This window comes from Acetobacterium bakii, assembly GCF_001263355.1.
In the GTDB taxonomy this organism is placed as follows: domain Bacteria; phylum Bacillota; class Clostridia; order Eubacteriales; family Eubacteriaceae; genus Acetobacterium; species Acetobacterium bakii.
In genome coordinates this window covers 1-112,537 of the sequence record NZ_LGYO01000006.1, presented here as the reverse complement: position 1 = coordinate 112,537, position 112,537 = coordinate 1, and the positions used below count along the sequence as shown (strand labels likewise).

At 42.3% G+C, this 112,537-nt stretch carries 112 protein-coding genes, 5 tRNA genes, 1 pseudogene and 1 other annotated feature; of the genes and pseudogenes, 24 read left to right on the top strand and 94 right to left on the bottom strand.

The window, feature by feature from the left end:
- Nucleotides 1-92 precede the first annotated feature (92 nt).
- The gene (locus tag AKG39_RS02325) at nucleotides 93-518 is read left to right on the top strand and encodes a flavodoxin domain-containing protein (RefSeq protein ID WP_050738744.1); all 426 of its coding nucleotides are present in this window, start codon (nucleotides 93-95) and stop codon (nucleotides 516-518) included.
- Between the two features lie 100 nt (nucleotides 519-618).
- Here the strand turns inward: AKG39_RS02325 and AKG39_RS02320 are convergent, their stop codons facing one another.
- The 43 genes from AKG39_RS02320 to mraZ form a co-directional block, all read right to left on the bottom strand.
- A complete protein-coding gene (locus AKG39_RS02320) occupies nucleotides 619-1,914 on the bottom strand; it encodes a cation:proton antiporter (RefSeq protein ID WP_050738743.1) in 1,296 nt (431 codons plus the stop codon).
- 104 nt (nucleotides 1,915-2,018) lie between these two features.
- Nucleotides 2,019-3,245 carry a peptidase U32 family protein gene (locus tag AKG39_RS02315; protein ID WP_050738742.1) on the bottom strand — a complete coding sequence of 409 codons (1,227 nt, stop codon included), beginning with the start codon at nucleotides 3,243-3,245 and terminating at the stop codon, nucleotides 2,019-2,021.
- Nucleotides 3,246-3,528: 283 nt separating this feature from the next.
- The gene (locus AKG39_RS02310) at nucleotides 3,529-4,176 is read right to left on the bottom strand and encodes an O-methyltransferase (RefSeq protein WP_050738741.1); all 648 of its coding nucleotides are present in this window, start codon (nucleotides 4,174-4,176) and stop codon (nucleotides 3,529-3,531) included.
- Nucleotides 4,177-4,196: 20 nt separating this feature from the next.
- A complete protein-coding gene (gene mltG, locus AKG39_RS02305) occupies nucleotides 4,197-5,309 on the bottom strand; it encodes an endolytic transglycosylase MltG (RefSeq protein ID WP_050738740.1) in 1,113 nt (370 codons plus the stop codon).
- 107 nt (nucleotides 5,310-5,416) lie between these two features.
- A complete protein-coding gene (locus tag AKG39_RS02300; RefSeq protein WP_050738739.1) occupies nucleotides 5,417-5,785 on the bottom strand; it encodes a YlbF/YmcA family competence regulator in 369 nt (122 codons plus the stop codon).
- A 193-nt stretch (nucleotides 5,786-5,978) separates the two neighbouring features.
- Entirely contained in the window at nucleotides 5,979-7,742 is a 1,764-nt protein-coding gene (locus tag AKG39_RS02295) for a ribonuclease J (protein WP_083439379.1), read from the bottom strand.
- Nucleotides 7,711-8,166, bottom strand: coding sequence for a Fur family transcriptional regulator (locus AKG39_RS02290; RefSeq protein WP_050738738.1), 456 nt, complete (start codon nucleotides 8,164-8,166; stop codon nucleotides 7,711-7,713). Before AKG39_RS02290 ends, AKG39_RS02295 begins: the two co-directional genes overlap by 32 nt.
- Nucleotides 8,163-8,909, bottom strand: a complete 747-nt coding sequence (gene sfsA, locus AKG39_RS02285; RefSeq protein ID WP_278277903.1) for a DNA/RNA nuclease SfsA — start codon at nucleotides 8,907-8,909, stop codon at nucleotides 8,163-8,165. Before sfsA ends, AKG39_RS02290 begins: the two co-directional genes overlap by 4 nt.
- On the bottom strand, nucleotides 8,863-9,153 hold the full coding sequence (locus AKG39_RS02280) for a DUF1292 domain-containing protein (RefSeq protein ID WP_050738736.1): 291 nt from the start codon (nucleotides 9,151-9,153) through the stop codon (nucleotides 8,863-8,865). The genes sfsA and AKG39_RS02280 overlap by 47 nt, the downstream gene beginning before the upstream one ends.
- A 92-nt stretch (nucleotides 9,154-9,245) precedes the next feature.
- Nucleotides 9,246-9,662, bottom strand: a complete 417-nt coding sequence (gene ruvX / locus AKG39_RS02275; RefSeq protein WP_050738735.1) for a Holliday junction resolvase RuvX — start codon at nucleotides 9,660-9,662, stop codon at nucleotides 9,246-9,248.
- A gap of 28 nt (nucleotides 9,663-9,690) precedes the next feature.
- Nucleotides 9,691-10,635 carry an aldo/keto reductase gene (locus AKG39_RS02270; protein ID WP_050738734.1) on the bottom strand — a complete coding sequence of 315 codons (945 nt, stop codon included), beginning with the start codon at nucleotides 10,633-10,635 and terminating at the stop codon, nucleotides 9,691-9,693.
- Between the two features lie 67 nt (nucleotides 10,636-10,702).
- Complete coding sequence (locus AKG39_RS02265; RefSeq protein ID WP_050738753.1) at nucleotides 10,703-10,969, bottom strand: IreB family regulatory phosphoprotein; 267 nt, start codon at nucleotides 10,967-10,969, stop codon at nucleotides 10,703-10,705.
- Between the two features lie 97 nt (nucleotides 10,970-11,066).
- A complete protein-coding gene (alaS, locus tag AKG39_RS02260; protein WP_050738733.1) occupies nucleotides 11,067-13,706 on the bottom strand; it encodes an alanine--tRNA ligase in 2,640 nt (879 codons plus the stop codon).
- A gap of 267 nt (nucleotides 13,707-13,973) precedes the next feature.
- Nucleotides 13,974-14,201, bottom strand: a binding site (T-box leader).
- A 56-nt stretch (nucleotides 14,202-14,257) separates the two neighbouring features.
- On the bottom strand, nucleotides 14,258-15,319 hold the full coding sequence (locus AKG39_RS02255) for an AI-2E family transporter (protein WP_050738732.1): 1,062 nt from the start codon (nucleotides 15,317-15,319) through the stop codon (nucleotides 14,258-14,260).
- Complete coding sequence (locus AKG39_RS02250; protein WP_050738731.1) at nucleotides 15,320-15,847, bottom strand: PRC-barrel domain-containing protein; 528 nt, start codon at nucleotides 15,845-15,847, stop codon at nucleotides 15,320-15,322.
- Between the two features lie 268 nt (nucleotides 15,848-16,115).
- Nucleotides 16,116-16,754: an acetolactate decarboxylase gene (locus AKG39_RS02245; protein ID WP_050738730.1), complete on the bottom strand. Its 639-nt coding sequence runs from the start codon at nucleotides 16,752-16,754 to the stop codon at nucleotides 16,116-16,118.
- 76 nt (nucleotides 16,755-16,830) lie between these two features.
- Nucleotides 16,831-17,205 carry an iron-sulfur cluster assembly scaffold protein gene (locus tag AKG39_RS02240; protein ID WP_050738729.1) on the bottom strand — a complete coding sequence of 125 codons (375 nt, stop codon included), beginning with the start codon at nucleotides 17,203-17,205 and terminating at the stop codon, nucleotides 16,831-16,833.
- 20 nt (nucleotides 17,206-17,225) lie between these two features.
- A complete protein-coding gene (nifS, locus tag AKG39_RS02235; RefSeq protein ID WP_050738728.1) occupies nucleotides 17,226-18,434 on the bottom strand; it encodes a cysteine desulfurase NifS in 1,209 nt (402 codons plus the stop codon).
- A gap of 3 nt (nucleotides 18,435-18,437) precedes the next feature.
- Nucleotides 18,438-18,860, bottom strand: coding sequence for an RrF2 family transcriptional regulator (locus tag AKG39_RS02230; RefSeq protein WP_083439377.1), 423 nt, complete (start codon nucleotides 18,858-18,860; stop codon nucleotides 18,438-18,440).
- Between the two features lie 168 nt (nucleotides 18,861-19,028).
- Nucleotides 19,029-21,350 (bottom strand): bifunctional 4-hydroxy-3-methylbut-2-enyl diphosphate reductase/30S ribosomal protein S1, encoded by a 2,322-nt coding sequence (locus AKG39_RS02225; RefSeq protein ID WP_050738727.1) that lies wholly within the window; start codon nucleotides 21,348-21,350, stop codon nucleotides 19,029-19,031.
- A gap of 15 nt (nucleotides 21,351-21,365) precedes the next feature.
- A complete protein-coding gene (locus AKG39_RS02220; protein WP_050738726.1) occupies nucleotides 21,366-21,941 on the bottom strand; it encodes a lysophospholipid acyltransferase family protein in 576 nt (191 codons plus the stop codon).
- Nucleotides 21,938-22,588, bottom strand: a complete 651-nt coding sequence (gene cmk / locus AKG39_RS02215) for a (d)CMP kinase (protein ID WP_050738725.1) — start codon at nucleotides 22,586-22,588, stop codon at nucleotides 21,938-21,940. Before cmk ends, AKG39_RS02220 begins: the two co-directional genes overlap by 4 nt.
- 40 nt (nucleotides 22,589-22,628) lie before the next feature.
- Nucleotides 22,629-23,864 carry a BaiN/RdsA family NAD(P)/FAD-dependent oxidoreductase gene (locus AKG39_RS02210; RefSeq protein WP_050738724.1) on the bottom strand — a complete coding sequence of 412 codons (1,236 nt, stop codon included), beginning with the start codon at nucleotides 23,862-23,864 and terminating at the stop codon, nucleotides 22,629-22,631.
- The gene (locus AKG39_RS02205) at nucleotides 23,861-24,796 is read right to left on the bottom strand and encodes a MurR/RpiR family transcriptional regulator (protein ID WP_050738723.1); all 936 of its coding nucleotides are present in this window, start codon (nucleotides 24,794-24,796) and stop codon (nucleotides 23,861-23,863) included. Before AKG39_RS02205 ends, AKG39_RS02210 begins: the two co-directional genes overlap by 4 nt.
- 3 nt (nucleotides 24,797-24,799) lie before the next feature.
- A complete protein-coding gene (mnmM, locus tag AKG39_RS02200) occupies nucleotides 24,800-25,381 on the bottom strand; it encodes a tRNA 5-(aminomethyl)-2-thiouridylate-methyltransferase MnmM (RefSeq protein WP_160316135.1) in 582 nt (193 codons plus the stop codon).
- The gene (locus tag AKG39_RS02195) at nucleotides 25,371-25,769 is read right to left on the bottom strand and encodes a hypothetical protein (protein WP_050738721.1); all 399 of its coding nucleotides are present in this window, start codon (nucleotides 25,767-25,769) and stop codon (nucleotides 25,371-25,373) included. The genes mnmM and AKG39_RS02195 overlap by 11 nt, the downstream gene beginning before the upstream one ends.
- Nucleotides 25,763-26,476: a pseudouridine synthase gene (locus tag AKG39_RS02190; protein ID WP_050738720.1), complete on the bottom strand. Its 714-nt coding sequence runs from the start codon at nucleotides 26,474-26,476 to the stop codon at nucleotides 25,763-25,765. Before AKG39_RS02190 ends, AKG39_RS02195 begins: the two co-directional genes overlap by 7 nt.
- 8 nt (nucleotides 26,477-26,484) lie before the next feature.
- Nucleotides 26,485-27,057: an SMC-Scp complex subunit ScpB gene (gene scpB, locus AKG39_RS02185; protein ID WP_169782057.1), complete on the bottom strand. Its 573-nt coding sequence runs from the start codon at nucleotides 27,055-27,057 to the stop codon at nucleotides 26,485-26,487.
- Nucleotides 27,050-27,784 (bottom strand): segregation and condensation protein A, encoded by a 735-nt coding sequence (locus tag AKG39_RS02180; protein ID WP_050738719.1) that lies wholly within the window; start codon nucleotides 27,782-27,784, stop codon nucleotides 27,050-27,052. The genes scpB and AKG39_RS02180 overlap by 8 nt, the downstream gene beginning before the upstream one ends.
- Nucleotides 27,785-27,788: 4 nt before the next feature.
- Nucleotides 27,789-28,430, bottom strand: coding sequence for a site-2 protease family protein (locus AKG39_RS02175; RefSeq protein ID WP_050738718.1), 642 nt, complete (start codon nucleotides 28,428-28,430; stop codon nucleotides 27,789-27,791).
- 229 nt (nucleotides 28,431-28,659) lie between these two features.
- Nucleotides 28,660-29,202 carry an NUDIX hydrolase gene (locus tag AKG39_RS02170; protein WP_050738717.1) on the bottom strand — a complete coding sequence of 181 codons (543 nt, stop codon included), beginning with the start codon at nucleotides 29,200-29,202 and terminating at the stop codon, nucleotides 28,660-28,662.
- Nucleotides 29,202-29,672 carry a transcriptional regulator NrdR gene (gene nrdR / locus AKG39_RS02165; RefSeq protein ID WP_050738716.1) on the bottom strand — a complete coding sequence of 157 codons (471 nt, stop codon included), beginning with the start codon at nucleotides 29,670-29,672 and terminating at the stop codon, nucleotides 29,202-29,204. The genes AKG39_RS02170 and nrdR overlap by 1 nt, the downstream gene beginning before the upstream one ends.
- A gap of 6 nt (nucleotides 29,673-29,678) precedes the next feature.
- Entirely contained in the window at nucleotides 29,679-30,734 is a 1,056-nt protein-coding gene (gene ftsZ, locus AKG39_RS02160) for a cell division protein FtsZ (RefSeq protein WP_050738715.1), read from the bottom strand.
- Between the two features lie 314 nt (nucleotides 30,735-31,048).
- Nucleotides 31,049-31,882, bottom strand: a complete 834-nt coding sequence (locus AKG39_RS02155) for a cell division protein FtsQ/DivIB (RefSeq protein WP_050738714.1) — start codon at nucleotides 31,880-31,882, stop codon at nucleotides 31,049-31,051.
- Between the two features lie 2 nt (nucleotides 31,883-31,884).
- Nucleotides 31,885-32,985: an undecaprenyldiphospho-muramoylpentapeptide beta-N-acetylglucosaminyltransferase gene (gene murG, locus AKG39_RS02150; protein ID WP_050738713.1), complete on the bottom strand. Its 1,101-nt coding sequence runs from the start codon at nucleotides 32,983-32,985 to the stop codon at nucleotides 31,885-31,887.
- A 16-nt stretch (nucleotides 32,986-33,001) separates the two neighbouring features.
- Nucleotides 33,002-34,096 carry a putative lipid II flippase FtsW gene (ftsW, locus tag AKG39_RS02145; RefSeq protein WP_050738712.1) on the bottom strand — a complete coding sequence of 365 codons (1,095 nt, stop codon included), beginning with the start codon at nucleotides 34,094-34,096 and terminating at the stop codon, nucleotides 33,002-33,004.
- Between the two features lie 18 nt (nucleotides 34,097-34,114).
- Nucleotides 34,115-35,476 (bottom strand): UDP-N-acetylmuramoyl-L-alanine--D-glutamate ligase, encoded by a 1,362-nt coding sequence (murD, locus tag AKG39_RS02140; RefSeq protein ID WP_050738711.1) that lies wholly within the window; start codon nucleotides 35,474-35,476, stop codon nucleotides 34,115-34,117.
- A 12-nt stretch (nucleotides 35,477-35,488) separates the two neighbouring features.
- A complete protein-coding gene (mraY, locus tag AKG39_RS02135) occupies nucleotides 35,489-36,463 on the bottom strand; it encodes a phospho-N-acetylmuramoyl-pentapeptide-transferase (RefSeq protein WP_050738710.1) in 975 nt (324 codons plus the stop codon).
- A complete protein-coding gene (locus tag AKG39_RS02130) occupies nucleotides 36,463-37,836 on the bottom strand; it encodes a UDP-N-acetylmuramoyl-tripeptide--D-alanyl-D-alanine ligase (protein ID WP_050738709.1) in 1,374 nt (457 codons plus the stop codon). Before AKG39_RS02130 ends, mraY begins: the two co-directional genes overlap by 1 nt.
- Nucleotides 37,837-38,078: 242 nt before the next feature.
- Nucleotides 38,079-40,487, bottom strand: coding sequence for a penicillin-binding protein (locus AKG39_RS02125; RefSeq protein WP_083439374.1), 2,409 nt, complete (start codon nucleotides 40,485-40,487; stop codon nucleotides 38,079-38,081).
- A gap of 52 nt (nucleotides 40,488-40,539) precedes the next feature.
- Entirely contained in the window at nucleotides 40,540-40,923 is a 384-nt protein-coding gene (locus AKG39_RS02120) for a hypothetical protein (protein WP_050738708.1), read from the bottom strand.
- An 11-nt stretch (nucleotides 40,924-40,934) separates the two neighbouring features.
- Complete coding sequence (gene rsmH / locus AKG39_RS02115; RefSeq protein ID WP_050738707.1) at nucleotides 40,935-41,900, bottom strand: 16S rRNA (cytosine(1402)-N(4))-methyltransferase RsmH; 966 nt, start codon at nucleotides 41,898-41,900, stop codon at nucleotides 40,935-40,937.
- On the bottom strand, nucleotides 41,900-42,331 hold the full coding sequence (gene mraZ, locus AKG39_RS02110; RefSeq protein ID WP_050738706.1) for a division/cell wall cluster transcriptional repressor MraZ: 432 nt from the start codon (nucleotides 42,329-42,331) through the stop codon (nucleotides 41,900-41,902). The genes rsmH and mraZ overlap by 1 nt, the downstream gene beginning before the upstream one ends.
- A 274-nt stretch (nucleotides 42,332-42,605) precedes the next feature.
- Here mraZ and AKG39_RS02105 point away from each other — a divergent pair, with 274 nt between their 5' ends.
- From AKG39_RS02105 to AKG39_RS02090, 5 genes are all read left to right on the top strand, one after another.
- A complete protein-coding gene (locus tag AKG39_RS02105; protein ID WP_050738705.1) occupies nucleotides 42,606-42,875 on the top strand; it encodes an ACT domain-containing protein in 270 nt (89 codons plus the stop codon).
- An 8-nt stretch (nucleotides 42,876-42,883) separates the two neighbouring features.
- Nucleotides 42,884-44,242 carry a PFL family protein gene (locus tag AKG39_RS02100; protein WP_050738704.1) on the top strand — a complete coding sequence of 453 codons (1,359 nt, stop codon included), beginning with the start codon at nucleotides 42,884-42,886 and terminating at the stop codon, nucleotides 44,240-44,242.
- A gap of 202 nt (nucleotides 44,243-44,444) precedes the next feature.
- Nucleotides 44,445-44,885, top strand: coding sequence for an FmdE family protein (locus AKG39_RS02095; protein ID WP_050738703.1), 441 nt, complete (start codon nucleotides 44,445-44,447; stop codon nucleotides 44,883-44,885).
- Nucleotides 44,886-45,003: 118 nt separating this feature from the next.
- The gene (locus AKG39_RS19950; RefSeq protein WP_160316134.1) at nucleotides 45,004-45,144 is read left to right on the top strand and encodes a hypothetical protein; all 141 of its coding nucleotides are present in this window, start codon (nucleotides 45,004-45,006) and stop codon (nucleotides 45,142-45,144) included.
- A 28-nt stretch (nucleotides 45,145-45,172) separates the two neighbouring features.
- On the top strand, nucleotides 45,173-46,258 hold the full coding sequence (locus AKG39_RS02090) for a putative NPN-dependent ornithine cyclodeaminase (RefSeq protein ID WP_050738702.1): 1,086 nt from the start codon (nucleotides 45,173-45,175) through the stop codon (nucleotides 46,256-46,258).
- A 142-nt stretch (nucleotides 46,259-46,400) separates the two neighbouring features.
- Here AKG39_RS02090 and AKG39_RS02085 read toward each other — a convergent pair whose 3' ends face one another.
- The 4 genes from AKG39_RS02085 to AKG39_RS02070 all read right to left on the bottom strand — a co-directional run bounded on the left by AKG39_RS02085 (nucleotide 46,401) and on the right by AKG39_RS02070 (nucleotide 50,316).
- A complete protein-coding gene (locus AKG39_RS02085) occupies nucleotides 46,401-47,342 on the bottom strand; it encodes a DUF7973 family transport facilitator (protein WP_050738701.1) in 942 nt (313 codons plus the stop codon).
- 327 nt (nucleotides 47,343-47,669) lie between these two features.
- Nucleotides 47,670-48,917 carry a PucR family transcriptional regulator gene (locus AKG39_RS02080; RefSeq protein ID WP_083439373.1) on the bottom strand — a complete coding sequence of 416 codons (1,248 nt, stop codon included), beginning with the start codon at nucleotides 48,915-48,917 and terminating at the stop codon, nucleotides 47,670-47,672.
- A gap of 36 nt (nucleotides 48,918-48,953) precedes the next feature.
- Complete coding sequence (locus AKG39_RS02075; RefSeq protein ID WP_050738699.1) at nucleotides 48,954-49,676, bottom strand: NAD-dependent protein deacylase; 723 nt, start codon at nucleotides 49,674-49,676, stop codon at nucleotides 48,954-48,956.
- Nucleotides 49,677-49,701: 25 nt separating this feature from the next.
- On the bottom strand, nucleotides 49,702-50,316 hold the full coding sequence (locus AKG39_RS02070) for a dienelactone hydrolase family protein (protein ID WP_050738698.1): 615 nt from the start codon (nucleotides 50,314-50,316) through the stop codon (nucleotides 49,702-49,704).
- A 317-nt stretch (nucleotides 50,317-50,633) separates the two neighbouring features.
- On the opposite strand from AKG39_RS02070, the gene AKG39_RS02065 reads away from it, so the two are divergent.
- The 4 genes from AKG39_RS02065 (at nucleotide 50,634) to AKG39_RS02050 (ending at nucleotide 53,588) form a co-directional block, all read left to right on the top strand.
- Nucleotides 50,634-51,068, top strand: coding sequence for a LytTR family DNA-binding domain-containing protein (locus AKG39_RS02065; RefSeq protein WP_050738697.1), 435 nt, complete (start codon nucleotides 50,634-50,636; stop codon nucleotides 51,066-51,068).
- Nucleotides 51,069-51,110: 42 nt separating this feature from the next.
- The gene (locus tag AKG39_RS02060; RefSeq protein ID WP_050738696.1) at nucleotides 51,111-51,524 is read left to right on the top strand and encodes a hypothetical protein; all 414 of its coding nucleotides are present in this window, start codon (nucleotides 51,111-51,113) and stop codon (nucleotides 51,522-51,524) included.
- A gap of 305 nt (nucleotides 51,525-51,829) precedes the next feature.
- Nucleotides 51,830-52,744 (top strand): ABC transporter ATP-binding protein, encoded by a 915-nt coding sequence (locus AKG39_RS02055; protein WP_050738695.1) that lies wholly within the window; start codon nucleotides 51,830-51,832, stop codon nucleotides 52,742-52,744.
- Nucleotides 52,737-53,588, top strand: coding sequence for an ABC transporter permease (locus AKG39_RS02050; protein ID WP_050738694.1), 852 nt, complete (start codon nucleotides 52,737-52,739; stop codon nucleotides 53,586-53,588). The genes AKG39_RS02055 and AKG39_RS02050 overlap by 8 nt, the downstream gene beginning before the upstream one ends.
- A gap of 206 nt (nucleotides 53,589-53,794) precedes the next feature.
- On the opposite strand, the gene AKG39_RS02045 is transcribed toward AKG39_RS02050, so the two are convergent.
- Both AKG39_RS02045 and AKG39_RS19660 read right to left on the bottom strand, forming a co-directional pair.
- Complete coding sequence (locus tag AKG39_RS02045) at nucleotides 53,795-54,205, bottom strand: GlcG/HbpS family heme-binding protein (protein ID WP_050738693.1); 411 nt, start codon at nucleotides 54,203-54,205, stop codon at nucleotides 53,795-53,797.
- A gap of 313 nt (nucleotides 54,206-54,518) precedes the next feature.
- Nucleotides 54,519-54,611 (bottom strand): annotated as a pseudogene (locus AKG39_RS19660) (aquaporin family protein); the annotation flags it as partial.
- A gap of 205 nt (nucleotides 54,612-54,816) precedes the next feature.
- On the opposite strand from AKG39_RS19660, the gene AKG39_RS02040 reads away from it, so the two are divergent.
- From AKG39_RS02040 to AKG39_RS02030, 3 genes are read left to right on the top strand one after another with little or no spacing between them, the layout of a single operon-like run.
- A complete protein-coding gene (locus tag AKG39_RS02040; protein WP_050738692.1) occupies nucleotides 54,817-55,185 on the top strand; it encodes a GntR family transcriptional regulator in 369 nt (122 codons plus the stop codon).
- Nucleotides 55,182-56,036: an ATP-binding cassette domain-containing protein gene (locus tag AKG39_RS02035; protein WP_050738691.1), complete on the top strand. Its 855-nt coding sequence runs from the start codon at nucleotides 55,182-55,184 to the stop codon at nucleotides 56,034-56,036. The genes AKG39_RS02040 and AKG39_RS02035 overlap by 4 nt, the downstream gene beginning before the upstream one ends.
- A 4-nt stretch (nucleotides 56,037-56,040) precedes the next feature.
- A complete protein-coding gene (locus AKG39_RS02030; RefSeq protein ID WP_050738690.1) occupies nucleotides 56,041-56,826 on the top strand; it encodes a hypothetical protein in 786 nt (261 codons plus the stop codon).
- Nucleotides 56,827-56,957: 131 nt separating this feature from the next.
- Here the strand turns inward: AKG39_RS02030 and AKG39_RS02025 are convergent, their stop codons facing one another.
- From AKG39_RS02025 to AKG39_RS02015, 3 genes are read right to left on the bottom strand one after another with little or no spacing between them, the layout of a single operon-like run.
- The gene (locus tag AKG39_RS02025; protein ID WP_050738689.1) at nucleotides 56,958-57,767 is read right to left on the bottom strand and encodes an XdhC family protein; all 810 of its coding nucleotides are present in this window, start codon (nucleotides 57,765-57,767) and stop codon (nucleotides 56,958-56,960) included.
- Nucleotides 57,768-57,793: 26 nt separating this feature from the next.
- Nucleotides 57,794-58,519 (bottom strand): selenium cofactor biosynthesis protein YqeC, encoded by a 726-nt coding sequence (gene yqeC, locus AKG39_RS02020; RefSeq protein WP_050738688.1) that lies wholly within the window; start codon nucleotides 58,517-58,519, stop codon nucleotides 57,794-57,796.
- 2 nt (nucleotides 58,520-58,521) lie between these two features.
- Nucleotides 58,522-59,040 (bottom strand): leucine-rich repeat domain-containing protein, encoded by a 519-nt coding sequence (locus tag AKG39_RS02015; protein WP_050738687.1) that lies wholly within the window; start codon nucleotides 59,038-59,040, stop codon nucleotides 58,522-58,524.
- A gap of 262 nt (nucleotides 59,041-59,302) precedes the next feature.
- Here AKG39_RS02015 and AKG39_RS02010 point away from each other — a divergent pair, with 262 nt between their 5' ends.
- The gene (locus AKG39_RS02010) at nucleotides 59,303-60,250 is read left to right on the top strand and encodes a GIY-YIG nuclease family protein (RefSeq protein ID WP_050738686.1); all 948 of its coding nucleotides are present in this window, start codon (nucleotides 59,303-59,305) and stop codon (nucleotides 60,248-60,250) included.
- Here the strand turns inward: AKG39_RS02010 and AKG39_RS02005 are convergent.
- Complete coding sequence (locus tag AKG39_RS02005; protein WP_050738685.1) at nucleotides 60,242-61,114, bottom strand: DMT family transporter; 873 nt, start codon at nucleotides 61,112-61,114, stop codon at nucleotides 60,242-60,244. The two genes, AKG39_RS02010 and AKG39_RS02005, sit on opposite strands and share 9 nt — an antisense overlap.
- A 163-nt stretch (nucleotides 61,115-61,277) precedes the next feature.
- On the opposite strand from AKG39_RS02005, the gene AKG39_RS02000 reads away from it, so the two are divergent.
- The gene (locus tag AKG39_RS02000) at nucleotides 61,278-62,162 is read left to right on the top strand and encodes a LysR family transcriptional regulator (protein WP_201780235.1); all 885 of its coding nucleotides are present in this window, start codon (nucleotides 61,278-61,280) and stop codon (nucleotides 62,160-62,162) included.
- Nucleotides 62,163-62,290: 128 nt separating this feature from the next.
- Here the strand turns inward: AKG39_RS02000 and AKG39_RS19945 are convergent, their stop codons facing one another.
- From AKG39_RS19945 to AKG39_RS01950, 11 genes are all read right to left on the bottom strand, one after another.
- Nucleotides 62,291-62,434, bottom strand: coding sequence for a hypothetical protein (locus tag AKG39_RS19945; RefSeq protein ID WP_160316133.1), 144 nt, complete (start codon nucleotides 62,432-62,434; stop codon nucleotides 62,291-62,293).
- 5 nt (nucleotides 62,435-62,439) lie between these two features.
- The gene (guaA, locus tag AKG39_RS01995) at nucleotides 62,440-63,987 is read right to left on the bottom strand and encodes a glutamine-hydrolyzing GMP synthase (protein WP_050738683.1); all 1,548 of its coding nucleotides are present in this window, start codon (nucleotides 63,985-63,987) and stop codon (nucleotides 62,440-62,442) included.
- Nucleotides 63,988-63,998: 11 nt separating this feature from the next.
- Nucleotides 63,999-65,456 (bottom strand): IMP dehydrogenase, encoded by a 1,458-nt coding sequence (guaB, locus tag AKG39_RS01990; protein WP_050738682.1) that lies wholly within the window; start codon nucleotides 65,454-65,456, stop codon nucleotides 63,999-64,001.
- 195 nt (nucleotides 65,457-65,651) lie between these two features.
- Nucleotides 65,652-67,076, bottom strand: a complete 1,425-nt coding sequence (locus tag AKG39_RS19940; RefSeq protein WP_050738681.1) for a 2-oxo acid dehydrogenase subunit E2 — start codon at nucleotides 67,074-67,076, stop codon at nucleotides 65,652-65,654.
- Between the two features lie 8 nt (nucleotides 67,077-67,084).
- Nucleotides 67,085-68,092 (bottom strand): alpha-ketoacid dehydrogenase subunit beta, encoded by a 1,008-nt coding sequence (locus tag AKG39_RS01980; RefSeq protein WP_050738680.1) that lies wholly within the window; start codon nucleotides 68,090-68,092, stop codon nucleotides 67,085-67,087.
- A gap of 10 nt (nucleotides 68,093-68,102) precedes the next feature.
- Complete coding sequence (locus tag AKG39_RS01975) at nucleotides 68,103-69,065, bottom strand: thiamine pyrophosphate-dependent dehydrogenase E1 component subunit alpha (protein ID WP_083439371.1); 963 nt, start codon at nucleotides 69,063-69,065, stop codon at nucleotides 68,103-68,105.
- A 149-nt stretch (nucleotides 69,066-69,214) separates the two neighbouring features.
- On the bottom strand, nucleotides 69,215-69,937 hold the full coding sequence (gene ispD, locus AKG39_RS01970; protein ID WP_050738679.1) for a 2-C-methyl-D-erythritol 4-phosphate cytidylyltransferase: 723 nt from the start codon (nucleotides 69,935-69,937) through the stop codon (nucleotides 69,215-69,217).
- Nucleotides 69,938-69,948: 11 nt separating this feature from the next.
- Nucleotides 69,949-70,410 carry a tRNA (adenosine(37)-N6)-threonylcarbamoyltransferase complex ATPase subunit type 1 TsaE gene (gene tsaE, locus AKG39_RS01965; protein ID WP_050738678.1) on the bottom strand — a complete coding sequence of 154 codons (462 nt, stop codon included), beginning with the start codon at nucleotides 70,408-70,410 and terminating at the stop codon, nucleotides 69,949-69,951.
- Entirely contained in the window at nucleotides 70,410-70,757 is a 348-nt protein-coding gene (locus tag AKG39_RS01960; protein WP_083439370.1) for a PspC domain-containing protein, read from the bottom strand. Before AKG39_RS01960 ends, tsaE begins: the two co-directional genes overlap by 1 nt.
- 28 nt (nucleotides 70,758-70,785) lie before the next feature.
- Nucleotides 70,786-72,006 (bottom strand): pyridoxal phosphate-dependent aminotransferase, encoded by a 1,221-nt coding sequence (locus AKG39_RS01955; RefSeq protein ID WP_050738677.1) that lies wholly within the window; start codon nucleotides 72,004-72,006, stop codon nucleotides 70,786-70,788.
- A 37-nt stretch (nucleotides 72,007-72,043) separates the two neighbouring features.
- A complete protein-coding gene (locus tag AKG39_RS01950; protein ID WP_050738676.1) occupies nucleotides 72,044-72,334 on the bottom strand; it encodes a YerC/YecD family TrpR-related protein in 291 nt (96 codons plus the stop codon).
- Between the two features lie 143 nt (nucleotides 72,335-72,477).
- Between AKG39_RS01950 and cysS the strand changes: the two genes are divergently transcribed.
- Both cysS and AKG39_RS01940 read left to right on the top strand, forming a co-directional pair.
- Nucleotides 72,478-73,875: a cysteine--tRNA ligase gene (cysS, locus tag AKG39_RS01945; RefSeq protein WP_050738675.1), complete on the top strand. Its 1,398-nt coding sequence runs from the start codon at nucleotides 72,478-72,480 to the stop codon at nucleotides 73,873-73,875.
- Nucleotides 73,860-74,306, top strand: coding sequence for a Mini-ribonuclease 3 (locus AKG39_RS01940; protein WP_050738674.1), 447 nt, complete (start codon nucleotides 73,860-73,862; stop codon nucleotides 74,304-74,306). The genes cysS and AKG39_RS01940 overlap by 16 nt, the downstream gene beginning before the upstream one ends.
- A 57-nt stretch (nucleotides 74,307-74,363) precedes the next feature.
- On the opposite strand, the gene AKG39_RS01935 is transcribed toward AKG39_RS01940, so the two are convergent.
- Entirely contained in the window at nucleotides 74,364-75,758 is a 1,395-nt protein-coding gene (locus tag AKG39_RS01935; RefSeq protein ID WP_050738673.1) for an MATE family efflux transporter, read from the bottom strand.
- A gap of 33 nt (nucleotides 75,759-75,791) precedes the next feature.
- Entirely contained in the window at nucleotides 75,792-77,468 is a 1,677-nt protein-coding gene (locus AKG39_RS01930) for a DEAD/DEAH box helicase (protein ID WP_050738672.1), read from the bottom strand.
- Between the two features lie 279 nt (nucleotides 77,469-77,747).
- Between AKG39_RS01930 and AKG39_RS19260 the strand changes: the two genes are divergently transcribed.
- Nucleotides 77,748-78,176 carry a helix-turn-helix domain-containing protein gene (locus tag AKG39_RS19260; RefSeq protein ID WP_160316132.1) on the top strand — a complete coding sequence of 143 codons (429 nt, stop codon included), beginning with the start codon at nucleotides 77,748-77,750 and terminating at the stop codon, nucleotides 78,174-78,176.
- Nucleotides 78,177-78,281: 105 nt separating this feature from the next.
- On the opposite strand, the gene AKG39_RS01920 is transcribed toward AKG39_RS19260, so the two are convergent.
- The 4 genes from AKG39_RS01920 to AKG39_RS01905 all read right to left on the bottom strand — a co-directional run bounded on the left by AKG39_RS01920 (nucleotide 78,282) and on the right by AKG39_RS01905 (nucleotide 83,820).
- Nucleotides 78,282-80,222 carry an NAD(+) synthase gene (locus tag AKG39_RS01920; protein ID WP_050738671.1) on the bottom strand — a complete coding sequence of 647 codons (1,941 nt, stop codon included), beginning with the start codon at nucleotides 80,220-80,222 and terminating at the stop codon, nucleotides 78,282-78,284.
- Nucleotides 80,223-80,579: 357 nt separating this feature from the next.
- On the bottom strand, nucleotides 80,580-82,184 hold the full coding sequence (locus tag AKG39_RS01915; protein ID WP_050738670.1) for a CTP synthase: 1,605 nt from the start codon (nucleotides 82,182-82,184) through the stop codon (nucleotides 80,580-80,582).
- A 180-nt stretch (nucleotides 82,185-82,364) separates the two neighbouring features.
- Nucleotides 82,365-83,009 (bottom strand): PAQR family membrane homeostasis protein TrhA, encoded by a 645-nt coding sequence (gene trhA, locus AKG39_RS01910; protein WP_083439368.1) that lies wholly within the window; start codon nucleotides 83,007-83,009, stop codon nucleotides 82,365-82,367.
- A 139-nt stretch (nucleotides 83,010-83,148) separates the two neighbouring features.
- Complete coding sequence (locus AKG39_RS01905; protein WP_050738668.1) at nucleotides 83,149-83,820, bottom strand: DUF1638 domain-containing protein; 672 nt, start codon at nucleotides 83,818-83,820, stop codon at nucleotides 83,149-83,151.
- A 199-nt stretch (nucleotides 83,821-84,019) separates the two neighbouring features.
- Here AKG39_RS01905 and AKG39_RS01900 point away from each other — a divergent pair, with 199 nt between their 5' ends.
- Both AKG39_RS01900 and AKG39_RS01895 read left to right on the top strand, forming a co-directional pair.
- Entirely contained in the window at nucleotides 84,020-84,595 is a 576-nt protein-coding gene (locus AKG39_RS01900) for a 5-formyltetrahydrofolate cyclo-ligase (RefSeq protein WP_050738667.1), read from the top strand.
- A 6-nt stretch (nucleotides 84,596-84,601) separates the two neighbouring features.
- A complete protein-coding gene (locus AKG39_RS01895; protein ID WP_050738666.1) occupies nucleotides 84,602-85,903 on the top strand; it encodes a bifunctional folylpolyglutamate synthase/dihydrofolate synthase in 1,302 nt (433 codons plus the stop codon).
- A gap of 40 nt (nucleotides 85,904-85,943) precedes the next feature.
- Here AKG39_RS01895 and dusB read toward each other — a convergent pair whose 3' ends face one another.
- From dusB to purR, 24 genes are all read right to left on the bottom strand, one after another.
- Nucleotides 85,944-86,918 carry a tRNA dihydrouridine synthase DusB gene (dusB, locus tag AKG39_RS01890; RefSeq protein ID WP_083439367.1) on the bottom strand — a complete coding sequence of 325 codons (975 nt, stop codon included), beginning with the start codon at nucleotides 86,916-86,918 and terminating at the stop codon, nucleotides 85,944-85,946.
- Between the two features lie 41 nt (nucleotides 86,919-86,959).
- Nucleotides 86,960-87,730 carry a type III pantothenate kinase gene (locus tag AKG39_RS01885; protein ID WP_050738665.1) on the bottom strand — a complete coding sequence of 257 codons (771 nt, stop codon included), beginning with the start codon at nucleotides 87,728-87,730 and terminating at the stop codon, nucleotides 86,960-86,962.
- A gap of 65 nt (nucleotides 87,731-87,795) precedes the next feature.
- Entirely contained in the window at nucleotides 87,796-88,731 is a 936-nt protein-coding gene (gene fmt / locus AKG39_RS01880) for a methionyl-tRNA formyltransferase (RefSeq protein ID WP_050738664.1), read from the bottom strand.
- 166 nt (nucleotides 88,732-88,897) lie between these two features.
- A complete protein-coding gene (gene ftsH / locus AKG39_RS01875; protein ID WP_083439380.1) occupies nucleotides 88,898-90,724 on the bottom strand; it encodes an ATP-dependent zinc metalloprotease FtsH in 1,827 nt (608 codons plus the stop codon).
- Nucleotides 90,725-90,770: 46 nt separating this feature from the next.
- Complete coding sequence (hpt, locus tag AKG39_RS01870; RefSeq protein ID WP_050738662.1) at nucleotides 90,771-91,307, bottom strand: hypoxanthine phosphoribosyltransferase; 537 nt, start codon at nucleotides 91,305-91,307, stop codon at nucleotides 90,771-90,773.
- 9 nt (nucleotides 91,308-91,316) lie between these two features.
- A complete protein-coding gene (tilS, locus tag AKG39_RS01865; protein ID WP_050738661.1) occupies nucleotides 91,317-92,723 on the bottom strand; it encodes a tRNA lysidine(34) synthetase TilS in 1,407 nt (468 codons plus the stop codon).
- A 34-nt stretch (nucleotides 92,724-92,757) separates the two neighbouring features.
- A tRNA-Val gene (locus AKG39_RS01860) sits at nucleotides 92,758-92,833 on the bottom strand.
- 47 nt (nucleotides 92,834-92,880) lie between these two features.
- A tRNA-Glu gene (locus tag AKG39_RS01855) sits at nucleotides 92,881-92,955 on the bottom strand.
- Nucleotides 92,956-92,980: 25 nt separating this feature from the next.
- A tRNA-Met gene (locus AKG39_RS01850) sits at nucleotides 92,981-93,057 on the bottom strand.
- 21 nt (nucleotides 93,058-93,078) lie between these two features.
- Nucleotides 93,079-93,155 (bottom strand) — tRNA-Met (locus tag AKG39_RS01845).
- 22 nt (nucleotides 93,156-93,177) lie between these two features.
- Nucleotides 93,178-93,265: transfer RNA gene (locus tag AKG39_RS01840), tRNA-Leu, on the bottom strand.
- A 179-nt stretch (nucleotides 93,266-93,444) separates the two neighbouring features.
- Nucleotides 93,445-94,425 carry a Ppx/GppA phosphatase family protein gene (locus AKG39_RS01835; RefSeq protein WP_050738747.1) on the bottom strand — a complete coding sequence of 327 codons (981 nt, stop codon included), beginning with the start codon at nucleotides 94,423-94,425 and terminating at the stop codon, nucleotides 93,445-93,447.
- A 28-nt stretch (nucleotides 94,426-94,453) separates the two neighbouring features.
- The gene (locus AKG39_RS01830; RefSeq protein ID WP_050738660.1) at nucleotides 94,454-94,747 is read right to left on the bottom strand and encodes an FtsB family cell division protein; all 294 of its coding nucleotides are present in this window, start codon (nucleotides 94,745-94,747) and stop codon (nucleotides 94,454-94,456) included.
- Nucleotides 94,748-94,773: 26 nt separating this feature from the next.
- Nucleotides 94,774-95,013, bottom strand: coding sequence for an RNA-binding S4 domain-containing protein (locus AKG39_RS01825; protein ID WP_050738659.1), 240 nt, complete (start codon nucleotides 95,011-95,013; stop codon nucleotides 94,774-94,776).
- 57 nt (nucleotides 95,014-95,070) lie between these two features.
- Complete coding sequence (locus tag AKG39_RS01820; protein WP_050738658.1) at nucleotides 95,071-95,346, bottom strand: HU family DNA-binding protein; 276 nt, start codon at nucleotides 95,344-95,346, stop codon at nucleotides 95,071-95,073.
- Nucleotides 95,347-95,452: 106 nt separating this feature from the next.
- Nucleotides 95,453-96,934 carry a bifunctional methyltransferase/pyrophosphohydrolase YabN gene (gene yabN, locus AKG39_RS01815; RefSeq protein WP_083439365.1) on the bottom strand — a complete coding sequence of 494 codons (1,482 nt, stop codon included), beginning with the start codon at nucleotides 96,932-96,934 and terminating at the stop codon, nucleotides 95,453-95,455.
- Between the two features lie 70 nt (nucleotides 96,935-97,004).
- Entirely contained in the window at nucleotides 97,005-98,630 is a 1,626-nt protein-coding gene (locus AKG39_RS01810; RefSeq protein ID WP_050738657.1) for a putative polysaccharide biosynthesis protein, read from the bottom strand.
- 311 nt (nucleotides 98,631-98,941) lie between these two features.
- On the bottom strand, nucleotides 98,942-100,435 hold the full coding sequence (locus AKG39_RS01805; protein WP_050738656.1) for a peptidylprolyl isomerase: 1,494 nt from the start codon (nucleotides 100,433-100,435) through the stop codon (nucleotides 98,942-98,944).
- A 61-nt stretch (nucleotides 100,436-100,496) separates the two neighbouring features.
- Complete coding sequence (gene mfd / locus AKG39_RS01800; RefSeq protein WP_050738655.1) at nucleotides 100,497-103,928, bottom strand: transcription-repair coupling factor; 3,432 nt, start codon at nucleotides 103,926-103,928, stop codon at nucleotides 100,497-100,499.
- An 80-nt stretch (nucleotides 103,929-104,008) separates the two neighbouring features.
- Nucleotides 104,009-104,629: an aminoacyl-tRNA hydrolase gene (gene pth, locus AKG39_RS01795; RefSeq protein WP_050738654.1), complete on the bottom strand. Its 621-nt coding sequence runs from the start codon at nucleotides 104,627-104,629 to the stop codon at nucleotides 104,009-104,011.
- Nucleotides 104,630-104,644: 15 nt separating this feature from the next.
- Entirely contained in the window at nucleotides 104,645-105,604 is a 960-nt protein-coding gene (locus AKG39_RS01790) for a ribose-phosphate diphosphokinase (protein WP_050738653.1), read from the bottom strand.
- 68 nt (nucleotides 105,605-105,672) lie between these two features.
- Nucleotides 105,673-107,031 (bottom strand): bifunctional UDP-N-acetylglucosamine diphosphorylase/glucosamine-1-phosphate N-acetyltransferase GlmU, encoded by a 1,359-nt coding sequence (glmU, locus tag AKG39_RS01785; RefSeq protein WP_050738745.1) that lies wholly within the window; start codon nucleotides 107,029-107,031, stop codon nucleotides 105,673-105,675.
- A 75-nt stretch (nucleotides 107,032-107,106) separates the two neighbouring features.
- The gene (spoVG, locus tag AKG39_RS01780; RefSeq protein WP_050738652.1) at nucleotides 107,107-107,436 is read right to left on the bottom strand and encodes a septation regulator SpoVG; all 330 of its coding nucleotides are present in this window, start codon (nucleotides 107,434-107,436) and stop codon (nucleotides 107,107-107,109) included.
- Nucleotides 107,437-107,661: 225 nt separating this feature from the next.
- Entirely contained in the window at nucleotides 107,662-108,465 is an 804-nt protein-coding gene (gene purR / locus AKG39_RS01775) for a pur operon repressor (RefSeq protein WP_050738651.1), read from the bottom strand.
- Between the two features lie 261 nt (nucleotides 108,466-108,726).
- Between purR and murC the strand changes: the two genes are divergently transcribed.
- From murC to AKG39_RS20405, 4 genes are all read left to right on the top strand, one after another.
- Nucleotides 108,727-110,145 carry a UDP-N-acetylmuramate--L-alanine ligase gene (gene murC, locus AKG39_RS01770; RefSeq protein ID WP_050738650.1) on the top strand — a complete coding sequence of 473 codons (1,419 nt, stop codon included), beginning with the start codon at nucleotides 108,727-108,729 and terminating at the stop codon, nucleotides 110,143-110,145.
- 57 nt (nucleotides 110,146-110,202) lie between these two features.
- Nucleotides 110,203-110,487, top strand: coding sequence for a hypothetical protein (locus tag AKG39_RS01765; protein WP_050738649.1), 285 nt, complete (start codon nucleotides 110,203-110,205; stop codon nucleotides 110,485-110,487).
- A 218-nt stretch (nucleotides 110,488-110,705) separates the two neighbouring features.
- Entirely contained in the window at nucleotides 110,706-111,473 is a 768-nt protein-coding gene (locus tag AKG39_RS01760) for a prolipoprotein diacylglyceryl transferase (RefSeq protein WP_050738648.1), read from the top strand.
- 62 nt (nucleotides 111,474-111,535) lie between these two features.
- Nucleotides 111,536-112,390, top strand: a complete 855-nt coding sequence (locus AKG39_RS20405; protein WP_050738647.1) for a DUF4190 domain-containing protein — start codon at nucleotides 111,536-111,538, stop codon at nucleotides 112,388-112,390.
- The last annotated feature ends 147 nt before the right edge of the window (nucleotides 112,391-112,537 follow it).

Here is a 112,537-nt window from a genome sequence, read left to right as displayed (position 1 = left end):
TTGTGAAAACTGACATCAAAGCAACAATTGTTCGATTCTTTTGAGTTTCGCAATTACCTGGTATTAATTTATCATGAAAGGATAATAATTTTATGAACAGTCAATTAATCTATGCCAGTAAAACCGGACATTCCAAGAAAATTGCAAATGCCATAGCTGCGGAACTGGGAATTGAAATCAATAATGTTACGGATCATCCAACGCTTAAAAACGTTGATTTGCTTTACATTGTGGGAGGCATCTACGGTGGGAAAAGCTTACCGGAAATGATCGATTTCATCAATACCATGGACAATAAACAGGTTAAAAAGGCGGTTTTGATCACTTCATGTGTGTCAAAAAAGCAGGGTCAAACCGAAGTTCGACAAACACTTACAGAAAAAGGCATTGCTGTAATGCCTGCAGAATTTATCTGTCAGGGTAATTTCTTATTGTTTGGAATGGGCCATCCCAATCAGGCAGACATCGATGCTGCCGTACTTTTTGCCAAAAATGCCGCTGACGATTTCATCGCCTGATCTTTCAAAATGCGCCGTCTTCTAAAACATCAAACCCAACGGGACCTTGCTAAAATTGGTAAGGTCCCGTTGGCGCTTTAATACGCTATTGTGAAAGCACTTATTTCAATTTCAAATAGGCTTTGCCAATGGTCAAGCCCTGGAATAGGGTTGTAAATATTACAATTGCGTAGGTAGAAAGCAGGAATAAATCATAGGTCGCCGGGGCCAGAGATGTTCCTGTTCCCATAACCAATGCCAGACACAAGCCACCCTTAAGTCCTGCCCAGGTGTAAAAAATGGCAAACTTTGATTTTTTCATATCAAAGGGTATTTTTTTTATAAAACTAACGGTACCGGCGACGCCGGTGATGCGGGAAACAGTATTAATAATGATTGCACCGACTACGACAATAAGAATGCCTGATAGTGTGAAGTCATTTAGATTTCTAATGTCGACAAACAGTAATCCGACCAAAAGAAAAAGGATGCCATTAAGCAGATTATTAATTACCCCCCAAAAGGAATAAAATAAATCATGAATTTCGGTATTCTCTTGATCTGGTTTGATTTTTTGCATTCTGGCAATTCCAGTGGCGTAGGAAAGCCCGCAGATCACTGCGGCGATGGGCCCTGAGAACTCCAAATACTCGCACAGGAGATAAGCCAGCATAACCGTTAAAATACTTGTGAAGATTTTTATGTAGCGATTTTGGGACTGTTTGAAAATTTGAAAAAATAAAAAGGAAATGACCAAACCAATTCCAATCGCCCCCAGAACATCTGCGGCCAATCCCCAGGCAAAGCTGCTTAATGAAATTTCCTGGGTGGTCTGCTCTAAAACGCTCAGCAGCGTTGCAAAAATTGCCACAGCAACGCCATCATTAAATAGGGATTCCCCTTCAACAATTAGGGCCAGTCGTTTGGGAAGGCCCACTTTACTCAGAATACTCATGGCCGAAATAGGATCCGTTGGTGCCACAATTGATCCCAGAATAAGTGCTTCCAAAAATTTAATATCGATCTGAACGATAAAGCATAGTCCCCAGAACAACAGACCATACACCAGTGTGGATATAATGGTTCCTGCGATTGCCATGCATCCAATTAAAAATTTATCCTCATTAAAATCGTTAAATTTTATGCTGGCAGCTCCGCCAAACAGCATGAAACATAAAACCCCATGGATTAAAAAATCATTAAAATTAAATTGCTGGGTAAGGGCCAAGATTTCTTCAGGAATCAAAAGAATATTCAATTTCTGAAGAATAATTAAAATCAAAACGAAAATAAATCCGAAAATCACCAGGCCGATTTCGTATGGAAATTTCGTTGTTTTCTCATTAATAAAGCTTAATGCTACCACCAGAAACAGAATTATGCTAAATAAAACCAAGAGTTCATTAAAATTATACATTTCTCCTCCAAATTAAATTTATTTTATATAATAGAAAATACCCATAATTTATAAAAAATACCCAGTATCTCCTGAAGAAATATTGGGCAGTAAAAATAGTACTATTAAATTTCTTGTTTTCTCACGATATCCATGGGACTCACCGGAGCATCCATTTTTAGATTATAAATCATTTTGGGATGCGGGGTTGATTCCAATGGGTTTCCGAGGGCATCGGTCATATGCGCGGCCTTTTGTGTGAAAAAGCCCTTTTGGGGAATCATGATTTCAATGGTGTCTCCCTGAGATATTTTATTACGCTGTTCGATCACAGCGATTCCGGTTTTTTCATCGTATGAAAGCACTAAACCCACAAAGTCATAATTTCGGGTGTAACTGCTGGTACCATAATTTTGATCCTCAGAACTTGTTTTTCCACGATAGAAGCCGGTGGTATAGTTGCGATGGCTCACCTTGGTCAATTCTTCGAAATAATGTTCATCGAGAACGTGAACTTCCGGGTGGTCGTAGGCGTAATCAATGGCGCTTCGGTATGTGGACACCACTGTGGCCACATAGTAAAGGCTTTTCATTCGCCCTTCTATTTTAAAACTGTCAACGCCAGCGGCCATCAGTGATGGGATTTCATTTACCAGGCACAAATCCTTTGAATTGAAAATAAACGAACCGGTGGAGTCATCTTCAATACTAAAGGCTTCATTGGGTCTGGTTTCTTCAACCAAATGGTATTTCCAGCGACAGGGTTGGGCACAATCTCCTTTGTTGGAGTCCCGTCCGGTCATGTAATGACTTAGCAGACATCGTCCGGAATAGGAAATACACATGGCCCCATGAACAAAGGTTTCAATTTCCATTTCAGAAGACACTTTTTCCTTGATTTCGGTTATTTCCGCCAGCCCCAATTCCCGGGCCAGAACAACGCGTTTCGCTCCCTGGGCATGCCAGAACGCCACACTTCGATAATTGGTGTTGTTGGCCTGGGTACTGATTGAAATTTTCAGATCCGGGGCAACTTCACGCACCACCGAAAACACCCCGGGGTCGGCCACAATGACACCGTCAATTTCCATGGCTGCCAATTCTTTCACATAGTCCGGTAGGCCTTTTAAATCGTCATTGTGGGCGATAATATTTAAGGTCACATATATTTTTTTTCCTTTTGCATGGACATAGGCAGCGGCCTCTTTCAGACCCAACTGATCAAAGTTATCGGCTTTTGCCCGAAGTCCAAATTCTTTTCCTGCGCAGTATACTGCATCTGCACCATAGTGAAGGGCATATTTTAATTTTTCAAAATTTCCTGCTGGTGCCAGGAGTTCCGGTTTTTTCATTTTATTCTCCATTCAAATTATTTGCATATCAAACCCGTCCTGGGGACAATGGTAAATCGTTGTCTGCTGCATGATCGGACAGGCTGTCGCCTGTTCGCCATGATGCCGACAACTGATGTTACCATTGTCCCCAGGACTCTAGTTAACGTAATTTAACAAACCTCTTTGCGGATTTTTATTTCATCATTTTGTGTGCATCATGGCGAACACCGAAGGTGTACGATCATGCAGCACACAACGATAAATAAATGTCCGCAAAGAGGTTTGTTAACACAGTCGCGTTTTAGTTTTTCATCCAGCTTACGGCCAGGCCGTCACCCAGGGGTAAAACGGTGGTCATGAGTTGGGGATGGTCGGAAATGGCTTCCAGATACTTTCGCATCCGTTTTACAATGGTGATTTTTCGTCTGATTACCAAGGCATCCGAAGCGATCATGCCCTTGAATAAGACATTATCCGAGACTAAAACGCCGCCTGGTTTCAAGCGCTTGAGACACGCATCCAACAGGTGAATATAATGGCCCTTACCGCCATCAAGAAAAATCATGTCGTAGGATTTCGTTAAGGTTTCCACGGTTTCCAAGGCATCCCCAAGGATGAGGTTAACTTGGTTGCCGATACCCAGTTCTCCAATGTTTTCCTCGGCCTCTGATACCATTTTCAGGCTTCGCTCAATGGTATCGACTTGTCCATGAGCGTCCATGGCGGCGGCAAATACCGATGCTGAATATCCAACGGCTGTTCCAATTTCTAGAATGGACTGGATGTTTCGGGACTTAATCAGAATTTCAAGATAGTTCTGAACTTCCGGATGAATAATGGGAATCTCATCCGCGGCGGCCCGTACTCGAAACGCTTCCAATAAGGGATTTCCTTCGGGTATGAGACCACGAATGTAGTCTTCTATATAATCCTGTACAATTTCGTTCACTTTAAGACCTGCATTTCTTTTTAATTTGATGGTCCGAGATAGGTTTCCACGTCTTCCAGGTGTTCTTCATAGGTTACGTTAAAATAGATTTTCCCGGTTTTTATATCTGCAACGAAATACATATATTCTGTGGTCGCTGGATAAAGTGCCGCCTTCAAGGCTGGTTCACCAAAGGAACAAATCGGTCCAAAGGGTAATCCCTTATTAATATAAGTGTTATAGGGTGAGGGAAACTGGGTTTCTTCGGTGGTCAGAATTGCTTTTTTCTCGCCCCGTGCATAATCTACGGTAATATCGGATTGGAGTGGCTGATCGGCTGCGATACGGTTGTAAAATACGCTGGCGGCATTTGCCTTATCATCGTCAAATTTTGTTTCCAATTCAATAATAGATGCCATAATTACAATCTGATCCACGGTTTTTCCCATTTCAGCGGTCCGATTCAGGTAGTCCTGGTTGTACACCTCAACAAAACGGTCCAGCATGGCGGTAACCACTTCCGAGGGATCGGTATTCGGTTTGAAATTATAGGTATCCGGGAAAAGATAGCCTTCCAGCGTTCGGCTTACGCCGTCCTTGGGTTCCAGGGAAATAGTACTTAAAATAGGGTAGTTTTTCTGATAATCCCCAACTTTTTGAGTCTCAGCAATGAAATCCTCTGCACTGCATACCATTTGTTCTTCTAAAATAGCAGCAAACTCTTTGATATTTCGGCCTTCAGGAATAGTGACTGCTGAATCATAAACATCGCCTTCGATGAGACGGTTTAAGATTTCCAGAGCCGATTCGCTTGGTTTAAATTCATAATAACCTGATTGAATCTGATTTCCCAGACCCTCTTTTTTTGCCATAAGTTCAAACGCAAGGGCGTCCTGTATTAAATTTTCTGCTTCCAATTGCTCTGCAATATCGCTGACCACCGAGCCCTCTTCTATGTCAACAAACACCGGGTCGCCATTTCCCACCGGTGCCAGTTTATCATTGATAAAATAATTAAAACTAAATACGGCGGTGGCTCCAAGAATAATAATTAGAAGAATAATAATTGCAATAGCTTGAACAGGGTTCTTCTTTTTCCTTTGTCGTTTTTGTTTTGGGGGTCTGACTGGCTTTTCTTGCTTTGTCTTTCTCATTGATTAACTTCCTTTTTTTGGTTTCAAGAACTATAAAAAAAGAATATAGGACCCCTATTGAAAGTGGTTGCCTATATTCTTTTTCTGTGTTTTATTCAGGGAGCTGACTAAGATCCACATACTTCCCCGTTTTCATCGAAAAGGCCCATATCCAAATCCACTGCCTTGGCAATAATATCGGTTATGTCTTGAAAGATCACTGAGAAGTACATTTGTGTCTGGAAAAACTCAGCAATTTCCGGTATGCCCATGATGGTATTTGCAAGGGTGTTGTAGGAACTTATTTGTTCCTCAGTAAGCTCTTGTCCCATCATTTGCATGGATTGAACTTCCATTTGCTTGCGCATGTAGTCTTTAGCCATCTCATACTTTTCGGCATCTTTTTCCAGCTTTACTTTTGCTTCTAAGAAGTTCTTGTACTCACTGGATTCCTTGAGTGCTTTTGCTAAATTGTTTGCTTCATCATATACGTTCATTTTATTCTCCTAATTTAAATTTATTATAGATTCTGTGAAAGCAATAACTACCACCAGTACGCAGAGGTTTATAATCAATTTTATAACGTCTTCATCGGACATCTCGCAGAGTGTCCGACGAAGCGTGTAGAAATTGCATTATAAAACGTGCAGTGGTGATATTCACGCTTTCGCAAATGCTATTAATTTATAATTATACTTCCATAAGAATCGGAAGTATCATGGGCTTCCTTTTAGTTTGATCATAGAGATATTTAAAGAGCGATTCTCTGACTACATTTTTAATGGAGTTCCAATCAACGATACCCTTTTCTTCACAAGAAAGCAAGGCTTTTTTTACTTCATCCCTGGCATTATTTATAAGCGTTTCGGATTCCCGTACATATACAAATCCACGTGAAATAATATCCGGTCCTGATATGGCCTTTCCTTTATGCATGGTACATACCACAATAAACAAGCCATCCTCAGACAATCGCTTACGATCATTGAGGACAATATTCCCAATATCGCCGACTCCCAGTCCATCAACCAAAATTGGTTCTGCCTGGGTTTTTCCAGCAATCACGATGCCTCTTTTGTCAATTTCCAGAATAGTTCCGTTATCAACTAGATAGGTTTTATCTTTACTCATTCCGATGGATTGGGCCAGTTCCACATGCTGCATAAGCATTCGGCTTTCGCCATGAATCGGCATGAAATTTTTAGGTCTGACTAAGGTAATCATTAGTTTTAATTCTTCTTGACGTGCATGTCCGGAAACATGAATTTCGGCATAGCGTCCATAAACAACTTCGGATCCAAGTGCCACCAGTTTATTAATGACTTCGGAGACAGTTTTTTCATTTCCCGGGACGGCTGATGCTGAGATAATTACAAGGTCTTCTTTTTTAATGGTCAGCTGACGGTGCTCGCCTAATGCCATACGACCCAGTGCTGCCATAGGTTCTCCCTGGCTGCCGGTGGTAATAATCACTATTTCTTTATCTTTATAATTTTTAATGTCTTTTAATTTTACCAATGTATTTGGGGGAACATTCATATAGCCAAGATCCATGGCCACTTCACTGACATTTTCCATGCTGCGGCCACAAATAATAACTTTACGGTTATATTCCACCGCTGCGTCGATTGCCTGTTGGAGTCTGTGCACATTGGAAGCAAAGGTGGTCACAATAATTCTTCCCTTAGCCCCTCGGAAGAGATTAAAGAGAGAGGGTCCCACGGTGCTTTCTGATGCGGTAAATCCAGGACCTTCAACATTGGTACTGTCGGACATCAGCAAGTCCACTCCCTGGGTTCCAATTTTGGCGAATCGCTGCAAGTCGATTACCTCACCACCGATGGGATTGTAGTCAATTTTAAAATCGCCGGTATGGACAACGGTTGCTGCAGGACATTTAATACAAAATCCTACTGCATCGGCAATACTGTGGTTGACACGGATAAATTCAACATTGAATTCTCCAATATCAATACGTTCTTTGGGTTTAACAATGATTCTTTCAACTTTTGTTAACAGTCCATGTTCTTTAAGTTTTCGATCGATCAGTCCCATTGTAAATTTTGTTGCATAAATTGGGACATTTATCTTTTTCAAGAGATAAACAAGTCCTCCGATATGATCCTCATGACCATGGGTAATGATAATCCCTTTTACTTTATCTTTGTTTTCTATAACGTAGTTGAAGTCTGGCAAGACGATATCAATACCAAACATTTCATCATCCGGGAATTTTAATCCGCAATCCAGAATAATAATCTCGTCTTTGTATTCAAAAACGTTCATATTTTTTCCGATTTCGCCTAATCCCCCCAGTGGAATCAGTCTCAGTTTATCTTTGTTTCTCAGTGGTTGTGCTTTTTTTCTGGATCTCGGTCGATTTTCCAATCGTTCCGGGGTCCCTACAATTATGTTGCTGTTTTCAGTCAAATTTTTCTCCTTCCATATTTGCATAACAATCCGAACAGTATCCGTATACTTTAAGTTCATGATTTATTATTATAAATCCTTTTTTTTCTATTTCTTTTTCTAACGCTTCCAGGTATTCGTCTTGCATTTCGATGACCCTTCCGCATTTTAAACAAATCAAATGATGATGCCAGTGTTTTTCATCCATTTCGCACAATTCGTACCTGGCAAAACCATCATCAAAATTACGTTTGGTAATGAGTCGCATTTCTTCTAATATCTGCACCGTTCGATAAATGGTCGACATTCCTACTTCGGGGTTACGTTGTTTAACGCCATGAAACAACTCTTCGACACTGAAGTGTTGTTGTCCCATGGTCAGAAGAACCTCTATGGTAATAAGGCGTTGGGGGGTAACTTTGTTTCCCCTTTTCCTCAGTGCATCCACAATTTGAGTTTGATTGTTCATGGCTTTTGCACCTTTCCCAAAATTTCTTCTGATGATACGCTCACAGGCAATTCTCCGATAATTTCTATGTTTACTCCATCAATATCACAGGAGAGAGCACGGATCTCTATTCCCAGATTATGACATTGATCCAATAAGCTCGAAAATTTAGGGTCCATCTTGGTGTTTGCTTGGAATGACGTAGCATCGTTACGCTGAATGATAAAAACAACACCGGCGCGGTAACCTTCTTGTTGGGCATTAATCAGTTCAGCAAGATGCTTTGACCCTCGTTCGGTTGGGGCGTCGGGAAACAAAGCAATGTCACCGGCCATCAGGTTAACACTTTTCACTTCATAGAACCACGGCTGTGCGCCACGAAAACAGGCAAGATCGAAACGACTATTGCCATAGATTACTTCCTGTTTAAGCTCTGAAACATCCGATTGAGCGTCGAAATACTCGTATGCAACTTTATTAGCCAGCACTGAATGGATCCCCACCCATCGGCCATTATTTTCCACCAGAATAAGGGTATAATCGGTTTTTCGATGTGGTGCCGGGTTCCAGGCCAATACTGCTCGAACTCCCGGGACAAGAAGTTCACCCATGCGTCCAGTATTGGGTACATGGGCGACTTTCTCCTCCTGGTTAATCATCACTTTTGCAATAAAGCGGTTCGGTCGACTGATAAAAATTCCACTAACTAAAGGGAATTTACTCAGTTTCACCTTCACCCTCTTCGTCTTCTTCTTCTTCGTCATCATAATCTAAACTATCGTAGAATTCAGCGATTAATGCAAATTCTGCTTCATCTTCCACAGGCATTAATCCTTCTTCGCCATTTTCATCGATGGTTATAAAAAATGGGAATACATCGTCGCTTTCTTCATTTTCAGATAATAACAGGTAGCTTTTTTCTTCAATATCAAAGCTTTCAACGACCTCATACTCTTTTTCAATCCCGTCATCATTCACTAAAAAAATTGTTTCTCTCATTTCTTCCATTCTTTTTACCTCTTTCTTGATAAATATTTACGCTCACAGTCTTATTATTATATCCTGTGATGCTTAAAAAATCCATTACTAATGAAATTTTTCTACTTGCCTGCCCGATCCATGTAGGATTGGAGAATCATTTGGGCTGCCAGAGTGTCGATAAATTCTTTTCTGTTTTTTCGTGACACATTTCCTTCAATCAGAATCTTTTCAGACCATGAGGAGGTTAAGCGTTCGTCAATATAAATAATTTCCACATTTAACCGTTTCTTAATGAACTGGCAAAAATTTTGGGTTTTTCGGGTTTGGGACGATTCGGTGCCATCCATGTTTAACGGCAACCCCGCAACGATTTTTTTCAGTTCGTATTTTTCAATGAGTTGACGGAAGGCTTCCAGATCGTCATCCCTTGTCTTTCGTCTTAAAGTCATCACACCTTGAGCCGTAATTTGAAGGGGGTCTGTTACCGCAATCCCAATGCGTTTGTCGCCAACATCAATTCCTAATATTCTTTCCATTTTTTTCCTATCTATTTCACTATATTTGTTATATCACCTTAATACAAAAATCCTTGCAGTAGGCCCCGCAATAACAACAAAGAACGCACTTGTCTTTGTTAAGTACCGCTTTGCCATTCTTAATGGACAAGGCCTTTTGTTTACAATGACGCACACATTCCCCACAGCCAATACACCAGTCACTGATTTGCAATGCCTTTGGAGCCGTCAAAACCGCTAATGCCAGTGCCTCGGAAATCGGTTCGCCATTAAATTGCTTTACATTGTACGAAACTTCGTCAATGGATTGAACCCCGATGGCAATGGCATCCAGATCCTTCAGACCCAATACATAGTCAAAACAGGCCTGTTTTTGGGACAAAAGATTGCCCCCGCCCAGTGGCTTCATGCCGTAAAGACCTTTCCCAGCAAGTTTTGCTTCATGAATCGCAACTTCCATTTCCAGATTTGTGCCATCCTCAATACCAATCCCGGTTCGATTAATCAAAGGGTGGATGACATCCAGTTCGGAAAAAGTAGCCGCATCCCGAACGCCTTCGATTCTGTGGGTTGAAATGCCAATGGCCCTGATCTTGCCTGCATCCTTCATCTTTATGAGGGCTTCAATGGCTTCCCAATGACCTTCGATGGTCTTTCGGCTCTCCTGTTCGTGGAGCAAATAAATATCTACGTAGTCACGACCAAGCTCTTTGAGCGCCCGATGCAATCTTTTTTCAACACCCACTGCCGTATAGTCATAGGACTTTGTGCTGATGATGACGTCTCGCCGCAGCTCTATGGCCTGATGCAAATGATCGTAGTTATTATATAAATCCGCGGTATCAAAAAAATTGACACCCAGATCAAGGGCAGCGGCGATAATCTCCCGACTTTCTGTAAGGGTTTTATTTTTTTGAAGAGGGCCGATGGTCAGACTTCCGAAGCACATCCGAGAAACCATAATTCCGGTATTTCCTAAGGCATTCATTTTCATCTCTTCACCCGGTCTTCCTAATTAAAATAGGGCTGCCTCTTTTGAGACAGCCCTATTTATATTCCTACTAAATACTGTTCAAATAACGTCGTACAAGTTCTTCCAATAACTCGTCTCGTTCAATCTTCTGTATAGCATTACGCGCTTCTCTATGACTTGTGATATAGGTCGGATCTCCTGACATGACATAACCTACAATTTGATTGATAGGGTTATAACCCTTTTCAACTAAAGCCTTATGAACATTACGCATTACACTGTCGATCTTCTGAGCCTTTTCGTTATCGACCTCAAACATAATTGTTCCTTGATCAATCACCGTATTTTCTCCCATTGTCATCTGACCTCCTTCACAATCAACTGTAATCATTTTAACCTAAAGACAACTAAAAGACAAGTCAAATGACGTAATTTTTAATTTTCTTTAGAAATCAGCTTAATTGCTCCCTTATGCAGCTTTCTCCCTTTTTAAGGGATTCCGCCAATTTTTCCGGGTATTTCCCTCCAGCCTGCGCCATATCGGGCCTTCCGCCGCCGCCGCCGCCGGCAATAGTCGCCACTTCTTTCACAAGCTTACCGGCATGAAAACCACGTTTGACAACATCTTTGGTTGCTGTTGCAATAAAGTTCACCTTGCCATCATGAACACTTCCCAGAAGTACTACGCCCGATCCCATCCGATCTTTTAGCAGGTCGCTGACGTTTCGAAGCTCATCCATTGGCATGTTTTCAATTTCGGCAATGGTCACTTGAATCCCATCAATGATCATCATCTTCTGTTGGATGTCCACAATCATATCCCCGGCAAATTTCTGTTTTAATTCTGCAATGGTCCGTTCCTTTTGTTTCCCGGCTTCGGTTAATTCATTAACTTTCTCCAGCAGCTGTTCCGGACTTGTCTTCATGAGATTGGATACATCAACGAGGGTATCATCCATTTTTTCAACAATATGCAAGGCATTGAATCCAGTTGCGGCTTCAATACGTCGCACCCCGGCTGCCACGCCGCCTTCGCTGAGAATTTTAAATAATCCGATTTTAGCAGAGTTGGTAATATGACAACCCCCACACAGCTCAGTGCTGAAATCCCCGACTTTTACGACCCGCACAATTTCACCGTATTTTTCGCCGAAAAGTGCGGTTGCCCCAAGGCTTTTGGCCTTATCGATGTTTGTTTCAAAAATTGAGACATCATAAGCTTCTAAAACCGCAGCATTGACAATATCCTCAACCCGACGTTTTTCTTCTCGTGTCATCCCCTGATAATGGTTAAAGTCGAATCGCAAACGGTCCGGGGATACAAAAGAACCGGCCTGTTCCACATGATCACCAAGGACTTGTTTTAACGCCTTATGCATTAAATGGGTTGAAGTATGATTTCGCTGGACCGCGTTTCTGAGATCTTTATCCACTTCACCCATAACGGTTTCGCCGACTTCAAAGCTTCCTGATTTTACAATTCCGGAATGAATGTGCCGGCCAAGACTGCCTTTTTTACAGTCATTGATTTCAATGAGCCCATTGCCCTTTTGAATAATGCCATGGTCACCGGTCTGTCCGCCGCTTTCCGCATAAAAAGAGGTTTGATCCAAAAGAACCAGAACCGCATCTCCGGCTTTAGCTTCCTGCACTAAAGCATCGTTGACATAAAGTCCGAGAATGGTGCCTTCGGCCACTAAATTATCATAGCCCACAAAGGTGTTCACCGCTTCGGCTCCCAGTGGGTTAAAGGGATCATCTGCCCATACTGCCAAATCACTGTTCCGGCGATCCTCACGGGCACGTTCCCGTTGGGCTTGCATTTCTTTTTCAAACTCGTTTTCGATAATGGTTAATCCCCGTTCTTCAATAATCTCTTTGGTAAGATCAAATGGGAACCCATAGGTATCATAAAGTTTAAATGCCCCGCCGCCTGGGAAAACCGTTTCTTCCATGGCCAGCACCTTATCGATTTCTATGTTTAGAAGCGCCATTCCCTGATCCAGAGTATCTTTAAAATGCTCTTCTTCAATATGAATCAGCTTTTGAATAAAATCCTGTTTTTCTCTGAGTTCCGGATAAGCACCTTCAGAAACACGTATGGCTTCTTTGGCCACATCATACAAAAACAGGTCCTTAATTCCCAATAATTTACCATGGCGTACCGCTCGGCGCAACAGCCGTCTTAATACGTAACCACGGCCTTCATTCCCGGGCATAACCCCATCGGCAATCATAAAGGTCACACTTCTGATATGATCGGTTACAACCCGAATGGAAACATCATCATCGGGATTCTCGCCATAGGTTACCCCAGCTTTTTTACAGATATAATTAAGCACATGTCCGACTGTATCAATTTCAAAAATCGTGTCGACGCCCTGCATAATAACGGCCAGACGTTCTAAACCCATGCCGGTATCAATATTGGGTTTGGGCAGTGGATTATAATTGCCTGCTTCATCTTTATTGAATTGGGTGAAAACCAGGTTCCAGAATTCAACGTAGCGGTCACAATCGCATCCGACCCCACAGGTTGGGCTGTCACAACCGTACTCGACGCCACGATCATAATATAATTCTGAACAGGGTCCACAGGGTCCCAGACCATGCTCCCAGAAATTGTCCTCTTTCCCTAAACGCACCAGCCGTTCTTTGGGGATACCCATCTCTTTATGCCAGATATCATAGGTCTCATCATCTTCTAAATAGACAGAAATAAATATTTTGTCTTCGGGCATTTCCATGACCTCAGTGCAAAACTCCCAGGCCCAGGAAATAGCTTCTTTCTTAAAATAATCTCCGAAGGAAAAGTTCCCAAGCATTTCAAAGAAAGTCCCATGTCGGGCTGTTTTTCCAACATTTTCAATGTCCGGTGTGCGAATACATTTCTGACAGCTGGCGATGCGTACTCGCGGGGGAATCTCGTCCCCGGTGAAATAAGGCTTTAAGGGTGCCATCCCCGAATTTATGAGTAATAAACTCTTATCGTTAATGGGAACAAGCGGGAAGCTGTTCAGGCGCATATGTTCTTTTGATTCAAAAAATGCCAAAAATTTTTCTCTAATTTCATTTAATCCCAATGGTTTCATATTTTCTCCTTCTTAATTAAGCTGATCGGTAGTTGCTAAAGTGTTGTGAGCTTCGCTGCCTGTTTACATGAAACAATTTTTCCACTATACGGTGTACAGTCTAACGACTGTTCGCCTATACGTTACAAAATTGTTCATCTAAACAGACATCAAAGCAATTTACGTTTTGTATTATTCATTTTGCAACTATCTAATTTAGCTCTTGATATAAATTTTCAATCGTATTCAGACTTTTGAATAATGCAAAAAAAGTCCCCTGCAATCAATGCAAGGGACGGTTATAATCCGCGGTACCACCCAAATTAGTGTTGGCTGGGCCATCACTCACTTTATTAGTTAACGGTTTCCCGGCTGCCGATACTATCTTGAAGTCAATTCAAGCTTTCTTGACAGCTGCTCAAACGTGGCAACCCTAAATTCATTATAAAGGACTCTCACCGCTGTCCTTCTCTCTGGAATAATTCCGTTTAGAATCTTCGTTTTCCATGCATTTTGATATTAAACTACAGTGTTGATTATATTGATTCCAAATATAAATGTCAATCCTTTTTTTATTCACTTAATTCATTTGAAGCAAAACCGGCGATAATATTTCCGCCGATTACTTTAATAGTTCCTAAAAGCGGAACCGCCATAATCATTCCCACTCCACCAAACATGGCCCCAAAAAAGAAAATAGAAAAAATAATAAAAACCGGATGCAGACCGACATTTCCAGACATGAGCTTTGGTGCCAGGAAATTACCGCATACCACTTGAACCACGGCAATAACAATAAGCATTGGAATTAACATCATGGGCTTGGTAAATAAGACAATAAAGGCAATGACAATGGTTCCGACAACCGGTCCAAAGTATGGGATCATCGTCGTGATACCAGCAACCACACCAATGATACTGGCATAGGGAATTCCTAGCGCGAAGGCGCCGATGCCTGTCGCAATACCGGCAATCAGAGAGGTCAGACCTTGGCCCTTAATGAAGCCGCCAATGACAAGATCAATATCACAGCACATTTTCAACATATCATTTCTGTATTTCAAAGGCACCAGATACATAATTCCATTAATAAAAAATTCCTTGTCCAACAGTATAAAAATAGTGACCAGGGGAATAATGATCAAATTCATCAGCTGTCCACTGTTTTGGAGAATGGCATTGCTGATCCCTTGAAGAGCCGTTCCAAATCCTTTGAGAACATTCCCAAGAATTTCTTCAATGTTAAAGTAGTTTGAAATTTGCGAATTGCTGATGTGTGTCACATAATTCGTAATTTCTGTACTGTACTGCTGTAATTGACTAATGAAATTGGGAATACTGCTGATCATCCCTGAAATGCTGGCAATGAGACTGGGAATAAAGCTCATAAAAGCACTAATCACCAACACCAATACAACCACAAAGACAATAAGTACTGATAGTCCTCTATTAAATCCCCGGCGTTCGAAACTCCCTACCAGAGGATTTAACAGATAAGCCAGAATAACAGCTATAAAAAATGGACTAATCATGCCTTTAAATGTTGGCCAAATCATAAAGATTAAAATGCCGATAACCAATACTACAATAATGTTGATTATTAATAACCGCTTTTTATCCGGTGATACCTGCATCTATCTCACCCCCAACAATTTATTGGCAATGCCAGCGCCCTGGGCTTTAAAATCCGGGTCAAACATTCCCTTTTGATAGGTCAGTATCTTATTTTTATAAATAAGTTCTGAAGCCTCAGCCACTCCAAAGCCATTGTCAATGTCATCAAAAAAACTTCTTGATATTTCATAGCTTAAGATTTTAAAGGTATCACTGTCAATGATGGCATTTACAATGCGCCCAAAACGATTGCCATTGATATCCTCCACGGGATAATCCATTAAAGAAAAAGATTCGGCAAGGTATTTTTTGACCTCTTTTGCCTTTATTCGAATGATTTCTCTTTCATCCTCTATGATCAACCGTTTATAATTCACGTCAACAATACTTTTTGGTTCAAAGAATTGAGATTTTGCAAACAGCCCGCCAGGATTAATCACCAAATATTTCACCACGTTATCAACGACAACAAGACTCTTAACCAGACCATGACGCCTTCCGTTATTCTTTGAGATTACTTCTACATTCAGTAAAATATTTGCCTTCATGCCTTCCCCCTTATCTCTTCTCTTCTTTTCTGACATTTCCTATATCTTACACTAAAAAAAAACGAAAGGCAATGACCTTTCGTCTGAGGCTGCAGCTAAAGTAAGTCCTGGGGACAATCGTAACATCAGTTGTCTGCATCATGGCGAACAAGCGCTAGCCTGTACGATCATGCAGCAGACAACGATTTACCATTGTCTCCGGGACGGGTTTCTCGATAACCTCAGCTGAAAGACAAAGACCTTTTATTTCCTCTGTTTTTTAAGCATATTAGGCTTCAATAATGGTCAGAACTTCTTTTTCGTCATAAATAAACTCTATTTTATGCGCAAAAAGACCATTTACATGGCCCCCAATCTGTCGATCCTCTGATATAAAATGAAAGTGCCATCCTAGCACATTAAACCCTTCCGCGGATTGAGGACAGTGAACACCCACCAGGGTTCCTTCAATATTTTCGTAAATATAGATATCCTGGTCATCAACGATTTTTTTTAACTCATCGTATGGTTTTGTCTGGGGCCAAACACTGTGTATGGCAATTTTTTCAAACACCCCGGAAATTTGACTTAGGATCAGCTTCTGTTGATCTCCGATGACGTCGTCAAGGCTTTCTTTAAGCGCTGTCAAATTCCCATAAACATCCAACACAACGGGTGCTTTCTTTCCCAGAAATCCCAGAGTTGCAAAAGGAGTTGTTTCCGAATCTTTCACAGCCTCCAGGGTGCAATCTCCCAAAGCCCGATAAACCACACCACCAACAACAATCATCTCACCATTGAGACCATGAAAGGTACCAAACCCAGTGTTTCCAAACTCAAGCATACGCCGGATCGAAAGCTGTCCGTCATAGCCTCTGTTCTGGAAGGTTGCCAGGGTCGACACCTGATAGAGTTCTTCTTTTCTCATCAGTTTCTCCTTTATACCCCAAAAATAAAGGCATAGCTTCTAAGTCTTTCAGAAGCTACACCTTGTTTATTATGAATTATGCTTTTTTGCTTTTGTAGTCTTCAATGGCTGCCTGTATGGCTTCTGCTGCCAATACTGAACAATGTATTTTTTCAGCAGGAAGGCCACCCAAAGCATCAACAACATCAGAGTTTTTAAACTTAGCTGCTTCTTCAATGCTTTTACCAATAATCATATCCGTTGCCATACTGCTGCTGGCAACTGCGGCACCACAACCAAAGGTTTTAAACGAAGCATCCTGAATAATGTCATCATCACCAATTCTCAAGAATATTTTCATAATGTCCCCACATGCGGGACTTCCTACTTGACCAACACCATTTGCATCTTCAAGTTCACCCACATGTTTAGGACAGGTAAAATTCTCCATTACTACATCTGTATATTCCATTTTAATTCTCCTTCTAATTTTTAATGTTGGTGATGCGATGCTTTTGCAAACACGGCATCATCGATGGGACAATTTGCATCAATCGGCGACATTTTTCTTAATCGCTCAATAATTACAACGAGATTATCCACGACATAATGTATATCTTCCATGGTTGTGTTTTTCCCAATGGATAATCGCAGGGAACCATGAGCAACTCCAGCTGGCAATCCAATCGCCAGTAGCACATGTGATGGATCCAGAGATCCCGATGTGCAGGCGGACCCGCTGGATCCTGCGATACCAATAATATCAAGGCTCAGCAAAATGGATTCCCCTTCAATATAGTCAAAACAGAAATTAGCATTTCCTGGAAGTCGTTGTTCAGGGTGTCCGTTTAATCTGACTTGCGGAATTTTTTCCATAATCCCTTTAATTAGGACATCTCGCAAAGTTTTCATATGAATCATATTATCTTCAAGATGCTGAACAGCAAGTTCAGCTGCTTTCCCAAAGGCAACAATTTCAGCTGTATTTTCGGTTCCGGCACGTTTCCGACGCTCCTGAGCGCCACCATGAATAAGGTTATCAATGGGCACGCCTTTTCTGATATAAAGAACCCCAATACCCTTTGGCCCATAAATTTTATGTGCTGAAAGGGACAGTAGATCAACATTTAAATCCTTTACGTCAACCGGTAAATTACCCAGAGCCTGAACCGCATCGGTATGGAAAATAATTCCTTTTTCTTTAACAATTTCGCCGATGGCTTTGATGGGTTCAACGGTACCGATTTCGTTATTTGCAAACATAATCGTTACCAAAATGGTATCCTTGCGGATTGCCTTTTTAAGGTCTTCCAATGATATGAGCCCATATTCATCCACCGGCAGGTAGGTCACTTCAAAACCCTGTTTTTCTAAATATTCACAAGTATGCAACACAGCATGATGTTCAATGGTAGTGGTGATAATATGCTTGCCTTTGGCCTGATTTTTCATGGCGATACCTTTAATTGCCCAGTTATCTGATTCTGATCCACTTCCGGTAAAATAAATTTCACTGGAACTTGCATTAATGGCGGTGGCAATCTGCAACCGTGCTGCTTCAATGGCCTTTTTTGCTGCGCGTCCTTCGGCATATATTGAAGATGGATTTCCATAACCTTCAGTGAAAAATGGAAGCATCACTTCCACAACCGATGGATCAACGGGTGTTGTTGCTGCGTGATCTAAGTATATTCTTTTCATTTTTTACCTTTCCAGGGACTTGTTTTCCATTAAATCCCGTAATGATCGATGATCGATCACATTGTTAATGCTGTCTCTAATATCTTCCCAAAGACCTCTTGTGAGGCAATCCAGAGATTTAATACATTCATAATTTTCATTTTTATTTGCACATTCAGCAACTTCGATGGGTCCTTCCAGTGCTCTGATAATATCACCGACGTTTATGTCGGAAGGATCTCTGGATAATAAATATCCACCATGAGCACCTCTCTGGCTCCTTACCAACCCGGCATTTTTAAGGGCTGAAAAAAGTTGTTCCATATAAGAATCTGAAAAATTATGTTTTTCAGAAATCTCTTTAATCGAAATCGGTCCCTGTCCGTAATGGAGTGCCAACTCTACCATTGCAAGGACACCATATCTTCCTTTTGTGGAAAGTCTCAATGATTAAACCTCCCTATATGTATTTCCCAGTATTCCGCTGGGTTATAGTATGTATTATAGCACTTTATTATTATTTATCAAGTATATTTTAAAAATTTATAAAAAAAAAGACCTGGCTTTGGAAACTTAATTCCAAAGCACAGGCCTTTCAATCTTTTATAAAAGATTTTATTTTTCGTCATCGTCTCCGAAAAGTCCGCTGAACATATCTCCAAATGAATCACCCAGGGTGACATTGGCTGTTTCTTCGTATACAGTTTTATTACGATTACTCGTGTTCTGGCTTTGTGGTCTACGATTTCGATCGCCACCGCCGCCGCCATAGCTGCTGCTTCTATCTCTGCTTGAGCTGCTGCTTGAACTACTGCTTGAACTGCTACTTGAGCTGCTGCTTGAACTGCTGCTTCTCTGGGTAGGAGCTGGACGAGCTGGTGCTTCTTCCGTTGCTTTTTTACTGAGGCTGATTTTTTCTTTTTCAGCGTTTATGCCGATAATTTTAACGGTTAAAACATCCCCTGTTTTTAATACAGAAGCAACCGATTCAACTCGGTTATAGCTGATTTCAGAAACATGAATCAAACCTTCAACACCAGGAATTACTTCAGCGAAAGCACCAAAGTCCAAGATATTGGTAATTGTGACTTCAACAAGATCATCAACTTTGTTTTTAGCAACAAAATCATCCCATGGACGATCTAATAATGCTTTAACACTTAGCTTGATTTTCTTGTCTTCTTCATTTTTAGCAATAACCTTTGCTTCAATTTCCTGACCTTTTTCAACAATATCTTTTGGTTCGTTGATTTTTTCCCAAGTTAAATCGGAGCGATGGACAAAACCATCAATTCCTTCAAGATCTACGAAAATACCAAAATTAGTAATGGTCTTAACGATCCCTTTAATGACATCATCAACGTTTAATTCAGCAAAACGTTTTTCTTTCATTTCTTTAACTTGTTCTCTGCGATCTTTCATATCTTTTTCAAGAATGATTTTTTGTGAAAGAATTGCACGACGTCTTTTAGGATTATAATCAATGATTATACCCTTGACTTTTTCTCCAATAAGAGTATTCAAGTCTTTGACATAACGTACGTGATATTGTGAAGCCGGCATATAAATATCAGTAAATCCGATATCTACAATTAAACCATTTCCAGAAATATCTTTTATTGTTCCTTCTAAGATTGTTTTATTATCAAAGGCGTCACTTAACTGTTTTTGAACCAGTCGGTTATCGTATTTGATTTTTGAAAGCTTAACATTTCCTGAGCCTTCATTTAAATCAGTAACAATACACCAAACCTTATCACCTAACTGAACAAGCTCGGATAACACCTCGTCGCTTTTCCATGTAAAATCATTTTTCTTGATAATACCGTCTGCTTTGTAACCAATGTTCAGGATAACTTCATCCTCATCGATGTGAATAACTTCACCCTCAATTTCGGTTCCACGACGAATTGTCTTCAGTGATTCTTCAATTGATTTTGCAAAATCGAAATTCGCATCATCATCTTCATCAATTTCTTCGACAACAACGGCCTTTTCTACTGGTTCAACCACTTCTGCCGGTTCAACCACTTCTACTTCAACAATTGGTTGTTTTTCGGTCGTAATTTCTTCGACCACGTTTTCTTCAGCAATTTTGTTTTGCTCTTCCATACCTTCCAATACCTCCTTAACGATCCAATCCGGTGTTGATGCCCCTGCAGTAATGCCAATCTTTCGATACTTCATTACCTCAGTGAGATCTAAATCCCGAATGGTTTCTATGTGACAAGTGTTTTCGCAATAGGATTTGCAGATATCGGCCAGCTTCTGAGTATTCGAACTGTGATATCCACCAATTACGATCATATATTCTACTTCTTTTGCAGTTTTCGCTGCTGCTGCTTGTCTTTCAGCCGTAGCACTGCAAATAGTATTAAATATAACAACTTCATTAACCTGTGACTTAATTGCATCACAAATTTCATTGAACTTCGATTCAATGATCGTGGTCTGAGCCACGATACATATTCTACCATAAATCCCAATATTTTCCAACTCATTTATATCATTTATTATTAAAGCTGAATCATTGCACCAACCATTGGCTCCAATCACCTCTGGATGATTCTTGTTTCCAATAATTACAATCTGATATCCAGCTTCAAAATAAGTTTCCACCTTTTTTTGAACCGCCCGAACAAAGGGACAGGTTGCGTTGACGATAGGAATGGCTTTGTTTTTTATGTCTTCGATAATTTTTTTACCGACACCGTGGGAACGCAAAATAATACACCCACTTTCAATAACCGCCACATCCTGATCTTCGAGGATTTCAACCCCCTGATCCTTTAATAGCTCAGTCACCTGAGCATTATGACTAATGGGTCCCAGTGTGTAAATGTGGCCCTGACAGGATTCAAGGGTATCTGTCACCATCTTCATAGCATTTTCAATGCCGAAACAATACCCCGCTTTTTCTGCTATTATAATTTCCATTTTAACCTCTGCAACCTATTTTAAACCGTAGACAATATCCATTATTTTTTCTCCCAGAGTAACGGTTTCCTCATCGGATAGTTTCTTCCCGTAGTACTCAGTGAGATATATGGGTTCTCCAACAATAATTTCAACCTTATGTCTGAATCTATATTCGCCGCGAATCCCTACCGGGATAATCGGTGATTTAGTTTTAATGGCGAAAACCACAAACCCGCTGGCCGCCTGGATACGCTCCCCAGGGTTCACGCGTCGACCTTCCGGAAAAATGCCAAGCAGCTGATTCTCCTTAAGAATCTTAAGAGAAGTCTTAATAGTATCGATTCCCACTTTTCCCCGATTTACTGGAAAAGCATGACATTGTCTCATCAGCCACCCTAACAATGGATTTTTAAAAAGCTCGGCCTTTGCCATAAAATGAATATCCCTTGGGGTAATGGAAGCAACCACACAGGGATCATAAATGCTCACATGGTTTGGACAAATAAGCGCACTTCCCTCCCTTGGTATATTTTCTTTCCCAATAATAGTAAATTTAAACCATATGCAATTAATTAAATAGACAATTCCACGGCAAATTTTATATATCATGCCCGAACCTCGTCAATATATTTTTTTATTGCAGCGCATACCTCGTCAATACTTTTCCCTGTGGTGTCAACAACAATCGCATCTTCAACTTGAACCAAAGGTCCTTCGACGCGATTGCGATCGTTGTCGTCCCGTTGCTGAATTTCCTGTTTGATACTCGCCAGTTCTTTTTCAATGCCTTTGGCATCCAGCTCTTTTTTTCTCCGAATCGCCCGTTCGGTAACATCGGCATCCAGAAAAAATTTATATTCCGCTTCCGGCAATACCACTGAACCGATATCACGGCCATCCATGATCACCGACTGATCTCCGGCAATTTTCTTTTGCTGCGCAACCAATAACTCCCGGACTTCTTTGATACAGGCGACATCCGAGGTATGAAGGGAAACCAATGGGGTCCGAATGGATTCTGTGACATCTTCGCCATTACAGAAAACTTTTTCCCCTTCAAAGCGGATCTCCGCTTCCTGTGCCAGTTTAATAATTTTTTCGGTATCCGAAAAGTCATCGCCCTGGAGTAAAACCCGGTGGGCAATACATCGATACATGGCTCCGGTGTCAAGATAGATAATTCCATAGTCTGCTGCAATCATTTTTGCAATGGTGCTTTTTCCTGCGCCAGCAGGACCGTCAATGGCTATTTGCATTTTCTCCCCCTTATTGAATGCTGCATGATAATTGCAGTTATTATTCGATGGCGTTGCCTGCCAGCCAGCCTGTGGAGGCGGCGATTTGAATGTTAAATCCGCCGGTGAGGGCATCCACATCCAGCATTTCTCCGGCAAAATATAGATTTTTTATTTTTTTCGAAGCCATAGTGCCAGGATCCACTTCTTTCACATCCACTCCTCCGGATGTGATGATGGCCTCGGTAAAGTCCCGGAGACCAGCAACATTAATTACAAGATTTTTAAAACACTGGACCAGCTTTTTGCGCTGCTCCCTGGTGATCTGATTGACCTTTAGGTTTGGATCGATGCCGGAAAGCTCAACCATAATCGGAATCATTTTCGAAGGCAATAAATCCCCCAGGGCATTGGCAAAGTTTTTATTATTATATTTTTCAAAATCCCGTTGCAACCGGTTTTCCATTTGTTCCATGGTAAGCCCCGGCTTTAAATCCAGGATTAATTCGTAGGTTTTAGGGCTCGCTGTAATATATGAACTAAGCGATAAAACCAATGGTCCGGAAACCCCAAAATGGGTAAACAGCATTTCGCCTAATAGGGATTTTACTTTTATATCGCCTTTGGGAGTCTTCCTGCTCAGTGTCAGGGTCACATTTTTCAGTGCCAAACCCTGAAGTTCCCGTGGCCAATCTTCTTTGGTGTTCATCGGAACCAAGGCTGGTTTGGGAAATTTTATACGATGTCCATATCTTTCCAGCACACTAAAAAAGTTCCCGTCTGATCCGGTTGAGGGATAGCTTTTCCCTCCGGTTGCTAAAATCACGGCATCATATAATCGGGATTCTCCATTTTCCAGAACAATTCCTTTTACGGTATCATCTTCAACAATCAGATCGACGATCTTTTCATTTAACCGAACATGACATTTCTTTTGGTGTAGAGCATTTTTAAAGCCCTTAATAACATCATTTGATTTATCCGTAACGGGAAAAACCCGTTCCGCACGTTCCACTTTTAGCGCAACCCCATGTTCTTCCATTAACGCCATGAAATTTTCATTGGTGAATGAATAAAGGGCACTGTATAAAAAGCTGTGATTACTGACGATATTCTCAAAATAATCCCCAATATCGCAGGCATTGGTAAGATTGCACCGTCCTTTTCCCGTAATGTAAAGCTTTTTACCCAGTTTTTCATTGCCATCGTACAAATCAACGGCATGGCCGTTATTTCCTGCTGCCACAGCGGCCATCATTCCTGCTGGGCCGCCTCCAACTATTACTATTTTACTCATTTATTTTTTTTATGTCCTTTCATGAACTCATTTTCCAACTCATCGCCTGTATAAATAAAATGATCCCGCCATATTTCTTCCAGTTCATTAAATGTTTCCTTTGTTTTTCCAATATTTCGAAGTCCAACCGAAATAACCAGGGCATTAATCAGAGAAAGCGGCGCTACCAGAGAATCTACAAATGAATAAACATTGCTCTTGGCAATCAGGCGATACTCGGTAAACGCATTTATAGGCGCGTTGTCATTATCCGTAATTGTAATTATTTTGACGCCTTTGTTCTTTAAAAATTCCACGGCTTCATATGTTTTTTGAGCATACCTGGGAAAACTGATGGCAATGACCACATCTTCTTCATTAACCTTAATCAGATGCTCATAAATATCCGTAACGCCATAATTCACCACCCGCACATTATCCAGAATGAGATTCAGATAATAGCCTAAATGCTCGGTTAACAATGTGGTGGTCCGAAAACCAATGATGACGACCTTTCTGGCATCTAAAATTAAATCAATGGAAGATTTAAATGTTTCGTAATCAAAATCTTCAAATGTTGCATTGATATTTGAGGCATCTGTCTTTAATACATTGTGAACCGTTTCCTGAAGGGCTTTTTCTTTTTCCTCATTTCTGAGGGTCATATTAATACGTTCTATGGTAGTGAGCTTACTGTTCATTTCATTCTTCAATGCTCGCCGAAACTCAGGATAACCTTCATATCCCAGGCTTACCGAAAAACGAACCACAGTTGCTTCGCTAACTTTAACGCTTTTAGCCACTTTAATGGCTGACATTTCAGAAACCCGTTCATAATGACTAAATACATAATCTGCAATCAGTTTATGACTCTTACTGAGTTTGGGATAATGCTGTTTTATGGCTGAAAATATATCTCTATTTTCATTTTTCCCATTTGTATTCTCTTCCATAACTTACCTCATTCTCTGAATAATAACGAGTGTTGGCGGTGATTTTCGATTTAAAGTCCGAAAGTGATGTGCCACAAACGGTTTTTTTAGAGTTTCACACCAGTTTAAAACTGCTTCGGCTTCCTGTTGCCCTCCGGGATGGCCCGGATAAAGCGCAACTGTTATAATTCCCCGGGGCGCTAATAGCGTAAGTGCGGCCTCCAAAGCCCTGAGGGTCGTTTTGTCGGATGTTACAATATGGTGGTCCCCATTGGGCAGATACCCCAGATTAAAGACAATGGCCTTGACTGTGCTTGGGTTGATCCCCTTTAGCGCTAAAACCTCTGCCAACTCTTCATGACTGTGGTGAATTAGTACTACTCTGGATTCAAGACCGTTTTTTTCAAGCTTTTCTTTTACCTGTTCAAGGGCCGCTTTCTGAATATCAAAAGCATAGACGGACCCATAGCCGCCGGTACATTGTGCAAGGAGCAAGGTATCCTCGCCGGTACCGGCAGTAGCATCCACTACAATATCGCCTGGTTCAATCACTGATTTAATAAATTCCCCGGCTAATGTTGTAACTCTAATGAGATTATTTTCCACTGCAACCGGCACAGGGTTTGAAAAATTCAGCGGGAAAGTCATGATGAATCAGATTGCCTGATGATTCTTCCATTTCATGTTCCTCAAAATATTTTTTCAATTCATCCGGGGTGTTATGAACAACCAGGGTTGTACATCCTTCCTGAGCTATTTTAAAAAGCAGCGTTCTGATGATACCATCAAAAATTGCCATAGACTGTTCGCCCTGATTAACCATCACCATTTCAAAAATATCAATCTGTTCTTTTTCATAAAGAAAACGTACTGCACCAAGGATCTCACTGGTATCCGTATCTTCGGCGGCAATAAATAAATCCATTTCTTTTTCCTTTTCAGGGAAAAGCTTTCTCATTTCTTCAAAGTCTCTTGGAAATCCTATTTTTACCATAACTTTTCATCTCCTCTTAAATAATTAATTTCATCATCTCTCAGATACCGCCATTCGCCGGGATTTAAATTTCCCAGGGTTAGTTTTCCGACGGCAACTCGTTTTAAATCCTGGATTGGATGTCCCAGAACCCCACACATTTTTCGTATTTGACGCTTTTTTCCCTCATGGATAATCATTTCAAGCTGGGTTGACTGGTCAAAACATTCCAGAATCTTCACTGCCGCAGGGGCGGTATGATAATCTTCGACTTCCATCCCCTGGCGAAAATATTGAAGACTGGCTTCTGAAGGTGTCCCTCTTACCAAACCAACATAGGTTTTACTGAATTCATGTTTGGGATGTGTTAAACGAAACGTCAATTCGCCGTCATTGGTCAACAACAACAACCCTTCGGTTTCCATATCCAATCGTCCCACGGTATAAAGACGTTCATCAATGTCCACCAGCTCGAGGACACTCTGTCGTCCGTGATCATCCTGAGAGGTTGACACAATCCCTTTTGGCTTATTGATCATGATGTATATTTTTGTTGCCGTTGACAGAGTCCTACCATTAACCGCAATCACATCACTTTCCGGATCGATGGCAAAGCCCGGGGTGGTAACCACCACCCCATTGACTTTGACCAATCCCTGACTTATGAGTTCCTCGGATTTTCTCCGGGAAGCGACACCACACTGTGCCATGTATTTTTGTATTCTCAATGCGTCTCCTATTCTTGTTTATTATTGGTTTCAATGCCGTTTAAATCAAACTGTTCCTGTTTTCCCTGGGAAAAAACCTCGAATTCGGGCATTTCCTCAAGGTTTGTAAAACCCACGGACCGTAAAAATTCCGGGGTGGTTTTGTAAAGTATTGGTCGGCCCGGGGCTTCAAGGCGGCCGGCATCGGAAATTAAGCCGCGGTCCAGTAGCCGCTGAATGGCACTGCTGGAACTCACACCCCGGAGCTCGTCGATGACAAGGCGGGTTACCGGCTGGCGATAGGCCACAATGGCCAGGGTTTCCTGCGCTGCCCGGGATAATCCGGTTGATTGTTTATGTTTTAAGACTTCCCGGATATAATCATAATGCTCGGGCTTGGTGGATAATTGATAGGTATCTTTGATTTGAACCAGTCGCATGCCCCTTGCCTTGTCTTGATAATCCTGCTTGAGGATTTCCATGACAAAGCGAATTTCCAGTGGGGACTTATCCAAACAGCGGCAAAGATCATTTAAGCCGATGGCCTCCCCGGCACCGAAAAGAATGCCTTCGATAATACCTGTGAGCTCGTCGCTATCCAAGATCTTCGACCTCCCTTCTGATTTGAAAATCAATGAAAACACGGTTTTGTTCAAGCCGTATGCCACTGGTTTTAACCATTTCCAGTAAGGCAAGCAGCGTAACCACCACCTCATCTCGTGAAATAAAAGGGTGGAGCAATTCCGAAAAACTCAGACCGGCCTGTCCGCACTGGACTAAAGCCGCGGTAATTTCGGTGATCTTTTCTTCCACATTAAAGAGTTCCCGAATAATTTTCTGTGGTGGCACAATGGCTTCCCGATCTTCTTCTTTTAGTAGCAATAAACCTTTAAAGCTTTGCATTAAAGCCATTGGATCGAGCACCAGGGGTTCTTTGTCCTCATTTATAGGAATGTATTCAGGATCCCTGTATATGGCACAAAGCTCTCGCTGTTCCCGTGTCCCCAAATAAGCGCTGATTTCCTTAAATATCTTGTATTCAACAAGCTGCCGAATAAGCCGCGCCTGGAGATCTTCTTCATTTTCAGATTCGACTTCATCTTTTGGCAACAGCATCCGGGATTTTATTTCCAAAAGCCGGGCGGCCATCACAATAAATTCACTGGCTACTTCCATATCCAGCTTTTTCCATACCTGAATTTGACTCAGGTATTGTTTTGTAATTTCGGAAATGGGGATATCGTAAATATCGATTTTGTTTTTTTGAATAAGATGGATGAGCAGGTCCAGCGGTCCTTCAAATCCTTCCAAACTCACAGCATAACCCATGGTTTTAGGACCAGAACAGACTAAAGATGGGGGTCAGAATGGTTAAGAACAGACTTTCGATACCATTAATGGCCGGATTGATAATCATCCCTAGAAGCCCACTAAATGCCAGCACAAAGATGGCAATCATCCCATAACGTTGGAATTTATAAAAAACCGGCAGCGCCTTTGGGGGCAGAAAAACCATCAGGATCTGGGAACCGTCCAATGGGGGGATGGGAATGATATTAAAAACCGCAAATACAATATTGTATAAATAAACATATTGCAAAATGGTACTTAAAATTTCATTTTGTAATGGGTACACTGCCAAAAAGGCAGCCATGCCGATAAATGCCAGCAGCAGGTTCGTTGCAACCCCTGCCAGGGAAACAACAATTGTCCCTTTCTTTCGGTTTTTAAAATACATCGGATTCACCGGAACCGGTTTTGCCCAGCCAAACCGAAACAACAGCATGGAAATAAATCCCAACGGATCGATATGTTTAAAAGGATTAATGGTTAATCGCCCGGCGTTTTTCGCAGTGGGATCGCCCATGGCATCAGCAGCAAACCCATGGGCCATTTCGTGAAAGCTTATGGCAATAAGAATTCCCGGAAGGCTGAGTACAAGATTGAATAAATACTCCGGAGTAAAATTAAACATTAGTTACACCACCCTGAAATTCCGTCTTTTTTTATCAAATAATCAAAAATTTCATGTTTTACTAAAAAATCTCTGCCTTTTTTCATTTTATCTCCTCTATATAATTTAAATTTTCAGTCGATTATAAGCGCACTGAAATATGCTTAAGCATAACCCAAAATAGATGATTTATTTCAATGCCCGGCATCAAAATAAATCATCTATTTTTATTGAACATCTATTCGCATTCCTAAAAAAAATCTCTGGAAGTAAGCGAAAAGTAATATCCTAATGCGGCTGCTGTTTTTCCATCCGAAAATAAACCATTCACAAAAAGAGCTCGCGCAGTACGCATTGGAATTTTCACTTTTTTTAAAAATTCATCAGGATCTTCTTCTTTTGGATCATATGCAAACTCTGTTGCACAAAATAGGGTAATTTTTTCTGAACAATACCCCGGGGTGGGGAAAAAATCGCCGAGCTTAAATAAATTAAGGGGTCGATATCCAATCTCTTCCTGACATTCCCGGATGGCCGCTTCTTCCGGGATTTCCCCAGGATCAATCAGCCCAGCGGGAATCTCAGTTAAAACGCGCTTCGTTGCAATACGATATTGCTTCACAAAAATCATCTCTTGACCCATCACAGCTAAAATCGCCACTGCACCCTTGTGTGAGATGATTTCTCTTTTTGCGATGCCACCATCAGGCAACTCTACATCATCCACTCGAAGATTCAGAAGGTGACCATTGAAAATTTCCTCTGTTTTTATTGTTTTTTCATATAATTTCATTAAGCATCCCCGGATTTTTTCTCTGAGATCAATCGTTCCAATTCATCCCTGAATGAAGCCACATCTTTAAATTGACGATAAACCGAAGCAAATCGAACGTAGGCAACTTCATCTAATGATTTTAATGCAGCCATAACCTGTTCCCCAATATAGGACGAGGGAACCTCTTTCATTTCACTCTGATAAAGAGTACGTTCAAGAGCATCCACAAGATTTTTAATATCATCAATGGGAACGGGACGTTTTTCACAGGCCTTGATCATACCATTAAATATTTTGTTCTTATCAAAGGATGTACGCTGCCCACCTTTTTTCACAACGATGAGTGGAATATCTTCAACGCGTTCATAGGTCGTAAAACGCTTATTGCATTGAGAACACTCCCGCCGTCTTCGAATCATGTTCCCGTCCTCAGTTGGACGAGAATCCACAACCCGACTTTCATCAAATGCACAAAATGGACATTTCATATTTTTTTAGTCTTCTCGTGTTAAGAAATCAGGAATGGAAAATTCACCGACGTTACTGCTTGCGCTTTTTACAACTTTTTTAATAACAGCTTTCTTTTCTTTCTCTATTCCTGAAAGGAAACCTGTTGCAATAATTGTAATTTTAATTTCATCACCCAAAGATTCATCAATGGTTGCGCCAAAGATAACATTCGCATCAGGATCAGAGGCTTCTCTGGCAATACTGGCGGCACGATCAACTTCAAAGAGTGACAGATCTTCTCCTGCAGTAATATTAAGCAGAACGCCTGTAGCGCCATCAATTTGAGTTTCAAGTAATGGACTGAGAATAGCTTGTTTAGCAGCATCTTCCGCACGGTTTTCACCGGTTCCACGACCAACGCCCATGTGTGCCAGACCGGTATCTTTCATAATGGTTTTCACATCAGCAAAGTCAAGGCTGATCAGACCAGGCATGGAAATCAGGTCGGAGATACTTTTAACGCCTTGCAGGAGTACGTCATCCGCTAATTTAAATGCTTCCTTAAGAGATGTTGATTTATCGGCCATTCTTAACAGACGATCATTGGGAATTGTTACCAGTGAATCGACATTTTCCTGTAAAAATTCACTGGCAATCTGGGCATTACGCATCCGCACACGGCCTTCAAAAGAGAAAGGTTTTGTGACAACACCAATGGTTAAAATATCCATATCTTTGGCAATTTTCGCGATAATTGGGGCCGCACCGGAACCGGTTCCACCACCCATACCAGCCGTTAAGAATAAGAGGTCCGTATCCTTTATGATATCTGCGATCGCATCTCTGCTTTCTTCAGCAGCCTTTTGGCCAATCTCAGGATTTCCGCCTGAGCCAAGACCCTGGGTTAATTTTTCACCAATTTGGAGCTTTTTTTCTGCTAAAGCCAAGGCCAGGGCTTGTTTATCTGTATTGATTGCAATAAAATCAACGCCCTTCATTCCAGCTTCGATCATGCGGTTAATGGCATTATTTCCACCCCCACCTACACCAATGACACGGATTTTTGCAAAATTGTCATAATTTCCATCTAATTCAAACACTTTTTTTCCTCCTCTTACTATACAGCTTTCTCTATTATTCTTGAAATTTTTCAATTGTCCTGTATTTCCTGTTTAACCAAAAACCTTCATTAAATTCCAGCAACTTTGGTTGTTTTTTCGCATCTAATAAAACTCTTTCCATAAAATATCAAAAGAAAGAATTCCTCACTTCTTTATATTAACCTTTATTTCCAAATTTTTCAACTGTTGAATCACACTTTCATGATAAATTAAGTAAAATATCCTTTAATATCTTTATTAACGCTGTATTAATAAAGATATTAACGATTAATGTGGTTCTTAATTAAAATTTGTTACCTTGGTTTAACCACAGGTTTCGTTCCTGCGGTTAAATTGATAATCATATTACTGGTGTTCTGATCGAGTGTATTGTTTATGTAATTTTCATTTTCAGCGAAATTATCATAGTCCCATACAATCAGAATGGATCCATTTTTAGTGACAATTTCATAGGTATTGTTGTCCGTCATCCTTACTTCCGATATTTTGTTAAGCTTGCTATTGTCCTGAAGATCTTTTAAGATATTCATAATCGTATCAAAACGCCAATAGGGTTCCACCACAACCTTTTTGCCGATATCCGAAATGGTCACACTTTCAGATCCAATAATAATAGGGATGTCAGTTTTTCGCAGGTAATCCCCATTTTCAATAAGCTTATAGTCTCTTGAAATGTAAGTTACTTTATCTTCAAAATTAATGGCACAGATGGGGGTGGACTCCTGCATCCGGACCAGAATTTTATTTGGCATAATCTTGGTGATTTCCAGATCATCCAAATTAAGAAGCGCATTGATCTGGTAATTGGCCCTATTTAAATCCACTAAGAAAATACTCTCGCCGATTTGAATGCCCGAGGCATCAATAACCGATTGGGCATCGATGATTTCATTTCCAACCACTTCAATTTCCGTAACATTAAATAAGCCCTGTTCCATAGCCTGATAAACAAAAAAGCTTATCACTCCAATTAAAGCAAGGATAACGAGGGTTGTAATGGACCGCTTGACAATCCGTTTACGCTTATTCTTTTTTCGTTGGATACGGCGTTGCTCTCGCAACGCTTGTCTGGTCATTTCGGACAGCTTTCGCGTATCATTGTGGTTTCCTATTCTGGATCGTTTCATCATTACTCCATAAGTTTATTTATTTCCTCATAAATACGATCCCCGGCATCGAGAATTCTTAAGCTTTTTGAAATTTTCCCCATTTTTTTCAATCGGGTTTCGTCATTTAATAATTCTTCGACGGTTTCCCACAGTAATTCTGGGGTTAGCATCGCGTCTTCAATTAAAATACCGGCACCCTGATCAGTAAGAACCCGGGCATTAAAATCCTGGTGGTTTCCGGCTGCCATGGGGTAGGGAACCAAAACTGAGGCTGTTCCCGCCGCGGCGATTTCCGCCACTGACATAGCTCCCGCACGGCTGACCACAAGGTCTGCAGCTCCTAAAAGCCGGTAAACCTCATTGCTGTATGCCTGAATATGATTATTTTCTGATGATTTTATTCCCAGACCACTAAAAGCCTTTAGCACCTCATCGTATTGCTGTTTTCCGGTGAGATGGTAAATCACCCGATCATTTCTATTCTCCCAGGCTTTCATCAGGGTTAATGCACCATCATTAATGGATCCGGCGCCCTGGCTTCCCCCCATAATTAAAATCATCTTCTGAGAATCCAAAAGTCCCAGACTTTTTCGGCAATCTGCTGTATTTAAATCAAGGTATTCTGATCCCACCGGGTTACCTGCCAGAAAGGTTTTTCCATCGGGAAAGTAACATGCCGCTTCCTGAAAGCTGATGGCAATACGATCCACTTTTTTCCCCAACATGCGATTGGCTCGTCCCGGATACGCATTTTGTTCGTGGATCATTGTCGGTATCTTTCTCCGGCTTGCCAGCAGTAACAATGGGCCCGAGGTAAAACCGCCGGTGCCAATGACCAAATCCGGGGAAAGGCGTTTTAAAATTTTTCGAGAATCCATCAAGCCGTCAACGATTCCTTTAACCGCCGCCACTGTTTCCAGTGACAACCCCCGTTCAAAACCGCGAACTCGAACATATTCAATGGGATACCCGGTTTGCGGAATAATATTTTTCTCCATGCCAACCATTGATCCAATGAAAATAATTTCGGCATCAGGATTTTCTTTTTTTATTTTTTGGGCGATGGCAAGTCCCGGATAAATATGCCCACCGGTACCGCCTGCTGCAATGAGTACTCGCATTTTCTTCCTCGCTGTTCTACTTTTTTTTTCTGAGATCAACCTGCCTGGAAATGTTTAAAATCGGGCCCATCATAGCAAAAAGCACCACCATGGACGTCCCCCCGGCACTGATAAATGGAAGCGCCATCCCGGTAACGGGAATAATTGCAGTGGCCACCCCAATGTTAACCAACACCTGGAACGCCAGTAACAGCATGACACTGCTGGTATACAAATAACTAAAAGTATCCGGCGCCTTTTGGGCAATTTTAAATCCACGCCAGATAATAAACGCAAATAATCCCAAAACAAGAATACAGCCGATAAATCCAAACTCCTCGGCAATGTTTGCAAAGATAAAGTCATTTTGTAATTCCGGAAGGAATAAAAATTTCTGTTTTCCATTTCCCAAACCCCGACCAAAAAAACCGCCGGTACCAATAGCCAATAGAGATTGGGTTATCTGATAATCATAACCGCCTTTCCCTAAAAACACATTAAACCGATCCAACCGCCACGGCTCGGCAATCATCAGCGCCGTAACCGCCAAAAGTCCGGCACCCAGGTAGGGTAAAAACGTTTTGAATTTTATTCCCGCAAAATACAACACCCCGCACATCCCCATGGCAATGGCCATGGCCGCACTCAGGGATGGTTCAATGGCTGTCAGTGCGCAGATAACCCCCATGGGCATGATGCAATTCCAAAAGAGGGGACTGGGTTCTTTAATGATTTCCGGTCTTTTGGAAAGAATGGTGCTAAAATAAAGGATGCCCGCCACCTTTGCAAATTCCGATGGCTGAAAGGTTGTTATCCTAAAATCAAGCCAGCGTCTGGCATCGTTAACCTTAAGTCCGATTCCCGGTATCAGAACAATGATCAGAAGAAAAATTGATATACCCAGGCCTATTAAATAATATTTCTGATAAGTCCGGTAATCTACTCTGCTCATAATCGACATGACGATTACACCAATAATAACAAAAATAAGTTGTTTCAAAAACAGGGCATACCCCTTTTCTCCACTAATGGTTGACGAATACATGCTGGCACTAAAAACCATTATTACCCCAATTCCCGCTAGTATCATCAACGCAATAAGAAAGGGACGATCTATTTTACCTGACTTCATTGTCTACTCCTAAATTTCTTATTGATCTTTCGCCACCAGTTCTTTGAAAACTCTGCCCCGGATTTCATAATTATCATACATGTCCCAACTGGCACAGGCCGGTGAGAGTAAAACCGTTTCGCCCGGTTCTGCTTCAGCTTTTGCAACAGCAACCGCTTCTTCATAATTTTCAACCTTTGTGATGTTCTTAAATCCTTTTTCATTGGCTGCTTTAATCAAATCATTGGCGGTCACGCCCAGCACAATGAGCCGCTTTACCCGTTTTGATACCAAAGCCATCAAGTCAGAATAATCTTCTTTTTTATCATAGCCGCCGGCCAATAAAATAATGGGTTGGCTTACGGCATTTAGTGCGGTAATCGTAGCATTGGTATTAGTCCCCTTTGAGTCGTTGATATAAGTGACTCCCGAAAAGCACCCCACCCATTCCAGTCGATGTTCAACTCCTTTAAAGGATTTTAACACCGAGACGATCACATCCATGGCTACCCCTGAAAAACAGGCGGCTGTGATGGCCGCCAGTGCATTCATGGTATTGTGAGGTCCGACGATACCCAATACCGACTCGAGACACACAAAAATAGTCTGTTTGCCGTCATTGATAAAGATCTCACCATCAAGACACCAGGCGCCATAATCCAGAGCTTGTTTATAACTAAAGTACGCCTTCCGGGAAATTGCCTTTCCACCAAGTTCGCAAACCAATGGGTCATCTGCATTTAAAACCAGTAAGTCCTCGGGCTTTTGATTTTCAAAAATCCGACCCTTGGCCCCCACATAATTCTCCATGGATAAATGGCGATCCAGATGATCCGGTGTGAGATTTAAAATGACTGCTGTTTTTGGTCGAAATGCATCAATGGTTTCCAACTGAAAACTGCTGATTTCGGTTATAAAAACTTCGTCTTCTTTGGCATTTGCTACATAATTTGTAATTGGATCACCAATGTTTCCCACTACATAGGTGCCCCTGCCTGAGGCCTTAAAGATTTCCCCCAGTAAGGTGGTGGTTGTTGTTTTTCCATTGGTACCGGTAATTGCAATAAAAGGCGTTTTTGTCAGTCGATAGGCGATTTCCACCTCTCCAATGACAGGAACCCCCTGCTCATATGCTGCTTTGACAATAGGAATAGTCAGTGGCACCCCCGGACTTATCACGACCTCATCAATTTCACTGAGAATCTCCGGGCTGACCTGGATTCCAAAAACCGTTTCAAATAACGGGTTTTTCTCGTAATCCGATATTTGCGGTGATTCCTCTAAAACAATCCGAGACGATCGTGTATCTGTTAATACAACCGATTCTCCTCGGGATAATAATAATTCACTTACAGCTACCCCGCTTCGGGCAGCACCAATAACTAATGTGGTTTTTTTCATCAAGACACTCTCCTAAACTAAACAAATAAATGCAATGGTAACAAAAATAGCAGTTACAACCCAAAAGACCGTCACAACACGGGTTTCGCTCCAACCGGCTAATTCATAATGGTGATGGATCGGTGCCATTTTGAAAAAGCGCTTGCCCTTGGTTGCTTTAAAATAGCCCACTTGAATGACCACCGATAAAGCCTCAATGACAAAGAGACCTCCGGCAATGAGCAAAAATATCTGGAGCCGGGTAAGAATAGCCATGACCACAACCGCTCCGCCCAGGGCCATAGAACCGGTATCTCCCATGAAAATTGCCGCGGGGTTTGAATTGTGTCTCAAAAATCCTAAACAGGCACCGATCACGCCGCCAATAAAAACAGTTGTGGCAGCTTCCGGCAACATTAACGAGCCAACAAAAAAGAAAACTGATACAATTGCCGTCACTCCCGCAGCTAAACCGTCGAGACCATCCGTCAGATTGACCGCATTGACAATGGCAACAATGGCAATAAAGGTAAAGGGCACATACCAGAACCCGAAATCAACGGTCTGACTCATAAAGGGAACCACCAGTTCCGACCCGATGGTGGGACTGTAATAAGCATAAAGGGCAATGGCCAGTGCCCCAGCAAATTGGAGCACCAACTTTTGCCAAGCCCGTAAACCCAGGTTGTGTTTTTTGGCAACTTTTATGTAATCATCGATAAACCCAATCACTCCAAAAAAAACCATTACCAGCACCGGGAAAAAGTTAAAACTTCCGATGACCAGCGATAATATAATCACCGCCACCAAAATCCCCAGCTGAATAACCAAACCGCCCATGGTTGGGGTTCCGGATTTCTCAAGATGACTCTTGGGGCCTTCTTCACGGATGGATTGTCCGAATTTGAGTCGTTTTAACATCGGTATAAAATGAGGGGTTATCAAATGGACCACTGCAAAAGCAATTAATAAACTAATCATTCCCGCTTTTAAGGTTGTTATTTCCATTATTTTTCCCCTTTGATGTAATCAATTGTTTTTTCCAGGCCCATTCCCCGGGAAGCTTTAATTAGAATAATATCTCCGGTCGTCATAATTGAAGCAATGCACTGTCCTGCAGCCGCTGCATCCGCTACATGATACACCAGCCCCGCTTCCGAGCCGTAGCCCCGGCAGATTTCTGCACCCAGAGGACCGACCCCGATGAGAACATCGGCTCTGGTCCTGGCGTATTCACCGGTTTTAAAGTGTGCCGCCGGGCCGTGATCGCCCATTTCCAGCATATCTCCAAGAATTGCAATGGAACGTTTATAGTCGGTTTTCATGGTACTTAAAACATCCAATGCACCCTTCATTGCGTCGGGATTGGCATTATAGGAATCATTTATAACCTTCATTTCTCCTACATAAAAAATATTCATTCGATTCTGACTGGGAACAAAGGCAGTCAAACCCTTTTGAATTTCCATCTGAGTCATATGATAATAATGTCCCAGCCAAATAGCGACCATGCAATTATAAAGATTGTGCTCCCCGGGATAGTTGAAAACATAACTTTCCTGTTGTCCTTCCCAGTTCACAGTCATATTCAGTCCCCGGCTGTGGGAGTCGTAATCCAAAACCTTAAGGTTATGTTTACCATGAATACCAAAGGTTTTTACTTTAAAATTATGCGCTTCATCCCTTAATTTTACCAAAAACGGATCATCCCCATTAACGAGTGCGATATTTTCATTGCCCAGGGTCTGAAGAATTTCTTTTTTAGCCAGAAAAATATTTTCCTGGGTTTTCAGGGTTTCAATATGAGCTAACCCGATATTTGTAATAACACCGATCTCCGGGTCAACTTCGTGAATTGATTTGGTAATATCACCTGTATGATCCATGCCCATTTCAATGACTGCAATTTCATGCTCTGGATTTAGATGAAACAGTGTTTGCGGAATCCCATATTCATTATTGAAATTTCCCTGGGTTTTCAAAGTATTATATTTTTGTGAAAGCACCGCGGCGACCAAATCCTTGGTGGTTGTTTTTCCGCTGCTTCCGGTTATGGCAATAACCGATACTTCATACCGATGCCGATGAAAGGCTGCCAATGTTTTCATCGCTTCCAATGTGGATGTTACAAAAATAACCGTCATATCTGCGGGAAACGCCTCATGGCGCTCCTGGGTGAGCGTAACTAATCCGCCGTTTTCACAAGCTTTAACAATAAAAACATGTCCATTGTTATTTTCCCCCACAATGGGTATATACAAATCACCAGGCCTTACTATTCGGCTGTCAATGGCAACACCGGTAATTTCCAGATCTGTTTTCCCCTGGAGTAGTTCTCCCCGGGTAATCTCTAGAATTTCATCAATTGTAATACTTTCCATAGATTAATCTTACCTGATCTTTCTGATAATATTTTAGGTACTTCTTTCTATATAAAAAGACCATGATATTATATCAAACTTTGCAAATAAAGAAAAGCAAGGATTTACACTTGCTTACTTTTCTTGACAAACCCGTCCTGAGGACAATGGTAAATCGTTGTTACGATTGTCCCCAGGACTTACTTCTCTGCTTTGTTGATCGTCTGAAGCAGGATTTATACTTGCTTTTCTTTTTTTATTCATTATGGGGCAAAGGTGACAGTGATGTCACTGCCCTTTTCCACAACGGTGGATGGTGCAGGAATTTGACTTGTGGCAAAACCATTGCCGACCATTTGAAGATTTAATCCCAGACCGGATAAAATTTCGTTGGCGCTTTGAATGGAAAGACCCTTGACATCAGGTACAATCACAGTACCGGTTGTTTCGCTGGCAGGTGCCCCCAGTGTTAAAACCAACTCGGTATTCACATCATAAATCGAACCGACAGGGATGCTTTGGCTTTGTACAACATCGCCACCCTGGCCAAGATCAAAACTGTAGCGAATGCCCTTTTCATCGAGAATGCTGGCTGCAAAATCTTTTTGCTGCCCTAGGAGGTCGGGAATCGTAATTGCCCCTTTTTGTATCTCCTGGGAATTTGCGTCGGTAAGCTCGGCATCCGCTGAGCTGTAATTCAAAGCCTGTTTCATTAGGCTTATGGCTGTTGGTGCCGCACTGGTACTTCCGTAAGCACCGACGGCGGGTTCATCCAAAACTACCAGAATCGAATATTTAGGATCTTCGATTGGTGCAAAGCAATAAAAAGATGTAACATATTTACTGCTCGAGTACGCACCATCAATGAATTTTTCAGCTGTTCCTGTTTTACCGCCAATACTGTACCCTTCGGAAAGAGAAGACATTTCACTGTCGTATCCCACAACCTTACGCATGATTTCGCGGGTTGCCAGAGATGTTTCTTTTGAGATAATCTGTTTTAATGACTCCGTTTCTTTTCCCTTGGTGGCATTGGAAATAATGGTTGGATTAACGTAATAACCATTATTTACTACACAGTTGAGCGCCGAAATCATCTGAATAGGAGTTGTTGCCAAACCTTGTCCAAAGGAAAAGGTTGCATAATCCACTTCATTGATGCTGCCGTTTTCGGTTGGCAGTCGGTTGATAATTCCAGACTCTTCACCATCTAATTCAATACCGGTTCGTGCACCTAACCCAAAATTATAAACATACTGATAAAAAACATCGGGGTCCATGGCTTCAATGATCTGAACCAGCCCAGGATTACAGGAGTGGGCTATAGCATCCGAAACGGTTTCGGCTCCATGGGGTCCGGTGGCACAGTTAATGACAGCATCACCTACTTGAATGGATCCGGAACAATAAACAATAGTCTCCGGCGTCACCACACCCTCTTCAAGGGCGGCTGACCCGGTGAGGGCTTTAAAGGTTGAACCCGGTTCGTAAATAAAGCTTACGGCCGGATTTTTATACATTTCTGCTAATTGTTCTTCTGTTGTCTTTCCCTGTAAATCGGCTGCATGGGTTTGTAAAAAGGCCGCATCAAGGGTGAATGGATCATTCAGGTTGTAATCCGGCTTTGATGTCATGGCCAGAATATCGCCTGTTTTTGCATCCATAATAATAGCCGTAACGCTTTTCGTTTTCCATTGAGCGGCGGCCTGAGCCACAGCATTTTCCGCCATTAACTGGATATTGCTATCAATGGTTAAGACAATATCTTCACCCTGGGTTGGTTCTTTGAGTATTTTTGTTTGAGATGGAATCTGATTGCCGTTGGCATCTTTTTGAAAATAAACAACCCCATCATCTCCCTTAAGAATGTCATCATAAGTGGACTCAACCCCATAAAGCCCGGTATAATCAAGACCGGTAAAACCAAGAATATAGGAAGCAAAATTACCATTGGTATAATAGCGACGGTAGTCATCTAATATTTCGATGCCATTGTAACTATCAACCTCTCCGTTTTCATCGAGAATCTTCTCGGATTCTTTAATTTCCTGGGCCAGAGTATTGTCCACTTTTCCTTTAATCAGAACCGGTTGGCCTTCCTTTTGGGTGGCTTTATCGTATAGATCTTCATAGGCAGTTTCCAAATCTGCTGCCAGCGCTTTGGCAACCCCATCAGGGTCGGTAATTAGGATGGGTTCAAAATAAAGGTTGCTGTCATCAATGGTTACTCCAGGAAAATTGTGACTGAGAATGGTTTTGGCTTTATCCCCACTGATCCCCGTCTTAACTTCCACAATATCATTTTCTAAAACAGTAATCTGATTTTTTACATCTTCAGGCTTTAAACTCAATCGCGTCGCCAATGTATTGATTAATTTTTCCGGGTTCTCCACTTCAAAAGGAATCACATTGATCGCTGATGCAGAGGAATCCTTAGCCAAAACATTGTTATTCCGATCATAGATATCCCCACGTGATGCTTTAATAGGAACTTCCTCAACCAATTGGTCAACCTGTCTTGCATATTTCCCGGTGGAACCAACAATCTGTACAAAAAACAATCTTCCAATAATAATAATTAAGCACACCGAAAGGAGGACCATTGCAGAAAGAATTTTTTTCTGTTTATTTCCGGGTCCCAGCTCTCGTTGTGCTCTGATTTTTCTATTCACATTTTTTCTCCAAATATTAATTCATGCCAGGCAACACTTTGCCTTCATTCTATTAAAATAAATTTTCCAGCCAACCGTTGAATTTTGGTGTCTCTGTGGTTGATGATGGCTCACTGCTTTTAACCGTTGATTCCCGGCGATATTGCTCCTGAACCGGTTCTTTCATCCCGTAACCTCTGGCCAGGGCTTCAATGGCTTGTAAGTTCATGTTTGTAACGAGCTGACCTTCTTTACTGTCATTGACTTGAATTGCTTCATCAAGGGTCTTCTGAAGGCTTCGTATTTCATTGTTCTTTTCATTGATTGATGAATGCTGAAATAAAAGTCCTGCCATAACACCAAAGGTGATAATACTTATTATCACAAGGTATGAGGTTGCTGTCATCTGTTTTTTTTTCGGTTGGTTCCTTCGTCTTCTTTGGCTTGTACTCGCCATAGGACTCTCCTTTATAGAACTTCTTGTCCTGTATCCAGCTTTTCGATGATCCGAAGCTTGGCGCTTCGAGAACGGCGATTATCTTCCAGCTCATCGCCTCCCGGCAAAATCGGTTTTCTGGAAATAATTTTAAGCTCTGGTTCTTTTCCACAAACGCATTGAGGGAAGCCCGGCGGACAGGTACAAGGATTAGCGCGTTCTTTAAAGAAGTGTTTTACCACCCGATCTTCCAGTGAATGAAATGTGATCACACACATTCGTCCTCCCGGTTTAAGTGCTTTAAGTCCCTGGGAAAGAGAATCCTCAAGAATCCTCAGTTCGCCATTAACCTCCAGACGAATTGCCTGAAAGGTTTTTCGGGAAGGATGTTTTTCTTTATAGCGTTCCTTGGGGGGATAGGCGTTTTTTATTATTTCGCTTAATTCCAAGGTGGTTACAATACGTTTTATTTCCCTTGCTCGCACAATGGATTTAACAATTTGACTTGCAAATTTTTCTTCTCCATAAATAAATAATATCTTTTTCAAGTCTCCCGGATGATAATCATTCACAACGGTTTCAGCTGTCAAATCAGCAGACTGGTTCATTCGCATGTCCAGAGGGCCATCGTGGTGATAGGAAAAGCCTCGGGTATCGTCGTCCAGTTGAAATGACGAAACCCCGAGGTCATATAGAATACCATTGATTTCAGAGAGATGGAGGCTCTCTAAAACCTTAGTTAAACTGGCAAAATTACTTTTCACAAAATAACGTCGGCATGTATAATCTGCTAATCGTTTCTTTGCAAATTCCAAGGCAAAATCATCTTGATCAATACCGACTAAAACTCCGGCATCATCAAGGGCTTCGCAAATCCATTGGGAATGTCCGCCACCACCAAGGGTGCAGTCCACATAAACTCCCTGGGAATTAATCTTAAGTCCCTCAATGGATTCCTGTAATAAAACAGTGTTATGAGAAAAAGTTTGAGGTTTCATTAAATACCCAGCATGGCCATGTTGTTGGCAATGTCCTCATAGTTAAGATCCTCAGAATCATTATAGCTGGCCCACAACTGACTATCCCAGATTTCAAGTCGGTTTGATACCCCAATAATGGTTACTTCTTTTGATATTTTTGCATATTTTCTAAGGGATGCCGGAATACTTGCCCGGCCTTGTCGGTCCAACTCACAATCAGCTGCTCCGGCAAAGAAAAATCGGGTAAAAGCTCGTGCATCTTTATCAGAGATCGGTAGAGTTTTTAATTTACCTTCGAAATTTGCCCATTCTTCCATGGAAAAAACAAAAAGGCAACAGTCCAGTCCTTTTGTTAAAACGAACTGTCCGCCAAGACATTCTCTGAATTTTGAAGGAATGATCAATCTTCCTTTATCATCTATATTATGTTCATATTCTCCAAAAAACATCCGAATCTCCCCTCTGCTTACTTAGCTCTTCCATTCTGTTCCACATTATACCACACTCCACCACCCTTCACAAGTTCTACAACCCTGACTTAAGAAAAACTACGTATTTATTTTGTAAAATTAAACATCTTTTGTATCCATCTTACAACAGAAAACTTAAAAGTATATTTTAAAAACATCAATGGCGTTCCTCCCTAAATTCTACTTTTATCTTGTGGTTGTCTGAGTTTTGGTTTACACTAATAAAATAATGAAAATTTAAGGAGTTATTAAAATGAGAGCAGTAGTCACGGTTATTGGAAAAGACCGCACCGGAATAATTTATAATGTGTCAAAAATTTTGGCAGAGAACGATGTCAATATTGAAGATATCAGTCAAACAGTCATGCATGATTTTTTCACCATGATCATGTTGGTTGATCTTAAACAAATGACCGTCGATTTTAGTGAATTAAAAGCATCTCTTGAAGCCATCGGAGAAACTATTGGTATGTCCATTCGCATTCAGCATGAAGATCTTTTCAATGCGATGCACACCATCTGAGGCTGATTATGGCAATGTTTAAAGACGTCCTAGAGACGGTAAGAATGATCGAAAAAGAACGCCTGGACATCCGCACCATCACCATGGGGATTTCCTTGCTCGATTGCATTGATTCATCCGGTAAAAAAAGCCGCCAGAAAATTTATGATAAAATCACCCGACTGGCTGAAAACCTGGTCAAAGAAGGCGAGCGCATTGAAAACGAACTGGGCATTCCCATCGTCAACAAACGCATTTCCGTCACCCCTATTGCACTTATTGCCGGCAGCAGCGCAGATTTAAATTATGTGGAATATGCCAAAACCCTTGATGCCGCAGCCGCTGCAGTTGGTGTAAACTTCATCGGTGGTTTCTCAGCCCTTGTTCCCAAAGGCTTTGCCAAAGGTGATCGGATTCTGATTGACTCCATCCCTGAAGCACTGGCAACCACCAACAATGTGTGCTCATCCGTTAACCTGGCTTCCTCAAAAGCGGGTATTAATATGGATGCCGTTAAACGCATTGGCGAAATCATCAAAGAAACCGCCTACCTCACCCGGGATGCGGATTCCATCGGCTGTGCCAAATTTGTTGCCTTTTCCAATGCGGTTGAAGACAATCCCTTTATGGCCGGTGCTTTTCATGGCGTCGGTGAAGGTGAATCCGTACTTAACGTCGGTGTCAGCGGTCCCGGTGTTGTAAAACGCGCCCTCGAAAAGGCTCAGGATGCATCTTTCGGCGAAATGGCTGAAATCATTAAGAAAACTGCCTTTAAGATTACCCGGGCTGGTCATCTGGTGGGTACCACTGTGGCAAAGCGTCTGAATGTACCATTCGGTATTTTGGACCTGTCCCTTGCGCCTACTCCGGAAATCGGCGACAGTGTCGCCCGGATCCTGGAAGAAATGGGTCTTGAACACTGCGGCACCCATGGCACCACCGCAGCTCTGGCAATGCTCAACGATGCTGTTAAAAAAGGCGGCATCATGGCTTCTACCTCGGTGGGTGGTTTCAGTGGAGCATTTATTCCGGTAAGTGAAGACGAAGGCATGATTGAAGCCGTAAAATGCGGTGCCCTTACCTTTGATAAACTGGAAGCCATGACCAGCGTCTGCTCGGTGGGCATCGATATGGTCGCCATTCCCGGGGACACGCCAGCATCGACTATTTCAGGAATTCTGGCCGATGAAGCCGCCATTGGTATGATCAACAATAAAACCACCGGTGTCCGACTCATTCCCGTCTATGGTAAAACCGTTGGCGAAATGGCAGAATTTGGCGGACTTCTTGGTCGCGCCCCCATCATGGCAGTAAACCAGAACGATTGTTCTGTTTTCGTTAACCGCGGCGGACAAATGCCCGCGCCCATTCACAGTTTCAAAAACTAATTAATTTCAGACCATTAAAATAGCAGTCCTGGAGACAATCGTAACATCAGTTGTCGGCATCATAGTAAACAGGCCACAGCCTGAATAATCATACAGCAGACAACATTTCCCCCGGACGATTTTTACCACAGCCTCAAACTTGCTTTTTAAGCGAGAGGTTGTGGTATATTTTTTAAATCTTCAAAATCAGAGGAGAAGTAAAATGGATAAACAATTATGGAATAAATGTGTTGAATTTCACGGACATCACTGTCCCGGATTAGCCATTGGGGTCCGGGCTTCTCTGGAAGCCATCAAAGCCCTGCCCATTAATTTTGCGGAGAATGAAGAAATCGTCTGTGTTTCGGAAAATGAATCCTGCAGCGTAGACGGCGTCCGCGTGGTTCTTGGCTGCACCGGACAAAAGGGTAATCTTTTATTTATTAAGAACGAAAAACAGGCCTTTTCCGTTTTTAACCGCACCACCGGAGCAAGCATCCGTTTGATTTTAAAAGAGCTGCCAGAGATGGAACGAGACGAAATGGAAGCCTTCCTGCTCAACGAACCCGACCCATCCAAAATTTTTGATTTCGAAAAACCCCATTTCGAGCTCCCTGAAAAGCAGAACTTTCCACAAGCTCAGCGTCCAGCCAAAAAAGCATAGTAAGTCCCGGGGACAATTTTAATGCTAAACCCAGAGCGTCTGAACAGGCCCTCTTAAACCTTAACCCAAAAAGGAATAGTAAGTCCCAGGGACAATCGTAACATCAGTTGTCGGCATCATGACGAACAGGCCTTTAGCCTGTCCGATCATGCAGCCGACAACGATTTACCATTGTCCCTGGGACGATTTTGATGCTAAACCCAGAGCGCCTGGAAAGGCCCTCTTTTTTTATGAAAAAATCATTTCCAGTGTGCTATAATGAATAAAACGATATTTAATGAGGTGCCATGATGTTTCAATTACCGGACTATGATTACCCTGATTTTAATGAGGATTATTTCCAAAATGCTCCCAATCTTCGCACGCTTCCAGCGCCATTAGATGGGGTCGTTCCTGAAAATTTTTATGCCACCACCATTTTCCCTGAATTTTTTAAAATTCACGGACGATGGCGGTTGATCTGTGAAAGCCGGATGGACTGTGTGGTTGTCATAAGCGATGATATTCCCAAAGCTGTGGAATTTAGAAATGTGAAAAAAGGGGATGCCGTGGTTGTCGGCCGTCATGAAGATGGGGGCAACGGGGTTTATGTTGATCATTTTGCTTTTAAATCTAAAGATAGGAAAGGCGATAATTTTTCCTTCAGAACTTCGAATTCCCGTGAAACCTCGTGTTCCAGGGATTATGATCATTTATACCGGCTACTGGAATATGAACGGGAACACGGCAGCATTTTATGGGTTCTTGGCCCGGCGGTGACCTTTGATCAGGATTCCCGCAACGCCATGACAAAGCTGATTAATCTGGGCTATGTGGACGCGCTCTTCGCCGGAAATGCCCTGGCGACCCATGATCTGGAGTCCCACTTTTTTAATACCGCTTTAGGCCAGGATATTTATTCCAAGGAAAATATCTCGTTGGGCCATTATCACCACATCGAAACCATTAATCGGGCCCGACGTTGTGGCTCGCTGGAAAATTTAATCGACGTCTATAAAATTGAAGACGGCATTGTAAACGCCTGTATTAAAAATAAAATCCCTTTGGTACTGGCAGGCTCCATCCGTGATGATGGTCCCCTGCCCGGTGTTCATGCTGATGTTTACGAAGCCCAGGACGCCCTTCGGATCCATACGAAAAAGGCCACCACGGTGATCTGTCTAGCCACCCAGCTACATACCATTGCCACCGGCAATATGACCCCTTCCTATCAGGTGGTTGATGGGGTGGTTCGGCCGGTTTACTTTTATACCGTTGATATTTCTGAATTTGTTGTGAATAAACTCAGAGACCGCGGCAGCCTCAACTCCGAAGCCTTTATTACCAACATTCAGGATTTCATGGTAAATCTCCAGCGCAATTTATCAACTTGATGATCAGCATTATCACAATATAGCCTATTAAAAAAGCATCCTGACAGAGTCTCAACTGTCCGGATGCTTTTTCTTTACCTGCCCAAAGTCAGATACAAAAAAACCCCCATAAAAATGGGGGAAAACCACTCGAAATAAATAACTACATGATTGATGGGAAAATAACAGCCAGAAGTGAAAAATTAATTAACTGTACAACCGAAATGGTAAAGGCAGGTGGGTCAATGTGGCTGTCTGCATGGCTGTTGAATGTTAATAATACGAATTCTCCAAACAATGCCGCTAAAAGGCCTGTGATGGCACCACCGAGGATGGCTGCTACCGGGTTTAATGTTCCGGCATAGATAATAATAGCTGTGGAAGCTGCTGGCAGGAAAATGTGATGGCATGCGTAGAATGGCAAGCCCATGCAAGCAAAAATTAGTCCAAAGGCCGAAATACCAAAGGCAAAACCACCCATTTGAGAGAAAATATAAGCCGCTTCTGCAGAACCTGCGACGGCCATATTGCCAAATGCGGCAACAACCCCACCAACAAGAATACCAAATCCTGCGCCTGCCACCAATGTAAAGGTCAGGTCAGATCCCTGGGGTAAATAGTGGCGTTTCACGCCTTCTGGGGTTTTTCCGGTTAAACCGGATTTTGTGAAAATCAGGCGAACTAAAATTGCTGAAATCAAAACACTGAACGCTACGGTGTCGGTCCAGCCGGCGAATCCAAAAATATTAACGCCAATCAGTTGGCCCAGAACAAAATTCAGAACGTAACCAATCATCCCAAAAATACCGCCGACAATTAAAACCGAACCGTCTTTCAAACCGGCAAGCGGAGTAACAATATCTGCACCCACCTCTAATTTACCTATTTTTTTAGCATAACCGGCCGCGGCAACTGCGCCGGCAAAGGCAATGGCCGGGGAAAACATTGACCCAAAGCTCACAATGCCAATAGCTGGGGCGCCAAAATCACCGGCAAGAATTGCGGCAATAACTGTTAAACCGGTAAAAATAAATGATGGCACACCACCAATAGCGGCTGCAAATAATCCGCCTCCAAAGGCTGCAATTAATAATGTTATGTCCATATTCCTTCTCCTTGAAAATATTATTATAAACATCCAAAATACATCGAGTGGTGAACCGTAAATGTTTACATGCCTAGTTTATCAAGAAGAATATCATATTTCTATGGGCGTTATCACTAAATAAAATATATCTTTTGTGCATTGTTCACAAATAAATTAGAAAAAAAAAGAGCTCAAGGCTCTTGATAAAAGGGATCAATTATGGGACCTAATCACAAGACCAAAGGGATAAATTTTCCCTCATTTACTAGAATAAACCATTCTATATTTGAAAAAATCGGCTCCTATTGATAAAATATCGATCAAAACCTGTGCTTTTTGCACAACTTACTGGTCTTCTCCCTGATATTCCAGAATTCGAAAGGAATAGGCCAAATCAAACAGCGTTTTTTGTGAATTAAGCTCCAATCCGGTTAGCACCTTTATTCTTTCAATGCGGTAACTCAGGGTATTGCGATGAATATGCAGGATCTGGCAGCTTTCCTTATAATTACAACTATAATCAATAAAAATTTTCAACGTAAGGCACAATTCCGATTGATGCTTCGTATCGTAGTCCTTTAACACACTCAGACTTTTGTGAATAAAATTATTCAAGTTATGAATCCCAGGTTTTCCCACAGATTCAAGGAGATGGAAAAACTTATAATCTTCATATGAGAATGAAAGCTGATTTGGATTTTTTTTTACGCCAATTCGCAGTGCAGCTCCTGCCTGAAAATAGTATTGCTGAAAATTCTCTATTTCCTGAAAAAAATAACTGATCCCAATTTTCAGATGGTGTTTTAACAGAAAATCATTCAAATGTGTATCGATTTTGAACGCTGCAGTCTTTTCCTGATCAACGCAAAGCACAACCATTTGATTTCCATAAAAAACAACATGTGATTTCGGGAAAATAAAGTATAAATCATCACGAAGCGAATCTTTGAGTACTTCCTGGTATTGATTGGCATCACTTTGTTCTGCCACAAGAACACAATGATTGCTGCTTATGTTAAGCTCCGATTCAAGAATCCAGGTTTTAAAATCCAGATTCTCCTTATCCCGACCCTGAATCAGATCAATTAAAATCGCTTCATTCAAATGGCCTCGAATATACTTATAGGTCGGAATTTTGAGAATAATTTCTGTCAACACTTCATTGGCCAGCAATAAAAGATCCGAATGGCGTTCATCGAAATCATCACCTTCAGAAAACAGCACCAATGCCCCGGCATAGTTACCGCGTATAATTAAAGGTGACACCAGCACAAGTCCTGAATTTTCCATTTTCACAGCATAAGGCGTGCGTTCTGTCGGAAAGTGCTTGATTTCTTTGATGTTTATTATTTCAAAGATAAATTCATGGCTGCAAAACCCCATTGAAATAGCCTGGATCCAGGAAGGATCTTTGATTTCTTCAATTCGTTCCATTCCTCGGATACCAAAATTAATATCGATAAAAATCACTGGTTTTTCGACAATGCTGCTAATGGTTTCAACCACTTGTTCAACGGTGTGTTTTTCAAGCAAGAGTTCCAGCAATCTGTTTTTCTCTTTATATTGTCTTTCGCTATTGTTATTTTTATGCATTTGTTATTTTTATTTCTGAACAACACAATCTGCACGTCACAATTCCAAACCTCCCAGAACTTCACCGATACTATCATTAATGACAAGATCTGCTTGTTTATCCATAGGCGTTGACGTTTTGTTGATGAGCACCAGCTTGTTGCCCCGGTAGTAGTCAATCAGTCCGGCTGCGGGATAAACCCCCAGGGATGTGCCGCCGATAATCAGCATGTCTGCCCCGGCAATGGCCTTGACGGATTGCTCAACGGTTTGGTTGTCCAGGCCTTCGCCGTAAAGAACCACATCCGGTTTAAGCATCCCGCCGCAGGTACATTTTGGTATGGGTGCGCCTTCCACGATTGCGGTAACCCCATAATACTGATGGCATTTCAGGCAATAATTGCGGTGAACTGAGCCATGGAGCTCCAATACATTTTTGCTTCCTGCCAGTTGGTGAAGTCCGTCGATGTTTTGGGTAATCACCGCCTTAAGCTTTCCTATATTTTCCAGCTCCGCCAGTTTTTTATGTGCCTTATTGGGCTTTGCTTCTAAAAACAGCATTTTATTTCTGTAAAAATCATAAAACTCTTCAGTGTTTTCCATGAAAAACCGATGCGAAAGAATGGTTTCCGGCGGGTATTTATAGGTTTGACTATATAAACCATCCACGCTCCGAAAATCTGGAATACCACTTTCGGTTGACACGCCTGCCCCACCAAAAAAAACAATATTTTCAGAGTTCTTTACCATTTCCTGTATTTTTTTTAATTTCATACTCATTTTTTCCTCTTTTCTGTTGCTTACATCAATGATTGATATCCTCTAAAAACCATTCTACCATATCCAGGGCTTTTTTACCTGACTCAACATGGAAATGCCCGGCATAGGGATCTGCGAAACCATGTTGGCCTGGCATCACTGCCACTTTGATATTCTCTTTCAGTTCAAGCTGTGGCAGCATTGTGTTGATATCAAAGGATTTTTCCTCTGCCGCAAACAATAACAGACAGGGGCAACCGGGATTCACCTCAAGGTAATCCCGAATTCTTGATCCGTAATAACCAATCATTCCCTTACAAGCGGGGTTATCCGTAAGCCGCCAGGCAATGGTCGCTCCCACACTTGATCCAAAAACAATAATTGATTGATATTTACCTTGTAATTTTTCCATAAAAACTGCCACTTCATGGTACCGATCAAAACCTATTTTTGTTCTGAAATTGACGTAGGCGGCGGCTTCTTCGGAATAAGCAAAGATCCTATCGCGGCGAATTAAATTTAAACAGTATGCATCATAACCCTGATTATTGAAAAACGCCGCCATATTTTTTACATAGTCATTAATTCCGTATATTTCAGGTATTATTATAACCGCTCTATTAGCTTTCACCTTTTTTATGAACATATCTTCTAGCCCCATTATTATGCCGCCACACCGATGGTATCGAATACCAATGCCAGTGTTATTGCCACAATCGCTAAAATCAAAGTACCATTCATTGTAACCTCCAATTGGCAAATAAACTAACCACACTTGAATTATCACACTCATATCCCCGGATAATTCTTTTTGGATATTTAAGAAACCTATTTTTATTTATCATACATTTTTAAAAGCACTTTGTAAATTAAATCATTTTTTTACTTCTCCAAATTTAACAAAACACCTCTCAGCTATTGCACAAAAGTATCATTTACTGATAGAATTATCCCGTTAGTGGTGAAAGGAGTCTGCATTTGAAGTTATTAATTGAACAATCCTTAAATTGTAATGAAACTGAAATTAAGATAACCTGTGGTTTAATGGACGATCGCTTAAAACGGCTCATTGAAGAAATCCGTCTTTATTCATTTTCCATTGCTGCAAAAAAAGATGGCACAACCATCAATGTTCCTCTGGAAGAAATATATTACTTCGATTCTACGGACAATCAGACCTTTTTGTACATGGATAATCAAGTTTATCCATGTAATAAGAAACTCTATGAACTGGAAGTTCATCTTGCGGATACCACCTTTATGCGCATCAGTAAAAACTGTATTTTAAATACCTCGGTGGTTGGTTCAGTTCGCACCCAATTCAGCGGACGGTTGGAAGCAACCTTGAAAAATGGGGAGAAGTTGCTTGTTTCCAAGCACTACCTTAAAGATTTTCGCGATAAATTCGAATAGCAATTGAGATTTATTTTATAAATTTGATAACCGGAGGATGAAATGATAAAAAAAATACTGATTATTACATGCAGCAGCTTTACTGCAATTGTTCTGTTTTTTATTCTGTTTTCTAAATTGGGTGTCATCATACCCTTTTCTGAAGATATTGCGCTGCAGTTATTTGTTATGTGCCTTATTATTGCCATACTGCTAATTATTGTCGAGCTCATTGAAGTGCGTCTTGATGTGTCATCGATTTTTGCGGATGCTTTGGCCCGGGTACTGACCTGCTATTTTGTTGTCTTTATTGTGGGTTCTCTGTTTGGCATGTTTCCCTTTTCCTGGATTTCATTTGCCTATATCACCCCGGTTTTACTTCCCGGGTTTATTGTTACCTATGCCATCTCCTATACTACCTGCATTGAGCATTCCCACGCCATCAACGCAAGCATTAAACGCAATCAAAAAAACTAATCTCTGTTTCGCCTTCCACTAACCAGCACACTAAATCTGACAAACCCGTCCTGGGGACAATGGTAAATCGTTGTCGGCTGCAAGATCGTACAGGCTGTCGCCTGTTCGCCTTGATGCCGACAACTGATGTTACGATTGTTCCCAGGACTTACTTTTTATTTAGCTTCAATCTCAGCCGTCGGATTCCGCCGGCTTTTTATTTACCCATTTTGTCATTTCACCAGCCCTATTTGTCACCTTACCGCAGCGGCTATTGAAAAGAAAAAAAAGGCTGATATGATAAGGCAAATGAAAGGGGTAACAACATGCAAAATATAATTACCGTTAAAAATTTAAAAAAGACCTTCGGCGGTTTGAAGGCCGTCAAAGGCATCGACTTCTATGTGGAACCAGGAAAGCTCTTCGCTTTTTTAGGTCCCAATGGCGCCGGCAAATCAACCACCATTGATATTTTATGTACGCTGCTGAAACCGGACAGCGGTGAAATTAAAATTGATGGTCATATGCTCGGGAAAGAGGATGATGCCATCCGCAATACCATCGGCGTGGTTTTTCAGGACAGCGTCCTTGATCCTCTTCTAACCGTCCGGGAAAACCTAACCACCCGGGCCCGGTTTTATAAAATGGACAAACACCGTCTCAAAGAAGCTGTTGAAAAAGCTGCGGCCACCGCGGATGTCATCGCTTTTATGGATCGGCCCTATGGGATGTTATCCGGCGGTCAGCGGCGCAGAGCCGATATTGCCCGAGCCCTGGTCAACACCCCTAAAATTCTGTTTTTGGATGAACCTACAACCGGCCTTGATCCCAAAACCAAAGAGAGCCTCTGGCAAACCGTCTATGAGCTCCAGAAGAAAACCGGGATGACCATTTTTCTCACCACCCATTATATGGAAGAAGCCGCCACCGCGGATTTTATCATCATCATCAATCAGGGACAGATTGTTGCCAAGGGAACCCCCTACAACTTAAAAGAGCAATACAGTTCGGACACCATGCGCTTTAAACCAAAAAACTTTGATGCCGTTAAAGCGATTCTGGATGGGGAGCAATTAAATTATAAAGAAAAAAACGGCTTGATCATTGCGGATATTGCCGAAACCATGTCCTCCATTTCCATTCTGGAACGAGCTAAACCGTTTTTGGAAAGCTTTGAAGTAATTCACGGGTCCATGGAGGATGTGTTTTTAAACATTACAGGAGGAGAATACGATGCTTAATCTTGCCCAGCGTAATTTAAAAATCTTTTTTCGCCAGAAAAGCGCGGTTTTCTTTTCGCTTTTAGGGGTATTTGTTATTATCGGTTTGTATGTGGTTTTTCTCGGGGATGTCTGGGCGGAGAATTTTAAAGATCTGCCGGAAATCAATGCCCTGATGAATAATTGGATCATGGCCGGGATTATTTCCGTAACCGCCATTACCACCACCATGGGGGCCTTCGGTATTATGGTGGAAGATAAGGTGCAGAAAAATAGCAAGGATTTCTATGCCTCCCCCATTAAGCGCAGCAAAATCGTTGGCGGCTATGTTTTAAGTGCTTACTTAATCGGCCTTCTGATGAGTATCCTGGCCTTTATTCTGGGCGAAGCCTATATTGTTTTCAGCGGCGGCGAGTTACTACCGGTATTGGCCATGCTCAAGGTAATCGGTATTATTCTGCTTTCTGTGATGATGTCCAGTTCTTTAGTATTTTTTATTGTCAGCTTTTTTTCCAGCACCAGTGCCTTTACCACTGCCAGCACCATCATCGGAACCCTGGTTGGCTTTCTCACCGGGATTTATCTTCCCATTGGTTCCCTCCCTGATGGTGTTCAATGGGCCATTAAACTCTTTCCGGTTTCCCACGCCGGGGCGTTAGTCCGCCAGGTAATGATGGAAAATCCCATGGCCACAAGCTTTGCCGGCATACCGGACTCCTATATCACTGATTTCCAAAGCATGATGGGCGTTACCTACACATACGGAACCTTCACTGCAACCACCACAACGCATATCCTGGTTCTGGTCGGCACCACGATTTTATTTCTAGGCCTGGCCCTATTTAATGTATCCAGAAAGCACTGAATCTCAATGTTATTTATTCGCTCAATCAGCAGAAAACGGTTCAAAAGACTTCTGCTGATTGACTTTTTCTCAATTTTTAGAAAAATTACACACAAATTTGGACTTGACGTCTTTCTAAGCTTAAATCAAACTCTGCTATAGTTTTTTTATAAAATATTAACTTTCAAGGATACTCACACAAGTTCCTTTTAATTTTTTTCTATAATTTATTTTAAAGCTTCCAGCCCAGCCTTGGCAACCGACATATCTTCATCAACACTTCCGCCACTGACACCAATACCGCCAATGATTTTATCCCCTTCATAAATTGGGAATCCACCACCGAAAACAACCATTTTACCGTTGTCACAAGTAGTGAGTCCGAAAAGCTGACCGGCTTCTTTAGCAAGATCAGCCGCTGTATCTGTGCTCATCTTTAATGCAACTGCTGTGTAGGCCTTATTTGTGGCAATGCTAATGCTGGCTAATAAAGAATCTTCCATACGATTTAATAATACCTGGTTTCCTGCGTTATCACAAACTGTTATAACCATCGGCACGTTAATTTCGATTGCCTTTAAAGCCGCAGCTTCTGCCATTTTTTTTGCCATATCCAATAATTTACCGGTTGTAGTCATTTGTTTTTCCTCCATTTTTTTAGAATTTCCAAGTTTCCTCTAAATCAAGTCCAAATTTTTGTGTAATGCTTTTAAAACTATTCAACAGCACCATCGCAAGCAGTAATCGTGTTGTAATCTGTTAGCATGGTGCTTATAATCAGTCGATCTGTGGCCGGTTCATCCACAATCAATATCTTTGTACTCATCATTTCCCCCGGACACTCTTTTTTGTTGAATATTTGATTTTCATTTTATCACATCTGCTCCTACCTTTCCTCATTTATTTGATCCAATTCAATAAAAACAAGCCCAATCAATCCACTGGAATTTCTTTTGTTTTGCCAAGTACGACATTTGCCACCACGCCATCACCTAGAATAACAAGAATCATTGTCCCGAATATTTCAGAAATAGTCATAGCCATATCAGACATCTTTTATTCCCCCTTTTAAATATTATTTCTTTTGCGACGCTATTTATTATATAGCCTGTTAAATTCTTTATAAATAATCCCTGAAAGTAGAATATTAATATATTTAGATCTTGACAGCAGGACAGTGATTGGATTATAATAGCGCTACAGTTAGTTAGTCAACCAACTAAGAGATTAACAGAAAGGGGGTAGCCCTTTGCAAATAAATTTTGAAGATGAACGCCCCATTTTCATCCAAATTGCCGAAGGCATTGAAGATGGCATTTTAACCGGCGGTTTTGCTGAAAATGGGCAGATTCCATCAATCACTGAATTGTCGGTGAATTATAAGATCAATCCAGCAACTGCTCTTAAAGGAATCTCATTATTGGTCGACGAGGGAATCATTTTTAAAAAGCGCGGTGTCGGCATGTTCGTTGCACCGGGATCGGTCTCCAAACTAAGAGCTAAACGCAAGAGATCATTTTTTGAACACTATATTAAAAAGCTCGTGGCCGAAGCAAAAAAATTAGAAATTACCAGTGAAGAAATACTCGGAATGATAGAAAGAGGTTATAAGGAATGAATGGAATTGAAGTAAACAATGTTTCGAAAAATTTTGGTGACACCCTGGCCCTCAACCAGGTGTCGCTAAACTTCGAACCCAATAAAATCTACGGATTATTAGGACGAAACGGTGCTGGAAAATCGACTCTGTTAAACATCATTACCAACCGTCTCTTTCCCGATGACGGAACAGTAACAATTGAAGGATTGATTGGCACCGAAAATGATGTGGCCCAGAAAAAAGTTTATATGATGTCGGAAAAAAATTTATATCCAAAGAGTATGACTTGCCAAGAGGTCTTTAAATGGAGCAAGCTGTTTTACCCGAATTTTGATTTGGAGTATGCAACGAAAATATCGAATCAATTCGGTTTGGGCCTTCATAAAAAGATCCGCACCCTTTCGACGGGATTTTCATCTATTTTCAAAATTGTGATCGCTTTATCCGTTAATACACCCTATGTTTTGTTTGACGAGCCGGTATTGGGGCTGGATGCAAATCACCGCGAAATGTTTTATAAAATGCTGATTGAAAAATACAGTGATGCTTCATTTACCGCCATTATATCAACCCATTTGATTGAAGAAGTGGCAACGATTCTTGAGCATGTCATGATTATCAAAAACGGTGAAATCCTGATCAACGATTCCTGTGAAAGCTTACTTAGCAGCGGTTATACCGTATCCGGAACCGCCCAGCAGATTGATGCTTTTATCCTGGAAAAAGTGGTTATCGCGACTGATACCCTGGGTGGTTTGAAAACAGCAACGGTCATGGGAAACATTGACAAAGACATCGTTCCCTTGGGCCTTGAAATAACCGGACTCGACCTCCAAAGGTTCTTTATTAAACTTACAAACGAGGAATAGAAAAATGAAATTAAGCGCAATTTATAAATATCAGCTAGCCGAACATAGAAATTCATTTCTTATTTTTTATGCCGTTATTGCTGCCATTCTGGCGGTTGTATTTGGGATCAATGCCCTGACCGGATTGACCGGAATACAATATGAGGTTCCCATTCAAGTCAGCGGCATCGATTTAGCACCCGCCGTTTTTCTCTTTGTCTGTGGACTGAATGCTTTTAAAGGTAACTTCAAAATGGCTCTTCAAAATGGGATATCCCGAAAGTCACTATTCATCAATCGTATTTTTGTTATTTTAACCTTATCAACGGGAATGGCCCTGATTAATCAAATTGTTTCACTGGTTGGGAAGCTGCTGGCGTCTTTATCCGGAACAATTGTGTACGAAAGCATTCTGGAAGAGCTGTATGCACAGCGCTATGCCGGCCATTCAAATGAGGCCTGGATGTACTTAGAAAGCTTTTTGTTTTACCTGGCTGTATTTATTGTTTGTTTTTCCATTGGCTATCTGATCACGACGGTATTCTACCAAATGAATAAAAAACAAAAGATCAGCTATATAGTTGGCTTTTATATCATTGTCTTTGTTATTTTACCCCTCGCCAATACCCTGTTATACCATTCAGGAATCATCTCTGTCCAGATTTCTGAAGTCTTGCTCAGGTTTTTAGATATCATCATGGGTGTTTCAGCCCAGAACCCTTACATTGGCATATTTTCACTTTTAATACTAAGCATCCTCATCAACGGGTCAAGCTGGCTTCTTATCAGAAAAGCCGGTGTAAAAAATTAAACAGCCATCAATAGTTGACGACATTCAGACGGGTATCCTGGGATACCCGTCTGAATGTGCAGCTCTTTAAGTTTCGCTCTCTGTCTGCACTCATTAGTCATAACAAAAATTGATTGTTTCGCCTTCAAGTGTCAAACTGTCATCATTTTCTTTTCTTTGCAAGGCATGCCGGTACCGTCATTTTTTGTCATCAATATTTCTGCCAGAATCGAAAAACCAACTTCTTCCGGCGACATATCACAGATATCCAATCCAACTGGGGCGTGAACCTGATCAAGCAACGCTCTGCTGATGCCTTCGTCTTCAAGTTGTTTATACATTTCTCTGGTTTTTTTAACACTGCCAAGCATCCCCACATAGGCGAATTTCCTTTGCAGTGCTCCCTTGAGCGCTGATTTATCCTGGGTATGAGTTGAAGCGCAACATACATAAAAAGCTCCGTCTGGTATTTCAGCTTCTAAAATGCCATTTTCAAATATTTCACATGAAATAAAACGATCTGCCAATTCGATCTGATCCGGAATTTGTTCCGGTGGACGGGTATCAAGCAGGATTGTCTCAAAATGAAGGAGTTTTGCCATACGCAAAACCGCACTGCCGACATGGCCGGCATTACAAACAACTAACTGCAATCCGGGATTAACGACTTCTACAAATAAATTCACACTAAACGTACAGCCCAGTCCAGTAGCCTCATAGGTAGGGATGTGTTCGTATCGCTTAAGATAACTTCTTCTGTCTTTGATGGCCTGTTTGGCCTCTTCCACTGCCTCACGTTCAAATTGTCCGCCGCCGATTGTTCCCAACGTTGTTCCATTTTCAAGCAACAGAATCTTCTTCCCAACCTTGCATGGGGAGGTTCCTTCTGTTTCCACCACTGTTAAGACAGCGTAGGAAAGCCCGTCTTTTTGGGCCTTCAGCTGTTCTTGTAAAATATCCATATTTTTCCTTTCTTAGCTCCATCCAGCTAACATCTTTTTACCCATTCTTCTTTTAATGAGCCGATAAAGCATTGGTCAAAGAGCAATCTCCCAATTTCTCCCATGGTCTTGGCATTTTCCAAATGATCTCCATCAGCTTTATTAATGAACAGAATACGTGGTGTGGTTTTTTCCAGCATTGTATCCAACTTATTTTCTATGAAATTTTCCATGACTTTTTTGAATACGCCTTCGTCAAAAATTGCTTCGGTATCTCCATATAATTCAGATCGATGAAAAAATGCCTCATCGATTTTTTGGAACAAAACCTCAGCACCAATGACATGAATGATTTTGGTTGTCAATTTTGGAATTATGGGCTCATAGTCATTGTAAAATTTGTATGGCTTTCTTTTTGACCCGTCACCTTCATTGAGAATAACTAAAGAACCCAGTGTATCTTTTAAATAATCCAGCTCATTATCTGAAAATCCAGAGATTTTCATGCCTGCGACAATTTCTTTACCAATGATCCATTCTCTTTTGGGATCTTTCTTAATTTGATTGAGGACGGCTTCAATATCTTTGCTGATCATACACTGATTCTTTGGTACATCCGCAATACATATTTTTGCTGTCGTCGTCAGTACATGGGTCATTTCTTTCGCTGATAATTCCTTACCAATGGCAAACATTAGCGATGTTTTTCCGCCACCGCCGGTAATGGTAACCACATCATCTTCTTGAATATTAAAATCTTTTATCAGATTCATTTTTAAACATTGCTATCAGCATTAATTTTATGCAGCACTACATTCGGACAACCTTCAAAGGCTTTATCACTGATTTCTTTCATGGTTTCAGGCAGATAGACGTCAGTTAAGTTAACACAGTCCTTAAATGCCCAGGCAAATATTTTTTGAGTCCCCTCATTGAGTCGGACCGTCGTCAGCTGATTGCATTGGTTAAATACAAAGGAAACGATCTGTTCCACACTTCCCGGAATTTCAATTTCTTCAATGCCGCATCTGGTCATGGCGTATTGCCAAAAATCCTTGAGATTTGAAGGCAGTTTTATTTTTTTTAGGTTTTCACAGCCATCAAAAACAAAGCCGCCGATATCTCTGATGGTATCTGGTAATTCCACATGTACCAATTCTTTGTGCCCTTTAAATACACCATCCCCAACAATAAGTATGTTTTTATCGGCTGGAAGGATGGCTTCTTCCCCCTCTCCATCACATTCCGTTAGGCAGGTACCATAATCTTGTGTTTTATAATAATACTCATACATCTCGTTTTTCTCCTCTACAATTTATATTTTTTATGTGAATTTTTCAATTGTTTCCGTAAACTTTACTTGTTTTCTCATGGTAAGTATAGCACAAAAAAGGTTTTCAAGTAAATCCAGTAAAGGCCTTTTGTTAAAGGTTGTCTAAACCAATCTTTTGTTATAATAATCTAAACCAATCAAGGCTTGTGCATTCGTTGTTGTGATCCTGTATCAGCAAATGCTTTTGCGTAGATAAATCTGAAGAAAAAAGATATGGAAAAAAATGAATAAGATACAGAAAAAGCTGAACCAAATCCCCGCACTACCCGGCATTTATAAAATGCTTGATGCAAGCGGCAACATTATTTATATCGGAAAAAGCAAGTGCCTGAAAACACGGGTGAAATCCTATTTCAGCAAAGCCCCAAAGCAATCAAAGGTCGAAAAAATGGTCTTTTTTATTGACGATATCGACTATCTTGTTACGGATACCCATTTGGAAGCCCAACTTTTGGAATGTCAGTTGATTAAAAAGCTGAAGCCGATTTTTAATTCCCAGATGAAAAATGACAGAAAATATATGTATCTGAAAGTCGGCGATTTCAGCCAGTACCGGGTATTGTCAATTGTTCAGGAACGTCAAGGGGACAGCTTTGGGCCTTTTCGGGGAAAACAATTCATTCAATCATTTATGGATACTGTCACCCACTTATTTCCGATGGTACAAAACAACATCCGCTGGGAATTCAACTATCATACCCTGCCCGTGACCATGAGTGCTGCCGATTTTATAAAAAACAGAGCAACCTTGATGAACGTATTTTCAGAAGAAACCAGCATGCAGAGTTTGATCGATGAATTGAAGTGCCGCATGAATAACGAGGCTACCCAATACAATTATGAAAGAGCAACCATCTACCGCGATCTTATCAAAAGCCTGACCTATATCAGTCATGTTCTCTACGACTACAAAACCCTGATAACCAAAGATCTCCTTTTGAAAATACCCGTTCCGGCCGGAGAAAAACTCTTCTTTATTTCAAAGGGCAAAATAATATTTAAAAAACAGTATTCTGTTCTATCTCAATTTGAGATTGATGCATTTTTAGCTGAAGGCCACAACATGAAATCTGAGCCCGCCCCTGACCGGGATGAAAAAACCGAGGTTGATTTTCTAAATATCTTATTTTCCGAAATCCAGTCCCTGCCGGATGAATGGATTTTAAAATAATCGGGGTAACGACTTGCGTCCAAAACAATCGCCAAATGCGGCACCGCCTAAAATCAGCATCGCTCCCAGGAGCTGGATAGTTGTTAGGTATTCCTGCAAAAAAATCGCGGAAAAAACCAATGCCGAAAGCGGTTCAAGATAGCCCCAAATGGCAACCGACTGTGCCGGAAACTGCTGAATAGAAGAGAAATAAAGATAACAGCCAATCCCTGTGTTGACAATCCCCAAGAGTAAGATGGGCAACACATTTTCAGAAGTAACCGGGATAACAACACCCTGCTTGATCACTGTGAAAATGGCAACGGTTATAAAGCTTGCCCCAAGCTGCCACACGGCGTTTTCGAGACCTGTGATGCTAACCGCCATTTTGTTGAAAATTACCATAAAGGCATACATCACCGCTGCCATTAATCCACAAAACAATCCCCAGGAAAATCCGCTATGCATCACGGCATCACGGTTAACCAGGAACATTCCTACAAGAACCGCCAGAAATCCTATTATTTTTGCGGTCACTATTTTTTCTTTGAAGATCAACGGTGCAAGAGCCATCACGATGACCGGGCCGCAATAATATGCAAGGGTTGCCATACTGACCCCTATTTCCTTATATGCTTCATATAAAAACATCCAGCTTGCGCCCATTGCAGCACCTGAGGCAAGCAGATAAACCAGATGCTTTTTGTTTTTCAGCCCCTGAAACTTTCCCTTTGTGATAACGAAAACAGCCAATAGAAATAGACCGCCAATCAGCGTTCTCAGAAAAACTATTTCGTAGCTGTTCAGTAAAATAAAGCTTGCGATGATTCCGTTTGTTCCAAAAAGCAACAATGCCGCTATATATTTTGTATAATTTTTACTCATTTTTGTTTTTATACTCCTCCTCATAATTCTCTGTTTATTAAATAATTTTTCTTTCAAACTTGATACTTTATGATTGATAGTATATCATTGTCATAAACATTACAAAAGTGAATCTTTCTCATACCACTTATGATAAAATCAGATGTTCGGAGGCAACCTAATCATGAATATTCAAAAATATATAGCATTTGTCAAAACAGTTGAATGCGGGAGCTTTACAAAGGCAGCAAAATTATTGGACTATTCACAGTCAGGTATCAGCCGTATGATTAACGACTTAGAAACTGAATGGAAAATCACTCTCCTTGAGCGCAATCATTCCGGAGTACGTCTAACTTCGGATGGGCTCAAACTCCTTCCTTATGCAAAACGCCTATGTTTAGAATACGAAAAATTACATATGCAAATTGACGAACTACATGGACTTCAATCTGGTTTGATTCGGATTGGAACCTTTTCCAGCGTTGCTACTCACTGGCTTCCAAATATCATTAAAGCCTTTCAAAAAAAACATCCAAACATCGCCTATGAGCTTTTACTTGGCGACTATACGGAAATCGAAAGCTGGATCCTGGAGGGGAGGGTGGACTGCGGATTTCTTCGGCTTCCCACCACTCCTGAACTGGAAACAATATTTTTGGAACAGGATCGACTGCTTGTGATTTTGCCGGAAAACCACCCGTTAGCCGATTGTGAACGCTTTCCTATCGATGCGTTGTGCAATGACCCGTTTATGCTCCTGGAAAAGGGAGCAAAAGCGGAAATATCTGAAATATTTGAGCGACACAATTTGGAACCACTGACTCATTTTACAACCTGGGATGATTATGCCATTATGTCAATGGTAGAAAGCGGACTGGGCATCAGTATTCTGCCTGAACTTATTTTGCAAAGGTTACCCTATCAGATCATCATAAAGGAACTGGAAATACCGGCCTATCGCAGGATTGGCCTAGCAATGAAAGATAGGAAATCCGCATCCCTCGCAGTCAAACGTTTTATAGATTACCTGCCCTACCGAAATAATTTTGAGAACAACGAGGCATAAGCTTAATATTGTAACGCTTCACATAAAATTAATCTCTTAAGGGATCGATTTCACTAAGCTACCCATCAAAAAAAAAACTCAGGAATCCAATTGAACATGGATTCTTGAGGTTTTATAAATTTTAAAATCTATTCGTTTTCTTTTTCTTCGATGGTTCTTAATGCATTTCTTAACACGTCTTTAAGTTCATCTTCCTTTTGATTTGGAATTGTTAGTACATCATCTAAAGCGTCAATTATTATTCTGATTTTATCTTCTTTGCTAATTTTCATTTTAATTACTCCCACTCAATCGTTGAAGGGGGCTTGCTGGTGATGTCGTAAACAATCCGGCTCACATGCTTAACCTCGTTAACAATTCGGGTTGATATCTTTTCCAGCACGTCGTAGGGTATTCTGGCCCAATCAGAGGTCATACCGTCAACCGAGGTAACGGCTCTTAGGCCAATGGTGTAGTCATAGGTTCGTTCATCCCCCATAACTCCAACGCTTCGGTTGCCTGGGAGTACTGCAAAGTATTGCCAGATTTCTTCATCCAAACCGGCTTTGGCAATCTCGTCACGGAAAACGTAATCCGCTTCCTGTAAGATCACCAGTTTTTCTTTGGTAATGTCACCCATGATGCGAATAGCCAGTCCTGGTCCCGGGAAGGGTTGACGCCATACTAAATCATGAGCCAGGCCAATTTCTTCGCCGACAGCCCGGACTTCATCCTTAAAGAGGTTTCTCAGGGGCTCAATGAGCTCGAAATCCACATCGTCTGGAAGGCCGCCAACATTATGATGACTTTTTATGACGGCGGCGTTTTTGTTACCGCTTTCAATAACGTCAGGGTAAATTGTTCCTTGAAGAAGAAAATCGATGTCATTGAGTTTGCTTGACTCTTCTTCAAACACCCGAATAAATTCGGTGCCGATGATTTTACGTTTTTGTTCCGGATCACTGACGCCTGCTAATTTACTGAGGAAACGGTCTTCGCAGTTCACTCGGATGAAATTCATTTTAAAACGATTTTTGAAAATCGCTTCAACCTGATCGCCTTCATCTTTTCGTAACAGCCCGTGGTCCACAAAGATACAGGTGAGTTTGTCGCCGATGGCCTGATGCACCAGGGTTGCCGCAACTGAAGAATCCACGCCGCCGCTTAAGGCACACAGCACCCGTCGATCCCCAACCTGTTCTTTAATAGCTTTAATTTGTTCCTGGGCAAAATTTTCCATCGTCCAAAGACCTTCGCAGCCACAAACGTTGTAAACAAAATTATTTAAATACTCTTTACCATACTGGGTATGCTCCACTTCGGGATGAAACTGAACCGCATATAGCTTGCGTTCTGCACATTCCATGGCGGCACTGGAACAGGTTTCAGTGGTTGCCGTTATGGTAAAACCTTCGGGAATGCGCTCAATATAGTTGGTATGGCTCATCCAGCAGGTTGAGCCGCTGACAATATTTTCAAACAAAAGACTGTCGGTTTGAAAATCCAGGGTTTTCTTGCCGTATTCACTGATTTCGGCGGTATCGGTGGAACCCTTTAATTGCTCTGCCATCAGCTGAGCGCCGTAACAGATTCCTAAAATCGGAATACCCATTTCATAAATTTCCGGGTCACACTGGGGTGCTCCGGGTTCATGAACGCTGGAAGGTCCGCCGGTGAAAATAATCCCTTTGGGATTTTTCTTGCGGATCTCATCCGGAGTAATATCATAGGGTACGACCTCTGAATAAACCCGTGCTTCGCGAACCCTACGGGCAATCAGTTGATTGTATTGCGCGCCAAAATCCACAATGAGGATCAGTTCATCTTCGTAATTTTTTTTTATCATGGAGCCTCCCATTAAAATTGTGCACTGTTGTAGTTTGGTGATTCTTTGGTGATGGAAATATCGTGAGGATGACTTTCAATCAGTCCCGCACTGGTAATTTTCACGAATTGAGATTTTTCCCGTAAATCTTTAATGGTTGGTGTTCCGCAGTAGCCCATTCCTGAGCGAAGTCCGCCAACCAATTGATAGACCGTATCCGCCAATGATCCCTTGTAAGGAACCTTACCTTCAACGCCTTCAGGAACCAGTTTTTTCTGACCTTCCTGGAAGTAACGGTCTGAGCTACCATCTTTCATGGCACCCAGGGATCCCATCCCACGATAAGTTTTAAAACTTCTACCCTGATAAATAATAGTTTCTCCAGGGCTTTCATCGGTGCCTGCAAAAAGGCTACCGATCATAACCACGTCAGCTCCGGCGCCGATGGCTTTTACCACGTCGCCTGAGTATTTGATCCCGCCATCGGCAATAACAGGAATATCGTATTCTTTGGCAACTTCAACCACGTCCATAATCGCAGTGATCTGGGGCACCCCAATTCCTGCAACCACACGGGTGGTACAAATGGAACCAGGACCAATACCGACTTTAAGAGCGTCAGCGCCGGCTTCAATTAAATCCTTAGCGGCGGCACCGGTGGCAATGTTTCCGATAATGAGTTGTACATCCGGATATCTTTCTTTAATGGCTTTGACAGTTTTTACCACGCCAATGGAATGGCCATGGGCGGTATCCACCACAATAACATCCACCTGAGCTTCAACCAGTGCGTCCACCCGTTCCATGGTATTGCTGGTAATGCCGACAGCACCACCGACAATCAAGCGACCGCGGTAATCCTTGGCAGCATTGGGGTATTTAATTCTTTTTTCAATATCTTTGATGGTAATCAGTCCCTTGAGATAGTTATGGGCATCAACAATGGGAAGCTTTTCAATCTTATGCTCTTTAAGAATGGCCTCGGCTTTTTCAAGAGTTGTGCCCTCTTCTGCGGTGACCAGATTTTCCTTGGTCATGGCATCCTTAATTTTCTTGGTTGGATCATTTTCAAAACGCAGATCCCGGTTGGTGATGATCCCAACCAATTTTCCATCTTCGGTTACCGGAACCCCGGAAATACGATAACGGGACATCAGCTCTAAGGCGTCGCCGATACAATGTTCGGGTGATAGAAAAAAGGGATCCACAATGACCCCATTTTCTGAGCGTTTTACCTTGTCAATTTCAAATGCCTGCTCTTTGATGGTCATATTTTTATGGATAATTCCGATGCCGCCTTCTCTGGCCATGGCAATTGCCAATCGTCCTTCGGTGACTGTATCCATGCCGGCGCTCATAATAGGGATATTCAATGCAATCTTCTTCGTTAATCGGGTGCTGGTGTTCACATCACCTGGTAAAACTTCTGACTTTCCAGGGATCAATAACACATCATCGAAGGTGATGCCTTCTTTTAATATTTTTTCCAAACTTGGTAACTCCTTTCAATTCTTAACTTTTGTTATGGTACGAAAAAAGCAGACAATTGGCCATTGCTTTTCATCTGCTTTCTTAACATTCTGTAATCTTATTTTGTATTTAAGTCTAACATATCTTGCTTAATGGTTACAATGATTATTTTTTTGGTAACGTTATCTTTTCTTCTATTTGTCCGATTCGAGTGTTTAAAACAATAACAGGGAAGGATTTTCCATATCAGACTTAACATCCTTTAAAAATTTTGCACCTTTTAATCCATCTGCCACCCGATGATCGAGGTTTAGGCTGATCTTCATCACCGATCGCATCATGGCTTCCCCCTGATGCAGCCGCATCCGATGAACCACCTCGCCAATACAGAGGATCGCACTGTTTGGCTGATTGATAATAGCCGTGAATTCAAGAATCCCATACATACCCAGGTTTGATATGGTAAAGGTACTGTCTTTAAGGTCCTGGGACACAACGAATTTGTTTTTCACGGATCTTAATGTTTCCGCACGATTTTTCACCATTTCCACAAAACTCAGTTCATGGGCATTTTTAATAACCGGCACAATGAGTCCCTCTTCCTGGGCCACTGCGATTCCCATATGAACATAGGGGTGGTTGATGATTTCATTATCAATCAGACTGCTGTTGATTTCCGGATGCTTCATTAAGGCTTTTGAAACGGCCATTAGTAGGAAATCCGTATAGGTGCATCGGTATTGAATCTGGTCTTCTATTTTTTTTGTTATTTTTTTCCGAAGTTCTTTGATTTCGGTCATGTCTATTTCAGTTGTTAGAGTAATTACCACATTCTCCACGCTGCTCTTCACCATCCGGTCTGAAATTATTTTTCGTTTCTCTGTGAGTCTGGTTTTGAGGTCTTCCGTAATTTCTTCTTTAGCTTCTTCTATGGCTTCTTCTTTAGTTTCTTCTTTAGCTTCTTCTTTAGTTTCTGCCCGGGTTGGTTCGTCGCATTCGTCCACAAACGGAACAAAATCCAATTCAGGATTGAGAATTATCTTTGGTAATTCTTCTTGAACCTCTGGGATCTCCAGGACCTCGGGCATTTCAGGTATTTCTTCCATGCGTTTGGGCAGAACTTTGACGTACTCTCCGTAATCGCTAGAAAAATCATCTTTCTTTTCCTGGAATCGTTTGATTGAGCCAAGTTCCCCTGGAACCACACGACCGTCAGGCCCCCGGGTATCCAGTCGCGGAGTCAGATCCATATCATCAACCATGGATTTTATTTTTGCCAGAGCCGGTACCCGCTGGGACAGACTTCCTTTTGGTTTGCGATTGACCAGAGCATTTTCAGGATTCCCGGAGATTTCATCCAGTTCCGTGCCGATTATCACTGGTTCAGGTTCCCTTCTTTGGGCTTGCTCTTGTGCCTGTTTTTGTGCCAGCAGGGATTCCACATCTTCAACCTGAACACGGCCAGCCGGTCCGGTCCCGAGAATGTTTTCAAGCATGATATGGTGCTGTTTTGCCAGTCGTCTGGCGGCCGGAGTAGCGCGGACTTTTCCCAATCCCTCGATGATTTCCCGTTCCCGGCGAAGATCTTCCAGGGTTCCCAGGTTCATGTCTAATTTTGGTACGATTATTTCATTTTCCATAATCCCTCTTACCCCTGCTCGGAATCAATCAAACGGTGGACCGCCCGGATAAAGTCTATCTTTTGAGGGACACATGCAGCCTCGAGCTCTTTATTATAGGGAATCGGTACATCGAGCCCAGCCAGTCGGATGATGGGTGCGTTAAGGTAGTCAAACGCATCGCTTTCAACAATACGCGCTACTATTTCCCCCCCCAGACCTCCGGTTTTAGCGGCCTCGTGGGCAACAATAACCCGTCCTGTTTTGATAACCGACTCCACAATGGGTTTCATATCCATTGGGTAAAGCGTCGCCGGATTCAGAATTTCAACCTCAATCCCTTCCTCTGCCAAAAAAGCCGCAGCTTCCATGGCTTTTAATAAAAGACTTCCGTAGGTCACAATGGTGATATCTTTCCCTTGTCGCTCAGTTAAGGTTTTTCCGATTTCGATGATAAACTCTTCATCCAAAGGCACCAGATCATCGATTTTATATAACAGTTTATGCTCAATAAAGCACACCGGATTATTGTCCCGGATGGCGGCTTTTATCAGACCTTTGGCCTGGGCCGGGGTTGATGGGGTGACGACCTTTAATCCCGGTATATGACACAGCCAGGCTTCAAGGCTCTGACTGTGCTGGGCTGCTGCTCCGGTTCCTGATCCGGCAGGCAAACGCAGTACCATCGGCACCTGGGACTGTCCGCCGAACATATAACGCATTTTTGCCCCCTGATTCACCAGGGCATCCATGGCGAAGGTGACAAAATCCATAAACATGATTTCACAAATGGGCCTCAGACCAGTGGCCGCTGCGCCAACCGCAGTTCCCACAATGGTAGCCTCGGAAATCGGAGTATCCAAAATCCGCTCTTCCCCAAATTCATCGATCATGCCATGGGATACTCCAAATGCCCCGCCATAGATCCCGATATCTTCACCCATAAAAATGACGTTATCATCACGGCGCATTTCTTCGGTCATTCCCAATCGAATAGCGTCTCTATAAGTCATTTTTTTCATTTCGCTAGTATTCATTCTCTGCCTCTCATGCGTATACATCCTCTAAAACCGATGTTATTTCTGGTTCCGGACTTTCCATTGCAAATTTCAACGCCGTTTCAATGGACTTATGGGCTTCATTGGCCATGGTCTGGATTTGCTTATCCGTAAAGACGCGGTTTTCCTGGAGATATTTTTTCAGTCTCAGGATCGGATCCTTTTCACGCCACTCGGCAATTTCTTCTTCATTGCGGTAAACCTGGGCATCGCCTTTGGAATGGCCATTGTAACGGTAGGTTTTGGCTTCAACCAGCACCGGTCCTCGTCCTGCCCGGGCATAACGCAGGGCCTTTAACACCGTATTGTAAACTTCAATGGGATCATTTCCGTCAATGGTCAGTCCGGGAATATCGTATGATCCGCTGCGTTCTGAAATATTTTCAATGTTCATATTCTTTGAAATCGGTGAGGACATACCATAAAGATTGTTTTCAATTAAAAAAACAATGGGTAGATTCCAAACCGCAGCTAAATTTAACGACTCGTGAAAACTTCCCTGATTGGTAGCCCCATCTCCGGCAAAGCACAAAACAACTTTTCCGGTTTTTTTATATTTTTGGGTAAGCGCCGCACCACAGGAAAGATTAAAACCACCACCGACCACGCCGTTGGCACCAATATTGCCATTTTGCACATCGGCAATATGCATCGACCCACCTTTGCCTTTGCAGTATCCCCTGGCCCTTCCCATGAATTCCGCCATCATCAGATTGACATCCAAACCAAAACCAATGGCCTGGGCGTGGCCCCGATGGGTCATGGATACCAGATCCCCTTTTTCCAGTGCCAAACAGGAAATCACGCCACTGGCTTCCTGGCCGATGGATAGATGTGCGGTTCCGTGAACAAGTCCTTTTGAAAAAAGATAATCCACTTTTTCTTCGAAAAAACGGGCCTGATTCATTTTATAATACATTCTTAATAGAATTTCTTCTGATAATTCAATCATCGTTTCCTCCACATTTCATTATGCTATCATGGATGGTGTAGACACCTAAACCATTATATCTTTTTATACACAATAAATAAAGAATGAAGCAAAAACAATGCAATTAATCCACTCTTTATGCTTCATTCTTTGATTTATTTAATTATCTTTTAATTTTTCTTTCCCCGCTTGTCGTTTTTATCAAAGCGTTTGATGATCGATTCTGCAATGATCAAGTCTTCCGGAGTGGTGATTTTAATGTTAGTGTAATGCCCGGTCACAATCTTAACCGGATGGCCCAAGCGTTCTACCAGAAAGGCATCATCAGTTCCCTCAATGCCTTCTTTCCGGGCACTTTCATGAGCCTCCCGGAGCAACTTGAATGCAAAGGTCTGAGGGGTTTGAATCTCCACCAGGTAATCCCGGTCAGGGGTGTGCTCCACAAAGCCATCGACGTTAATAACCTTAATGGTATTCTTTGCGGGAACCCCCACCACCGTGGCCTGATGTTTCATGGTTTCGTAAATGCTTTCAATAATCACGGATTCCTGGATAATCGGCCGGGCACCGTCATGGGTCATGACAATATCGGCCCGGGGGTTCACGGCTTTCAGTCCCTGGTAAACCGACTCCTGCCGGGTGTCCCCGCCTTCTACCAAATGAACCTTTTTATAATGATAAAGCTTAAGCACCTGCTGTTGGCAGATCCGAAATTCTTCCTTATTCACCACCAGAATTATCTCATTAATCAGGGGACATCGCTCAAAAACATCCAGGGTATGGGCTAAAATTGGTTTTCCGCTCAGTGTCAGATATTGTTTGTTAATTGATGCATTCATCCGCCGCCCCTGTCCCGCCGCCGGGATAATGACACTGGTAAACAGTCTTTCCATGATTTACCGCCTTAGATTTTTTTTAAGATATGCATTATTTCAGGATGATTCGTCGCCAGCATAATTTCTCTTTCATCCGGTGTGTTCATATCCGCTGAAAGGGTGATCTCAAGCCTCGGTTCCAGGAGATAATCCAGTGCCAGTGCCGGCCATTCCAAAAGCAATGTGGCACCCTGATTGAGATAATCTTCAAAGCCCATTTCATAGAGTTCATTTTCATCCCGGAGACGATAGAGATCAAAGTGAAAAACCCGGGGCGGATTGCCATATTCGTTCACAATGGTATAGGTTGGGCTGGTGACTTCATCCTCAAGACCCAGTCCTTCAACAAAACCCTTGGAAAAAACGGTTTTGCCCATACCCATGGAACCATGGAGAAAGACAACCAGCGGGAAATTCAATTTCCCTCCCAACCTTTTGGCAAAAGCAAAGGTTTCCTGGCTGGACTTTGTTTTCACCGCAACTGAAAACATCAGACTTGTTCCTTTTCTTTGGCCTCTTCAACAGGCTCTGCATCATCATCCGCTCCTTCATCTTCCTTTGTTTCAACATCCGGTTCTTCATCGTCCTCGATGATTTCATAATCCACTTCAACGACCTCATTTTCTTCGATGCGCTTTTTATCGGGAAGGAAAATTGCCAGCACCACATATAAGACGATGCTCACAACGCCAGCGCTAAAGGTTAGCACAAAAGGAAGCACCGGCACCACAAACAAAGCCCTGAAAATCCAGGGGGAAAGATTGAAATACTCTCCTAAGCCCGCACAGACTCCTGCTATAATCCCCTTACCGGGGTTTCTCATTAAACGTTTTTTCATATTATTTTCCGTTCTCTTTTATTCTTAATTATTTTTGACGATAGGTTGACATAAAACGTTCCAATCGATCCATGGTTTTGATTAAATCTTCGGGGTGGGGCAGAAAAACGATCCTGAAATGGTCGGGATCAGGCCAGTTAAAGCCGGTTCCCTGAACCATGAGGACATGCTCTTCCTTTAAGAAATCCAGGGCAAACTGAACATCACTGGTAATATTAAACCGGGCAATATCAATTTTAGGAAAGACATAAAATCCGGCTTTTGGTTTGACACAGGATAAACCGGGAATGGCATTAACCCGGTCGCAGACAATCTCTCGCTGTTCATACAGTCGTCCGCCGGGCTTAAGCAGATCATTTATGCTCTGATAGCCCCCCAGCGATGTCTGGATGGCGTGTTGTCCCGGGACATTGGAACACATCCGCATGTTCGACAGCATTTTTATGCCTTCAATGTAATCTTTGGCGCCTTCCTTGTTGCCGGTTAAAATCATCCAGCCGACCCGAAAACCGGGAATGCGATGGGATTTAGATAAGCCATTGAGGGTAACCACCAGCACTTCATCGGTGAGGGTTGCCATAGGTATATGAACGGCATCATCATATAAAATACGATCGTAAATTTCATCCGCAAAAATAATCAGATCATTTTCAACTGCCAGTTTAACAATGCCCTCTAAAATTTCCCGGGGATAAAGTGCCCCAGTGGGGTTGTTGGGATTAATAACCACAATTCCTTTTGTCTTTGGGGTAATCTTGCTTTTCATGTCCTCAAGATCCGGACACCAATCAGCCTGTTCATCACAGGTATAGTAAACTGCGGTTCCTCCGGATAAATTAACAGCCGCAGACCATAAAGGATAGTCTGGAGCCGGCACTAAAATTTCATCGCCGTTATCCAAAAGAGCCTGCATACAGAAGAGAATCAGTTCACTGACACCATTGCCTAAAAAAACATCCTCCACATGGAGGTCCATCAGTCCTTTGACCTGATAATGCTGGACCACGGCTTTACGGGCCGAAAAAATCCCCTGGGAATTGCAGTACCCTTCGGCGCTAATCATATTGTATTTTATATCGTGGATAATCTCGTCTGGGGCATTTAAATTAAAGGGCGCGGTATTTCCCGTGTTGAGCATAATAATGTCAATGCCCTGGCTTTCCATGCGAGCCGCCTCTTCAACCACCGGTCCCCTAATATCATAACAAACGTTGTCCAATTTTCTTGACTTCTTTACAGCTTTCGTCACTACACTCAACTCCTTTTAATTTTAATTTAAGATTTGATTACTTCAATGTATCGTTCTTTTTCATCTTTTCAATAATGTAGCGATAACCCTTACCATGCTTTAAGCAACGGTTCACACGACTGATGGTGGCAGAGCTTGCCCCGGTCGTTTTTTCCACATCAATGAAGGTTTTCCCCTGGGATAATAAAAAAGCAATTTCAAAACGGTGGGCCATATCCTCAACTTCTTTAATGGTACAGATATCTTCCAAAAGCATATTAAATTCTTCTTCGGTTTCAAGCGCCAGTATGGCCTGGGCCAGCATATGTCTTTTCATGCTTTCGTCCATGGGGGATCCTCATTTATTTCTTAAGAATTACAGAAACAATCTTTCTAAAAAATTTTATCCATTGACACATAATCTTATCTTTAGTGTATAATATATTATCATAACATATTCATCTTAATAAATAAATTGAAAGGTTTAAATTTATGAAATTATATAATACCCTTACCCAACAAAAAGAAACCTTTGTCCCCATTGAAACCGGAAAGGTTCGCATGTACTCCTGCGGCCCAACCGTTTACAATTATTTTCATATCGGAAACGCCCGTCCCTTTATAGTTTTTGACGTGCTGCGCCGCTTTTTGGAATATACCGGATACCAGGTGTCCTTTATTCAGAACTTCACGGATGTGGATGACAAAATCATCAATCGCAGCCATGAAGAAGACATTTCCCCCCAGGAGGTGGCCGAAAAATACATCCGCGAATATTTTATTGACGCCGATGCCCTGGGCATTAAACGGGCTACGGTTCATCCCAGGGTCAGCGAGCATATTCCGGAAATCATTGCCATGATTCAAACCCTCGAAGAAAAAGACCTGGCCTATAATGTTGGCGGCAACGTTTATTATCATGTCGATCATTTTCAGGAATACGGCAAGCTTTCCAAACAATCCATTGATGATTTAAAATCCGGTGCCCGCATTGATGTGAACGACGAAAAACAAAGCCCCCTGGATTTTGCCCTCTGGAAAAAGAAGAAGGACGGCGAGCCCTATTGGGAAAGTCCCTGGGGCCAGGGTCGTCCCGGCTGGCATATCGAATGTTCGGCGATGTCGAAAAAACATTTAGGGGATACCATTGATATTCACGGCGGCGGTCAGGATCTGATCTTTCCCCACCATGAAAATGAGATTGCCCAGTCTGAAGGCTGCTGCGGCAAACCCTTTGCCAACTACTGGGTGCATAACGGTTATATCAATATCGACAATGAAAAAATGTCCAAATCCAAAGGCAACTTTTTCACCGTCCGGGATATTGCCAAAACCTTTGATCTGGAAGTCGTCCGGATGTTTTTGCTGATGGCCCATTACCGAAGTCCTGTAAATTTCAGCGAGGCCTTGCTCCAACAGGCCGCCAATGCCCTAGACCGTTTTTATACCGCAAAATTCCAAATGGTTTTTCTTTTAAACAACGCTGTCACCATTGCAGCCACGGCCGACGAGAAAATCTGGATCACCAGCCTGGAGGACTATAAAACCGGGTTTTTAGCAGCCATGGAAGACGACCTTAACACCGCGGATGCCATTGCCTCCATCTTTGAATTGGTGCGGGACCTCAACTCCAACCTTGATGCCAGCTCTTCCAAGGAAGCCATTAAAGCCGGCCAGGCGATTTTTGCTGAACTTACCGATGTCCTGGGACTGGCTGTCAAAGATCAGGAAACCAATCTCGATGCTGAAATTGAAGACCTCATTGCCCAGCGTCAGGCGGCACGAAAAGCAAAAGATTTTAAACGATCTGATGAAATTCGGGATGAGCTTCTGGCCAGGGGAATTATTCTTGAAGATACACGGGAAGGAGTGAAATGGAAGAGAGCATAGCCGCATTCGATCTGATTCAAGACGCCCTGGAAAAAAAATTCACCCAGGTTCAGGTAAAGGCCATGAATCCCCTGGCGTTGGCCTATATCGGTGATGGTATTTACTCGGATCGGATTCGCAAATACCTGATTGGCATTGGTCATCAAAATGTTAATATCATGACCAAGACCTCGGTGTCCTATGTCCGAGCCAGTGCCCAGGCCATCGTCGTTCATGCCCTGATTCCCGAACTGACCGAAGATGAGCTGCGGATTGTCAAGCGGGGACGCAATACTTTTTCCCATGTGCCCAAAAACGCCGATGCCGGAGATTACGGCTATGCCACCGGCTATGAAGCCCTGCTGGGTTATTTATATCTCTGCCAAGAGCTTAAACGCCTTGATGCCCTGATTATTAAAAGTATTCACATTATTAATCAACTTGAACAGTAAATTCCCATAAAAAGATCCCATCAGAAGAGTAAACTCTTCTGATGGGATCTTTTGTTTTTATGCGGTAATCGTAACGCCGTTCCAGGTGTCAAAAATTTCATGCTGAAACCGCCGATACATATATATCTCATAGGCCAGACAGACAATTTCGGAAACAATGAACCCATACCATACCAGATCCAGACCGCCAATACGGGCGAAAAAATAGGAAACCGGCAGGAGCACAACCATTTGGCGAATAAACGATGCGATCATACTGACGTATGCCTTTCCAATGGCCTGAAAGCTCACACTGATCATAATCGAAATACCGGCCAGAGGAAATGCAATACTGATGCTTCTAAAGCAGTTAATCCCAATGGCCAGCATTTCTTCCGAAGCATTAAAGGGCATAAAAATCTGTTCCGGGAAAACCCAAAAGAGTACGGTTCCGATGGTCATAATGACCAGCGCAGCACCTATTGCCACCTTCAGGGTTTCTTTGAACCGGGCTTCATTCTTTGCTCCAAAATTAAAACCGAAGATCGGCATTGCCCCTTGACCCAAACCGAAAATCGGCATGAAGATAAAGGACTGAATTTTGAAATAAACGCCGAAAACTGCCACTGCGGACATCCCGAAGCTTGCTAGAATGAAGTTATAACCGGTGATCATCACCGAACCGAGGCCCTGCATAATCGCCGCCGGCAAACCTACCACCACAATGTCCTTAACGATCTTATGCCGATAGTGAAAGACTTTGTAGTCGAGTTTCAGAAAATTCTTTTTGCCTCGGAAGACAACAAAGAGCATATAGACCATTCCAATCATTTGCCCAACCACGGTGGCAATGGCAGCGCCTTTGACCCCCATCGCCGGGAATCCCAGAAATCCGAAAATTAAAATCGGATCCAAAATAATATTGCATACTGCCCCGATGATCTGCCCGATCATTGGTTTAATCATCTCGCCGCTGCCTTGAAGGGTAGCAAACGCTGCCTGGGTCACAAAACTCCCAAAACAGAAAACTGTGACAATTAAAAGATAATCCCGACCCTGGGAAATTATCAGCGGGTTATCCGTAAACAGGGCAATGAAACCCTCGGAAACAAACAATCCGATAATGCCCAGAACTACTGACAGAACCACCGCAATAATAAAGCCGTGTTCGGCGACATTGGCCGCTTCTTCTTTTTTGCCTTCACCCAAACGCCTGGCGATGGCCGAATTAATCCCCACGCCCATGCCCACAAAGCAGGAAATAATGAGTATTTGGATGGGAAATGCCAGGGATACCGCCGTCAGGGCTTCTTCCCCAATTTGAGCCACAAAGATGCTGTCCACCACGTTGTACATGGACTGAATCAGCATCGATATAATAGCAGGCAGTGACATAGTAAAGAGGAGCCGTGGAATTGGCATAACCCCCATTTTATTTTCTTTTTTAAATAGAGTTTCTTTCGATTCGCTCATGGCACCTCCTGTTTAGTACTATTTAATTATGTTCTATTTTTTTTTGGAAATTTCTACCTTAACCTTACGGTCTTTGATATTTTTCCCGTTTAATTTCTTTTCAACTTTTTTTGCGTAATCTTCATCAATGTCTACGAAGGTAAATTTATCGTACATGTCGATGTTGCCGACCATTGAGGATGGGATTCCGCATTCGCCGCAGATGGCGCCAAGAACATCCCGTTTTTGAGCATTATCTTTTTCACCAACACTGATAAACAGACGCTGTGTTTTTTCTGGACCGGGACGTTTTCTGCCACCGTCACGACTGCCTGCATCACGTCGACCACGACCGCCATCGCGGCTGTCTCGGCCATCCCGACCATCTCTGCGCGGAGCAGAATCGTTGCGTCTGGGACGACGTTCCACGGTATTAAGGTCTGCCGCTTCGGATAAAGGCAACTGCGCCTGAAGTAAAACTGCTGCAATAGCTTCCGGTGTATAGCCCTTAACTTTTAATTCTTCAATGATTTCAACATAACAATCCAAGCTTCCTTTTTCCGCACGAATCTTAAAGCGTTCGTGGAAATGGGCAATCTTAATATCGTTAATGACTTCACTGGTTGGGATTAAACCCCGTTCAATGCTTTTTTTGGTGTAATCGGTGATTTTTCTTAATTTGAATTGATCACGTGATCGTGCCAGGGTCAGTGAGATCCCGCTTTTTCCGGCACGTCCGGTTCGACCAATACGGTGAACATAATATTCTTCGTTGTCAGGCACATCGTAATTGAAGACAATATCAATATCATCAACATCAATGCCTCGGGCGGCAACATCGGTGGCTACCAGAATGTTCAGTTGGCCGCGGCTGAATTGTTTTAAAACCGCCATCCGTGACATCTGACGCATATCGCCATGGATCTTGTCCACAGAATATCCGAGTTTCTTTAAATCATCGGTTATTTCATCCACATATTTTTTGGTGTTGCAAAAAATAAGGGATCGGGTTGGCTTGTAAACGTCAAGTAATCGTGTCAGTGCCTCAAATTTATGATGATCGCTGATATTGAAATATTTTTGTTCAATACCCTGTGCAACCATATTTTTAGGCGAAATTTCAATAAATTGCGGGTTTTTCTGGTAGGTTTCAGCAATTTTCATAATTGCTTTTGGCATGGTGGCAGAAAATAATACGGTTTGAATTTCATGTTCTATTTCATCAAGGATTAATTCAATATCCTCACGGAAACCCATGTTTAGCATTTCATCCGCTTCATCTAAAATGACCATTGAAACTTCGCTGAGTTTTAATGTTTTGCGGCGCATGTGATCCATAACACGTCCTGGTGTTCCCACAACTATCTGCACTCCTGATTTCAGATCACGGATCTGTCCTTCAATGGATGCCCCTCCAAAAATAGGAAGAACTTTTGTGCCTTTAACATGTCTTAATACCTTTTTAAACTCATCTGAGACCTGAACTGCCAACTCTCGGGTTGGGCAAAGCACTAAAACCTGTACTTTCTTTATGGAAGGATCAAGTTTTTCAATAGCTGGAATGGCAAATGCAACAGTCTTGCCTGTTCCTGTTTGGGATTTACCAATAAGGTCTCCTCCCATCATTAGCTGTGGAATTGCTTGCTCTTGGATTTCGGTCATTTCTTCAAAGCCCATTTCCTGGATGCCTTGTAACAATTGTTCATTAATTTTTAATTCTGTAAATTTCATTTAGTATCCTTTCTCGAATATATAACATCTAATTATAAACTAATAAATGCTTTTATGCAAGTGCTATTCTTTTGACATTTAAGAAACACTTTCTTTTGGATTTTTAAGAAATTATGATTTTACTTCCTATTGTTATTACAATTATTTCTAATTTGGCACTTCTTAAGCACTTTATTGTAAAAATTCTGGTAACTTTATGGACAGATGGTATATACTAGTCATATAAATATGTCTCATCGTGAGATTGTATTTATCACGATTTTTAAAAGGAGGTATAAAATGTCAACTTTTGGAACACGATTAAAACGGCAACGTATTAATAAGGATATGACCCAGCAAGATTTTGCAGAGCATTTCGATTTAAACAAAAGCTCAATATCCAAGTATGAAAAGGATAAGAATCTGCCTGAAAATCAATTGCTTATGGAAATTGCCGATTATTTTAATGTATCGGTTGATTATCTTCTTTGTCGGACGAACAATTCGACTTCTTTGAATGATGCAAAACTTAAATCTGAAGGATGTCAGGATCCTGCTGAACAGCTTTCCAAGCCATTGGAAATGAAGGATCTTATGGGTCTTTTTGGCTACGCTCTGGCCAGCCCGGATGCCAAAAAAGAAATTTTAGACTTTATCAACTTTAAGCATGAAGTTCTTGTTCAACACTATTGCACTAAAAAAGAAGACACTAAAGAAGACGCTGTTTAAATCAATACTATGCACGATCCTTTTAAGCATTAGAAATGATTTATTCACAAAAGGTCAGTTCCCGCTATGGGAGCTGACTTTTTTTATTGTTATTCTTGTACTCGATTATTCTTGGATTTTTTCAAGGGCTTTTAGCCATTGGGTAGCATGGGCATCCGAGGGCATCCGCCAATCGCCTCGGGGTGAAAAGGATACGGAACCTACCTTCGGGCCATCCGGCACACAGGAGCGTTTAAACTGCTGACTAAAGAAACGACTATAAAACTTTTTCAGCCACTTAAGGATTACCGTGTTTTCATAAACACCGGCAAATGCCTTTGTTGCTAAAAAATATATTTTCTCAGGGCCAAAGGCACAACGCACCATTTGATAAATGAAAAAGTCATGAAGCTCATAGGGCCCTACCACCTCTTCAGTTTTCTGCTTTATTTTGCCATTTTCATCCGGCGGCAACAACTCTGGTGAAACCGGAGTATCCAACACATCATAAAGGATGATCTGAATGGAAGTTTCTTTGGTATGATCAGCGACCCACTTTACTAAATAGCGAATAAGGGTCTTTGGCACACTGGCGTTCACGCTATACATAGACATGTGATCGCCATTATAGGTAGCCCAGCCGAGGGCCAGTTCGGATAAATCCCCGGTTCCGATGACAATCCCCCCAACCTTATTGGCAAGATCCATGAGGATCTGAGTCCGCTCCCGGGCCTGAGCATTTTCAAAGGTCACATCATGAACCTTAATGTCATGGTCAATATCCTTAAAGTGAGCGGTACAGGCAGCGACAATGGAAATTTCGTGAAAGGTGACACCCAATCCTTTAATCAGCGCCACGGCGTTATCGTAGGTTCGGTCAGTGGTACCAAAGCCAGGCATAGTCACCGCATGGATTTTCGCCCGGGGAATATCGAAGCGATCACAGACATTCACACAAACCAGCAGTGCCATGGTGGAATCCAGTCCCCCGGATATGCCCACCACCATGGGTGCATTTCCAATGTGTCTTAGCCGACTGGCCAGCCCCATGGTCTGGATGTTGAAAATTTCTTCACAGCGTTCACTGCGACGATTCGGATCACCGGGAACAAAGGGAAAGGGATTGACATCTCCGTCATATACTTTACAATCCAGGGACTCAAAAGTAACTCTGCGATAGGTTTTGTCTTTGATGAGATCTACCGAATCTGAAAACGAATGTAGTAGTTGGCGGTCGTGAACCAGGGATTCGATGTCAAGATCTGCCACCAGCAGTTCATTGCCCAGGTTATATTTAGGCAGTTCGCTGATTAAGACCCCTCGTTCGCAGATAATCGCGTGTCCGCCGAAAACCAGATCGGTTGTGGACTCGCCAAAGCCTGCTGAGGTGTAGAGATAACCCGCATTACATCGCCCGGATTGCAAACGGATCAGTTCCCGACGATAGTCACTTTTACTCACTATGTCATTACTGGCTGAAAGGTTTAGAATAACAGTAGCCCCTGCCAGGGCATGAAAGCTTCCCGGTGGTATCGGCGCCCATAAATCTTCGCAAATTTCCACGGCCACCACAAAATCCTCGATGAGATTGTTCTGAAAAAGCAAATCGGTTCCAACTGGCACAGTCTGTCCCAAAAGTGTGATTTCCAACTGGAGAAGCGATTTTGAAGAGGCAAACCAACGTTTTTCATAAAATTCCTGATTATTGGGAACAAAAGTTTTTGGAATAACTCCCAAAATTTTCCCTGAATTAAGAACCACTCCACAATTATACAAGCTTCCCGCTATAACCAGCGGTATTCCTGCAACCAGAAGGATTTTTTTCCCAGCGGACCATTCAAGGAATTGTTCCAGAGCTATAAGTGCATTTTTTTGAAGCTCTCGTTGGAAAAATAAATCGCCGCATGTATAACCGGTAATGCCAAGTTCGGGAAAAACTAAAACTTCCACCCCCTGAGCCAAGGCTTTTTCAGCCAAATCAATCATTTCTTCCACATTATACCGGCAATCCGCCAGTTTTATTTTTGGAACAGCACAGGCCGTTCGTACAAAACTATATTTATGCATTCAATTCACCTTTTACCTTTAATCCTCAATCATTCCAGATTGGTGTCTTTCATTATATCCCGATTGAAACTTCCTGGCAATCCTCTTTTACTTTTCCACAGGCTGTGTTTAAATTTCTTCGTATTTGTACACAGCGAAGGCCTGATAACCTAATATAACCTTTGGCTCTATTCATGGGTTTTTTGTTAAATTCACAAAGTTATCAACACTGTCCACAGATAAAACCCATGTTATCCACAATTTCAGGAGTATTCTTTCCACAATTAAAAGTTATCCACAGTTTATTGTATTTTTATAGATATGGTGTGTCACCCCATTAAAAAAGTCAAGATCTAGGATCTTGACTTTTTTAACGAACTATTTTTTTCCTGATAATGCAGCTTTTACAAAGCTTAGAAACAATGGATGGGGTTTATTGGGACGTGATTTAAATTCAGGATGTGCTTGAGTTGCAACAAACCAGGGATGGTTTGGTAGCTCAATCATTTCCACCAATACCCGATCCGGAGACATTCCCGAGAAAATAAGACCCTTTTCGCCAAGAATTTCGATGTATTCGTCATTCACTTCATAGCGATGGCGATGACGTTCGCTGATTTCCTTTTGGCCATAGGCTTCAAGGGCTTTCGTGCCCTCAGCCAGTTCACAGGGATACAGACCTAATCGCATGGTTCCACCCATGTCACTGATTTTCTTTTGTTCTTCCATCAGGTTAATCACCGGGTAGGGTGTTTCAGGATCCAATTCGATGCTGTGGGCACCGGTGAGTCCTGCCACATTCCGGGCAAATTCAATGACTGCCAGCTGGAGTCCCAGGCATAAACCCAGAAAAGGAACCTTGTGTTCTCTGGCATACTGAATGGCATGAATCTTGCCTTCCACACCGCGATGACCAAAACCGCCGGGTACCAGAATCCCATCCAGATCCTTGAGAATCCGGTCAACATTTTCTTCATTAATATCCTCAGAGTGAATCCACTTAATCACAACCTCTGAATTATTCTCGATTCCGGCATGCCTCAAGGCTTCCGCAACCGATAAATAAGCGTCATGGAGTTCAACGTATTTTCCCACCAGACCGATGGTCGTTTTATTCTCAAGACTTTTGGCCTTTTTAACCAGATCTTTCCAATCGGTTAAATCAGGTTCACCGCAGGTGATTTTTAATTTATCACAAACCAAACGCGCCAAACCCTCTTTTTCAAGCATCAACGGCACTTCATAAAGCTCTGAAGCATCCAGATTGGTAATAACCGCATTTTTGTCAACATTACAGAACAGTGAAATTTTAGCCTTTAAGCTCTCATCCACTTCTTTTTCTGAACGTAAAACAATAATATCCGGCTGAATGCCTATGCTTCGTAATTCTTTTACTGAATGCTGGGTGGGTTTTGTTTTTAATTCTCCGGCTTTTCCAAGATAGGGCAATAAGGTCACATGAATGTACAATACATTTTCCGGACCCAGATCTCCCTGAAACTGCCTAATGGCTTCCAAATAAGGCAGGCTTTCAATATCTCCGACAGTTCCGCCAATTTCAGTAATGACAACATCCGGATGACTGTGTTCGGATACCCGCAAAATACCATCTTTAATTTCATCGGTGATATGTGGAATAACCTGGACGGTTCCGCCGAGATAATCCCCGCGGCGTTCCTTAGAAATAACGTTCCAATACACTCTACCGGTGGTGACGTTACTGAACTGTGACAGGTTTTCATCGGTAAACCGTTCATAATGGCCCAAATCCAAATCGGTTTCCGCACCATCATCGGTTACAAAAACTTCACCGTGTTGATATGGGCTCATGGTTCCGGGATCAAAATTTAAATAAGGATCGAATTTCTGAATGGATACCTTCAATCCACGTGCTTTAAGCAATCGACCCAATGAAGCACTGGTGATACCTTTCCCCAGGGAAGACACCACACCACCAGTGACAAAAACATACTTTGTTTGCATAAGCTAACTATACTCCTTTTTCTTGTTCTTAATAAATTCCAATAAAAAATCACCGCAAAAAATTGAGTTTTTTTTTTGCAGTGATGCAATATACATACTATTATATTTTAACGGATTTTGAAAAAATTACAATCAAAATTTTACTTTTATGGCTATAAATTTTCAATTCCCCCTTTTTTATTAAAGAATAAAGAAAAAAATACAGCAATAGTGACACAAAGATCCCAAAATAACAAAGATATGAAAGAACTCATGAAAGCCAAAAGCTTTAGAAAAATTAGGTTTCTTCAATGCGTAAATGACACCGCCGACGGTATACATCACCCCGCCTGCCACCAGCAGGATGAATCCGGGCAGCGGTAGCGCCGCGTAAAGGGGACCCATTGCAAAAATTGCAAACCAGCCTAAAAAAATGTATAATCCGGTACCCAGCCAGCGGGGCATATTAATCCACATCACTTTAAGGATGATGCCAATGATTGCAATCCCCCAAATGGCGCTCATCATCACGATGCGGGTAGTTCCGGATAGAGCCAGCAGACAAAATGGGGTATAGGTTCCGGCGATGAGAATAAAAATCATGGCATGATCCATTTTTTTCAAATGAAGCACCCGTTCCTCGCTTCCCAGAGAGGCATGATAGATAAAGCTGGTACTGTACAAACAAATCAATCCGGCCCCAAAGGCCAAAACGGAAATCAGAGTCAGCGGCGTCACATTGTTTTCTGCAATAATCAGCCATAGCATGGCAATTGTTCCCACAACAGAGAGAATCGCCCCAATAAGATGGGTTAGAGCATTAATCGGATCACGAAATCGGTTCATAATTACTTCCTTTCGAACATAGTTTTCTTTTACTATGTGATATTATCTCATAAATATACCATGTATTTATGCGCATTGTCAAAAAAAAGCCACCTAGTAGATTTCTACGGGTGGCTTAGTGAATCAGCTATTGAAAAAACTAAACATTTCTGATGGCGATGCCAAGGAAATCGTCATAATTTGTGGCCCGCCCCGGGGGCACAACACAGAATTTATCTTCCCATTGACCTGAAACCAGCTTTTCCAGGGGTGATATACTTCCGGGTCTGACAATCACCTCTAAACCAATGAGCTCACCTATATCATTGACTCTGGGCAGCACCTTTTTTGTATCATAGGCACCGGTATCAATGAGCATTAGATTTTTATAATGTTTGAACATGATGTGCATGATCCTTTTCGCCCGCTGCTCACCATACTTTTTCAGGTTGTGCTCATATTCCACATCCAGGGTTTTTTCGCCTTTTAACCAGCCATCGGTTAAAAAATAAGTATTGGTGCGAACACGTTCCAGGTTATCGGTCTCACATAAAAGCATATCAATGCAGTCCCCGTATTGGGGAATCACCAGGGTTGCCTTTTCACTTTTCAGTCCCAGTAGGCCATTGCCACAATTACCATAGGCAAACAGAAGCTCGTCATAATCCTCTTCGGCTTTATTAATTTCCGTCTGGAGGGCGTCCCTTAATCGATCCGGAGAATCATGAAGTGTATTAGGCATCCATAAAATATCAATCTCCAGGGATTGCCTTTTTAATACCAATTCAACTTCATTTCGAATGGTTTCACAAGCAATTAATAATCTTTTCATCTGTAACACCTTTTCTGAGTTACTCTTTCAAGAGTAATACCAATGGAATTTTTAGAACAGTCTTCTTCTAGTATAACCAACTTTGACTAATTTTCAATGAAAATTTTTGATAAAATTTCCCCTTAGTTTTTCCTTGTTGAAGGCTTGCTTTGTGATATAATATTATCTGAAAATAATCTTTAATTTGAGGAGAATACATATGGATAAAAGTGCGTTTCGAAAAGAAATTCTGGCACATCGCAAGGCCGTTTATTGTGCCACCACCGATGCTGCAATTATTAATAAATTTTTAGAGAGTGACCTTTACGAGAAAGCGGAATGGATCATGGTTTATGTCAGTTTTGGAACCGAGATTTACACCCACGATTTTATTGAAAAGGCGTTGGCCGATGGCAAACATGTCGTTGCCCCTATTTGCAATATTTCCGATCATACGATTACCTTATCTGAAATCAAGAATTTTCCCGAAGATCTGGAAGAGGGCCACTACGGCATTCTTGAAGTTCGTGACGATTGTCTACGCATCATCGACCCTAAACAACTTGATTTAGTCATGGTTCCGGGCTGTGCCTTTTCCCATGTTGGTCATCGGATGGGCTTTGGTGGCGGATATTATGATCGCTTTCTTGAAACCATCAATGATGATTGTATCACGGTTGCACTGATTCGCGACGATTTTATTTTCGATGAAATCCCCATGGAAGCCCATGATAAAAGTGTGGACTACATGATTACCGAAAAATGTTTGACCTGCTGTCCAATTCAGGAGGCCTAATTAGAAATGAATGTATCTGAAGCTATTGCATATATTGAATCAACCCATAAGTTTGGCACCCGGCTGGGACTTGAAAGTATGGGTCTCCTGCTCAATGAAATGGGAAATCCTCAGGACAAATTAAAATTCGTCCACATTGCCGGTACCAATGGCAAAGGTTCCACCTCCACCATGATTGCCCGAATATTAAAAACAGCCGGCTACGACACCGGACTGTTCACTTCACCATTTCTGGAAGCCTTTAATGAGCGTATCCAACTAAATTGCGAACCCATTGACGATGCCAGTCTGGTGGCTGCTACCAGCTTTGTCAAAGAACGCATTGAAGTGCTGCTGGCCCAGGGCGAACCCCATCCCACCGAGTTTGAAATGGTCACCGCTGTCGGTTTCCAGTATTTTTATGAAAAACAGGTAGATGTCGTAGTTCTGGAAGTTGGCATGGGCGGACGTCTTGATGCCACCAATATCATTAAGGATCCCCTGGCCGTTGTCATCATGAGCATCAGCTGTGACCACACCGATTATCTTGGCACTACCTTAGGTGAAATTGCCTTTGAAAAAGCTTCTATTATTAAAGAAGGCTCTGATGTTGTGATTTATCCCCAGGAACCCGAAGCCATGAAGGTGATCCTTGATTTTGCCACATCAAAAAATGCCTCGGTTATCCTGGTAGACCCTCAAGACATTTCTATTGAAAGCTTTACCGGTCACAGCCAAACCTTAAGATATCTGGGCGATAAACTGGATTTGGATACCTTTTCACTGAAACTATTGGGCAACCATCAGTCACTCAACTGTCTTACCGCACTGGAGGTCATTGGCTTGCTGATCCGTAAAGGCTTTCAGATCAAGCCTGCCCATATTAAAGAGGCTTTATCCCAGGTAACTTTTCCGGGACGTTTTGAAATATTCACAGATTCCCCGGTAGTTCTCATTGATGGCGCCCACAATAGCAACGGCATCCAGGCTTTTGTGAAAAATATGGCCTCGTATTTCCCGAAAAAAGTTATCAACCTTTATTTTGGTATGCTGGAAGATAAAGATATTGAAGAATCCCTGTCTTATCTCGTGCCCATGGCTGCGACCATCCATACCCTCACGCCCAACAGTGACCGGGCCATGCCGGCTGAAGAAATGGCCGCCCTGATCCACGAAAAATACAAAAAATCCGTCGATTTTTACGATACCATGGATGCCGCCGTCCAAAACATCGATCTTCTCAAAACCGAGGAAGTCAACGTTTTTGTGGGCTCCCTGTACATGATCGGCGAAGCCCGTACCCTCATCCGCCGCAACCTCGTCAATTAAAAAAAAGAGCTCTTTAAGAGCTCTTTTTTTGTTGGCGGTGTTATTCTATGGCGGCTTTTAGGAGCCGAATTACTGAAGCCTTGTCGGATGTTCGAAAGAGTTCGTTTCGCAGGACTGTGGAGTGATTTAGGCCCTTTGTGTAGGCTGCCAGATGTTTTCGCATCTCTCTGAGACCAGCATCCTCATTTTTAAGCAACGACAACAGTTCGATGTGTTTGAGGGCAGCGCCAATTTTTTCTTCGGGGGTGGTTTGATCCCACAGTTCCCCGGTTTTTAAATAATGACTGATCTCTCGGAAGATAAAGGGATTGCCGATGGCGGCTCGGCCCACCATCAATCCGTCCACTCCGGTCGATTCAAAGGCTCTTTTGGCATCTGCGCCGCTGGCAATGTCGCCGTTGAGGATGATCGGAATGCTGGCATTTCGCTTCACTTCTTTGATGATCGCCCAATTGGCTTTTCCTGAATAATAGGCTTCCCGGGTTCTTCCGTGAATGGTCAAGGCTGCTGCCCCGGCTTCCTCGATGCCTTCGGCAATTTCTCGAATATTAATGGAATCGTCATCCCAGCCAATTCTTGTTTTCACAATCAAGGGCTTGTTCGATGCCTGGGCAAGCGCCCTGACAACCTGGAAAAACAGCTCGGGTGTTTTTAGAAGTGCGGAGCCTTCACCGTTTTTGGTGATCTTCGGAGCTGGGCATCCGCCGTTGAAATCAAGAAATGTATGCTTGGTTTCATTGATATATCGCTCCACCACTTCGCCCAGAATATCCGGGTCGGATCCGAAAATCTGGACCCCGGCTGGGGTTTCCTTTTCACAGGTAATCATAAGCTCCGCGGTTTTTTGGTCTTTGTAATAAAGTCCTTTTCCACTGATCATTTCCGTAAAGACAACCCCGACCCCATAGGCTTTTGACATCAACCGAAAGGGCAGGTTTGTATATCCGGCCATGGGACCCAGAAAAAGTGGGGTCTCGATGTTAACATTTCCAATTTTTATTGTTCTATTTATCATACCAGTCGGTAAATCTCCCTACACTGTAATTTCTCTGAATACTATCTTAAATTTTTATCGTAAATGATTTTTAGCCCTTTTAGCGAAAGCTGGGGATCATAAATGTCAATGGCATCGGTTTCCTGGTAAAAGAGTCTGCCGTAACCGCCAGTGGCAACGACCTTCATATCCCTACGTCCGGTTTCTTTTTTCATTTGCTCAATGATATATTCGACCTGGCCGATATACCCGTAGACCAGACCGGCCTGCATGCTGGTAACCGTATCCTTCGCTAAAATGGAAGCTGGCTTTTTAATCTCTATGTTCGGTAGTTTTGCGGCATTTTTCCAAAGCGCATCGACGGAAATCTGGATTCCGGGGGTTGTCACCGCAGCTGAAAAAACACCTTCAGCGGTCACATAATCAAAGGTCGTGGCGGTGCCAAAATCAATGACAATCACCGGTCCGCCATAAATACTAAAGGCCGCCACGGCATCCACAATCCGATCAGCCCCAAGCTCTGTTGGGTCTGCGGTATGAATGGGCATTCCTGTTCTAATACCCGGTCCCACCACCATTGGCTCGATGCCGATGAATTTTTTAATCCCATTATTCAGGGAGTACATTATATTGGGCACCACCGAAGCCATAATCACACTGGATATTTCCCCTGATTTAATCCCGCTATTTTCAAAAAATGATTTGATTAATACCCCGTATTCATCTGATGTTCTCGGGGTCTTTGTTACAAATCGCCAGGACTGAAGAATTTCATCACCTTCAAACACTGCGAGTTCCGTATTGGTATTTCCTACGTCAATTCCTAAAATCATTTTGTCCTCCTACAAATTTTCTTCGGATGCCTTTTTAGCCTTGATTGGTTTTAGGAAATAATTGATTAAGTCCATTGCTCTCCCGGCTTTAAATGACTGTGCTCAATGAATTGGGAAGCAGTAATCTTGGCTTCTCCCTTGAGCTGTACTTTTTTAATTAAAACAGCGCCCCTATCTGCTGCAATCTTAAAACCTTTTCCTTCTGCGACTTCTGCCACTTCCCCAGGAATTTTCCCGAAAACAGCTTTTGAAATTTCACATTCCCAAATTTTAACTTTTGCGCCTCGGAACTGGGCGTAAGCACCAGGCGAGGGATTTGCTCCTCGGATCATATTACAAACGGTTTCCGCCGTATTTTTCCAATTGATTTTGACATCCGCTTCGGTGATCAGCGGCTGATAGGTCGCCTGGGTTTCATCCTGGGGAATCCTTGGTGCTTTACCCTCTCGAATGAGCTTCACTGCCTGGGGCATTAATTTTATACCCAATGGATAAAGCTTATTGAAGTAAACCGAACCGACACTGTCTGTGGCCTCAATATCGACCTTACCCTGGAGAATAATGTCCCCGGCATCAACACGTTCATTGATATAATGAATGGTTACCCCCGTTTCTCTCTCGCCCTGGATAATGGCCCAATTAATGGCCGATCCCCCCCGATACTTGGGAAGTAACGAAGGGTGGTAGTTAATTGCGCCGAAAGCCGCCATTTTAATAATGTTATAAGGCATGATGTCACTTACAAAGGCAAACACAAAGAGATCAGGCTTTAAGTCTTTAACCATGGCAATAACCGCAGGATCTTTGAGCCGATGCGGACATTGTCCCGGCGGCTGCAAAACAGGGATTTCTTTATCCATGGCTAAATCTTTCACCGGATTGGGTCTGCCCCTGGGATCATCGGGAATGGTAATGACACCGACAATTTCTTCGCCCTGATTGATCAAAGCTTCCAGACAATCCTTACCAAAGAGAGCCTGTCCAACAAGTACTATTTTCATCCTAAGCGCCTCCTTATTAAAATTCTACATTTAATTATATTGCAAATCCGCTGGAACTTCAATTTATATTTCGCTGTTTTCCTGAATCCGCGGTTCAAATATAAAGGCACCCCATCGAACAGACTTTTCGTGTCTCCTCCAAAGGGTGCCTATTATTATTTTATTACTATTCTATTTCTGCTTCAATTTCGACTTCGACTATTTTCTCATCCTCAATTTTTTCTTCAAACATCGCTTTGAATTCTTCACCGGTAATGGTTTTTTCGGTTAAGAGTCGGTTTGCAATTTCTTCAAGCTTATCACGATGCTCTTCAAGAATGGCACAAGCTTCTTCAAAGGAATTTTCCACAATGGTACGGATTTCCTTATCGATGACCGCGGCAACTTCTTCACTGTAATTACGCGATCGGCCTAAATCCCGACCCATGAAAACTTCTCCGCTTTCAGGATGGCCATAGGTTATGGGGCCAAGATGTTCACTCATTCCCCATTCGGTAACCATGCTTCTGGCAATAGCCGTAGCACGTTCAATGTCGTTGCTGGCACCAGTGCAAATATCTTCCAGAGCAACCTTTTCACCAGCTCGTCCGCCGAGCAGACTTGTGATCATGTTCAAAAGCTTACCTTTACTCTTATGCTGACTATCATCGTCAGGCAACGACAAGGTATACCCTGCAGCCATACCCCGTGGGACAATAGAGATTTCATGTACGGAATCGGTATTTGGGAGAAGATGCATGACGATAGCATGCCCTGCCTCATGGTACGCGGTAATGATAAGATCTTCCTGTACCACAACCTTGCTTTTCTTTTCCGGACCGGCAATAACACGCTTAATAGCCTCTTCCAATTCAACCATGGTAATGACTTTGCCATTATGTCTGGCAGTCAGAATCGCTGCTTCATTCATGAGATTTTCTAAATCTGCCCCGGTGAAGCCAGGTGTTCCTTTGGCAATAACACCCAGGTTAACTTCAGGTGCCAGCGGTTTTTCTCTTTTATGAACGTTAAGAATTTCTTCACGGCCTTTGACATCGGGAACACCGACGGTAACCTGACGGTCGAAACGGCCTGGTCGTAATAATGCGGGATCCAAAATATCCGGACGGTTCGTTGCAGCAATGACAATAATGCCTTCATTGATACCAAAGCCATCCATTTCAACCAGTAACTGGTTCAGGGTTTGCTCACGTTCGTCGTGACCGCCGCCAAGTCCGGCACCACGATGACGTCCCACTGCATCAATTTCATCAATAAACAAAATACAAGGGGCATTTTTCTTGGCGTTTTCAAATAGATCTCTGACCCTTGAAGCACCAACCCCAACAAACATTTCCACAAAATCTGAACCACTGATAGTAAAGAAGGGTACCGCTGCTTCCCCGGCCACTGCCCGGGCGAGCAGGGTTTTCCCGGTTCCCGGCGGTCCGATGAGAAGAATCCCCTTGGGAATGCGAGCGCCCAGTTTTTTATAACGTTCCGGCGCTTTTAAGAAATCTACAACTTCTTCAAGTTCTTCTTTTTCTTCATCGGCACCAGCGACATTTTTAAAGGTGACTTTTTTATCGGTATCCACAACAAGCTTTGCCTTGCTTTTTCCAAAAGACATCACTTTTCCCCCGCCGCCGCCAGCCTGCTGGCTGAAAACAAGAAAGAACACGACCATCAAAACAATGATAATCACGGATGGGATCAATGATATCCACCAGGAATCCTGTTGTGGGGTAATGGTAACCTTCACATCATTTTCCAATATATACGGTGTTACCTGCTGATCAATTATAAATTGCGGTACCACCGCTTCAAACGCTTCGCCATTTCTGAGTACACCCGTTACATTTGAGTTGTTAATCTCAATTTCTGCCACCTGATTATTTTCAAGCTCAGTCAGCAGTTCACTGTAAACAATGGTTTTAACCTCATCCTGCATGGGATTTAAAAAGGTTACCGCAACAATAATGATTAATAGAATTGCTAGATAAAACCCAATCATTTTTAGGTATTTATTCAAAAAACATCACTCCTCTCAAGATAATTAATTATTGATATATTTCTTCTTTTAAAATACCGATGTACGGTAAATTCCGATACTTTTGAGCATAATCCAGGCCATAGCCCACTACAAATGCATTGGGTATTTCAAAGCCAATGTAATCAGGGGACAAAATTTGTTCCCGCCGGGCCGGTTTATTTAAGAGTGAACAGACCTTTACTTCCGTTGCTCCCAGACTTTCAAAACGCCCTAAAAGATATTTCAGGGTGTTTCCGGTGTCCACTATATCCTCAACCAAAATAATGTTTCGGCCTTTGACGTCAATGGATAAATCTTCTTCCAGTTTAACCACCCCACTGCTTTGTGCGGCACTGCCGTAGCTGGATGCTTTTAAAAAATCAATTTCAATGGGAATAGTGATCTTTCGAATCAAATCCGCCATAAAAACCGCACTTCCCTTGAGAATACCGATAAGAATTGGATGCTTTCCAAAATAATCCTCTGATATTTTTGCACCTAATTGACTGACGCGCTTTTCTATTGCTTCTTCATCAAGCAGAATCTCCTGTATATCGGATCTCACATTTTTCTCCTAACATAAGGTAACACTGACCTTTAATATATTTTTTGTATTTGAATCTGCCAGCAGTCGTTCATTAATGCCATAGCCAATAATCCAAAGTATTTCTGAACCCATGGCCAGAAGAGGAATCTCATCTCTTTTATTGCGATCAATTTTTTTGTCGATAAAATATTTTTTTATCATTTTTCTTCCAGAAACCCCAACCGGATTAAAAAAATCACCAGACAATCGACTACGCAGATAGAGTACACATTCTATTTTATCATAATCAAAATATTTTTCACCATGATTTTCGATTTCTTTAGAAAAAAAATGTGAAAATCCCTTAAACTGCTCCTGATTGATTATATTTGTTTCCAAAATTAGCCGTTGTGCTGAAAAAATCCAGGTTTTATCGATTAGAATTTGAGTTGGTACCAGAGATTTCCCAACCATTTTTTCTTTTTCAGTTACCATAATCCGATCATAGCGGCGACAGAGCAGAATATCATGGGGTAAATGGAGGTCCCACGTCGTTTTTTCGCTTTTTAACAAACTAAAAAAAGCAGTGATATGATTGTACTCAATTTCCATTAAACTACCCTTAAATTTTAGTATAGCCCGACGCAAAATTTCTTTCTGGACAACCGGCTTCTCACAAAGCCACTGGTCTCGGTCAAGCAGCACCGTGGTATTTTCCGTGCTAAGGATGCGCTTTTCAATGGAATCAACGTAATTTTCGAAAAACGCCTCGTACTCAAGGGCTATTGCAGTAAACTCATTAAAATGAACTTCAGCTCTGGGGTTGATTTCCAAAATCATTGGCATAATATCCAAACGAATCTTGTTGCGGGTGTAATCCCGTTGAAAATTAGTCGCATCCGTGCGGTATGCCAAGCTGTTTTCATTGCAATAAGCGACAATCTCTTTCTTTTCAAGGCATAGAAATGGCCGGATGTACAGACCGTCCCGGCTTGATTTGATTCCCGAAACCCCTTTAATGCCAGTCCCTCTGATCAATCGCATCAGCAGCGTTTCCGCCTGATCGTTAATATGATGGCCCATAGCAATGCGGTTGTATTTTTCTTCTTTGGCGACCTTCCGAAAAAAATCATAGCGTTCATTCCGTCCGGCTTCTTCAATGGATATTTTTTCCTCGGCTGATATTTGCTTTATATCACGTCTTCTTGAAAAAAATGGGATCTCATTTTTTCGACAAAAATTTTTTACAAAGTTTTCATCCGCATCTGCCGCATCTCCGCGGAGACCATGATGCAGGTGAGCAACACCGACATGGATTCCAAAAGTCTCTTTGTATTTGTCCAAAAAATACAATAAAGCTAGCGAATCCGCTCCACCGGATACTCCGATGAGAACATAATCGCCAGCTACTATAAGTTTCTGATCTCTAATATAATTTATTACTTTTTTCTCCATGGTATCACCACTTCAATAAATTCTCAAAAAAAAATGGTGGTCGCAATAGGGCTCGAACCTATGACCCCCTGCTTGTAAGGCAGGTGCTCTCCCAGCTGAGCTATGCGACCGCTGGATTATTTTGCTAAATCTGTTACTGTTCTAATTCATATTTTTATGGTGACCCCTAGGGGACTTGAACCCCTGTTACCGCCGTGAAAGGGCGGTGTCTTAACCGCTTGACCAAGGGGCCATATGATTAGTACCTTTTAAATTTATGGTAGCGGCGAACGGAGTCGAACCGCCGACACTACGGGTATGAACCGTATGCTCTAGCCAACTGAGCTACGCCGCCATAATAAAGTAATTGTAAATTTGGTTGCGGGAGCAGGATTTGAACCTACGACCTCCGGGTTATGAGCCCGACGAGCTACCAAGCTGCTCCATCCCGCGATGTTAAAATGTTTTTTTAAAGTGGTGCCGAAGACCGGAATTGAACCGGTACGATCGTTAGGATCGCAGGATTTTAAGTCCTGTGCGTCTGCCAGTTCCGCCACTCCGGCACTAAGTTCGTTTCGCCGCTCTCTTGAGGGACAAGTGTTATTATACGCCCTTTCAAAAACAATGTCAAGCTTTTTTTTGCAATTTATTTTTTCATAAATCGCAGATCTTTTCTGTTTCAAAACTTGTCATGTGCACGAGATCTTATTTTACAACATCTCAATTCCAATGTCAAGGACTTTTATTGGTCTCCTATGTTTCCTATGTTTTCCATTATAAAATGCCGGTATGCGGCACCTTCAAGGTTATCGTAATCACAGATAATAAAACTTGTTTCACCGGTGACTTTTAAAATATTTAGTAAAATCAACGCTCCGGCGAGAATAATATCCGCTCTTTTAGCCTCCAGGCCGGCAATACTTTGTCGCTCTGCAATGGTCTTTTCTGATAAATCGTCAATTATTGTTTCCAATTCACTCCGTGCAATGACACTTTCATGGACTTTTTCGCTGTCATAAATCTTTAAACCCTGTTTGATGGTTGAAAGGCTTGTTGCTGTTCCCCCAATGCCAATGAGCTTGTATGGTCTTTCAGGGACGAAATTCCGTATCTTTCTCACGAGTTCCGCATATATATCCTCATTGAGGCGTTCAAGCTCCTGGAAGGTGGGAGGATCCGAAAACAGATATTCCTCGGTGGCCCGAACACACCCCAGGTTTAAACTGATCATTTTCTTTAATTGATTGTCTTCCCCTAAAATAAACTCAGTGCTTCCCCCGCCGATATCAAAGATCAGAATCTTTTCACTAAAACACTGGGAAACCCCCATAAAGCCAAGCTCTGCTTCGGTTTCTCCAGAAATAACTTCAATATCCAGTTCAAGCTTTTCCTTGACCTGATCAATGAATTCCTGTGTGTTTTTGGCATCTCTCATGGCACTGGTTCCAAAGATATAAAAAGATTTGACATGATAGTCTGCGGCAATATTTTTGTATTCTTCCAACGCATCCATGTTTCGTTTTTGGGCATCCGGATGGAGCTGGCCAGTCCGATTGACATCCTGACCCATGCGGGTATAGCGCACCGATTTATTAACCCGCACCAGATTTCCCTGATCATTTCTAAAGATCAGCATTCGGGTGGAATTAGTTCCGATATCAATGACTGCAAAGATATCTTTGCTTTTTTCTGTTTTTATGGTATTCTCTGTTTCGTTTTTCAATTGCTTAACCATTCCCTTCGCAAGACTGTTACTCTGTTGCCGGAACCACTATGATCTCATCAGGATAATAAAGTCCCAAATATTTACGGGCAACAAACTCCACATAGCTTTTACTTCCTATTTGTTTAACCTGTTCGTCCAATTGATTACTTCTTATTTTCTGTTCTTCAATTTTTTCTGTAATTTCAATTTTTTGTTGATCAAGTCCATGCAGTGTTGAATAATTATCTCCGAAAAGATAGGCGGTAAAACCCAATACCAGAACAACAACCAGAAAGGTCAGCATCCGCCGCCTTATAATTCTTCGGTTTCTTTCAGTCATAATCCTTCACCATCTTACTCAATCTATTATAATTCACGATACATGTCCCCGGCGCGATCCTTCGGTGCATGTTCCAAAAGCTCAAGTACTTCCACCTTTTGTTCACCATCTCCATAACGGATTGTAATAATATCGCCCGGAGACACCCGATCCCCTGCTTTAACTACTTTTCCGTTAATGGAAACACGTCCGCCATCACATGCCTCTTTACCAACAGTTCTTCTTTTTATAATGCGTGCATTTTTCAAAAATTTATCGATTCTCATATTTTACCTCATAAAACAAAAAGCCAGAGCAATGCCCTGGCTTTCATGTATTTTTTTCTACTTATTAACTTCATCCTTAAAGCCTTTGCCTGCTTTAAAGCCAGGAGCTTTAGAAGCTGCAATTTCGATGGGTTCTTTTGTTCTGGGGTTAAGACCGGTACGTGCTGCACGATCTCTTACTTCAAATGTACCAAAACCTACCAAGGAAACTTTATCTCCAGATTTTAAAGTTTCAACAACTGATTCAAGAAAAGCACCTAAAGCCTTTTCTGAATCTTTCTTAGATAAACCTGATTTTTCCGCCATTTCGGCAATTAATTCTGATTTGTTCATTTTTTCCTCCATTTTGTTAGATTTCCAGTATTCTATGTTTAATATTATAAGCGTGTTTCCCAGTGAATTACAAGTTCTTTTTTGCTTTTTTCTGTTTTTTCCACTTCTACTGCCGTTTTGCCTGATCCCAAATGCCATCTAATTGATCTAAATTATAGTCATTCAAACTTTTTTTCTCTTGATTTGCAATTTTTTCCATTGCTTCAAAGCGATTGATAAATTTTTGTGTTGCTTTTCTTAAAACAATTTCCGGTTGAATTTTAACTAAACGTGCCACATTAACCACCGAAAAGAGCAAATCTCCAAGTTCTTCTTCAATGTTTTGCTGATCATTTGCTTTCAGAGCTGCTACTAATTCCCCTGCTTCTTCGCTTATTTTATCCAATGCAGGCAGCGCGTCATCCCAATCAAATCCGACTTTTGCAGCCTTCTTCTGAACCTTGAATGCCTCCATTAACGCGGGTAAAGCTTTGGGGAGTTTTCTCATCTCATAAGAAATTTGATGGACCGAATCCGCTTCTTCCCGGGGTTGATCGCCACCCTTTTCCAGACGTTTAATAGCATCCCAATTGGTTTCCACCTTTTGGGGATCAAAATCAAATTTGTTCAAAAAAACATGGGGATGTCGTCTGATCATTTTTTCGTTAATGCCGTTAATCACATCCGTCATCGTAAATCGATTGTTTTCACAGCCAATTTCCGCATGAAAAACAATCTGAAAAAGCACGTCTCCCAGCTCTTCAGCAAGATTTTCCCAATCCTCATTATCGATGGCATCAACGACTTCATAACTCTCTTCGAGAAGATCAGTTTTTAGGCTTTCGTGGGTCTGAATCCGATCCCATGAACACCCCTCATCACTGCGAAGGGTCTTCATGATAGCCAGAGTGCCCTTAAATCCGAGATATGCTTCTTTTTCAGCCGGGATATAAAGACTAGTCAGATGATTGATTTCTTCGCTCCGATCCAGCTCATAGAGACAAATTTCTTTTTTTATTTCTTTCCCGGGAATGCCTGAATTAATCAGCAGGATTACTTTTTTTTCAGGGTCATAAATTTCCATCAGCTCAAGTTTTAACTCGGACGCCATGTGTTTGTCATAAACCTGGGTTACCAATACACCCATTTGAGGATCCGGTGAAAATCGTTTGAAATCAAAGGCATCCATGATTTTGATACCTTTAATCGGATCTTCTTCCAGTGCATTCATAGTGACATCAACGAAACTTACACCAGGATAAATCTGGTAATCCACCCCTTCGATCTTTGCAGATTCAATGAGTTTAACCACGGTTTTTTCCCCAAACAAGGGATTTCCGGGAACGGCATAGACAATATCCCGACCATTTTTAACGATCAGCATAATTTTTTCCACTATATTTTCGTAAACATCCTCAAATGAGTCTTCATTTTCATAAAAGCAGTCAAAGCTTTCGTAGGAAATGCCCTCTTCCCGGATGAAATCCATCACAGGATGGACGTCGGTTCGGAAAAAATTCTGATTTGAATTCTTAAGTAATTTTAATGTTTCAAGGGTCATTTGCCCCGGATTCCCGGGTCCTAACCCTACAATATCAATGCGTGACATGCTTCACTTCCTTTTTTTTAAATAAAATCTCTAAGTAATTGCAAGGCTGTCGTGCGCTTCGCTGCCATGATTAGCGCCGGTGGTGGTTTCGGCCCGGAACAAGGCCATTAATGCGGTCGTACACGACCATGAGGTATCGATTTCCGGGGAGATAGCCGATTTCCTCTTCGGTAATGCCTTTGATGAGAATCATGATTACCCCATACACACAGACCCCCACAGCCATTGCCACAAGCAGCCCTAAAAAGATTCCGGCAAAGGAGGAAACGCCTTTAAACACGATACTGGTTGCCAATCCCATGATCAGGGCTGCAAACAGTGGCTTAATCAGGGTATGGAAAAAATCGATTTCTACTCCGGTAAAGCGCCTGACTGAAAGGAAATTTGCCACCGTCAGATAGGCAAAGGTAATAATACTGCTGATGACGATGCCATAAATATTAATGGCCGGAATGGCTAGGAATATCCATCCTGTCACAAATCGGATAATAATCGCCACTCCCAGGTTAATCAGAGGTACCCGAAAACGGTCGATGGACTGGAGGATACTCTGGAAGGTGTTTGACAGCATCATAAAAATGGTCGCATAGGATAAGGTGCTTAAAATAGCACCGCCATAGGGTGATCCCGGGAAAAGCAGATCAAAAATACCAAAGGACAGCACCGATAATCCAATACAGGATGGGAACGCCAGAAGTAAGATGATCCGAATGGATAGCACGATTTTCTTATTGGTTTCTTTACGATCCCGGAGTGCAAAGGACTCGGATATCGTCGGGATCATAGCAATGGCCAGGGTTCCGCTGAGAATCAATGGCAGATTAATGAGCTGTTCCGCATTACTGAAATCCCCAAACATCATCGTCGCCTCAACCGCATCAAACCCGGCTAGACCTAGTCTTGAAACGTAAATAAACGAGTCAACTGTGGCAAACATTGAAACCAATGCTGAGGTCAGAGTGACCGGAATCGAGATAATCAGCAGCCGTTTTAACAAAGCTTTATTTGAGCGTTGGCGCCTACCGGTTCGCTTTCTCAGCAAGCGATGATTTTGCTTCGCAAAACTTTTGTACAGGTAACTCAGAAAAACAGCGGCCACCAGCCCGCCGACGGTGGCCCCAAAAACGGCACCGCCTACTCCCATGCCGATCCCAAAGGCACTTACAAAAATCCAGCATAGCAAGACGCCGAGAATAACACGAACAATCTGTTCAACGATCTGAGAAACCGCGGTTGGTGTCATAATCTGAAAACCCTGGAAAAAACCCCGATAGGCCGAACAAACTGAAATAATCAGGGGTGCCGGAGCAATGGCTATAATCGCCGGATAGCTTTCGGATGTCCAGTTGGCGGTTTCAATGATCCAGTCCGCTCCAAACAATAGAAACAGACTGGAAAGCCCGCCCATAACCACCAGTGCCATCATTGACAGCTTGAAAACCCGATGGGCCGTTTTATACTCGCCTTTGGCAATATTTTCGGCTACCATTTTAGATATCGCCAGTGGTATGCCTACGGTTGATACCATTAACAATAGATTGTATATATTGGTAACATTTGCATAAATCCCATTCCCGTAGCTTCCCACCATTTGATAGAGGGGGATTTTGAAAAACAGACCCAATAGCCGGGACAGTATTCCTGCCGCAGCCAAAACGCTGGCGCCTTTTAAATAGTTGGATGTTTTATCTGACATGGACAATCCTCTTTAATTAAGTTTTCTGCCCTATCAGTTTCGGATATTTTAGCAGATTGATTTTTATTATAACCTTTTATACAAACAGTGGCAATTAAAAAGCACTGGAAATTGTTCCAGTGCCGGGTCTATAGATAAAGTAATGTGACAAATTGCTTTGCGGATTTTTGTTTTATCATGTTGTATGCATCAAGGCGAACAGGCGCTAGCCTGTACGATCTTGCAGCATACAACGATAAATAAATGTCCACAAAGCGGTTTGTCGGCACTCAAAACGTTTGAAAATGTTCCAGTACCAAGGATTTTATTGCTTAGATTTTATTTTGAAACACTTCTACGTTTAAGTCGGTTTTAAGCTGTTCCATATAAGTTTCCAGCGGTGTTAAAATCTTATCGAATTTTATGGTTAGTTTTTTTGTAAGTTTGGTCTTTAACTTATCAAATTCTTCGGTTGCTTTTTGATTTTTTAGAACTTCTGTAATTTCTTCTTTTTTCGTATCCAATGCGGGGATTTCGGCCTGATTTTTATCATAAACATAAATGATATGGTAGCCATAATCGGTTTTAACAGGTTCGCTGACGGTATTTTTTTCCATCCCGAAGGCTGCATCTGAAAAGGCGGAAACCATGGTTGCATAAGTAAATGCGCCCAGATCCGTGGCTTGCGAAACGCCTTCAACAGTTTGATACTTCGTCATTACCGCATCAAATTCTTCAACTGTTTTGGCATTTTTGGCTTCTTCGTAAATCTGTTTTGCCAATGTTTCATCGGTGGCTAAAATATGTTTTGCTGAAACGGTGCTGGTGTCATAGGAGTTTTTATTTTCATCGTAATAGGTTTTTATTTCCTTATCACTGACCTTGGCCTTGCTAGCCAGATCCGCCTGGATTGCAGCAGCGGCGGCTGTGGCCTTGGCATCCTGTTTTTCAAATTCACGATACTGTGCCACAGTGAGGTATTTCCCATCAAGGTATTGCTGCAGCGTTTCATCCCCTGGCAGCAATGAATTTACAAAGGCCTGCTGGCTGGTAATATAGCCGTCAACATCTTCCTGGGCCAGGGTTAAATTATTTTCTTCAGCATATTTTGTCATAGCCTTTTGTTCGGCAATGGTATTGAAAATATTGTCATTGACGGTTTTCATGGTTTCGTCATCGGTTGCCAACGCTTCCTGATTTTGATAATAGGCCAGAAATTCTTCATTGGATAGGCGATAATTATAAACATCCTTGGTTACATTATCTCCACCAACGGTGCCAACGACTGTGGTTAACTCTTTGGCTGGATCGAGCAATAAGGCACTGTTATAATTTGCTGCCACGGTATTAGCATACTCATTGTTCGCAACGAATGCTTTCATGAATGTTTCAAATGACCCGGTATCAGTATTGTTTTTTGCCAATGCAGCGGCGTATTTTTCGTCGCCAAGGGTTGTTTTAATACTGGTAATGATGCTCTCGGCATCGGCGGTCAGAACGGCTTCATCAACGGTGACACCATCCTTTTTCCCCTGGGCAGCCATGGTTTCAACACGGACTAAATCATCCAGAAGATCCAATTGCAATTGCTTCAGCTCAACGTCTGTTGGAAAGGTCATGCCGCTGGCTTCATAGTACATCTGGTAATAAGCAAGGTAATTATTATAGCTTTCTTTGAGTATCTGCTCGCCATTAATCTCTGCCACGACCTGTTTTTTGTCGGCTTCAGGATTAACTTTTACCAAACTGCATCCTGATCCTACAAAACTGATCAGAATTGTGACCGCCAACAACAGGGTTATTGTCCGTAATTTTTTCGTCTTCATTTATTTCTCCTTTATTTCATAAAATCTTAGTCAGTTTAACATAAAACATTGCATGCTTTCCTTAATTCTTTTGGGGAATCAACATTTTAAGGAATTTTCCCAATTCCATTAAAAAGTTCTGATCTTTTTCATGTTTGAGTAAAATGCGCCAGCGCAGCTGATCGCCCTTTCCGGCATTAAACTTAATATTGTACCGGTCAAAAAGCTTTTTCATAAGTTCGGCTTCCGGGATTGGCACCTCTTTTGATCCGTCAAAGGTAAAGAGAACACTGTGCCCACGCTCGCGGATTTCAGTCATTCCCAGAGATCTTCCCAGATGCTTAATCATTGCCAGGGCCATCAGGTTGTATACTCCATCCGGTATTTCTCCAAAGCGGTCTAACAGCTCATCCTCAAGCTCCTCATAGTCGGTTTGCGTTTTTACATAGGATAACTTTTTGTAAATATCATATTTTAATTCTTCATTGCTGATGTAATTTTCCGGAATATAACTACTGACATCCAGATTGATGATCAGCTCGCTGGGAATGAGGCCTTGTTCTTCGCCCATGCGCCGCTGGACAGCATCCTCAAGAATCCGGCAATACAGCTCGTAGCCGATGGTCGCTAAATTTCCGGATTGGGCTGCTCCTAAAATATTTCCGGCGCCTCTGATCTCCAAATCCCGCAGGGCAATCTTAAAGCCTGAACCAAAGGCCGTAAAATCTTTGATGGCTTTTAAACGTTTCTGGGATATTTCGGTAAGAACCTTAGGTTTATGGGTAACGTAAGCATAGCCCTGGACGTCTGACCGTCCCACCCGTCCCCGCAGCTGATACAATTGGGAAAGCCCCATGTGATCGCCGTTGTCGATAATCAGGGTATTGGCATTTTTGATATCCAGACCGGATTCAATAATGGTGGTGGTCACTAAAATATCATATTCCTCTTTGAGAAAATCAACCATAATATTTTCCAGCTCCGGTCCGGTCATCCGGCCGTGAGCAACCACAATCCGGGCCTCGGGCACCAGTTTTTGGAGTTTCCGGGAAATTTCGAAAATATCATGAATGCGGTTATGGACAAAGAAAACCTGTCCCTGCCGTCCCAGTTCCCGTTCAATGGCATCTTTAATAATGGCCGGACTGTACTCCATAACGTAGGTCATGACCGGACGTCGCCCGGCCGGTGGTTCGTCGATGACGCTCATGTCCCGAACCCCGACCATGGACATATGCAGGGTTCTGGGAATCGGCGTTGCACTCAGGGTGAGGACATCCACATTTTCCTTTAGCTGTTTGATCCGCTCTTTGTGGCGGACCCCGAAGCGCTGTTCTTCATCCACAACCAGCAGCCCCAGATCTTTAAAGACCACATCTTTGGATAACAGTCGATGGGTTCCGATGATCAGATCCATCTGTCCCGAAGCCAGATCTTTCAAGGCCTTTTCCTGTTCGGTTTTGGTCTTGAAGCGGCTGAGCAGACCAACACTGATGGGATATTTTTTAAACCGATCCACGGCGGTTTGGAAATGCTGCTGGGCCAGGATAGTGGTGGGCACCAGAAAAACAACCTGTTTCCCTTCCATTACCGCTTTAAACACAGCGCGCAGGGCGACCTCGGTCTTTCCATAACCCACATCCCCGCAAAGAAGGCGATCCATGGGCCTGGCCGTTTCCATGTCAGCTTTGATTTCTTCCACTGCCTGGAGCTGATCGTTGGTTTCGACATAGGGAAATTCCTCTTCAAACTCGCTTTGCCAACTGGAATCCGGACCAAAAGCATAGCCCACCAGAGCTCGTCTCTTGGCATAAAGGGCAATGAGTTCATCGGCCATATCCTCAACTGCTGCCTTTACTCGGGCCTTTGATTTATTCCAGTCATTGGTTCCCAACTGGTTGATTTTCGGTTTCTTTTCGCCGGTTCCCACATAAACCTGGATGGCCTCCATTTGATCCACCGGGCAATAGAAACGGGCATCATTGGCATATTCAATCACCAGGAGGTCCTTAATGGTATTGTCGATTTTAAGCTGCTCGATCCCTCGGTAAACCCCAATGCCATGAGTGTCATGGACCACAAAATCCCCTTGATTGAGCTGGGTGAAGGAATCTATTTTGCGGCCTTTTTTTCGGCGGCGCCTGCGGCCGGCCAGGGATTCTTTGATGATTTCACTTTGATTCACACAGACAATGCCGTCTTCCTGGAGTTCAAAGCCACTGCCCAGCTCACCAATAGATAGTTGAATCCCAGGCATTGATGCGGTTGTAAAACGGTGAATATCGGCCTCGACAATTAAACCCTTTAATTTTTTAAGGCCGACTTCATCTCTGGCCCGCAAATTGATGATAGCATTTTTTTTCAGCTGGTCCTGGATGAACTCGATAAACAACGGCAACTGACCAAGAAATGAATCGTTGTCCTTTGACTTCATATCCAGTGAAACGCCCTTTTTTCCTCTTGAAGTAAACATGTGAAGTTTGAGATGGGCCTGAGCTTCCATGGCCTTTTCAATTTTTGACAGGGTGTAAAATTTATTCTTTTCTTCAGGGAACATAAAGTATTCGCTGATCAGTGTTTCAAAATCCTTATGGATTTTTTGCTGAAACAGGGCCTGGGATTCTTTAATCCGGGGCGGCTCATCCCAGATGCAGATGTAGTTCCCTAAATAATCGATAAATGACGCATCGGATTTAATAAACGAAAACAGGGTTTCATCATGGGCCCCCTGATCTTCGATGATCCGTTCAAGCAGTCCGGCGTATTCCGGAATGCCATCATAGCGTTTTCGGATCAGGTTCAATGCCTTTTGGCGTTCGGCGGTTTCCAAAATAATTTCACGGCCCGGCGGAATCCGAATGAAATCCATAGCTTTTGTAGACAGCTGGGTTTCCGGATCAAAGCAGCGGATCGATTCAATGGTATCACCAAAAAATTCGATCCGATAGGCCTGGGTTTCGGTTGGCGGGAAGACATCGATAATGCCGCCGCGATGAGCATACTGGCCCCGGGCTTCAACCTGGTACACCCCTTCATAGCCCAGGGCAAAAAAACGTGCCACCAGATCCAACGGGTCCCAGGTTTCTTCATTGACCAGGGTAAAGGTCAGTTCCCGAAACTTTTCCAGCGGCATACTTTTTTTCAGCAGTGCTTCGACACCAACAACAATGACCTGGCGGCTGCCGGATAAAATCTTTTCAATCACACTTAAACGCTGCTGGCTGATCTCCTGACTATGAACATCTGAGAAGTAATCATGAATCGACTCCATCGGAAAATAAAGCACCTCTTCCTGAAGAACTTTTTCAAGAGCTGCCGCTTTCTTTTGGGCCAGATAATCTGTTGCGGTGATATAAAGAATCCGGTCATTTTGTTTTTTGTGAATCAATCCGGTGAACACTTCTTTAAGACTGTTATTCACATTGGAAAGATTCACAATTTCCCCAGGTGCCAGTGCGTTCAGAATCGTATTGGTCTTTTCCAACCCCAGAAGGTTCTCATACAGTAAATCCATTTGCCACTTCTTTCTCTGTTAAACACCGATAGCCCAGGTTTTGCAACCCGGGCTCTTGGTTTAATCCTATTTTTCGCATATTAATTTTCCAGTTTTTTCACTTCTTTGTTTTCCAGGAAGATCTGTTTTTCGACTTTTTTGCGGACATTTATGCGGTTCATGGCTAAGTCGACGCCATCTTTTACAAAAATATCCACTCCTTTGGCAGCCTCTATGATGGCGGTTTCCATCAAGGGCCCATCACTTTTGGCAAAACGGCCTAACACAAAGTTCACTAAATCAGAACATTCTTTGGGTCTGCCAATGCCAATCCGGATCCGGGAAAATTCCTGACTTCCGAGGCTTTGGATAATCGAGCGCATACCGTTGTGAGTGCCCCCGCTGCCCCGCTGACGGATCCGCACATCACCGGGCTCCAGGTCAATGTCATCATAAATAATAAGCAGGTTTTCCAGGGGAACCTCATAAAAATTCACCAGTCCCGCTACGCAAAGACCACTGTTGTTCATAAAGGTGGTGGGCTTGGCCAGCATAATTTTCTGACCAAACTCACGATAAACCCCGGTAAAACCATTTTGTTCTTTCTTTTTAACCGTAATGTCCTTATTCCTTGTGATGGTGTCAATGACTTCAAAACCGATATTATGTCGGGTCCCATCATACTTACTGCCGATGTTTCCCAATCCCACAATCAGATGCATTTTTTTCTCCTGCTCCTAAACGTATCTGCCAACAAATAACTTGCTGAGAGAACGTCCAAAATGGACATAATCAATGGCCCGACCAAAAAGTGTGCCGGTGGAAAGAATTTTTATCTTTTCAATCCGTTTTTCCTCAGGAATCACCAAAGTGTTCAGAGTAATTAATTCTTTAATTGCTGAATCCTGAATCCGTTGAATCGCCGGTCCTGAAAACACCCCATGGCTACATGCCGCATATACGGATTCTGCACCCAGGCCAATAAGTGCATTGGCACCGGAGGTAATGGTTCCGGCAGTATCGATCATATCATCAATCATGATGCAATTTTTGCCGTCCACATCGCCGATAACATTCATAACCACGGTTTCGTTGGCGCGGGGACGATCCTTATCGATAATTGCAAATGCACAACCCAGATTTCGGGCCAGATTTCGGGAACGTTTAACGCTGCCAACATCCGGCGAAACAATAACCATATTTTCCAGATTCTTTTCGCGATAGTAATCGGTAATTAAACCGCCGCCAGATAAATGATCCAATGGAATATCAAAGAATCCCTGAATCTGATTGGAGTGAAGATCCATGGTGATCACCCGATCGGCTCCGGCTGTGGTTAAAAGGTTTGCCACCAGCTTTGCAGTAATCGGATCACGGGATTTTGCTTTACGATCCTGTCTGGCATAACCGTAGTAAGGAATAACTGCGTTAATACGTCCGGCTGATGCCCGTTTCATTGAATCGATCAGGATTAATAATTCCATGAGATTTTCATTAACAGGCATTCCTGTAGACTGGATCACAAAAACATCAGCCCCACGCACTGATTCAAAAACATTAACCCCTATTTCGCCGTCACTGAAAGTCACAACCTCTGCATTACACAGCTGTACTTCCAAGTAATCCGCGATTTCGTTTGCCAGGGGAAGATTTGAATTCCCTGCGATGATCTTTATTCCACTATACTTTCCATCCATGTGTTTTTATACCTCTTCTTAATTTTCTTTATTCTATAATAATGACATATCCAATAAAATTAGCAAGCTTATTTTATCAGATATCCCACTTTATTGACCTGTCGTGCTCTGGCAATGGCCAGACTATCTTCGGGCACATCATCGGTAATGGTTGATCCCGCCGCAATATAGGCGCCTTCTTTTACAGTTACCGGAGCAATCAGATTGGTGTTGCATCCGATAAAAGCATTTTTTTCAACGGTGGTCCGATATTTTTTTTTGCCATCGTAGTTCACAAAAACCGTACCGCATCCTAAATTCACATTTTCACCCACATCCCCATCCCCAATATAGGTAAGGTGGGCGGCCTTTGCGCCGTCGGCCATGGTGGAATTCTTCACTTCAACAAAATCGCCAACCTTACAGTGTCGGCCGATTTGACTTCCGGGGCGAACGTAGGCATAGGGTCCAACGCTGGTGTTATCCCCCACGGAACTATCCAGAAGCGTAGAATTATGAATAGTGACCGCATCGCCGATTTCCATATTGACCAGGCGGCTGTTTGCACCAATCAGACAATCTTTGCCAATGACGGTTTTTCCTTCTAAAATAACGCCTGGGTATAGGGTTGTATCCTGGCCGACAATAACATCCCAACCAATATAGGTCGCCGCCGGGTCAATCATGATCACGCCTACATCCATGAGCTTTGCGTTAATGCGCTTGCGCATCAACGCCTCGGCCTGGGCCAGCTGAACCTTTGAGTTAATGGCCTGGATATCTTCATGATCCGGGGTCACATAAGTACCGGTTGTTTTGCCCATTCCCCGCATAATTTCCACAACATCGGTAAGATAATACTCGCCCTGGGTATTGTCGGTTTTTAATTCTTTCAGTGCCAAAATTAGGGTTTGAGCGTCGAAGCAGTACATTCCGGAATTTATTTCCTGAATCCTTTTCTCTGAGACTGTGGCATCCCGCTCTTCGACAATTTTTTCGAGATCCCCGGCCTTGTTTTTTACCATCCGTCCATAACCGGTGGGATCCTCAAAGTTTGCACTGAGCACCGTGGCGCCATGACCGCGTCGTTCATGCTCGGCAACAAGACCCCGGATGGTTTCCGGGCGAACCAATGGCGCATCCCCGACCAATACTACCAAGTTTCCCTTTAATTCACTGTAAAATGGCAGGGCCTGTAAAACCGCATGCCCGGTTCCCAACTGTTCACTTTGAAGAATGGTGGTAACATCAGGTGAAAGACTGGTTTTAACCTCTTCTGCCTGGTAGCCGACAACAACGGCAATCTCGTTTATTCCGGAATCCCTGCTGGCATCAAGCACATAATTTAAAATATTCTTTCCACACACCTGATGAAGCACCTTGGGTTTTTGAGACCGCATGCGAGTTCCCTGACCCGCAGCCAGAATAATTGTTTTTGATTCATTCATCATTTTAAGTTCTCCAATTTCAACTATTTATTCACAACAAAAAAAGGGAAGTTACTCCCCTCTTTTGTTGATTGTTTATTCTTCTTCGTAATCTACTTCTAATTCTACTTCCGTTTCTGATACTTCTTCCTTGGCTAACTGGTCACTTTCTTCTATGGCCTTTTCGTAAGCTCGCAGTACACTTTCCTGCATTTCACGACGGGTACCCATGTTTATGGGATGTGCAATGTCTTTAAACTCTCCGTCCGGCGTTTTACGACTGGGCATTGCAATGAAAAATCCACTTTGGCCTTCAATCACCTTGATATCATGAACAACAAATTGATCATCAAAGGTAACTGAAACAATTGCTCTCATTTTACCCTCTGGATACGTTTTCCGTACTCTTACGTCTGTTATTTCCATCTTGTAGTAAGCCTCCCCCTTGAAATAAAATTATCAGTCTAATTCTTTATATATACTACCACAAATTCACCAATATTAACACAAAAACCTCATTTTTTTCAAATTCGCAATTTTTTTTCATGGTTATAAATTTAACAAATTCCCCACAATTTCAAGGTCTTTAAAAAAAGGTTGATCTTTCGGTAATACCGCCATTCGCGGCAGTCAGAAAAATTGCTTTTTCGTCTATTTTGAGCATAGGGAAACCCTTAATCCGGCACCCGCGATGTCATCATCATCCATGATAATCAGGGAAGTAAAATTATCCACCAATTTTTCCATTGGCGATTTCGTCACAAAAATAACACAGATTCCCATAACGCTTGCCCCAACCTCTTCCATAAGATTGGACATCCCCCTGGCAGTACCGCCGCCTTTCATAAAATCGTCAATGATTAAAACCTTTTTCCCCATTAAATCAATGCGGCGACTCAGATACATTGTTTTGATCTTATTGGATGACCCTGATATGTAATTGACACTGGTGGTAGCACCTTCGGTAACCCGGTTGGATCGTCTTATCAGGCCCATCGGAACATTAAGATAGCTGGCTGTTTCAAGAGCAGCTGGAATGCCTTTGGTTTCTGTGGTAACGACGTATTCAATCCCTTTGCCACCGTATTTTGATGCGATAATTCGACCAATGTTTTTTGAATAGCGTGGATGTGAGAGGATATCGCTGTAATAAACAAAGCCGCCCTGAATTTTTCGACTGGGTTCAAGTAGAAGCTTGGCAATTTCTTCCAGAATGGCCACTTCCTCGGATTTTAAAACTTCGGGATGGTAAACCACTCCGCCAGTGGCTCCTGAATAAGTTTCCACCCGGCCGGTCCCTGAAATTTCAAAAGCATTTCTGACCACCGCCACATCTTCACAAACGCTTGATTTACCCGCTCCTAATAGATCGGTAAAATAATTGTAGCTGAAGACCTCATTGGGATGATCCGATAATATTTTTGATATGATACTGATTCTTTCGTTTTTCTTCATTTCCCACCTATGTTGATTTTTAAAAAATCCGAACGTTATTTTGTATATCTATAATTTTATTCATATTTTAATAAAAGCGCAAGTTATTTTTAATCTTTACTCCGGTTAAACTCCTATGTTATAATTTCTTGTGAAGTATTTATAGGGGTTTTTCGAACTCCTCTGATCATTTCATTCTCTTTAATGGGGAAAACCATTGATATACAATCCCATTATTAAGAAATTATTAAGAAAATCTTTCTTTACTAAGGAGCGAATTATTTGAAAGCACAACTTGAGAAAAAATTCAACAAACCCATAAATAAATTATTCTTCATTGGCATCGGTGGAAGCAGTATGAGCGGTCTTGCCTCAATGGCTTTATCCCAGGGCTTTACCATTGAAGGTTCTGATATGATCACCTCCGCTTATGTTGAAAAATTAGAAGACTTGGGCATTATCGTACACATTGGCCACAAGTACAGCAATATTCCTGAAAACACGGATTGTGTGGTCTATTCTGCGGCGATCCATGAGGATAATCCCGATATGGTTAAAGCAACCGATTTGGGACTTCCAAAAATCGAACGTTCGAGTTTTCTGGGACTCTTTTCCCATATTTTTGATAAAACCATTGCCGTTTCGGGTACCCACGGTAAAACAACCACCTCTTCCATGGTGGCTTGTTTGCTTCAGCATGCCGGCTTAAATCCCAGTCTCAGCATTGGCGGAAGTCTTGCGGAATTTGGAGGAAATGCCGTGGTAGCCTCCAAGGATTTTTTCGTAGTGGAAGCCTGTGAATATGTGGACAGCTTTTTAACTACCTCCCATTCCATTGGTATTATTACCAATATTGAAGAGGATCACCTTGATTACTTTAAAGGTGGCCTTCCACAAATTAAAGAATCTTTTCATAATTTCGCAAAAATTTTACCATCAAATGGTCTGATGATTGCCTACGGGGATTCCCCGGATGTTTTGGATGTAGTTCAAAATCTAGCCTGTCCGGTGGTTACCTATGGTCTCGATGCCAAGGATGACTGGTATCCAGAAAATATTGTCTATGATAAAGTCGGCAAGCCAAGCTTTGATGTCTTCAAAAAAAATGCTTTTTATGGCCATTATGATCTTATTATTCCCGGCGAGCACAATGTTCTGGATGCCCTTTCAGCGATTATCTGCGGTGATTTTTTAGGCATACCGGTTGAAACCTCAATCAGTGCCATGAAACGTTTTATTGGTGCAAAACGCCGATTTGAATTCCGGGGGGAAGTCAATGGCATTAATGTCTACGAAGACTATGCCCATCATCCCACTGAATTAAAAGTTGTCGTGGATGCCTGCCTGAATTATGAACATCATAAGCTATGGGTTGTTTTCCAACCCCATACCTATTCCCGAACTTTCTTTTTCTTTGACGACTTTGTAGATGCCTTTTCCAAAGCGGATTTTGTTATTCTGAATGATATTTATTCTGACCGTGAAGGCAATGATTGGAATATTTATTCCGAAGACCTGCAAAAAGCCATTGAAGAAAAATATCATATTCCAACCGTAACCATTTCCGCCTTTGAGGATATTGTTAATTATCTCACCGACCATTTATGCGCTAATGATCTGGTTCTTGTTGCCGGCTCACAAACCATTAACCATGTGGCTTTTGACCTCGTTGATAAGTTAAAAGAGCTTCATAATTCTTGACATTCTTTGCTGACTGGTATATTCTAAAATATAATTATAATATTTTAGGAGGTTCTTATGGAGCAATATTCCAGTAAAGCAACTGCTTCTCTTGTCTTAGGTATCATTTCTCTGGTTTCTATTTTTACCGGTTATTTTGTACTCATTGGCATTGCCTGTGCTATTGTCGGCTTAATTTTTGGTATCCAAATCCGTAAAGCCGCTCAGTTAGAGGGTTTTAATCCCAGCAACATTGCAACCGCCGGTTTCATCCTTTCACTAATCGGCGTTATCCTATGCACAATCGTCTTTATTTCCTGTGTCGCCTGTGTCGGATTATTAGGCACCCTCGCCGTTCTCTAATTTTTTTTTAAACGGTGGGTATCGTCTCATCAGACTGCAGGCAAGCAGAAAGTAAGTCCTGGGGACAATCGTAACATCAGTTGTCGGCATCATGGCGAACAGGCGGCAGCCTGTACGATCATGCAGCCGACAACGATTTACCATTGTCCCCAGGACGAGCTTGTCACTAAACTCTATAGACGATAACCATCGTCTATTTTTTTATTGAAAGGAAAACTATGTATCCTGTAATTCACATTGGTAGTTATCTCATTCCAACCTTTGGCATTTTATTTCTGATTGGCCTGGGCGCAGCTTTTTTGCTGGCTATTCTGTCGGCCCGAAAATATGCAATCCCCACAATGGATGCTATGTTTTTTGGGCTTTTCGCATTAATCGGCGGTATCATTGGAGCCAAACTTCTTTATATTATTGTGGCGCTGCCTGACCTCATTGCCCATCCCGAAAGCATTTTTTTATTACTCACCGGGGGGTCCGTCTTTTATGGGGGTTTGATTGGCGGCATTTTAGGTGGTTTTTTTTACACCAGAATCTACAATCTCAACACCATCGAATATCTCGATATGGCCGTTCCCTGCCTGGCCCTGGCCCAGGCTTTTGGACGCATCGGCTGTTTTTTCAACGGTTGCTGCTACGGCATCCCCTATGACGGCTTTTGCGCCGTTCATTATCCCATTGGCGCCTACCCACCCTCGGACATCGGACTTTTTCCAGCCCAGCTAACCGAATCTTTTTTTCTTTTTGTGTTAACCATTGCCCTTTTAAGGATACTAAAGAAAAGCAGGACTCCTGGCTTTACCACCGGCTTTTACCTGACCAGCTATGGCATTTTCAGATTCATCAATGAGTTTTTCCGTTCGGATCCACGGGGTTCATTGCTTTTCCTTTCAACCTCCCAGTGGATCAGTCTCGGGATTATCACCCTTGGCATTCTCTTTTTCCTTAATTTTCCCCAATTATTTTATGAAAAACATTGGAAACAATAGTTGTTTACCATGGTTTAGGGTATAATTATCCTAAGAAAAAATATATTTTGGAGGTTATTGTTATGAACATGTTCGAACCCTATTATGATGGCGGGATGAACTACGGTGCTCAATCAGATTTTATGTATAACGTACTGCCGGTTCTGTTGTCAATACTAGCTGTTGTATTCATTTTCGCACTTATTATCGGAATTATTTGTTACGTTTTTATGGCCATTGGTCTCTACACCATGGCAAAAAATCGAAACCTGGATCATCCCTGGTTTGCTTGGGTTCCCATTGCGAATAGTTATTTAATGGGTGAACTCATTAATGATGATGTGTCCCTCAGTTCACTTCATATTCCCTATGCAAAAATATTTTTACCGCTTGTCCCTTTTGCTCTTGCCTTGATCATGGGTGTTTTGGGTTTTATTCCTGAATTGGGGATGGTTTTAATTGTCCTTCTTTCACTGGCTCTTACCTTCTATCAATGCACTGCACTCTTTTGGCTTTTCAGTATTTACAATAAAGAACATCGGGTTCTTTTTCTTGTGCTAAGCATTATTTTTCCTTTTATGGGACCGATTTTCATCTTTGTTATTCGCAACAGAGTAGCTTATGATGAACGCTATCCAGAAAACGTGAAGCAGGATGACTATGATTCCAAGTCCATTATGGCACTTTCTCTTGGTGTTTTTTCAATTGTCAGCTCCTTTGTTTTAATCGGAGGTAGTGCATTTCTAGGCGCTGTGGGTCTGCTCTTTGGTATTATCGCCATGAAGGAAAAGAAAGCTTTGGGACAATCACCGGGCATGGCCCTGGCCGGATTAATCTGTTCTATCGTTGGTCTTGCCATTACACTGCTCATGCTGTTCGTCTGTATTGCCTGTGTCGGCATCGGCGCAACCGGCGTCTTTTCCGGAATTTTCAGCTAGTTCTAAGCAGGTCTTGACATTATTTATCTATTACAAGATTGAATGCCTTCATGGCGGGTGCTCGTCATCCGCATGGAGGCATTTCTAGTTGGCAATTGGAAATTCAAAACACAACCGTAAATTGCTTTGATGTCAGTTTTCACAACA

Coding starts and splice junctions, on each gene's coding strand:
- AKG39_RS02130 (WP_050738709.1), bottom strand. CDS start 37,836: ATGGAAAGTATTACAATTGATGAAATTCTAGAGATTACCCGGGGAGAA.
- AKG39_RS20405 (WP_050738647.1), top strand. CDS start 111,536: ATGAACATGTTCGAACCCTATTATGATGGCGGGATGAACTACGGTGCT.
- AKG39_RS02325 (WP_050738744.1), top strand. CDS start 93: ATGAACAGTCAATTAATCTATGCCAGTAAAACCGGACATTCCAAGAAA.
- AKG39_RS02015 (WP_050738687.1), bottom strand. CDS start 59,040: ATGTATGAGTATTATTATAAAACACAAGATTATGGTACCTGCCTAACG.
- AKG39_RS01900 (WP_050738667.1), top strand. CDS start 84,020: ATGGATAAAAGTGCGTTTCGAAAAGAAATTCTGGCACATCGCAAGGCC.
- AKG39_RS02240 (WP_050738729.1), bottom strand. CDS start 17,205: ATGGAATATACAGATGTAGTAATGGAGAATTTTACCTGTCCTAAACAT.
- AKG39_RS02105 (WP_050738705.1), top strand. CDS start 42,606: ATGAGAGCAGTAGTCACGGTTATTGGAAAAGACCGCACCGGAATAATT.
- AKG39_RS01810 (WP_050738657.1), bottom strand. CDS start 98,630: ATGTCAGATAAAACATCCAACTATTTAAAAGGCGCCAGCGTTTTGGCT.
- AKG39_RS02255 (WP_050738732.1), bottom strand. CDS start 15,319: ATGCAGGTATCACCGGATAAAAAGCGGTTATTAATAATCAACATTATT.
- AKG39_RS01930 (WP_050738672.1), bottom strand. CDS start 77,468: ATGAAATTTACAGAATTAAAAATTAATGAACAATTGTTACAAGGCATC.
- AKG39_RS01765 (WP_050738649.1), top strand. CDS start 110,203: ATGGAGCAATATTCCAGTAAAGCAACTGCTTCTCTTGTCTTAGGTATC.
- AKG39_RS02050 (WP_050738694.1), top strand. CDS start 52,737: ATGCTTAATCTTGCCCAGCGTAATTTAAAAATCTTTTTTCGCCAGAAA.
- cysS (WP_050738675.1), top strand. CDS start 72,478: ATGAAATTATATAATACCCTTACCCAACAAAAAGAAACCTTTGTCCCC.
- AKG39_RS02095 (WP_050738703.1), top strand. CDS start 44,445: ATGGATAAACAATTATGGAATAAATGTGTTGAATTTCACGGACATCAC.
- AKG39_RS02250 (WP_050738731.1), bottom strand. CDS start 15,847: ATGAAGGCAAATATTTTACTGAATGTAGAAGTAATCTCAAAGAATAAC.
- AKG39_RS02055 (WP_050738695.1), top strand. CDS start 51,830: ATGCAAAATATAATTACCGTTAAAAATTTAAAAAAGACCTTCGGCGGT.
- AKG39_RS02100 (WP_050738704.1), top strand. CDS start 42,884: ATGGCAATGTTTAAAGACGTCCTAGAGACGGTAAGAATGATCGAAAAA.
- AKG39_RS02315 (WP_050738742.1), bottom strand. CDS start 3,245: ATGAAAAAACCGGAACTCCTGGCACCAGCAGGAAATTTTGAAAAATTA.
- AKG39_RS02035 (WP_050738691.1), top strand. CDS start 55,182: ATGAATGGAATTGAAGTAAACAATGTTTCGAAAAATTTTGGTGACACC.
- AKG39_RS02175 (WP_050738718.1), bottom strand. CDS start 28,430: ATGTTTAATTTTACTCCGGAGTATTTATTCAATCTTGTACTCAGCCTT.
- murG (WP_050738713.1), bottom strand. CDS start 32,985: ATGCGAGTACTCATTGCAGCAGGCGGTACCGGTGGGCATATTTATCCG.
- tsaE (WP_050738678.1), bottom strand. CDS start 70,410: ATGTTTTCAGTTGCGGTGAAAACAAAGTCCAGCCAGGAAACCTTTGCT.
- AKG39_RS01960 (WP_083439370.1), bottom strand. CDS start 70,757: ATGAAAAAACGTTTAATGAGAAACCCCGGTAAGGGGATTATAGCAGGA.
- murD (WP_050738711.1), bottom strand. CDS start 35,476: ATGAAAAAAACCACATTAGTTATTGGTGCTGCCCGAAGCGGGGTAGCT.
- AKG39_RS02320 (WP_050738743.1), bottom strand. CDS start 1,914: ATGTATAATTTTAATGAACTCTTGGTTTTATTTAGCATAATTCTGTTT.
- AKG39_RS02170 (WP_050738717.1), bottom strand. CDS start 29,202: ATGAAATTATATGAAAAAACAATAAAAACAGAGGAAATTTTCAATGGT.
- AKG39_RS02295 (WP_083439379.1), bottom strand. CDS start 7,742: ATGCAAATATGGAAGGAGAAAAATTTGACTGAAAACAGCAACATAATT.
- nifS (WP_050738728.1), bottom strand. CDS start 18,434: ATGAAAAGAATATACTTAGATCACGCAGCAACAACACCCGTTGATCCA.
- AKG39_RS02205 (WP_050738723.1), bottom strand. CDS start 24,796: ATGGAAGAGAATACAAATGGGAAAAATGAAAATAGAGATATATTTTCA.
- yqeC (WP_050738688.1), bottom strand. CDS start 58,519: ATGAATCTGATAAAAGATTTTAATATTCAAGAAGATGATGTGGTTACC.
- AKG39_RS02010 (WP_050738686.1), top strand. CDS start 59,303: ATGAATAAGATACAGAAAAAGCTGAACCAAATCCCCGCACTACCCGGC.
- AKG39_RS01820 (WP_050738658.1), bottom strand. CDS start 95,346: ATGAACAAATCAGAATTAATTGCCGAAATGGCGGAAAAATCAGGTTTA.
- AKG39_RS02300 (WP_050738739.1), bottom strand. CDS start 5,785: ATGAACGTATATGATGAAGCAAACAATTTAGCAAAAGCACTCAAGGAA.
- AKG39_RS01915 (WP_050738670.1), bottom strand. CDS start 82,184: ATGCAAACAAAGTATGTTTTTGTCACTGGTGGTGTGGTGTCTTCCCTG.
- pth (WP_050738654.1), bottom strand. CDS start 104,629: ATGCATCTGATTGTGGGATTGGGAAACATCGGCAGTAAGTATGATGGG.
- AKG39_RS02120 (WP_050738708.1), bottom strand. CDS start 40,923: ATGGCGAGTACAAGCCAAAGAAGACGAAGGAACCAACCGAAAAAAAAA.
- AKG39_RS01950 (WP_050738676.1), bottom strand. CDS start 72,334: ATGGACGAAAGCATGAAAAGACATATGCTGGCCCAGGCCATACTGGCG.
- AKG39_RS02180 (WP_050738719.1), bottom strand. CDS start 27,784: ATGGGTTATGCTGTGAGTTTGGAAGGATTTGAAGGACCGCTGGACCTG.
- nrdR (WP_050738716.1), bottom strand. CDS start 29,672: ATGAAATGTCCATTTTGTGCATTTGATGAAAGTCGGGTTGTGGATTCT.
- AKG39_RS02000 (WP_201780235.1), top strand. CDS start 61,278: ATGAATATTCAAAAATATATAGCATTTGTCAAAACAGTTGAATGCGGG.
- AKG39_RS02075 (WP_050738699.1), bottom strand. CDS start 49,676: ATGAGTATGAAATTAAAAAAAATACAGGAAATGGTAAAGAACTCTGAA.
- cmk (WP_050738725.1), bottom strand. CDS start 22,588: ATGCAAATAGCCATTGACGGTCCTGCTGGCGCAGGAAAAAGCACCATT.
- guaA (WP_050738683.1), bottom strand. CDS start 63,987: ATGATAAAAAAAAATTACGAAGATGAACTGATCCTCATTGTGGATTTT.
- alaS (WP_050738733.1), bottom strand. CDS start 13,706: ATGAAACCATTGGGATTAAATGAAATTAGAGAAAAATTTTTGGCATTT.
- glmU (WP_050738745.1), bottom strand. CDS start 107,031: ATGAATGAATCAAAAACAATTATTCTGGCTGCGGGTCAGGGAACTCGC.
- tilS (WP_050738661.1), bottom strand. CDS start 92,723: ATGGAGAAAAAAGTAATAAATTATATTAGAGATCAGAAACTTATAGTA.
- AKG39_RS02270 (WP_050738734.1), bottom strand. CDS start 10,635: ATGAAAATGAATGCCTTAGGAAATACCGGAATTATGGTTTCTCGGATG.
- ftsW (WP_050738712.1), bottom strand. CDS start 34,096: ATGAAGTCAGGTAAAATAGATCGTCCCTTTCTTATTGCGTTGATGATA.
- AKG39_RS19950 (WP_160316134.1), top strand. CDS start 45,004: ATGACGAACAGGCCTTTAGCCTGTCCGATCATGCAGCCGACAACGATT.
- AKG39_RS02210 (WP_050738724.1), bottom strand. CDS start 23,864: ATGAGTAAAATAGTAATAGTTGGAGGCGGCCCAGCAGGAATGATGGCC.
- AKG39_RS02005 (WP_050738685.1), bottom strand. CDS start 61,114: ATGAGTAAAAATTATACAAAATATATAGCGGCATTGTTGCTTTTTGGA.
- AKG39_RS02025 (WP_050738689.1), bottom strand. CDS start 57,767: ATGGATATTTTACAAGAACAGCTGAAGGCCCAAAAAGACGGGCTTTCC.
- dusB (WP_083439367.1), bottom strand. CDS start 86,918: ATGATAAATAGAACAATAAAAATTGGAAATGTTAACATCGAGACCCCA.
- AKG39_RS01805 (WP_050738656.1), bottom strand. CDS start 100,435: ATGAAGACGAAAAAATTACGGACAATAACCCTGTTGTTGGCGGTCACA.
- sfsA (WP_278277903.1), bottom strand. CDS start 8,909: ATGACGAAGAAGAAGAAGACGAAGAGGGTGAAGGTGAAACTGAGTAAA.
- AKG39_RS01790 (WP_050738653.1), bottom strand. CDS start 105,604: ATGGATGGAAAGTATAGTGGAATAAAGATCATCGCAGGGAATTCAAAT.
- AKG39_RS01760 (WP_050738648.1), top strand. CDS start 110,706: ATGTATCCTGTAATTCACATTGGTAGTTATCTCATTCCAACCTTTGGC.
- ftsH (WP_083439380.1), bottom strand. CDS start 90,724: ATGATTGGGTTTTATCTAGCAATTCTATTAATCATTATTGTTGCGGTA.
- AKG39_RS02280 (WP_050738736.1), bottom strand. CDS start 9,153: ATGGAAGAAATGAGAGAAACAATTTTTTTAGTGAATGATGACGGGATT.
- AKG39_RS19260 (WP_160316132.1), top strand. CDS start 77,748: ATGTCAACTTTTGGAACACGATTAAAACGGCAACGTATTAATAAGGAT.
- AKG39_RS01895 (WP_050738666.1), top strand. CDS start 84,602: ATGAATGTATCTGAAGCTATTGCATATATTGAATCAACCCATAAGTTT.
- AKG39_RS02265 (WP_050738753.1), bottom strand. CDS start 10,969: ATGGGAGAAAATACGGTGATTGATCAAGGAACAATTATGTTTGAGGTC.
- AKG39_RS02155 (WP_050738714.1), bottom strand. CDS start 31,882: ATGAAACGATCCAGAATAGGAAACCACAATGATACGCGAAAGCTGTCC.
- fmt (WP_050738664.1), bottom strand. CDS start 88,731: ATGAAAATAGTACTTGTTGGACAGGCTCTCTTTGGTAAGGATTGTCTG.
- AKG39_RS01885 (WP_050738665.1), bottom strand. CDS start 87,730: ATGATTTTAGGAATTGACGTAGGAAATACCAATACGGAACTCGCAGTG.
- AKG39_RS02060 (WP_050738696.1), top strand. CDS start 51,111: ATGATAAAAAAAATACTGATTATTACATGCAGCAGCTTTACTGCAATT.
- AKG39_RS02080 (WP_083439373.1), bottom strand. CDS start 48,917: ATGCATAAAAATAACAATAGCGAAAGACAATATAAAGAGAAAAACAGA.
- AKG39_RS01935 (WP_050738673.1), bottom strand. CDS start 75,758: ATGAGCGAATCGAAAGAAACTCTATTTAAAAAAGAAAATAAAATGGGG.
- AKG39_RS01905 (WP_050738668.1), bottom strand. CDS start 83,820: ATGAAAAGATTATTAATTGCTTGTGAAACCATTCGAAATGAAGTTGAA.
- mfd (WP_050738655.1), bottom strand. CDS start 103,928: ATGGATTTACTGTATGAGAACCTTCTGGGGTTGGAAAAGACCAATACG.
- AKG39_RS02225 (WP_050738727.1), bottom strand. CDS start 21,350: ATGGAAATTATAATAGCAGAAAAAGCGGGGTATTGTTTCGGCATTGAA.
- spoVG (WP_050738652.1), bottom strand. CDS start 107,436: ATGGAAATAACAGACGTAAGAGTACGGAAAACGTATCCAGAGGGTAAA.
- mraZ (WP_050738706.1), bottom strand. CDS start 42,331: ATGTTTTTTGGAGAATATGAACATAATATAGATGATAAAGGAAGATTG.
- AKG39_RS02085 (WP_050738701.1), bottom strand. CDS start 47,342: ATGGACATAACATTATTAATTGCAGCCTTTGGAGGCGGATTATTTGCA.
- AKG39_RS19945 (WP_160316133.1), bottom strand. CDS start 62,434: ATGAAAATTAGCAAAGAAGATAAAATCAGAATAATAATTGACGCTTTA.
- mltG (WP_050738740.1), bottom strand. CDS start 5,309: ATGAGAAAGACAAAGCAAGAAAAGCCAGTCAGACCCCCAAAACAAAAA.
- ruvX (WP_050738735.1), bottom strand. CDS start 9,662: ATGGAAAGAATATTAGGAATTGATGTTGGCGACAAACGCATTGGGATT.
- AKG39_RS01975 (WP_083439371.1), bottom strand. CDS start 69,065: ATGATTGAATTATCAGAAGAAATTCTATTAAGAATGTATTATAAAATG.
- mraY (WP_050738710.1), bottom strand. CDS start 36,463: ATGGAAATAACAACCTTAAAAGCGGGAATGATTAGTTTATTAATTGCT.
- AKG39_RS02070 (WP_050738698.1), bottom strand. CDS start 50,316: ATGGGGCTAGAAGATATGTTCATAAAAAAGGTGAAAGCTAATAGAGCG.
- ispD (WP_050738679.1), bottom strand. CDS start 69,937: ATGGAAAGACTGTTTACCAGTGTCATTATCCCGGCGGCGGGACAGGGG.
- AKG39_RS02045 (WP_050738693.1), bottom strand. CDS start 54,205: ATGACTACAACCGGTAAATTATTGGATATGGCAAAAAAAATGGCAGAA.
- AKG39_RS02220 (WP_050738726.1), bottom strand. CDS start 21,941: ATGATATATAAAATTTGCCGTGGAATTGTCTATTTAATTAATTGCATA.
- AKG39_RS01980 (WP_050738680.1), bottom strand. CDS start 68,092: ATGAATACTAGCGAAATGAAAAAAATGACTTATAGAGACGCTATTCGA.
- AKG39_RS02290 (WP_050738738.1), bottom strand. CDS start 8,166: ATGAACAATCAAACTCAAATTGTGGATGCACTGAGGAAAAGGGGAAAC.
- purR (WP_050738651.1), bottom strand. CDS start 108,465: ATGAAGAAAAACGAAAGAATCAGTATCATATCAAAAATATTATCGGAT.
- AKG39_RS02245 (WP_050738730.1), bottom strand. CDS start 16,754: ATGAGAAAAGAAGAACTCTATCAGGTGTCGACCCTGGCAACCTTCCAG.
- AKG39_RS19940 (WP_050738681.1), bottom strand. CDS start 67,076: ATGGAAAATGAAATAATCGTACCAAAATTAGACATGAACCTGGGAACC.
- AKG39_RS01830 (WP_050738660.1), bottom strand. CDS start 94,747: ATGACTGAAAGAAACCGAAGAATTATAAGGCGGCGGATGCTGACCTTT.
- rsmH (WP_050738707.1), bottom strand. CDS start 41,900: ATGAAACCTCAAACTTTTTCTCATAACACTGTTTTATTACAGGAATCC.
- trhA (WP_083439368.1), bottom strand. CDS start 83,009: ATGAACCGATTTCGTGATCCGATTAATGCTCTAACCCATCTTATTGGG.
- AKG39_RS01920 (WP_050738671.1), bottom strand. CDS start 80,222: ATGCATAAATATAGTTTTGTACGAACGGCCTGTGCTGTTCCAAAAATA.
- AKG39_RS02090 (WP_050738702.1), top strand. CDS start 45,173: ATGATGTTTCAATTACCGGACTATGATTACCCTGATTTTAATGAGGAT.
- yabN (WP_083439365.1), bottom strand. CDS start 96,934: ATGTCACGCATTGATATTGTAGGGTTAGGACCCGGGAATCCGGGGCAA.
- AKG39_RS01940 (WP_050738674.1), top strand. CDS start 73,860: ATGGAAGAGAGCATAGCCGCATTCGATCTGATTCAAGACGCCCTGGAA.
- AKG39_RS02195 (WP_050738721.1), bottom strand. CDS start 25,769: ATGGTAAAAATAGGATTTCCAAGAGACTTTGAAGAAATGAGAAAGCTT.
- AKG39_RS01825 (WP_050738659.1), bottom strand. CDS start 95,013: ATGAGAATCGATAAATTTTTGAAAAATGCACGCATTATAAAAAGAAGA.
- AKG39_RS02030 (WP_050738690.1), top strand. CDS start 56,041: ATGAAATTAAGCGCAATTTATAAATATCAGCTAGCCGAACATAGAAAT.